Source organism: Streptomyces sp. NPDC096324 (assembly GCF_044763015.1).
Classification (GTDB): Bacteria; Actinomycetota; Actinomycetes; order Streptomycetales; family Streptomycetaceae; genus Streptomyces.
On sequence record NZ_JBIWFK010000019.1, the window covers coordinates 1 to 111537 of the forward strand.

Consider the following 111537-nt stretch of genomic DNA (forward strand, 5'->3'; position numbering starts at 1 on the left):
CACGGGCTCTGGCAGAAACTGGGCACGAGAACGGGCCCTGACCGATTTACCTGGTCAGGGCCCGTTCACCTGCGGTGGGTGTGGGATTTGAACCCTCGGTGACTCGCGCCACGACGGTTTTCAAGACCGCGTACGGCTGGACTCGCCCTTAGCGCTCCGCCGACCTAGTGCCCCCCGCTGCCCGGGGTGATGCCGGCGGGGCCCACGACGAAGGGCTGACAGGCGAGTGCCTTGTCAACGATCTCTGAGGGTGACAGTTCCGGATCCGCGAAAAAGATCAGGTCCGTGATGTGATCACACCCCAGCCCACGCTTCAGCAACTCAAGTTGCTGGTATTCCGTTTCGTCGTCCTCCACGAACTCCAGGTTCGTGATCCTCGTTATGAGGTCTTCCGCTTCCTCACGGCCAAGGTGCGTCCGCTTCATAGCCGTGCCTCTCTCGCTGGGCTCTGTGGAGCGAAAGTACAGCAGCGAGGTACAGCAACCATCGCGACCGGACCCAACCGTCAACGGCCCCGCGTGACCGTCTGACCAGCCGAGCAGACCTCAGCGACCGTCGTGCCCATAGTTCGCATCGAGGGGCACGGGGAAGCGCGACCGTCGTAGTGGTGTCACTCCTTCGGTGCACAATGCCGTCCATGAGCGAGCGCTACGAGGTCGTCCTTTCCTGCTACCTGCGCGACGACACCCCCGAATGGGTCATGGCCGCCTTGCGGTGGCACTTGGGCATGGACGCCGATTTCCCCGAAGGTCTCGACAATCAAGACGAGTTTCTGCACCCACTGCTAGTCCCCGACAACGACGCCAACCGCCGGGTGCCCGGCGGAGACATCGTGTCCCTGCGTCGCGAGGTGCAAGAGTTCACGAGTTCCGGGGAGAGGTACGAGTGGGAGCTTTTCGCACGCAACCACTGGATCGACGATTCCATGTACTACCTCCGGGGCTTGTTGGACCTGCTCGCCCCACAAATCGCGCAGCCCGGTTATGGGGGCCACTTCCGTCACATATCCGACACCGAAGTAGTTGTCTTCGACTTCCGTGATGGGGCATACGAGCCCATCAAGATATGGGGTGTCGACCCGCGGTGACAGGGCGGCAAAGAGTTCGCGCCCCGCGTGCCCCATCGGAGGCAGTCAGCGGAGAAACAGGGCCAGCCGCTCCAGGACGAAGAGCGGTCGTGCCACATCCGTGCCAGAACGGGCGGGGAGTCACGGGGAATCGGGGTACACCGAGGCGCGTGCCACCGGACTGTACTCAAGGCGGGGAACCCGCAGGTCACACCGCGAGTCACCCCACCTCGCTCCTAAAGCGGTGATTGCTCACCCGGCTGGCGTACGCCAGTGCAAGCCACCAGTGCGCCGCCGTCTTCGGTGAGGAAGAGCATGAAGATCCACGCTCGATCGACAGCTGTGATCTGCCCGAGGCGCACCAGCTTGTCGTGGCGCCCAAGAAGCTGCACCGCTCGTTCCAGCCCCAGAGTCTCGATACCCTTCCGCCGCGTGTGGCGAATTCTTCGGGCATAGATCCCGGCAAGCCGCTCTGCGGGAACAGCGCCATCCCACACAACATGAGTAGCGTCGGCGCGGAGGGCGGCCAGAGCAGCCACGGACGCCTCGTCGTCCCCGACCAGCAGTCGCATCAACAGATGCCGTTCCATAGTCACCCCCGCTGGGATCCTGCAATACAGCAGTCAAGTACAGCAACCACAGCAACCGGCCCCGCCCGCCGGTGGCCCTTTCGGAACTTGGGTCGACCTGAATGACCACCTCTGGCCCATCTGGCTATAGCTATGGATCAGGTGTTGCCACTGCTCCGTAGCTCTTCCTTTCGCCGGCGTGCGTAGCCCTCCAGGTCCTGCTTGATGGCCATGATGTCCTCGACGCGGATGCGGATCGGTCCGCAGTGCAGTGCATCGCAGGAGCGGGGAAAACTGCCGTCGATGAGGGAGACGCCGCTGAGTACGATGCCCGCCACCTCATCAACCGCGGTGCACAGCACCGGATGGAACGAGCAGTCCTCGTAGATGTCGCCCACCTGGATGTCGTTCGGATTGCCAGGGTCTGGTGTCTCGCTCATGGGGAGCACCGTCTCAGTTTCCGTCTCATTCAGCGACGTTCAGGCCCGTCCAGGAGGGGCCGGAAGCGAGAGGACGCCCGTCGATCAACCGCATGCGAACGCAGGTGAACGAGCCCGGACAGAGCTCCGGGCAGCACCAACAGACTTGGAAAGCGTGCGCCCGCGGTGCTTGATGGTCCCCGAGTACGCCATGCTTGAGCATGGCCCCTGAACCCAACGCTGCTCCGTCGATGACCACCCACGTAAGTGCGGTGGCCGACGGAACCACCAGAGTCTTCACGTGGGAGGAAGGCGCACGCATCAAGGTCCGCAACTTGGGCAGCGAGATCGTCATCGAGGCCAACGCAGCCGGACTGAAGACCCTGGCCAGCCACCTCCTCACTCTCGCCCAGGACGGCACACCGGACGGCGCTCATCTCCACCTGGAGGAGAACAACGGGCTCGAAGAAGGCTCTGTGGGACTGGTCTTGGAGCGGTGCGACGACGAATGACTCGTGCCAGACCCGTGCCAGATCGTGCGGGGAATCACGGGGAACAGCGGGGAACCCGTCGACCGTCCACCAGGCGTCTGCATCTCTCCGCCGCAGGTCAGGCCCGGAGACAGCCCTCAATACCCTTAGCTTCCCAAGCTGAGAGTGCGAGTTCGATTCTCGTCACCCGCTCCATGTGAAACCCCCAGGTCGATGACCCGGGGGTTCTTTGTTGTCCAAACCAATAGGCGGGCGCGACCACCGTTGCGCGGGACGGGCGGCGCGCACGAGCGCGGCCCCGACCCGATCGGCCGGTGCTCCCCCCGCCACCGTGCGGGCGGACGGGGGAGCTTCACGGCATCCGGGCGGTCGTCCGGATCAGCGTGTCAACGTGTGACCATGACCGCATCCAGGTGCACGGTGGAGCGGCCCGCCGAGCTGCCGGCCAGCACCTTCAACTGCACCTTGTGGCCGGTGATCTTCGTGCCGAGCGTGTACGTGAACACCACCTTCCGGTAGCCCGTCGTCGGGGCGTAGGTGTTCACCGTTCCGACGGTGACCCCGTCGACAAGCACCGCGAAGCGGCCGCCGTTCGACTTGCGGGTCGCCACGATCCGGAGCTTCGTCCCGTCACCCGTGAGGGACACCGTGGCGCCCTTCGCGGAAGACAGCCGCTCGGTCCTGGCCCAGGCCGACGTCACCGCCGCCGATGTCCAGGTCCCCTTGTAGGTCAGCAGCGAGGACCGGTCGTCGATCGGCACGCCCGTCGCGGCCGCCGCGCTCCACGCCCCGGTCCGACCGGCGTCGTCGTGGGCCCGTACGTAGAAGCGGTACGTCAGACCGGACTTCGGCGTCACCGGGCTGCCGGACGCGCCGAACGCCGCCGACTTGGCCGTGGTGCGGGTGCGCCACGTCTGGAGCGAACCCAGCGTCCATACGCCCGTGCTGCCGCGGGTGGCGACCCGCCAGCCGACGTCGTACGACGTCACGCCCACCGTCTTCGCCGCCCAACCGACCGGGATCACCGCGCCGGTCGAGCCGTCACTGGCGAGAACGGGTGCGGTGACGGACGCGGCGGGAACGCTCCTGCGCAGGGTGACCGTGCCGCTCAGGGCGGCCGCAGGTTCGTCCGTCACTGTGTCCTTCGCGGTGAGCGTCCAGGCGTAGGCGCCCTCGGCGACCGCCGTGCCCCCGGTGTTCCTGCCGTCCCAGGCCGGGGCGACGCTCCCGCCCGGTGCCGTCCCGGTCAGGGTGCGCACCGAGGTGCTGCCGGACTTGAGGGTCAGCGTCCAGGTCACCGGCCGGTCGTACGTCCAGGTGGGCGCCCAGGTGTCGGCCGAGCCGTCACCGTTCGGGCTGAACCCGGCCGGGACGGAGGCGGAATCGGCGGAGGGGGACGGGACGCCCGCCCACACCGTGTGGGTGACGCCGTCGGCGTCCATCCAGGCGGCCCACGGCGCGTCACGGTCCAGGGCCCAGCGCTCGGCGGCGGCGGTGTTCGCCGTCGATGGAAGGGTGAACAGCGGCCGTACGGTGGCGCCGGTCACCTCCAGCGCCCGGGCGTTCACGGTGATGCCCGGGCCGGTGTTCCTCGTGAAGGTGTACAGCGTGCCCGCCCCGAGAACCGGGGTCATGACGGAGGAGTCCACCGGTGTACGGGTGGTGGTCGTGCCCGTCCTGATCAGCAGCCCCTGCTCGGAGCCGGCGCCGCACGTCGTCAGCAGAATCCACGAGCCGCGGACCTGGAGGCCTCCGGGCAGACAGTCCACCGTGGTGACGGTGGCCGTGGTGCCGGTCGCCAGGTCGGTCCGCCGGATGGACCAGCCGGACGGGCCGTTCTTCACCGAGGTGTAGACGGCGCCTCCGTACAGGACCGAGCCGTCGGGCACGCGCTCGCTCTTGCCGGTCGCGACGGTGTAGAGCAGCAGGGTGTTGTTGTAGACGGTCGTCCTGTCCGACAACAGGAAGTGGTCACCGTCGAAGTCCCTGACCTGATCGGTCGAGATGTCACCCAGGTCCAGGGGCACGCCGGTCGGCTTCCCGTTGTCGTAGACCTGGTAGGCGCCGCCCTGCTCGACCAGCACCCGGTGCCCGGCGGCGGCCAGTGTCTGATGCACGACGCCGGTCGAATAGGCCAGGACACGGGACGGCTTGGCCGCCGAGGCTCCGGACGGGCCGACCGTGAGACCGGAGGAGAGCAGCACACCGGTGCCGCGGGAGGAGTCGTCGGCGGTGTAGAGGGTGCCGCCGGACAGGGCCAGGGCATCCAGGCGCGCCGGGCCGGCAGGGATCGTCGAGGCGTCGCCGGCGGCCTTGGACACCCGGCCGTCGATGAGGGTCTGGACGGCCGCGTCCTTGTCCGGCCGGTACAGCGACGCGCGCATCCGGCCGTCGTCGCCGACCGATATGTCACGGAACGTGCCGTCGAGGTCGGCGGCGGCGGTGGAGCCGTCCCGGGACGTCGCGTACAGCTCGTTGCCCTCGGCGCTCCACTTGTACCAGGCCAGGGTGTCGTCGCTGATCCAGCGGGCCTTGTCGGTGGGCAGGGTGACGGTCGCCGGTCCGTCGGCGGCCGCGGATCGCCGCCACTCGGTCAGGGTCGCGCCGTCGATGACGCCGAAGTGGGAGGGGGTGAACTCCAGTCCCTGCGGCAGTTGGTCGGTGTCGGGCTCGGCGACGGTGACCGTCGTGCCGGTGGCGAAGTCGACGTAGTCGATCCGGTGACCCCAGCCGGGGGCGGTCCGCCGCAGAACCAGCGCGCCGTCGGCGTCCGACGCCAGCACCTCGTACTGCTCGTCGTCGGACAACAGGGTGCGGTCGCCGTCGGAGGTGCGCAGCACCAGCCGCACGCGGTACGCCGAGTCGCCGTCCTCGTAGGCCTGTTGGACGAGGATGCCGTCGCCGGCCTGGGCGCGGTAGCGCTCGTCGAGTGAGTTGCCGGATCTGTCATAGGCGACGGCGAGCGTCTCTCGGACGCCCGTGTCGAGGTGGCGCAGGGTCACGTGGTCGGCGAGGTCGCCGTTGGGGTTGGTCGAGGTGGCGGTCGCCACCACGGAGCCCTGCACGGACACGGCATCGGGCTGGGCGGATTCGGCGGTGTCCGCCAGTGCCCCGAGGTCTTGCGGGGTGCCGCCCGCCACGGACAACCAGCCGTGCGGCAGCCTGTCGGCGGACGTGCTCTGCTGCCAGACGACCGCCTGACCGGACCCCGACACATGGTCGGCCTGCGGTACGGACGTGGTCCGGGCCGGCAGCGAGGCCGTCACTCCGGCGGTGGCCGCGGCGGCGGGAAGCAGCGCGACCGACCCGGTGAGGACCAGCGCGCCGGCAACGGCCGCGGACAGGGCGACGTGACGCGTGTGTGAGGGCATGGGGCCGCTTCCTCCTGAACGTAAGGGCGGGATCATCGCACACAGGCCAGAGGCACATACGCCCAGGTAGGAGTCGGTGGCATCGTCGCGATGCGGTCCCCTCCCCGCCCGCTTCGACGCAAAGGCGGCGTCTGGGCCGACGGCTCTCTTCCGATGTCGTTTCCTTCAGAGCTGGAACCCCCGGAAGCCGGCCGCGCGCTCGGGGCCGATCACCCCGGTGAGGCGCCACGCCCTCGCATCGCCCGGCCTTCCGTCACCGCGCCTGAGCGAAGGCGCCGGGCCGGCCGGCCGGGGTCCTCGCCGGGGCCGCTATCGGCTTCTTGCCGAAGTAGACCCAGGCCAGGGTGGCGACGGCCGAGCCGTTGAGCAGGAAGAGCAGCCACAGCAGCTTCGGTACGAAGCGGACGCGGTCCGCGGGGGTGCGGGCGCAGTCGATCAGACCCCACAGCCAGATGGCGACCCCCAGGGAGATCAGCACGAGGATCGGCAAGTCCATCATGTCCAGCATCCGTCTTCTCCTTGCTCGGGCTCGGGCTCGGACCTCAGGCTCGGGCTCCGCTCGGGAGCCCCGTTCACCCCCTCATCGGACGAGCCCCTCCGATCGGTTCACGGACACGTCGGCCGAGGGGGCGGGACGGCCGGGCCGGGGGCGCGGTCCGGTGTCCGTCCGGCCCCGAGCCCTGGGCCGTTCGGCCCTATCGGCGCCGGGCGGCGAAGTGATCTTCTGACCTGGCGGCCGGGTGCCCCCGCCCACCCAACTCCCGTTCCCCCGTACGGGATGGGCCGGAGCACTCGGTACGCGCCAAGAACGGCTCCGGCCGGTACGGACCGCACCGGCCGAGTGAAGGTTGCCGAAGAACAGCCGGTCCTCAGGGAGGCTCCCTTGCGGCGCAGCTTCGTCTCGCTCTTCATGGTGCTGGCGATCGGCGGCACGATCGGCTCACTCGCGTACCCGGTGTTCTACTCGTACCCCCACCGTTTCGACGCGGTGAAGGCCGCCATCGCCGACCCCGGCCCCCTGGTGAGCACGCCCTGGGGACCGCTGAGCGCCGCCGACCGCGACCTCGTCGTGCAGGTGGAGCTGGACGGGCTGTGGGAGACGTCCGCGGGCCGGCAGGCGGTCGAGAAGGCCCCCACGAAGGAGATCAAGGACGCGGGCGGCCAACTGGTGACCGGCCACACCGCCCTCGACGAGCGGGTCCGCACGGTGGCGGAGGACCTCGCCATCACCCTGCCGACCCAGCCGACCTCGGAACAGCAGGGCTGGCTGGCGCAGTTGACGGCGGCTCAGGACGGTGAGTACCGGCAGCTCTTCGCGAATCTGCTGCGCGAGGAGCACGGCAGGATCTTCCAGCAGCTCGCGCAGGTGCGCAGCAGCACGCGCAACACGCTGGTCCGGGACCTGGCCACGGTCACCAATCGGACCGAGCTCGCCCACATCTCGGCGCTGGAGAAGACCGGGTACGTCGACTTCGACACCGTCGCGCGGAACGCGACGGCGTCTCCGGCCTCGACCCCGACCGTGCTTCCGGCGCCGTCGGCGCCGTGAGTTCCGGCGCGCCCCGCACGGGCGGGGCGCGCGGTGCGCGCCAGGAGCCGGGGAAGGCCGAACGGGCGGTTCAGGGTGCGATCGAGCAGTTTCCCCAGGCGGTGGCCAGGGCGTCGGGTATCGCCGGGATGTCGCCGCAGCCGTGCGGAGCGACGGGGAATCCGTCGGTCGCGACGTAGACCCAGCCGCCGCCCGCGTCGCGGAAGTACTTGGTGACGCTTCCCTCGTCCTGCATGCCCACGAGTTCCGCCTGGGTGGCGCCCGCGAAGGGCTGGAAGCGGGTGGCGGCGTAGCGGACGGTGCCGCACTGGCCGTAGAAGAAGACGTGCGGGACCGGCCCTATGTGTTCGAAGTGGGTGACGTCGTGCCGGTACGTCCGGGTCACGTCGGCCTTCACGGCGTCACCGGCGGTCAGGTTGCGGCAGCCCGCGACGGCGGTGGGCGTGCGGTCGGCCGGGGTGCCGGCCCGCTCCGTGGCCCGCTCCGTGGCCCGCTTCGGGGAGCCGGTGGCCGAGCCGTGCGACGGCGTTCCCGTGACGGCGGGACTCAACGAGGGTGACGTGGCCCCGGTGGCGGACGCCGACGGTTCGGCCGCTCCGGCCGAGGCGGCCGCGGAGGAACCGGGGGTATCGGCGGCGGAGCCTGCGCCCGCCGTGTCCTGGCACCCCGTCAGCAACATGATCCCGCCCGCCAGCGCCAGCGCCGACGTACGTCTGAGACCGGCCATGACTCATCCTCTTCTCGATCGACGAACTCGTGGTCACCCCCTGTGTGACCACGGCGGACGGCCCCCGCGCACGGGGCCGTCGGCTCTGCACCACAGGACAGCACGGGGCGGCCCGGCAGTTGCACGGGGAGGCACGCGGGACGGTCTCGATTCCGCATACGTGCCGTGCGGTCCGTGGCGTCGCCGGAGGCTTCGAGAACGGCGGGAACGGCCTCGTCGCCGGTGCCGGCACGGGCTCGATTTTCGTCACACGGTCCGGACCCCGCCGTACGACCCCCGACAGATACTCTGCCGCCCGAGCCGGCCGATATCTGTAGCAGCGACATGAGAAACCGGCGCGGGGCACGATGAGAATTTCTTGATCGACAGATGGGCCGAGATTTTCCGCGGCGCGCAATCGACCGCGCCATGCTACTGTCGATAGCAGTTGCAGTTGTGGTTGTGGTTCCCAAAACTTGTGAACATCCACCCTGTCCTTACCGGGTGGAGTTCTTTTGTGTCTCCGGTCGTTTTCCGGCGGGGCAATCATCACGGCGACGCGGGATCCGCACAGTGTGGATCCCCAGCACCGTCCCGAAGGAGAATTGACATGGCTACTGGCACCGTGAAGTGGTTCAACGCGGAAAAGGGCTTCGGCTTCATCGAGCAGGACGGCGGCGGCGCCGACGTCTTCGCCCACTACTCGAACATCGCCAGCTCCGGCTTCCGTGAGCTCCAGGAGGGCCAGAAGGTCTCCTTCGACATCGCGCAGGGCCAGAAGGGCCCGACGGCGGAGAACATCGTTTCCGCCTGACACCGGCACGCACGGCGAAGCTGGGGCCCGCACCTTGGGGTGCGGGCCCCAGCTCGCCGCATTTTCGGCACACAGCCGTCCCGGCGGACCACGGCGAGTTCGGCCCCGACCGCACTTCCGGTTCCGGATGACCTTTCCGCCGTGTTGTTTCCCGACCTCCTCCCACCGACGCCAGAGGTCCACGCCCGGTCGACCGCCCGGCCCACGCCCGATCCACTCGTGATCCGCTCCTGAGGCCCGCCGGTCCGATCCGGGTCGCCACCCGTTCCGCGTCCGGACCGTTCCCGCTCGACGCTCGTTCCGGTCCGCGCTCGGTTCTTTTTTCTCACCACCCGTCATTCCCCCTGTTTCCGGGATGTCGCCGCTTTCCAGGCATCATCCCGTGAGAATTCCGCACCGATCACCTTCGGTACGGAATTACGTTCGGCTCGTTCTCGCAATTCTCTGCGCTGCTCATTAGCTGCGGGAATTCCTTGATACGTGCCCGGTCAAGGAAGGTTCCGCATGAACCGCACACGCACGAACGAACGCTTCACCCGCACCCGCACGGAAGGCGCGGGCAGCCGAAGGAGCGGCGGCCGCTTCGGGGCCGGTTCCACCGGCCGGTCCGGTGCTCCCGGCCGATCCGGCGCTCCCGGCCGGTCAAAGGGCTACGGACGCCAGCAGAACTCGCTGCAGGGCGAGTTCGCACTGCCGGTGACGACCACCCCCGCTCTGCCGGCCGTGGAGGCGTTCGCCGATCTCGACCTGCCGGCCCCGTTGCTGGCGGCGCTCGGCCACGAAGGCGTGTCCGTCCCCTTCCCGATCCAGGCGGCGACCCTGCCGAACACCCTGGCGGGCCGTGACGTACTCGGCCGGGGCCGCACCGGCTCGGGCAAGACCCTGGCCTTCGGCCTCGCGATGCTGGCCCGTACCGCCGGGCAGCGCGCCGAACCCAGGCAGCCGCTGGCCCTGGTCCTCGTGCCGACCCGGGAACTGGCCCAGCAGGTCACCGACGCGCTCACCCCGTACGCCCGATCCCTGCGACTGAGGATGACCACCGTCGTCGGCGGCATGTCGATCGGCCGACAGGCCGGTGCTCTGCGCGGCGGGGCGGAAGTCGTCGTCGCCACCCCGGGCAGGCTCAAGGACCTCATCGAGCGGGGTGACTGCCGGCTGGACCGGGTCGCCATCACCGTCCTCGACGAGGCCGACCAGATGGCCGACATGGGCTTCATGCCCCAGGTCACGGCGCTGCTCGACCAGGTGCGCCCGGACGGGCAGCGGATGCTCTTCTCCGCCACCCTGGACCGCAACGTCGATCTGCTGGTCCGCCGCTACCTGAGCGACCCGGTGGTCCACTCCGTGGACCCGTCCGCGGGCGCGGTCACGACAATGGAGCACCACGTGCTCCACGTGCACGCCGCGGACAAGCACCGCACGACCACCGAGATCGCGGCACGCGACGGCCGGGTGATCATGTTCCTGGACACCAAGCACGCGGTGGACCGGCTGACCGAGCACCTGCTGAACAGCGGGGTGCGCGCCGCGTCCCTGCACGGTGGCAAGTCCCAGCCGCAGCGCACCCGGACCCTGGAGCAGTTCAAGACCGGGCATGTGACGGTCCTGGTGGCGACCAATGTCGCGGCGCGCGGCATCCACGTCGACCAGCTCGACCTCGTGGTCAACGTCGATCCGCCGACCGACCCCAAGGACTATCTGCATCGCGGCGGCCGTACGGCCCGCGCGGGCGAGTCCGGCAGCGTCGTGACCCTGGTGATGCCCAACCAGCGCCGGGACATGAGCCGGCTGATGGCCGCCGCCGGCATCACCCCGCAGACCAGCCAGGTGCGTTCGGGCGAGGAGGAACTGAGCCGCATCACCGGCGCCCAGGCTCCTTCGGGCGTGCCGGTCGTCATCCGCGCGCCGGTGACGGAGCGTCCTCGCCGTGGCGCCTCCGCCGCCTCCCGGGGCCGGCGTGGCCGCTCCGGCCAGGGCCGGTCCACCGGTACCGCCGCACGCCGCTCCGCCCAGCAGTAGTCCGGAACCCGACGGCGGTCGTGGGCCGGGCGAGGACCGGGATCCCGCCCGGCGGCCCAGGCCCACGGCACACCGGTCTCCCGCCCCTTCCCGCCGGCGACGGCGAAACGGGGGCCGAGGACCGGAATCCGCTCTCCGCACCACACCCACCCCGCAGGAGGCACCTTTTGACGCTCGTTCAGATGCAGCCGTGTTCCGTGGGCCTCACGCCGGCCGTCCTCGCCGAGCCGGGGGACCCGTCCGGGCCGCGGGTGCGGGGCGACATGACGGTCGAGGTGGCCCTGGCCGTCATGGCGAGCGCCGGTGTCGGGTGTCTCCTCGTGTGCGACGAGGACGACCAGTACATCGACTCGGTGACCGAGGCCCAGCTCGCCGTCGTGCGCGACGGCTCCGCGTACACGGATCGCGTCCGCGTACGCGATGTCCTCGGCCTCCGTCGCGCCCCGGGCGCTCTCGCGCTCTCCCACTGAGCGTCCCGCCGTCCCCCGGTCCCGGCCTCGGCCGTGACCGGCTCCCTCCCGCCACTTGTGAGGCTCCATGCGCTGTGTCATCGCCCGCTTCCCCTTCGACCTCTCCAAGAGCGGAGTGCTGGAGTCGATGAAGGGGATCAAGCCCGAGCCGATCACGGGTGAGTCCGTGATCATCGGCCGCTGCCACTATCCCGTCAAGCAGGTCGGCGAGGTCATCACCCGCCAGGACCGCCGTGACTTCACGGGTGCGGAAGTCACCCGGGCCATGGCCCGGCTCGGCTTCACCTGCCGGACCCCGGAGACGGCCGCACCCCCGCGCGCGCTCACGCCGCTCCAGAATGCCTCGTCCCTGCTCGGCGGCGCCGAGCCGCTCGGACTCTGAGGACGTCCGCGCACGTCAGGACACCACGAGGGCCCCGCCGACACCGGTCGGCGGGGCCCTCGTCGTTGCGTGCCGTGAAATCCCTACGCCTCGAACACTCAAAATCTGATGTCGCCACAGTAGACATCGATGGGTCGTGTCGTTAGGGTTTTTCGTGCAGACATCGTCGTTCCGGCGTCCTTCGACACCGGCTCGGCAAGCGTTGGATCCAGAGGAAGGACCGAGGAAGCAGACGCCATCAGGATCGCCCGGCCCGTGACGCATCCCGGTACGGGTGAGGCACGAACCCGGAATGGAAGGTGGTTCCAGGTCACGCGTACACGATCCCCGCTCACCCGCCCGTCGCTCGGGCCCGGTAGCGGAAAGAGAACGTCGGCTCCGCAGTAGAGCCGGCGGATGGTGTTCAATTCCCTCGGGGCCCTGGTGCCGTACGGCATCGGGGCCCCTCGACGCGTGCACAACGAGGTGAAATGACAGCGGACACTCCACTCAGTGGTCGTCTCGACGACGACGACTATCCCGCGTACACGATGGGCAGGGCCGCCGAGATGCTCGGCACGACACCCGGCTTCCTCCGGGCCATCGGTGAGGCCCGGCTGATCACTCCGCTCCGCTCGGAGGGCGGCCACCGTCGCTACTCCCGCTACCAGCTGAGGATCGCCGCCCGCGCGCGGGAACTCGTCGACCGGGGGACCCCGATCGAGGCCGCTTGTCGCATCGTCATTCTCGAGGACCAGTTGGAGGAAGCTCAGCGCATCAACGCCGAGTACCGGCGCGCCGCTCAAGCGGCACCGGGCGGAGCCGGCGCGGGCTGACCCGGGTCGGGGATCGCGTTGACACGGGGGGTCGCCCGGCGTTGACTGACAGACGGCGTACAGCCCATTCCTCCGGTGACCGTGGCGGCCGTGATCACCACGGTGACGCCCTTCCGGAGCGCCCCGCCCGATCGGCACCGCCGATCGACACCACCGGTCGTCGCCACCGGATCGCCCTGCGCGCCCGGCCGGTCCGACGCACAGGAAGCGGCACACGATGATGTACGACCAGTCACGCGCCCAGCAGCCCCCGGACAGGCGGCCCGGTTCGGCCGGACGCCCTGCGCCGGGCCCGGAACCGCTGCTCGGGGCGGACGAGCGGGCCGAACTCACCGGGCGGCTCAACCACGCGCTCAACACGTTCGCGCACAGCCCGCTCGAAGCGCTGGAAGAGGCCGAGACCGCGTTCGACGAGGCCGCGGCTCAGCTCATGGGCGCCCTCACGGAACGACGGCGCGCCCTCCACGCGGGCTGGCACGGCCAGGACCCGGAGACCCATGGCGAGGAACTGCGCCACGCGCTGCGGCAGTACCGCGAGATGACCCAGCGGCTGCTGCGCATGTGAGCACGCGCCGCTCCCCGGTCCGTGCCGCTCCCGCTCCCGGTCCCGGTCCCGGTCCCGGTCCAAGCCACCTCCCGATCCGCGCCCCGGGTTCCTGCCCTCGGTCACCCGACCGGCGCGGCCCCGGGTTCTTACGGTCCGGTGACGTGGCGGGCGTGGTGCTGCCGCCGGACCCGGTGGCCGTCCTAGCGTGCGTTCCATGCGTGTACTGGTCACCGGCGGTGCCGGGTTCATCGGACGTCACATCGTCGCGGCCCTGCGGGCGCGAGGGCACGAGGCGGTCGTGTTCGACCTGCGGGACGGACACGACGTGCGGGACGCCGAAGCCGTCGCGGGAGCGTTGGCCGGCGTGGACGCTGTGTGCCATCAGGCCGCGATGGTGGGTCTCGGCGCCGGCTTCGCCGACGCGGTCGCCTACGTGTCGCGCAACGACCTCGGCACGGCGGTGCTGCTCACCGGGATGGCGGACGCGGGCCTACGACGGCTCGTGCTCGCCGGTTCGATGGTTGTGTACGGGGAAGGGCGGTACGCCTGCGAACGGCACGGCGTGGTCCGGCCCGGGCCGCGGGCAGTCGCCGATCTGGACGCGGGACGCTTCGAGCCCGGATGCCCGCGCTGCGGTGCGGAGTTGACGCCCGGACTGGTGGGTGAGGACGCTCCGCTCGATCCGCGCAACGTGTACGCGACGACCAAGCTGGCCCAGGAACACCTCGCGGCGGCGTGGGCCCGCTCCACCGCCGGCACCGCGGTGTCACTGCGCTATCACAACGTCTACGGCCCCGGGATGCCCCGCGACACCCCGTACGCGGGCGTCGCCTCCTTCTTCCGTTCCGCGCTCGCCCGCGGTGAGGCCCCGAGGGTCTTCGAGGACGGCGGACAGCGGCGGGACTTCGTCCATGTGGCCGACGTGGCCGCCGCCAACGTGGCGGCTCTCGAGGCGAGTTCGCCGGACGGCTCGCTCGCCGTCTACAACACCGGCAGCGGCGAGCCCCGTACGGTCGGCGAGATGGCCCGGGCGCTGGCCGACGCGTACGGGGGCCCCGAGCCGGTCGTGACGGGGGAGTACCGGCTGGGCGACGTACGGCACGTCACCGCGGACTCGGCCCGGCTGCGGGCGGAGCTGGGGTGGCGTCCGGAGATCGGGTTCGCCGAGGGGATGAAGGAGTTCGCGACGGCTCCGACGGCCGGGGAGTAGGGTTCCGCCGGCCGGGGAGTTGGGCTCCGCGGGCGGCGCTCACACCCCCGCCATCGGGAGGGTGACCTCGAAACGGCAGCCGCCGGGGACGTTGTGGACGGCGGCCATGCCCCGGTGCGCCTCCACGATGCCACGGACGATGGCGAGACCGAGGCCCGCTCCGGCGGGCGGCGTACGGGCGTGCGTGCCGCGCCAGCCGGTGTCGAAGACCCGGGGGATGTCCTCCTCCGGGATGCCCCCGCAGCCGTCGGTGACGGACAGGACCACGCCCGCGGCCGAGCGTTCGGCGGCGACCGCGACCGTGCCGTCGGCGGGCGTGCGGCGGATCGCGTTGACGAGGAGGTTGCCGAGGACCCGGCTCATCTCCTTGCCGTCCACCTCGACCGGCACCTGCTCGACACGGCTCCCGACCAGCCGCACACCGTGCTCGCGGGCCAGCGGGTCCGCTCCCGCGAGGGCGTCGCCCACGAGGTCGTACACGGAGACGCGGGAGGGGGAGAGGACGAGCGCGCCGGCGTGGATCCGGGAGAGTTCGAAGAGGTCTCCGACCATGCCGTTGAGGCGTTCCACCTCGGTGCGCATCTGGCGCAGATAGCGGTTCGGGTCCGCCGCCACCCCGTCCTCCAGTGCCTCCGACATCGCGCGCAGCCCGGCGAGCGGGGTGCGCAGGTCGTGCGAGATCCACGCGACCAGTTCGCGGCGCGAGGTCTCCAGGGCTCTTTCGCGGTCGCGGGACTCGGCCAGCCTGCGGCTGGTGTCCGCCAGTTCACGGCTGAGCGCGGAGAGTTCGGCGGTCGTCGGGCCGGCGGGGGCCGCGAAGTCGCCGCCGTCGCCGAAGGAACGGGCGGCGAGGGTCAGCGCCCTGCTGCGGGCCACGACCCAGCGGCCCAGCAGCAGCGCGGTGGCCAGGGAGACGGCGGCCGCCATGGCGACCACCGTGGTGACCACGCTCAGGTCGTGCGGCGACAGGAACATCGCCCACGCCACCGCCAGGGTTCCCGCGAGCATCGCGCAGACCGCGACGGCGGCGATGACGGTGAGGGACGCGGTGAGCGAACGGTGGCGGAGGAGCCGGAGGGCGCCCGCGCCGAGCAGGCCCGCGGCGGCGGCGCCCAGGAAGGCGTACAGGGCCATGACCAGTATGTCGTTCACCAGCCGGTCTCCTTCGCGGTCGCGGGATGTTCCCGTCCGGGCCCGGCGGGGCCGGACTCCGGCCCCGTGCCGTCGAAGCGGTAGCCCACGCCCCACACCGTCTGGATCAGGCGGGGCCGGGCGGGGTCGTCCTCGACCTTGCCGCGCAGCCTGCGTACGTGGACGGTGACCGTCGACAGGTCACCGAAGTCCCAGCCCCACACCTCGCGCATCAGGTCCTCACGGGCGTACGCCCGGCCGGGGTTGCGCAGGAAGAAGGCGAGGAGGTCGAACTCACGCAGGGTGAGCGCGAGTTCGGTGCCGTCCTTGGTGGCGCGGCGGGCCGACGGGTCGACGGCGAGCCCCGCGGCGTGCAGCGGGCGCGCGGCGGACACCGGCCGGGTCCTGCGGAGCACGGACTCGACCCGCAGGACCAGTTCCCGGGGGCTGAACGGCTTGGTGACGTAGTCGTCGGCGCCGACCTCCAGCCCGAGGATCCGGTCGTCCTCGTCGCCGCGGGCGGTGAGCATGATGACCGGCACGGGCCCCTGGGCGCGCAGCCTGCGGCACACCTCCAGGCCGTCCATCCCCGGCAGCATCAGGTCGAGCACCACCAGGTCGGGCCGGTGCGCGGCCGCACGGGCGAGCGCCACGAAGCCGTCCGCCGCCCGGTCCACGCGATACCCGGCCCGTTCGAGGTACCCGGAGACGACCTCGGCGACGGTCGGATCGTCGTCCACGACGAGCACACGGGTGGTGTTCTCCGTGCTCGGGGGCGGTTCGGTGCCGGGGGAGTCGGGCGGTTGGTCCATGCATCCAGCGTCCCACCCGGCTCGGTCCGGTGCGGCTCCTCCACTCCGACGTCCGAGTTTCGTAAGGACGTGAAGTCCGCTATGCGCCTTTCGCGTTCGTAAGGTGAAGGCCGTGACGACCCTTCCCGTACCGGACCCGGACGTCGACCTGGTCCTTCCCTGTCTGAACGAGGCCGGCGCCCTGCCCTGGGTGCTCTCCCGGATCCCGCCCGGCTGGCGCGCGCTGGTCGTGGACAACGGTTCCACGGACGGCTCCGCGGAACTGGCCCGCGCGCTGGGCGCGACCGTCGTGCGCGAGGAGCGCCGCGGGTTCGGCGCCGCCTGCCACGCGGGGCTGACCGCCGCCACCGCCGGCATCATCTGCTTCTGCGACTGCGACGGTTCCCTCGACCCGGCCCTGCTCCTGCCGTTCGTCGCCGAGGTACGGGCCGGGGAGTCCGACCTCGTGCTCGGCCGGCGCCGGCCGACGGAACGCGGTGCCTGGCCCGCGCACGCCCGCGCCGGCAACATCGCGCTGGCCCGGATGCTCCGGCGCCGCACCGGCCTGCGCCTGCACGACCTCGGTCCGCTCCGCGCGGCCCGCCGAGAGGCGCTGCTGGACCTCGGGCTCACCGACCGGCGCAGCGGCTACCCGCTCCAGATGGTCGTGCGCGCCGCCGACGCCGGCTGGCGCGTCACCGAGCACGACGTGCCGTACCTGGCGCGCACCGGCGTCTCCAAGGTCACCGGCACCTGGCGCGGTACCTGGCAGGCGGTACGGGACATGCGGCGCGTCCTCGCCGAACCGCCCCCGCCCGCCCGGACGCAGGCCCTGACCGGAGCCCAGGTCCCGGCGCCGACGCCGGCGGCCGACCCCGCACCGTCCCGAGGAGGAACCGTCCAGTGAGCGTCACTCTGCTCGTCATCGCCAAGGAACCGCGCCCCGGACGGGTGAAGACCAGACTCACCCCGCCCTTCACCCCCGGGGAGGCGGCGACGCTGGCCGAGGCCGCACTCGTGGACACCCTGCGCGCGGTGGCGGCGACGCCCGCGCGGCGCCGGGTCCTCGTGCTCGACGGAGCGCCGGGCCCCTGGCTGCCGGCCGGCTTCGACGTCGTACGACAGTGCGCGGGCGGTCTGGACGAGCGGCTGGCCGCGGCCTTCGCCGGCTGTGACGGACCCGCGCTGCTCATCGGCATGGACACGCCCCAGGTGACGCCCGCCCTCCTCACGGTGGACTTCGCGGACTGCGACGCGTACTTCGGGCCGGCCGAGGACGGCGGCTTCTGGGCGCTGGGTCTCGCCGAGCCCGACCCGGAGCTCCTGCGGGGCGTACCGATGTCGACCGGCACCACGGGTGCCGTGCAACGGCGGCGTCTCGTCGGGGCCGGGCTGCGGGTGCGGGATCTTCCCCGCCTGCGGGACGTCGACACGGCCGCGGACGCGACGGCGGTCGCGGCGGCCGCGCCCGGAGGGGCCTTCGCGACGGCGCTGGACCGGCTCGGGACGGTGGTCGCCCCCGGCGCGGTACGTGTTCCCCCCTCCTCCGGAGGCGGGGCGACCGGACGGCCGGCCCCAGGGCTGGTACCGGGACCGACCGCGGGACAGCCGCCGGAAACGGCGACCGGCACGGTCTCGGACCTCGTCGCCGGACACGGGGCCGTGCGAGCCGCCGGAATCCCGGCCGGAGTGCGGACCGGCCGGGACAGCGGCCCGGTGGCCGGGAAACGAGATGGACGATGAGCGGCACACGGACCAGGACGAAGACAGGACCGGACACGGTGACGGGGAGAGCCGCGGAAGCGGTCCGGACGAGGACCGTGAGCCGGGCCGGAGACGACAGCGGCGACGGCGGCAGCGGCAGCGGCAGCGGCAGCGGCAGCGGCGGAGACGCGGGCGGAGCCGGTAGAGGTGCGCTGTCCGGGCGGGCCGCGCGCTCCTGGGCCGCCGATCCCTACGCGGAGGCGCTGGGCGCCGGCCGGGGTCCGCTGTTCCTGCGCCGGGCGGACGGCTGGCTCCTCCCCCTGGAGGTGGAACGCTGGTGCGCCCGCGCCGACGCGGTGGACCTCCAGGTGCTCGCGTACTGCGAGGGCTCCGTCCTCGACGTGGGCTGCGGGCCGGGACGCCTGGTCGCGGAACTCGCGGCACGCGGAAGGCCCTCCCTCGGCATCGACGTCAGCGAGGCGGCCGTGGCCCGCACGGTACGGCTCGGCGGACGTGCGCTGCACCGGTCGGTCTTCGAGCCGTTGCCCGGAGAGGGCCGCTGGGGCACCGCCCTCCTCGTCGACGGCAACATCGGCATCGGCGGCGACCCGGCCGCCCTCCTGCGCCGCACGGCCGAACTCCTCGCCCCGGGCGGCCTGCTGATCGCCGAGACCGTGACGGGCGCGGACATCGACGAACGCGTCGACGTCCGCATCGTCCGCGCCGCGCACCCCGGCGACACCGGCCACCCCCACCCCCACGCCCACCCCACCGACGCCGGTGCGGCCGGGAGCGGGAACACGGACGAGGCGGTCGGGGGCCAGGACGCGTCCGGTGACCGGACCGCCTTCCCGTGGGCCCGGCTCGGCACCCCCGCCCTGCTCCGGCACGCGACGCGCGCCGGCTGGCGCGCCGACGCTCAGTGGGCGGCGGGCGGACGCTCCTTCGTGGCCCTGCGCAGCGGACCGCGGCGCGAGGCCCGGAAGGAACGCAGGACGAGCAGCAGCGCGGAACCGGCGAACAGCGCCGCCGTGATCAGCAGCCAGCGGGCGAGGAACCCGTCGGCCGGGAGGGCGGTCGCCGACCGGTAGCGGTCGGCGACCTGCCCGCTGATCAGCGGGAACCACACCAGCAGCAGGAGACCGGAGAGAGCCGCCGGAACACGGACGTACATCGTCCGGTCCCGGTGGCCCCGCACGTCCAGCGTCCTCGCGACGGCCCGGTCCGCACCGGCATACAGCGGTACGAGCACCAGATCGTGCAGCACGGCCGCGCCCACGAACCAGAGCGCCACCCGGGACCAGTCGTCCGAGAGGAGCCGCAGTCCCGCGTAGGCGGCGAGCGCGAACGAGCAGGCCAGCAGGAGGAGTTGGAACGGGCTGCCGATCAGTTCCCGGACGGCCCGCGGACGCGTCGCGGGGCTCGGCGCGCCGAGCCGTCGGCGCGGGTGGAGCCGTCGCGGGTCGAGCCGACCCAGGTCAGGGCGTCGCATCACAGGTCTCCGAACGTCATCCGGGCCACCCACTTGGTGTTCAGCACACCGGGCGCGGCCGGGACGATGACCCGTGCCGGGTAGCCGTGATCGGGGGTCAGGTCCTCGCCGTTGACGAGCAGCGCGAGCAGGGAACGCGGATCGCGCACCTGGTTGTCCCGCAGGGCGGCCACCCGGAACGCGCCGTGCCGCTGCAACGACTCCACGAGCACGTCGGGGGCCGCGTCCGTCTCGTAGCCGACGAGCGCCGCCAGGTCGCGCAGCGGCACCCCCCGCCACCACTGGTCGGACGTCGACCAGCCCTCCACGCAGGCGATGGGCAGCGCGGCGCTGTGCAGGGGGAGCCGCAGGAGGTCGTCACGGCTCAGCCGGACGGTCCGGCCGTTCCCCGTGACGACCAGCCGCCAGGCCTCGTCACTCGTCTCCGTGGCCGTGATGCCCCGCGAGGCGGCGGTCTTGTTGATCTGGAAGCCGCCCGGTCCGGACCCCGGTTCGGCGCCGCCGTGCGGGGCCAGCAGCGCCGTCTCGCGCAGCGGCCCGTCGAAGCCGTGGCCCGCCGTGGTGGCGGCCAGGAGCAGGGACCCGCCTCCGACGAAGCCGAGGGCGCCGCGTCGCGAGACGGTCGGCGGCAGCGGGTCCGGGGACACCAGCTCGTCCTCGGGGCGCGCCGGTTCCGCCGTGGCGGGCGACGCGACCGGCGCCTCGGACCGAGGGCCGGGAGTGCGGACGTCGCGCAGGTTGCGGAACGCTGCCGGCACCCGCAGGACCGCGTGGGTCACGAACGCCGCGATGAACACCCAGGCCCCGTAGAAGTGCAGGGTGTAGAAGGAGCCGGGAAAGACGTAGTCGAGCTGGATGTTCAGCACACCGGTGGTGAACTCGAAGAGCGCGCCCCCGACCAGGAGCAGCAGCGAGAGCCGTTCCAGGGCGTGCGCGAGCGAACGGGCCGGCGGCAGCGCGAACAGTTTCGGCACGACCGACCACAGCTTCGCCAGCAGGACGGGGATCAGCGCGACGCCGAGCGTGACGTGGACGCCCTGGGTGAGGCGGTACAGCCAGACCGGGTGGGTCGGCCAGGAGAAGAGGTAGAACCCGAGGATCCCCTTGTCGGGGGTCTTGTCGTTCACCGGCGAGAGGTTCGGGTTGTAGGCCGCGTACGACAGGAGCCCGGTCACGAACAGCACCGTGATGCCGACCAGGAGCACCACGCCGAGCACGGAGGTGAACCAGGGGCCGCGGAGCGGGCTGCGCCAGAACGCGGGGGACGAGGGAGACCGTGGCATGCCCCGACCGTAGGCCGCGGGCACCCCCCGAACGGGTTCCCAAACCATGACGAAACTCTGACGTCCACCTCTGTGGCCCCTGTCTCCGGCGCCTTCCGGCCTAGCGTGCGAGGGGTGAACCGCGACCTCCCCCGTGATCTGCCGCCGACGCGCGCCGAAGACGTTCCCGAGGCCCTTCCCACGCCCCCTGACCAGGCAGCCCCCCAGGCTTCTCCCACGTCCCCCGACCGGGCGGTTTCCCGAACCCTTCCCACGGGAGCCGCTTCCCGGAACCCGCCGCCGGTCCTGTCGCGGGCCCGGTCCCAGGCCCGGTCCCCCGGGCTGTCCCGGGCGCTGCTGGGGGAACGGCCCCAGGACGTCCGGCGCGACCTGGCCGCCGCGCTGGCCGCCGCCGCGCTCGTGCTGACGGCGGCCGTCGTCGGTTACGTCATCGAGCACCGCGACGGCACGCTCTTCGTGAGCGCGGCGCCGCTGCTCGGGCACTGGGGGCCGCACACCGGACCCGGTACCGCCGCCGCGGTCGCGGTGGCCGTCGCGGTCGTGGCGTACGGACCCGCCCTCGCCGCCCGGCTGCCCTGGCGGGGGCTTCTGCCGGCCCTGTGGGGCACGACGACGGCGTGGACGTTCTCGCTCGCGCTGATCGACGGCTGGGAGCGGGGTGTGGCCCGGCGCCTCACCACACGGTACGAATACCTTCAGGTCATCTCGCCGGTCGACCGCTTCCACGACATCCCGGCCGCCCTGCGGGACTTCACCCACCACATCCTCCTGCACTCCCCCGACCACTGGCCGCCGCATGTCGCCGGGCATCCGCCGGCCGCCACCCTCACCTTCGTCCTCCTCGACCGGGCCGGTCTGGGCGGCGGGGCCTGGGCCGGCGTCTGGTGCGTCACCGTCGGCGCGACGGCCGGGGTGGCGGTGCTCGTGGCCGTGCGGGCGCTGGCCGGTGAGGCACTCGCGCGCCGTGCCGCGCCCTTCCTCGCCCTCGCCCCGGCGGCCGTGTGGATGGGCACCTCCGCCGACGGCTACTTCGCGGCCGTCGCCGCCTGGGCCCTCGCCCTGCTGGCCCTCGCGGTCACCGGACACCGGCCGCGGACGGCCGGCCTCGCCTCCGGTCTCCTGTTCGGCCTCACCGCGTATCTCTCGTACGGCCTGACGCTGATCTCCGTGATCGCCTGCGCCGTCCTGCTGCTCGGGCGCCGCCCCAGGCTCCGTCCGCTCCCGTACGTCCTGGCCGGACTCACCGTCGTACCAATGGTGTTCACCCTGCTCGGCTTCGACTGGTGGGAGGCCTACCGCCTGTTGGTCACCCGCTACTACGAAGGGGCGGGCGGCATCCGGCCGTACGGCTACTGGGTCTGGGCGAATCTCGCCTGCACGGTGCTGATCACGGGACCGGCGACCGCGGCGGGACTGCGCAGGGCCGGGGCGGCGGCCGGACGGATCGCGGCGGCGACGGTACGGCCCCGGCCGGCCTCGGCACCGGCGGGCCGGTCTCCCGCGCCCGCGCCGCCGGAGCCGGCCGCCGGGGAACCCGTACGTCTCGCCGTCCTCGTCGTCGCGGCGCTGCTGGCACTTCTCGCCGCCGATCTCTCCGGCATGAGCAAGGCGGAGACCGAGCGCATCTGGCTGCCGTTCGCGCTGTGGCTGCTCCCGGCCTGCGCGTTCCTCCCCCGGGCGCGTGCCTGGCTCGTCGCCCAGGCCGCACTGGCGCTGCTCCTCAACCACCTTCTGCTGACGGGCTGGTGACCCTCGGCTGCGCGAGGGCCGCTCCGAATACCAGGCCGACGGCGATGGCCGTGACGATCGTGACGAGCTTCAGCAGGTCGCGGAAGCCCTCGATGGCGTAGCCGCCGGCCAGGGTGGTCAGCCCCCGCATGCCGAGGGAGCCGACGGTGAGGGTGAAGAAGCCGGGCAGGAGCAGGACGAGCCGGGGCGGCTGGTGCGGGCGCAGGGTCAGCCGGGTCGCGACGGCGGACAGGACGGCGGCCGCGACGAACGTTCCGCCCGTCTCGCCGATCGCCTTGGTGGCCAGGGACTGCACGGCCACGGTGAGGTACACCAGCACGAGCAGGGGCCCCAGCAGCCGGAAGGGGATGGCGAAGGCGAGCAGGGTGCCGACCGTGAAGACGATCCAGCTCAGGAAGAGGGCCCAGCGCGGCAGATCGGAGGCGGCGGCGATGTCGAAGAGGGCACGGGTGGAGGTGCCGGTGAAGAACAGGCCGAGCAGGACACCGACGTAGAGCTGTACGAGGAGGAACGCGGAGTAGACGAGCCGGATCGCGCCCGTGGTGATGTATCCGGCGGCGAGTTCGGCCGCGGCGGCGCTCAGATAGTCGCCGGGGACGAAGAAGAAGAGCGCGGGCAGCATCAGCAGGACGGGGCCGCCGTGCGAGGTGTCGCGGGCGAACACCTCGACGGTGATCACGGAGACGGTGGTCGAGACGACCAGCGGGAGCACCGTGGCGAGCCGGGGGATCCGGTCCGCGGTGACGGCCAGTACGGCGGCGACGGTGCCGAGGACCGCGGTGGCGCCCACCTCGTACCACGTGGACTGCATCAGCGGCGCGAAGCCCAGCGTGAACAGGACGATGCCGAGCAGCTTGAGCCACCACTGGTAGGGCGGCCGGGACGACTCGATCGCGGTCAGCCTCCGGTCCGCCTCGGCCACGCCGATCCGTCCGGCGCCGACGTCCTGGACGAGCGGTTTCAGCGCGACGACCTGGTCGAGCCGGAAGACCTCGGGGAAACCGCGCAGGGTCACCGTGCGGGAGTCGCCGCGGGTGCCGACGGTCAGGGCCGCGCCGTCCGGCACGAGAAGGACGGAGGCGTCGGCGCCCAGCGCGCGGGCGGTGTGCCGGACGGTGCGCTCGACGAGGGCGGCGCCCTCGCCGCTGGAGCGCAGCAGCAGCCCGGTCAGCCGGGCCAGGAACGCGGCGACGTCGTCCGGGGCGGCCTCCTTGTCCGGTCTCATCGGCCGCCTCCCCTCGACGTCCGGCCCGCCACGCGCCGGGATGCACGCGCGGACCCGCGTCCAGCCTGCGGACCCCCCGTCCGCCCCGGCCAGCGAGGCGACCCGAACGAGTGAGAAGGCCGCCCGTCCGACGGCACGACCGCCACAGCGTGGTGAACCGCTCCCGCCCACCGGGGGCGTTGCTCACCCGGACGGGCCACTCGGCGCGCGGTGGCCGTCACTCGCGCGGAGGCTGGCCTCATCGCTTTCGACCCGGGAACAGGGAGGCGTCCGATGAGCTCGATGGACATGCCGGCGGACGCACCACGGCCGAGTGCGGGTGCGCGGACCGCCCGGGCCGCGGTCCCGGCGGCGCCGAGGCTCACCTGGCTGACGCTGGCCCTCATGACGACCGCCTCGGTCGCGAGCCTGCGGGCCGCCCCCACCATGGCGGTGTACGGCCTGGCCTGCGTGTTCCTGTACCTGCTCCCGGCGATCGTGTTCCTGCTGCCGACCGCCCTGGTCTCGGCGGAGCTGGCCTCGGGCTGGAACGGCGGCGTCTACCGCTGGGTGAGCGAGGGACTGTCCAAGCCGCTCGGATTCCTCGCCGTGTGGTGTCAGTTCGCGATGACGATCTTCTACTACCCGAGCCTGCTGGCCTTCGTGGCGAGCACCATCGCGTACATCATCGATCCCTCCCTGGCCTCCAGCGGTCTCTACACCGCGATCGTCATCGTGGTCCTGTACTGGACCGGCGTCTGGGTCTCCTCACGCGGCACCAAGGCCCTCGCGGGACTGTCCAGTTGGGGTCTGGTCATCGGCACCCTGGTGCCCGGCACGATCCTCGTCGTGCTCGGCATGGTCTTCCTGGCCCAGGGCAACCCCTCGGCCGCGCCGATGACGGCCAGCCATCTGCTGCCGGCCTGGACGGGACTGGCCAGCCTCGTCCTGATCGTCAACAACTTCCTCTCGTACTCCGGCATGGAGATGAACGCCGTCCACGTGTCGTCGCTGAAGGACCCGGCGAAGGAATACCCGAAGTCGATGTTCCTGGCGATGGGCCTGGTGCTGCTGATCTTCATCCTGCCCGCGCTGGCGATCAGCTGGGTGGTGCCCGCCGACCAGACCAGCCTCACCGCCGGTGTCATGCAGGCGTTCGACGCGTTCTTCTCGTACTTCGACATCGGCTGGATGACACCGATCGCGGCGGTGATGCTGATCTCCGCGTCGCTGGCCGGCATGCTGACCTGGCTCGCCGGACCCTCCAAGGGCCTGCTGGAGATCTCCCGCAGCGAGGGCTATCTGCCGCCGTACCTCCAGCAGTTGAACCGGTTCGGCGTCCAGCAGAACATCCTGGTGACCCAGGGCGTCGTGACCACGGTGATCGCGCTGGGCTACGCGTTCATCCCGAACGTCTCCAACGTGTACTGGATCTTCTCGACGATCACCACGCAGGTGTACCTCATCGTCTACCTGCTGATGTTCGTCGCGGCGATCCGGCTGCGGAAGAACCAGCCCGACCACCCGCGCGGCTACCGCGTCCCGGCGCTCACCCTGGTGTGCGTCGTCGGTTTCCTGGCCTCGGCCGCGGCCATGATCATCGGCTTCGTGCCGCCCTCGCAGTTCGGCAGCAACAGCGTCCTGCTGTACGTGATCATCATCGGCAGCGGTCTCGGCATCCTCGGCCTGCTGATCCCCTGGGCGTTCCTCAAGTTCCGCAAGCCCGGCTGGCAGACGGAGGCCGCGCGCGAGGAGGAGGCGGGGGCATGAGTCCCACCCGGTTCGCATCCGAGCACAAGTGGATCTACTACGGCGCGATCGTCGTGCTGCTCGGCCTGGTCGTGGCCGGCCTCGTGCGCTACTCGGCCATCACGACGAACAACAAGGCCGTGAGCAAGGCCAATCAGCTCGCCGACGCTGCGGTGGAGGCCGGACTGCCGCGCCCGGACACCGAGTTGATCGCGAGCCTGCTGGGCACCGACGGCGGCCTGGTCTGCGACGATCCGGCCAGCGCCCTCAAGTCGGCACTGTGGAAGATCAATGTGTCCAACGGCGCCGCGTTCGTCGGGCAGCGGCCCGTCATCGGTGACGGCAGGACGCTCCGGGCGGAGGCCACGATCATCGAGATCTACTGTCCGGAGAAGCTGGACAAGATCCAGGACAAGCTCGGCGACCTGAAGACCGACGACACGGTGAGGCGGTGACCGTGTCCGAACTCGCCCAGAGGATCGCCGAGTTGATGGGCCGGGCCAGGACCGACCTGGCCGAGCTGGTCGCCATCCCCTCCGTCGCGGACCCGCGCCAGTACCCTCCCGAGGAATGCCGCCGGGCCGCGCAGTGGGTGGCCGACGCCTTCACCGAGGCGGGACTGCACGACGTCCATCTCGCCGAGACGCCCGACGGGAGCCACGCGGTCATCGGCCACCGCCCGCCGCCGCCCGGCGCCCCCACCGTCCTGCTGTACTGCCACTACGACGTGCAGCCACCGCTGGACGACGACGCCTGGACCACACCGCCCTTCGCCCTCACCGAGCGCGACGGCCGCTGGTACGGGCGCGGCACCGCGGACTGCAAGGGCAACATCGTGATGCACCTGACCGCCCTGCGCGCGCTCGGCGAGGACATCCCGGTCGGCCTGAAGTTCGTCGCCGAGGGGTCGGAGGAGCAGGGCACGGGCGGCCTGGAGCGTTACGTGGCCGAGCACCCGGAGCAGTTCCTCGCCGACGCGCTGCTCGTGTGCGACACCGGCAACGCGGAGGTCGGCACGGGCACCGCCACCGTCACCCTGCGGGGCCTCGCCAACATCGTCGTCACCGTCGACACACTGGCCGGGGAGATCCACTCGGGCATGTTCGGCGGCCCCGCCCCGGACGCGCTCGCCGCGCTGATCCAGATGCTCTCCACCCTCCGCGACCCGGCCACCGGCGCCACCCGTGTCGACGGACTCGACTGCGAGGGCGTCTGGGAGGGCGTCGGCTACGACGAGGAGCAGTTCCGCGCCGACGCCGGCGTCCTGGACGGCGTCCGTCTCACCGGGACCGGCACGGTCGCCGACCGACTGTGGGCCCGCCCCGCCGTCACCGTCCTCGGCGTCGACTGTCCCCCGGTCGTCGGCTCCGCCGCCGCCGTGCCGGCCACCGCACGGGCGCGGGTGAGCCTGCGGATCCCGCCCGGCACGGACCCGGCGGCGGCCCGCGCGGCCCTCACCCGGCATCTCACCGAGGCCGCGCCCTGGGGAGTCCGGGTCGGCGTCGAGGACGAGAGCGCCGGCGCCCCCTTCCGGGCGGCCACCGACGGCCCCGCCTACGCGGCGCTCGGCCGCGCCATGGACGAGGTCTACGGCAAGCCCATGGCCTTCCTCGGCCAGGGCGGCTCCATCCCGCTGTGCAACGTCCTCGCCGAGACCTACCCCCGCGCCGAGATCGTCCTCATGGGCGTGGAGGAGCCCAAGTGCCTCATCCACGCCCCCAACGAGAGCGTCGACCCGGCCGAGATCGAGCACATGGCCCATGTCGAGGCGCTGTTCCTCCGCGCCTACGCGGCCGACGGGAGCCGCGGCCGCTGAACGTATCCGCCCGCCGACGCGTCCTCGTACCGGCAGTACGGTCCGGGGACACGCGGGGAGGGCTCGATGAGCAGGCGGATCAGGATCAGGGACACGGCCGGGGTCGTGGCGGCCAGTGCAGCGGCGCTCGTCGCGGTGCAGGGGTCGAGCGCCGGTGCGGGAGGCGACGAGAGCCGGGCCGCGGAGCGCACGACCGTGTGTGTCGGCACCCGGCCGACGGGCAACCCGGCCGACCCGGAAGCCTCGCTGGACCGGGTGCTGGGCTACGTCCAGAAGAGGGGCGAGACACGCTACGCGAGTGTCTTCACCGGTCTGTCCGTCGACGACGACCCGAGAACGGCGGACGTGTACCGCGTCCCCTCCAAGGCGTTCGACGCGGACGTCTGCGCCCACGCGGAGAAGGGGACACGGCTGCGGTTGCACGACACCGACGTCACCGCGCGCCGGCTCGAAGCCCTGGTCGAGAGCACCGGCGACAGGATGGACCGCTGGGAAGGCGAGTTCGACCTGCGGGAGGTGGGCCCGGACCCCAGCGGCTTCGTGTCCTTCGGCGTCGACGACCCGGCCAAGGCCGATCTCATCCTCAAGAAGGACCTCGGCCCGTTCTGGGCGAAGCACATCAGGGTGGAGTACGCGGCATCGGCGTCGCCCCTCTGACACCGCGGCGGACCGGGCGAGAACCCCTCGCCGCGCCCCGGGGGCGACTCGCGCCGCGCCCGGGGTCCGGCTTGCAGGGGTGCGAAGCACCTGCCTATCGTCGCGGCCATGCAGTCCTACACCATCGGTCAGGCCGCCCGGCTCCTCGGCGTGAGCCCCGACACCGCCCGCCGCTGGGCGGACGCCGGGCGGGTGGCCACCCATCGGGACGACAGCGGACGGCGCCTCATCGAGGGCCGCGACCTCGCCGCGTTCTCGGTGGAACTGGCCGGCACCGGTGGCGAGGAGGGCGTCACGTCCTCCACCTCCGTCCGCAACGCCTTCCCCGGCATCGTCACCGCCGTCAAGCTCGGCGACGTCGCGGCGCAGGTGGAGATCCAGGCGGGACCCCACCGGCTGGTCTCCCTGCTGACCCGGGAGGCCGTCGAGGAACTGGGCCTGGAGGTCGGCGTGGAGGCCACGGCCAGGGTCAAGTCGACCAACGTGCACATCGACCGCGCCTGACCGGCCGCCGGGCGCGCACGGTCAGCCGGGGATCCCGGCGGGCCAGGACGGATAACGGCCGTCCACCCGGATGCTGTTGACGCCGCTGATGTGCCGGGCCCCGCACCGGTCCTGCGGCAGGACCAGTTGCGGGCCGGCCCGGTCCAGCGGCGTGCCGTCGATGCCGACCGCGAGCAGCACCGGCGCGTCCGCGAAGTCGGGGTCGATCTCGGCCCAGGTGAGCAGGGCGTGGTGGCCGTCCACGCCCGCCACCGCGATGAGGAAGCGCAGCCGGTCCTTGCGACGGGACGGATCGAAGCGGGGGCCGGCGTCCCGCAGCACGTCGTGCAGCAGCGGACCCTCGAAGCCGTGGTGGCGCACACCGCTGGTGGCGCACTCGAACGCGACCCGCACATGGTGCTGGGGCCAGGCGAGCAGGTCGGGCACGGTCAGCAGGGCGGGCCGGGCGAGGTCACCGCTCAGAGCGAGTTCCGCGAGCGGGGGAGCCGGCGGCGTCGGCTGCGTCAGGGACTGGCTCACTGGACAGCACCTCCCGGTGGACCGTACCCCGCGGGCGACCCGAGGCAAACGCACATGCGTACATCCGAAGCCTCTGGGCACAGCTCATGCGATGCGACAGGAGACTTACAGCTCGCATATGCGGAAGTATGATCAGGCCATGGCAGAACGTGAGCTCAGGACTGAGGATCACGACGGAGGCTCCAGCGAGCCTCAGAGTCTTCGAGGGAGTAGATCCGTGATGACCCGATCCGCGCGCCGGACCCGCCGCACCACCCGGACCCTTCAGGTGGCCGGCATCGGCGCCGCCGCGCTGCTGGCCCTGAGCGCCTGCTCCTCCTCCGACTCGTCCGACACGGCGGAGAAGGCGAAGGGATCGGCCTCGTCGTCCTCCTCGCCGAAGCTCTCCGGCACGGTGACCGTGTTCGCCGCCGCCTCCCTCAAGGAGAGCTTCACGGCCCTCGGGCAGCAGTTCGAGAAGGCCCACCCGGGCACCAAGGTCACCTTCAGCTTCGGCGGCAGCGACAGCCTCGCCGCGAGCATCACGGGCGGTGCGCCCGCGGACGTCTTCGCCGCGGCCAGCCCCAAGACGATGGCCATCGTGACCGACAAGGGCGACGCGGCGACCAGCCCCGAGACCTTCGTGCGCAACCAGCTCGAGATCGCCACCCTGCCCGGCAACCCGGACAAGATCGCCTCCCTGAAGGACCTCACCAAGTCCGGCCTCAAGGTCGTCCTGTGCGACAAGACCGTGCCCTGCGGCGCCGCCGCCCAGAAGGCGCTGGACGCGAGCAAGCTGAAGCTCACCCCCGTCTCCTACGAGCAGGACGTCAAGAGCGCCCTGACCAAGGTGGAGCTGAAGGAGGCCGACGCGGCGGTCGTGTACAAGACCGACGTGAAGGCCGCGGGTGACAAGGTGGAGGGCGTGGAGTTCCCCGAGTCCGCCGACGCCGTCAACGACTACCCGATCGCCCTGCTCAAGGACGCGCCCAACACCGACGCGGCCAAGGCGTTCATCGCGCTGGTGCAGTCCCCGGAGGGCCAGCAGGTGCTCACGGAGGCCGGCTTCCTGAAGCCCACGTCCTGACCCACGCCGTGACCGGCCCGCCCGGTCCGGCACCCGCCGCGCCCGTCCTCCAGTGGTCCGGCACCCGCCGCACCCGGCCGGTCCGGTCAGGCATCCGCCGGACCCGGCCTCCCCCGGTCCGGCACCCGCCGCGCCGGGCTCGCTCGGTCGGCACGCGCCGTCTCCCCACGGACCACGGCCCGGCGCGTGCCGCACGGTGGGCCCTTCCCTGCGGCGCGCCCCTTGAAGCGAACGCCCCGAACCCCGTCTCCTGAAACCATGAGTGATCCCGTGACCTCGCCCGACACGTCCGGCGCCCCGGCCGCCGACACCCTCGCCGGTGGACCGCGGCGCGGGCGTGGCCGGACGCCGGGCCGGGTGCGGGGCGGACCACCGCTTCCCCTGCTGCTCCCCGCCCTGATCGGGCTCGCGTTCCTGCTCCTGCCGCTGCTCGCGCTGCTCGTACGGGCGCCCTGGCGCAGCCTGCCGGAACAACTGGCCAAGCCCGAGGTGTGGCAGGCCCTCCAGCTCTCCCTGTTCTCGGCCACGGCGGCCACCGCGGTCAGCCTGGTGCTCGGGGTGCCGCTCGCCTGGCTGCTGGCCCGCACCGAGTTCCCGGGCCGCGGACTCGTCCGGGCCCTGGTCACCCTGCCTCTCGTCCTGCCACCGGTGGTCGGCGGTGTCGCGCTGCTGCTGGCCCTCGGCCGCAACGGCATCGTCGGGAAGCTGCTCGACTCGTGGTTCGGGATCACGCTGCCCTTCACGACGGCCGGGGTGGTCGTGGCCGAGGCGTTCGTGGCGATGCCCTTCCTGGTGATCAGCGTGGAAGGCACCCTGCGGGCGGCCGACCCGCGGTACGAGGAGGCCGCCACGACCCTCGGCGCCTCCCGCTTCACCGCGTTCCGCCGTGTCACCCTGCCCCTCATCGCGCCGGGCATCGCCGCCGGTTCCGTACTGGCCTGGGCCCGCGCCCTCGGCGAGTTCGGCGCGACGATCACCTTCGCGGGCAACTTCCCGGGCCGTACCCAGACCATGCCGCTCGCCGTCTACCTGGCCCTCCAGAGCGACCCCGACGCGGCGATCGCCCTGAGTCTCGTCCTGCTGCTGGTGTCGATCGCGGTGCTCGCGGGACTGCGGGACCGCTGGATGACGGCGACCTCATGACGCGGTCGAGTACGAGCCCGATGGGTGAGGTGATCGCGTCATGACCGAGGCGAACCCGGCGGCGAAGGACGCGCCGTCCGGCACGGGCCTCGACGCCCGTCTCGTCGTCCGGCGCGGCTCGTTCCACCTCGACGTCGAACTGTCCGCCGCCCCCGGGGACGTCGTCGCGCTGCTCGGCCCGAACGGCGCGGGCAAGACGACCGCGCTGCGCGCGCTGGCCGGGCTCACCCCGCTGTCCGAGGGCGGCCGACTACTGCTGGACGGCGCGCGTCTGGACCGCACGCCGCCGGAGTCCCGCCCCGTCGGCGTCGTCTTCCAGGACTACCTGCTCTTCCCGCATCTGTCCGCGCTCGACAACGTCGCCTTCGGACCGCGCTGTCAGGGCGTGCCCAAGGCGGAGGCCCGCGCCCAGGCCGCCACGTGGCTGGAGCGCATGGGCCTCGCCGAGTTCGCCGGGACCAAGCCGCGCCGGCTCTCCGGCGGACAGGCGCAACGGGTCGCCGTCGCCCGCGCCCTCGCCACGCGCCCCCGACTGCTGCTGCTCGACGAACCGCTCGCCGCGCTCGACGCCCGTACGCGGCTGGACGTGCGGGCCCAACTCCGGCACCACCTGGCCGACTTCGAGGCCGTCGCCGTCCTCGTGACGCACGACCCGCTGGACGCGATGGTGCTGGCCGACCGGCTCGTGGTCGTCGAGGACGGCCGGGTGGTCCAGGAGGGCGGCCCCTCGGACATCGCCCGCAGGCCGCGCACCGACTACATCGCCCAGTTGGTCGGGCTCAACCTCTACCGGGGCGACGCCGAGGGCCACACCGTACGGCTGGAGGCGGGCCCGGTGATCACCACGACCGAGCGGCTCGACGGGCCCGTGTTCGTGGCGTTCCCGCCGGGCGCCGTGACCCTCCACCGCGACCGCCCCACCGGCTCCAGCGCCCGCAACCTGTGGCAGTCCCGTGTCGCGGGCCTGGAGACGCACGGCGACCAGATCCGCGTGGACCTCACCGGCGAACTCCCGCTCGCCGCCGACCTGACGACGGTCGCCGCGGCGGAACTCGGCCTGCATCGCGGCTCGCCCGTCTGGGCCACGGTGAAGGCGGCCCAGACACACGCCTATCCGGCGTAGGGCCTCGCCTACGTCCCCGCCGGGACCGCCGTCGCACGGACCATCACGCAGTCGAACTCCACCACCCGGCCGGTCGCCTCCTCCCGCGACACCGGGTACATGCCGGTGATCTCGAAGCCGTGCTCCTCGTACACGGCGATGGCCTCGCCCATGCGGGGACTGCCCTCGTACAGCCGCAGCGTCGCGACCTCCGACTGCATGCCGACGAACTCCGCCGCGCGCTCCCCGGCGCCCGCGAACACCTCCAGGTCGTAGCCCTGGGTGTCCATCTTCAGATAGGGGCGGGGGGCGTCGATCCCGGCGAGGGCCGTGTCCATCATCCCGTCGAGACGGCGGACCTCGATCTCCTCCGTACGGGTCTTGGCGAAGCGCTTGTAGCGGTCCTTGCCGTAATCACTGGGCGGAAGAAGGGAGTTCATGGTGTTCCAGCCCACATGGATGGACTGAGTGGTGTCCTCGCGACCGAGACCGATCCGGTGCACCTGCCAGTCGGGATCCCCTTCGGCGGCCTGCTGGAGCTTTCCGAAGGCCTCCGCGGTCGGCTCGAAGGACACGATCCGGCCGGTGTAGCCGAGGCGGCGCAACTGGCGCCCGTACTGACCGGAGTTGGCGCCGACGTCGAAGACGCAGTTCACCTCGTACCGGTCCAGCAGGGCGGTGACGTGCTGCCCGCAGAGATAGGACGCGGCCGAGAGCTGGAACTTGCGTTCGTCGGCCGCCGTCTCCTTCTCGTCGAGCAGGAGACGGGCACCGGTGCCCCCGAGCGGCACCTGCTTCCAGGCCGCCGCCCGCCCGCGCAGCACCAGATCGGCGCCCTTGCCCAGTTCGACGCGTCTGCGCACACCGCGCCGGTAGACCACCGCGGCTCCCGATCCGAGGTCCAGCACCTGCACCCCGATCCGGGGAAGCAGACCTAGCAGCTTTCGGTGAAGGGTCGCCATGAACCACACCCTGTCAGACATTCCCGCGTGTCCACCGGCAGTTGGTTGAACCGCCTCTCAACCACGTGATAGAGGCAGGGGGTGACCTCTCCTGAGACCGAGATCCCGGCACTGGCCGCCGCATTGGGCATGAGCCCCCACCCGGAGGGCGGCTGGTTCGTCGAGACCTGGACGGCGCCCCAGGCCTTCCTGCCCGACGGCTACCCCGGAACCCGCGCCGCCGCCTCCGCCATCTACTTCCTCCTCACGCCCGGCGACACCTCCGCCTGGCACACCGTCCGCTCGGACGAACTCTGGCTGTGGCACCGCGGCGGACCCCTCGACGTCCTGCTCGGCGGCGACGGGACCAGTCCCCAGTCCACCCCGCAGGTCGTCCGCCTCGGCCCTCGCGTCGAGGCCGGGGAGCGCCCCCAGGTCCTCGTCCCGGGCGGTGTCTGGCAGTCGGCCCGGCCGGCCGGTGACGAGGAGGTTCTGGTGAGCTGCGTGGTGGCGCCCGGCTTCGACTACGACGACTTCCACCTCCTGGACTCCGGTCGCTGAAGGCGCCGTTGACACCCAAGGGGCACTTTGAGCGGCAGTCGAGCGGCCTTCTGACGTTCCTTGGCGGCTTTGTGACGCGGGTCGTTGGTTGCGGATCGTCCGGGTGGGGCATCACCCGAGAGCAGGACCGGCCGCGCACCGTTCAGCGCGGGGTCCCGGTCGACGGGGACGGAGCCGTCGGCCGGGTGCTTGTCGTCCTGGGAGGGGGAAGAGAGGTGTCAGTCATGCGTGCGCACCGGCGCACCGTCCGACCGACCGCCCGCGTGGAGTACACACTGCCGCGTACGGCCGTCTCGGCGGGCAGGGCCCGCAAGCTGACGACGGCGTTTCTGACCCGGCCACGGCCACGGCTCGCGGCGCCGACCGCGGACCAGGTGGACGACGCCACACTGATCGCCTCAGAGCTCGTCGCCAACGCCGTGCGCCACGGCCGCAGCGGTTGCCGGCTGCGGCTGCAACTGGGGCACGGGAGGCTGACCGTCGAGGTCCACGACGACAGTCCCGGACGGCCACGGATCGGCGCGCTGGACGCGGAGTCGGAAAGCGGCCGGGGTCTGGCCATGGTCCAGGAGCTCGCCCACAGCCTGGAGATCGTCAGTACGGGCTTCGGCGGCAAGACCGTACGAGCGGTGCTGGCGGTGCGATAGCGGCTCGCCGAGATTTCGGGTTTGACGCCGCCGAAAATGGGAACGCGAACCGAAAATTCATCGCAATTTCCATGACCGCGAAAAAGCAGACGGCCGGCGTTCGCACCGTGTGGTGCGAGCGCCGGCCGTCCAGCGTCCCGGACTAGGCGGGGACGATGTTCTCCGCCTGCGGGCCCTTCTGGCCCTGCGTGACGTCGAAGGTCACCTTCTGGCCTTCCTGGAGCTCACGGAAGCCGGAGGTGGCGATGTTCGAGTAGTGGGCGAAGACGTCGGCGCCGCCGCCGTCCTGCTCGATGAAGCCGAAGCCCTTTTCCGCGTTGAACCACTTCACGGTGCCAGTAGCCATGTCAAATCTCCTTCGGGGCTAAGCTCGAAGGCCCACACTTCGCGGACCCGCGTCGCCGTAATGATTGCCCCAACCGGAATGCACCGGAAAAAAACTTTGGGAACCACAACTGCAACTGAAATCGACAGTAGCACGTCAGCCGCCCCGAAGCGGGCGCACTATCTCACCCCGCCACGGGGAATATCAAAACCTCGCAGACCCGTGCACCAAATTCTGTACCGGCCGGAGCAGATATTCGCCCCCCGCCGGGAAACACCGGCCCGGGACCCCCCGGAAACACCCGCACAGGGCCGCCCAGGGCCCGTTCAGGCGTCCTGTGTCGAGCCGCGCAGCTCCGCGTTGATCCGCAGGGCTTCGTCGAGGCTGTCCTCCAGCGTGACGATTCTGCAGGCCGCCTCGACGGGCGTGCCCTGGTCGACGAGGTCCCGGGCACGGGCGGCGATCCTGAGCTGGTTGCGGGAGTAGCGGCGGTGGCCGCCCTCGGAGCGGAGGGGGGTGATCAGCCCGGCCTCCCCGACGGCCCGCAGGAACGCGGGGGTCGCGCCGATCAGCTCGGCCGCGCGGCCCATCGTGTAGGCGGGGTAGTCGTCGTCTTCGAACCGGTCGGTGGGGCTCATGGTGCTTCCCTGGGGCGCGTGCATCACCTTCCACTCTGGCAGATCGCCGCCGGTACCGGCCGGGGGCACCCGGCACCGGCCCGGTGACATCCGCGCGCCGTACTCACCCGGACGGCCCGGTGCGCTGGTGGGGGGCGGTGGCCGGTGGTGGCGTGGAGGGACACAGCCCGTCCTCGGGACCGTCCTCGGGAGGCCCTCGCATGATCCGTCCGTCCTGTCTCCTCGCCTCCGCCCTGACCGCGGGCATGCTGCTCTCGACGGCCGCCTGCTCGAACGGCGGAGGTGACGGCGGCGGCTCCGGCCGTACGGACTCCCCCGCGTCCCCGGCGTCCACCGTCCCGGCCTCTCCCGTGGCAGAGGAGACCGGTGCCGCCAAGGCCTCGCCCTCCCCGTCCGTCCGGGCGCTCACCGAGGCCGAGGCGCGGTCGGCGCTGATCACCAACTCCGACCTGGGGTCGCAGTGGGACGAGTCGAAGGGTGTGGCGGCCTGGCACGACACGCTGCTCAAGAGCAAGGTCGACGCCTCGGCCTTCGTCACCGACAAGGGGAACGCCCAGCAGTGCCAGAAGCTGCTGGACGGCCTGTACGCGGAGGACCTGCTCGGCAAGCCGCAGGGGGCCGGTGCCGTCACCGGCTTCGACGACAGCGACAACGACGCCCAGATGCGCTACGAGGTCGCCTCGTACGGGAAGAGCGCCCTGGACACCCGATTCGACTGGCTGAAGACGCTGCCGGACGTCTGCGACGAGTTCACGGCCGTCACCGGCACGGGTGACAAGCAGACCGTCCAGGTCGTGTCGACACATCTGCCCGATGTGGGGGACGCCCGCCAGGGCCTCCAGGTGACGATGAGCGGGGAGCTGGAGGGCGATCCCGAGACGCTGACCCTCGACTTCGCGGCGGTCCGGGTCGGCGACAGCGCCCTGTCGCTCACGAACGGTGGCCTCTCCGGCACCGAGCACCAGTCGACCGAGCAGGCGGTCCAGGCGGGCACGAACCGGCTGAAGGACGTCCTCGCGGGGAAGTCGCCCGCCCCGACACAGGGCTGAGGAACGGCCGCCCGAACGCACCGCGGCCCGGGCAACCTGTGGAGGGGCTGCCTCGGGCCGGAGGTGTCAGTGGGTGCGGGTCAGAGCCGATCCATTCGGGTGTAGGGGCTCAGGACGCGGACCTGGCGGGCGCCGAAGTCGACGAGCATCGCGATGCCCTCTTCGACGCCGACGATCGTGCCCAGGCCGTACTGGTCGTGGGAGACGCGGTCTCCGAGGCTGAACTCCTTGGCCACGGGGACGACGGGTGCAGCGAAGGGGCTGGTGGGCAGGTGGCGCCGGGGCGCGGAGGATTTACTCATCGTGATTCCAGTATGGGCCCTATTCCGGCGGGCGGTAGGGCTTGATGGTCTCGATCCCACTCCGACTCGGCGTCCCCGCGGACTACGGAACGGGGCGGGCGGGGTGCCCCTCGTGCGGTCTCCGCCCGGCCGGCCGGGCGTTCTCGGAGGTCAGCCGTCGGGGCGCCGGCTCCGTGATCTTTCCGATCCGCGGGGCCGTGCGCCGGGCGAGCCTGTCGCGGACCGGACAACCAGCGACGGCGCGTCCGGGTCAGCCCACCAGGAGTTCGCGCTTGAGGTCGCGCAGTTCGCGGGCGTCGATGTGCAGGCCGTCCCTCAGGTACGAGCGGAAGTCGCCGTACTGGGCACGGACCTCGTCGAAGCCGGAATTGAGGTACTCGGCACGGACGTCGAGCAGGGGCTTGTAGACGGCGGCCTGGGCCGGGGGCATGGCCGCGAGCGTGGCCGCGTTGACGGCGGCGCGGTAGGTGTTGCTGGCGAGGTAGTCGTTCGTCACCGTGGAGCGCGGGACGCCGAGGGCGGTGAGCAGTGCCGCGCTGGACCAGCCGGTGCGGTCCTTGCCGGCCGTGCAGTGGTAGAGGACGCCGCCGCCGTCGGCCGCCCCGGCGTAGACGGTCGTGTAGGCGGCCCGCGCGGTGTCCCCGCTGACCATGAACTTCTCGCCGTCCACCATCATCTCGACGGCCTCGGCCTCGGTGGCCGGCATGGCCGTGAGCGTCGAGGACCCGGCGAGCACGTCGGCGACGGTGTAGGAGGCGCCGGAGGGCACCCGGTCCGGGGCCGAGGAGCGCTCCGACGCCATCCGCAGGTCGTACACCGCGTGGATGCCGAGCCGCCTCAGCTTCGCGAGGTCGGCGTCGCTGAGCTTGTTCAGGGCGTCCGAGCGGTAGATCTCGCCCATCTTGACCCAGTGGCCGTCGCTGGTCCGGTAGCCGCCCGCGTCCCGGAAATTGACCGCGCCGTCGAGCTTGATCAGGCGGTCGGCGAGGTGGAGGGAGCCGCCGTGCCGGGGGACCAGGTCGAACCACTGCCGGTCGGCGGCGGGCAGTCCGCGCACGGTGACATCGCCCGTGGCACCGCCCCTGGCGACGACCCGCCCGGCGGCGCGGACGACCACCTCCCGCACTCCCGGGGCCTTCCACACGATGCGGTACGAACCGTCGGCGCCGGCGGTGACGGTCGCGGACGTGAAGGGGATGCGCTGGGAGGCGGCGCGGGCGGAGGCGTGGGCCGGGGTGTGGCCGCCGGGCGTGGCGGAGGCCGTGGGGGCGGTCACGGAGACGGCGGTGAGCGCGAGGACGACTCCGGCCAGGGATGCGATCTTCATGACCTGGATAGTTGGCTATTGAACCTAATTTCCGGTGTACACGGCCGGACATCCCGGCAGCCGCCGAATGTCGGACCGGTGGCCGGAGCCGGCCGGTACTCGGGAGAGAAGCGGGGCGCGAGAGCCGGCCGGTACGGCGGAGAGAGAAGCGGGGCGCGGGAGCCGGCCGGGATGAACCGGCTCCCGCGCCCGAGTGGCGCCCGAGTGCTCAGCCCAGGTCCAGCCGGGAGTAGACCCCGCCCGTGGTGTCGCGGACGACGACGTGCCGGACGGCGTAGCTGTCGTCGGCGGCGGGCAGATCGGTGCTGACGTACCAGACGCCCCAGCCGGGGTGGCCCGCGAGCTCAAGGAGCTTGGCGTGCAGGGTTCCGGCCGTGGTCCGCACCGTGACCCGCGAGGCGGTGCCCGTGCCGCCGTAGTACACGCCGGAGAGCGTGACGTGGCCCTGGGCGGTGCCCTCGACGAACGCGGAGACACCGGGCGTGTGCAGGTCGATGTTGCCGTTGACCACGTTCGTGAACTGGGGGTCGGGGTTGTCGAGCGTGGTCCAGTGCTTGCCCTCCGGCGTCAGCCAGAACTCGGCGCCGCCGGGCTCGGTGACGTGCTCGTCCGGCGCGACGATCCGGGCCGTGGGCGCGGTCCTCGCCGAGCGGGCGGGAGCGTGCGCCGGAAGCACGGTGCCGTGCGCCGGCCGGGCGGCGGCGGGCGTCGGCCTCGCGGTCGGGACGCCGTACGCGGCCGTGGGCGCCGTGATCAGCGCGGCGGCGGCCACGGCCACCGCCGCGTACCTCTTCGTACCTGCCATGAACGGACAACTCCTCGTGATGGGGACGATGTTCGGACGGTGCGGGGCGCCGTTCCCCCGTGCTGCATGCCGGCGCCCGCCGGCCGGACGACGCCCGGCCGGAGATCCTCCGCGCGGACGTGTCAGACGAGCGCGCTCGTGGCTCGCCACTGGTCCCAGGTCAGGTTCCAGTCGCCGTAGCCGTTGCCGACGGCGACCGTGTCCCGGGAGCCGACGACCTTGACGACGTCGCCGGGGACGACCTCGTCGAAGAACCGCTTCGCGGGGCCGCCGGTGGCGAGTCCGACGCAGCCGTGCGTGACGTTCTGGCGGCCGCCGTAGGTGTTCGCCTTCGGGTTCTGGTGGAGGTAGGTGCCCGAGGCGGTGAGGTGGACGGCGTAGTAGTAGTAACCCCGGTACTGGTCGGCGTAGCCGACCGTCCGCGAGTCCATGAAGACCTTGGACGCCTTGTCGGAGACGACCATCGTGCCGTTCCAGGTGTCCATGCCCGGCGCGCCCGCCGTGATCGGGACGCGGCGCGACGATCCGGCGGTTTCGAGCGTCATGAAGTGTGTACGGACATCCACTGTGGCGACGAAGGAGCGGCCGACCGTGAAATGCCTGGTGATTCCGGCCCCGGCCCGGACGGTGACCGCCGTGCCGGGTTTCCAGTACCTGCGGGGCCGGAAGTCGACGCGCTGCCCGTCGGCGAGGTTACGGTCCTGCACCCAGCCCCAGGAGCCCTCGGTGTCGGCAGTCACCTTCAACTGGCGTTCTACGAAGGCCCGTTCGGCCACCGGTATCGGACGGTCGAAGGTCACCGAGACCGGCATGCCGACCCCCACGGTCTGCCCGTCCGCGATGTTGATGTGCGCGCCCGGCAGGGACTCGAGCGGGGTGGCCGAGGGTTTCGGCCGTGCCGTGCCGGTCGGTCCGGCGGTGGCGGCCGGACCGCCCCCCGGCCCGGCCGCACCGCCCCCGCCGTCGGCGGCCGCTCGCACCGAGCATCCGGCGAGCGCGAGCGCGCACACCGCCGCCGCGCCCCAGGCGCGCGCCAACCGGCCTCTGCGGCCTCGCAGTTCCCTGGTCATGGTGATCCCCCCGTGGTGTGTTTCGATGTGCGACGTACGGGACCTGTACGCGCGGTGGGGACGGCCCGGTTGCACACGGCCGGGGAATTCGCGGACATTCGGGCGGGGGGCATGACCGAGGAAGAGTTCGACGCGTTCTACGCGACCGCGTTCCCCCGGCTGACCGGCCAGCTCTACGCGTTCACGGGGGATCACGGCGAGGCGCAGGACGTCGTCCAGGAGGCGTTCGTCCGCGCCTGGGACCGGCGGCGCGAGTTCCTCGCCGACGGTGCTCCCGAGGCATGGATACGGACTGTGGCGACCAGGCTCGCGGTGAGCCGCTGGCGCCGGGCCCGCCGCTGGCTGGAACTGGTGCGGCGCACCCCGCCGGCCGACCACACCCCGGGCCCGGGACCCGAACGCGCCGCGCTCGTGGCCGCGTTGCGCACGCTCCCCGAGGCACAGCGGATGGCGATCGTTCTGCACCATCTGTGCGACTTGAGTGTCGAGCAGGTAGCCTCCGAAACCGGTGCTCCCGTCGGCACGGTCAAGGCCCGGCTCGCGCGGGGCCGGGCGGCGCTGGCGCGGGTGCTCTCGGAGGATTCGGCGGATCCGGCCGGCTCCGCGCGTCCGTCGGGCTTCGCGGGCACGCCGGGCAAGGGGGAGAGGGAGGACGACCGTGTCCGATGAACTCACCACCGCCCTGCGCGAGTTGGCGACCGAGGCGGAGAGGCCCCCGGCCCTGACCGGAGCCGAGATCCGCGGCCGGGCGACGGGCCGCCGACGCCGCCGCCGTACGGCCGCGGCCGCGGTCGGCGTCTCGGTCGCGGGCGCGCTCGCCCTGGTCGCGACGCTGGGCCCGGACGGCGGGGCACGGCACGAGCCTCCGCCGGCCGCGAGCCCCACCGTCGCCCCGAGCCTGCCGGCGCCGGCGCCGGACGCCACGATCGATCTGGGCAAGCGCGTGATCTCGGTCGCCGGCCGGCATCTGACGCTCCACGGCGACAACCTGACCGGCGACGGGCCGGCGGTCCGGACGACGGTCACCGGGAAGGAGGTCACCATGAGGGTTTCCGGGAAGACGGTCGGTTTCGACGACGGCTACTCCTTCATGGCCTCCTGGGTGGTCAGGCTCACCGATCCCGACGGCAGGACGGACTACGTCGGCTCCATGGCGTCCGGCGACACGGGCGTCTCCAGCCCCGACGACGGCTGGATCAACCTGGACAAGGCCGACGCCAAGCTGCTGTACGACCGGCTGGCACCGGGCGCGGTGGTCGAGATCCGGCCGTCGGCCAACGCCTCGGCCTCCTCGGCGGCGGACAGGGGTACGGCCACGGCGGGCTCGGACGCGGCCACCGACTCGGGCACGCCCACCGGCACCACGGCCGGCTCCGGGGCCTCGGGCTCGGGACTCTCGGGCGGCTAGCGCGGCCCGCGCGTCTTCAGAGAGGCGGCCGGCGCGTCATCAGCGGGGCTGCCGGCGCGACCCGTGCGCGCGTCCTCAGAGGGGCGGCTGGGCCGGGGCGGGGCCGAGGGTCGTCGTGCCCGGGGCGGTGCGGTGGCCCAGGCCCGTGCGGTAGGCGTCCAGGGCCGCTTCCACCCGGCCGGTGCGCCGCAGCAGGTCGCCGAGCAGCCGGCACAGGTCCGCCAGGTCGCCCGCCGCGCCCGCCCGCTCCAGCAGGCTCATCGCCCGCACATAGTGCTCCTCGGCCGCCTCCGTGTCCCGGGTGTCCTCCGCGATGATCCCGAGCAGGCGGTGCGCCGCGGCCGCGTGGATGGCGCCCCGCTCGGAGTTCAGGTCGCCGAGCACCTGACGCAGCAGTTCGTCCGCCTCGTCCGACCTGCCGCGCCGGTGCAGAACGTCGGCCAGTTCCACCGCGACCTGGCTGGTGTAGAGCGCGGCCCGCTTCGCGGAGAGCATGGCCTGCGCCTCACGCAACTCACCCTCCGCACGCTCCAGTTCGCCGTTCTGGGCGTACAGATACCCGCGCATCCAGTGGCAGTTGGCGAGCTCCGTGCGGATCTGGAGCTGGCGGTAGAGCTCGGCGGCCTTGGCGAGGGAGGCGTCGGCCTCGGCGATCCGCCCCTCGGCGATCATCGTCCGCGCCACCGACCGGTGCATCCGCGCCACCAGCGCCGGGTCCTGGACCTGCGGCGCGAGGGCGAGCGCGAACTCGGCGGCCTGGGCGGCCCGGGCGTGCGCGCCCATGTCCATGTAGGGCGCTATGACTCCCGTGTACAGGAGGAGCAGCGCCTCGGGATCGTGCAGTCCCGTCCGGTTGAGCTCGTCGAGGGTGGACTCGAACAGGTAGCAGGCGTACCGGAGTTCACCGGCGAGGTAGTGGGAGACCGCCCGGCCCCGCACGGCGGGCACCCGCTGCGTGAGCGGCGCGTCCCCCATCCGCTGCTCCGACTCCTCGAAGCGCCGCTGCGCCGTCTCCAGATCCCCCGTGTCCAGGGCGCATTCGCCGAGTCCGAGGAGCGCCGCCGCCTGTTCGGCGACCAGCCCGTGGGCCTCCGCCTCCGCGAGCAGAACGGCGTAGGCCTCGGCGGCCACCTCGGCCTCCCCGGTGGACAGCGTGCGCTGCGCGTCCGTCATCCGCAGCCGCAGGTCGGTGGCGAGATGGGCGGGCCGCCCGGTCGCCAGCTCCTCGTACGCGACGCCGAGCCGGCCGGCTATGTGGCGCAGCGCGGGCTCGGAGGCCCGGACCCGGCCGGCCTCCAGCGTGGAGATGTACGCGGGCGTGTACACGGGCTCCGCCAGCTGTTTCTGCGTCAATCCACGTTCTGTACGCAGCCGTTGCACCCTGCGCCCGATGATCTCAGGGTCGTCCCGCTCCGCCATGGGTCAAGCATGCCATCTAGCCGAGTCGAGCCGGTCCGGCTTTTGACTACTGTCCAACTTCGGGACCCTCTTGCGATGTTCGCCCGGGAGCCTCTACGTTAAGCGCCGGATTAAGCATGCTTAATACGCCGCTGTTGTTGCGAGGTCACCGTGCTCCGACGTATTTCCGCGCGCTACTCCAGGGGGCTTCTCGCCGCCGTCATCGCGGTCGCCGCGCTGGTCACGGCGGCGAACGTCGGCCCCGCGAGAGCGGCCGACCAGGCCCCCGCGGCCCACACCGTCACGCACACGACCCGTCACCAGGGACTCTCGACGGGCCGGTGACGTCCTCTCCCGCGGGCGCCCGACACCGGCGATTCCCCCGTACGGCGAAAAAAGGGCGCCTACGCTGACCCGGTGACCTCTACCGCCGCTCGTACCGCGCTGGACCTCACCGCCGACCTCCCGGTCCCCGCCCTGGAGGACTTCTACCGGGATCTGCACCGGCATCCCGAACTGTCGCTGCGCGAACACCGTACGGCCGCCCTCCTCGCGGAGCGGCTGCGCGAGGCCGGGTACGACACGACCGAGGGCGTGGGCGGCACGGGTGTCGTCGGCGTCCTGCGCAACGGGGACGGGCCGACCGTCCTGCTGCGCGCCGACATGGACGCCCTGCCCGTCACCGAGGAGACCGGGCTGCCCTACGCCTCGGGGACCGCCGGGGTCATGCACGCCTGCGGCCACGATCTGCACGTCACCTGGCTCACCGGGGCGGCACGGGCGCTCGCCGCCGGACGGGACACCTGGTCCGGCACGCTGGTGCTGGTCGGGCAGCCCGCCGAGGAGACCGGCGAGGGCGCGGCCCGCATGGTCGCGGACGGTCTCCACGAACGCTTCCCCCGGGCCGACGTCCTGCTCGCCCAGCACGTGGCGCCCGGCCCCGCCGGGCTGTACGCGCACTCCCCCGGCCTGATCATGTCCGCCTCGACCGACATCGACATCGTCGTGCACGGCCGGGGCGGGCACGGTTCGCGGCCTGAGGCGACCGTCGACCCGGTGGTGACCGCCGCGTACATCGTGACGCGGCTCCAGACCGTCGTCAGCCGGGAGATCGCGGCCCGGGACTCCGCCGTGCTGACGGTGGGACGGATCGAGGCGGGCACCCGGCACAACATCATCCCGTCCGAGGCCCGGATCGCCCTGAACCTGCGGACGCAGTCGCTGGACGTGCGGGAACGGATGATCGCCGCCGTGCGGCGCGTGGCGGCGGGCGAGTGCGCGGCGGCCGGCTGCCCGGCCGAGCCCACGGTCACCGTCGGCAACGACTTCCCGATGACCGTCAACGACGCCGACACCGACCGCCGGATCGCCGCCGTGCACGGGGAGGTCTTCGGTGCCGGGACGATCCTCGACCCCGGTCCGGCCATGGGCAGCGAGGACTTCCCGCGGCTCGCGGACGGCCGCATCCCCTACTCCTACTGGTTCGTGACCAGCACGCCCGCCGACGTCTGGAACGCGGCCCCGGGCGCCGACGACCTCATGGTCCGGCTCGCGGCCGTGCCCAGCAACCACAGTCCGCACTTCGCCCCCGACCTGTCCACGGTCGCTCCGGGCGTACGGACCCTGGTGTCGGGAGCGCTCGCCTCGCTGGCGGCCGGGGCCTGAACTCCCGGGGCCGGGGCCGCTCAGGCCTGTGTCTGCAACTGGCTGAGCTGCCGCCGGACATGGTCCAGCGCGCCCTCCCGGCGTCCGGGCACGCGCTGTCTCAACCGGGCCAGTTCCGAACCGAGTTCGCGGGCCCGCGCCGGATCGGCGACACGGCCCCACTGGTGGTGGGCCCGGTCCACGGCCGACTCCACCTCCGGGGCGCCCGGCGCCTGCCCCGCGTCCAGCCGGGTCACGGCGAGGGCCAGCCAGCCGCGGCAGCTCCGCTCCGCGTCCCCCGCGAGCATCGCGAGGTCGGCCCGTACCTCCATCCAGTGCAGCACCTGCTCGGAGCCGCGCCCGTGTGTCCGCAGCGCCTCGCGCTCCCACCGCGCCACCAGCGCGAGGGCGTCCTCGTGACGGCCGTCGCGGACCGCCGCGGTGATCTCCCCGTGCGGATCGGGGGACGGCGCACCGGCCCGCCGCTCCGTCCGGCCGGGGACCGACACGGGTGGCACGGGCGGGGCGGGCGGGGTGGCCGGTGGAACCGGCGGGGGCGCGGGCGCGGCGGCGGGTGGAGCCTGCGAGGGGACGGGCGGGCGCGGCGAAGCGGTGACGGACGCGAACCCGGGCGGCGGAGCCGTGACCGTGGCGAACTCCGCCGGCGGAGCCGTGACCGTCGTGAACTCCGGTGCCGGAGGCCATGGTTGCCCGGCCCAGGACTGGCCGGGCGCGAGCACGAGGTCCGCCGCCCCGCGCCGGGCGCTCTCCTCGCCCGAAGCCCTCGTCAGCGCCTGCTGGTGGAGCTCGGCGGGGTGCGGCCGGTGACCGCTGCGGAGCAGGGTGGCGACGGCTCTCATGTACGCCGGCTGTGCCACCGTACGACGGGACGGCGGTGGGGCGACGCGGCCGTACAGCTCGGTCGAGCGGCCGGCCGTGAGGGGGCGCCCGGCGAGGAACTCCCAGGCGTCCGCGTCCGCGTGCAGGTCGACGAAGACGGTCGTCGAACCCGCTGGGCGCAGCCGCAGTTCGTCGGCGATCCAGCGCCAGGGGAAGGCCGTGTAGCGGACCGTCGCCGGCGTGGTGCGGGCCAGCGCGAGGTGCGGAAGCCGCTGGCGCCGGTCGAGTTGGAGCTGCCCCGTCAGGAACATGGTCAGCGGTCCGGGCGCCGTCGCCGCCGCGCGCAGCCGGGTCAGCACGGCCTGCGGCTCCAGCGGGTCGGCCAGTTCGACGACGTTCGCCGTGTCGGTTCCCGACAGCACCGGCGGGGCGACGGCCGCGAGCACGGGGAGCACGGAGGCCGCGTCCACCAGACACCCCTTGCCCACGGGTGAGGCGGCGAGGAGCAGCACGGTTCCGGGCACAGATTCTCTCCCCCATCGTTCGGACACCTCAGCACCGTAACGGCTGCGCCTGCAAAGAGGGGACGCGAAGAGACGAACGCCCCCGCCCGGCCCAGGGACCGGGAGTCCGGGTCCGGGGACCGGGAGTCCGGGTCCGGGGACCGGGAGTCCGGGTCCGGGGACCGGGAGTCCGGGTCCGGGGACCGGGAGTCCGGGTCCGGGGACCGCGGTGTCCGCGTCCGGGCCTCCCGGAGTCCGTGTCCGCGGCCCCGGCTACGTCCGCCGGCCGTCGGCCGCCCGGCGGCGCACGGCGAAGATCGTGGTGTCGTCGGCGAGCCGTCCGCCGCAGTGGTCCAGTGTGCCGTCGCGCACCCACCGGACGAGCCGGTGCGGGTCGGCGGTGCGCGGGTCCCGTGCCAGTGCCTTGGTGAGGGTGTCGCGGAGCGGGAAGAAGGTGCCCGCCGCGTCGCGGGCCTCGGTCACCCCGTCGGTGACCATGAGCAGCGTCTCCCCGGGGGCGAGCGCGACGCGGAGCGCGGGTGGCGGCGCGGAGGCCAGATCGCCCATGCCGAGCGGGAGTCCGTCGCCGGGAGGCAGGCTCCGCACCCCGTCCGCGGTGACCACGAGCGGCGGTTCGTGGCCGAAGTTGATGACCTCCACCGTGGCCGGGGTGTCCTCGCGGAAGGCGACCAGGACTCCGGTCGCGAAACGGTCGCCGTCCTCGCGGCCGAGCGCCACGCGGTAGCCGTTGTGCCGCAGCATCCGCACCTCCAGGCGACCGGCGACCGTGGTGAGCACCGGCTCGTGGTACGCCGCCTCGCGGAAGGTGCCGAGCAGCGAGGCCGCCGCCTCGACCGCCGCCAGTCCCTTCCCCTGGACGTCCCCGAGCAGCAGGCGGGTGCCGTGCCGGCCGGGCTGGATGTCGTAGAAGTCGCCGCCGACCCGGGCCTCGCTGTCGGCGGTGAGGTAGACGGCCGCGTGGTCGAGGCCGCCCCAGCCGGGGGGCATCGGGCGCAGCACGGTGCGGCGGGTCGTCTCGGCTACGTCCCGCATGTGCAGCATCTGGCGCTCGGCGCGCAGCCGCACGGAGCAGGCGAGGGCCGCGAGGGCGCTGCCGACCACGACGAGGAAGAAGTCGGGCAGGCCGTTCTGGTACCGGTGCGGCCACGACGCGTCGATGGCGCCGTAGGCGAGCAGCGACAGCACGCCGAGGACCAGCGTGCCCGGCACTCCGCAGATCGCCGCCGCGATGACCGGTACGAGCACGAGCCAGGAGATGATCCGGAACCGGCCGGAGGTACTGGCGTCGAGCAGCGCGATGCCCAGGAGCAGCAGCAGCGGGGGCAGCCAGGCCACACTGCGCCCGTGCACCTTCAGCGGCTGCGACCGGGGGAAGGAGTACGGCCGCCCGGTGCGGGGCCGCAGGGCGTGCCGAAGCCGGTCGCGGACGGATCTCCGGGCGGCCACCTCCCCGTACCGCCTCCGTCTCGTGTTCTCAGTAGGCGACGGACATACGGCCGTGCGGGTGGACGGGCATCTCGAGCTGGTCCACGAAGGCCATCGCGTAGTCCTCGGCGCTGATGCGGCTCTGGCCGCCCGCGTCGGTGAGCATGCGGTCGCCGCCGATCCTGAACTCGCCCGTGCGTTCGCCGGGGGCGATCTCGGCGGCGGGCGAGATGTAGGTCCAGTCGAGGTCGTCGACGTCGCTGCGCAGGTAGGTGAGGGCGTCGCGATGGGCGAGCGCCTCGGGCAGGTAGGCCTCGGGGAAGTCCGGCTGGTCGCAGGCGGCCTCGCCGGGCGCGACCTCCAGGGTGCCCGCCCCGCCGACGATCACGAGCCGGTGCACCCCGGCCGAGCGGACACCCTCCACCAGGGAATGGTTGAGGGCCAGGAAGGGTTCGCGGGGGTCCGAGCCGTCCCGGGGCGGGACGCACGCCGACCCCACCGCATCCGCGCCGGCCACCAGCTCGGCGACCTTCGCCGCGTCCGAGGCGTCCGCCGCCGTCGCGGCGACCCCGGGGACCGGGGACTGCCCGGAGCGGCTGACCGCGACGACCTGGTGTCCGCGCGCCGACGCCTCCGTGGCGATACGGCTGCCGACCATGCCGGTGGCACCGAAGAGTACGAGCTTCATGCACCTCAGCGAAGCACGCGACCATGATCACCGCATCCCGGCGAAACGGGGGAAAGGGGTGCCGTGGGGGATGCGGGTGGGGCGTTGTGGGGGTGCGGGCGGGGGCGCTCCGGGGGCGCCGGGAGAGGGTTCCGCCCCGAGTTGCCAGGGGCTTCGGAGAGGTGTGACCTGGAAGGCGGGGGCGAGCAGAGAGGAGTCCTTCCATGGCTCAAGCCGCACCCGTGTCAGGGACACCAGGTACATCCGGATCGTCCGACGTCTTCGGGGCACAGACCCACACGATCGCGCAGTGGGCCGTACCCGTCGCCGGCGGACTCGTCTACGGCTACTGGGCCGCCGCCATCAACCGGGACGCCGGCGCCATCACGGGCTGGAACGTGCTGTTCGGCTTCGTGTGCGCCATCGCGTTCGCGGCGGCCTACGTGGCCGCGCGGACGGTGGCTCCGCTGATGCGGCGCGAGACGCACGCGCTGGTGTGGGCCGTGTTCGCGGGCTGCGCGTTCGGTTTCCTGTACAGCCAGACCGACGCGACCGTTCTGCGGTCCGTGTTCATGTCGCTGCCGGTGGCGGTGGGCGTGTACGCGGTGGCCTTCTACCGCTACTACACGCACGAGGACGCGGAGGGAAGGGCGAGCAAGTAGGCGCGGACAGCGAGCACATGAGGCCCCGGCGCAGTGCCGGGGCCTCATGCGTCTCCCTCACTCACCTACTCACCTGCCACCTGGGACCCAGTCCCAGGAGTTCGAGGAGGAGCCGGAGACGGTCCAGCTCCACGCGCTGGAGACGGTGAAGGTCCAGGAGCCGGAGGCGCTCACGCTCCAGCCGGGGTCGGCGCCGGGGTTCCGGTCGTTGTCCCAGTGCGCGTTGTGCCAGGTCCCGTCCTTCTGGTCGGGGCACGGGTCCGAGCAACTCGGCACCCACTGGCCGTTGGTGGAGACGAACGCCGCGCTGGCCCAGGCATGGGCGCCCACGAGCCAGTACCAGACGGTGGTGCCGGACACGCTCTGCCCGTTCACCGCGCACTGCACGCCGTCCTGGCTGCCCGAGGGAAGCGATCCGACGACGGGCGAGTCGGTGCTGGGCTGAAGCCGCAGGTTCATCTCACCGCTGGAGATGACGGTGCCCCGCACGGGACTTCCGGAGCCGTCGCCGGTGTGCGCCGACTCGGTCGCCGCCATGGTGGGACCGGCGGCCAGGGCGGTCAGTACACCGCCGCTGAGCAGGGCCGCGGCAAGAATCCGCGGAGCTGGGGTGGTGCGCATATCGGCCTCCTTCTCCCCAGATCCAGGAAACACCCGTTCGGGTGAGGGCTCCACCCGAACGCCCAGAACCCTTGGGGCCCATGGGATGCGGGACTCCGATGCGCGGGAGCTCCCCGTACGGCTTGTCATATGCGCCCATTTGCAGGCGGCCCGGTCGCGTACGGGGTCCGGGAGGCCTTGCCTGAAGACGTGTCCCCTCGTGTCCGGAGCGCCCTGTCGGCCGTGCTGATCGCGCTCGCCTGCATCCTCGCGCCGCTCGGCGCGCTCTCGGCGTGGGCGACGTACGGCCTCGGCGACTCCGAGCGGTACGAGGCCACCATGGCACCCCTCGCCGCCGACGAGGACGTCCGGGACGCGATCGCGGCCGGCGTCACCGACGACATCCTGCGCGAGGTCCACGTACGGCCCCGGCTCCAGGGGCCGGTGAACCACTTCGTGCGGGACGCCGTGCGCTCGTTCACCGAGACCGAGGCGTACCGCACGGCGTGGGAGACCGCCAACCTGGCCGCGCACGACGCCGTGATGCGGGCGCTGCGCGAGGACCACGAGGGTGCGGTGACCGTCGATCTCGCGCCCGTCACCGAGCAGGTCAAACGCCGGCTCGCCGACGACCACATGCCGTTGGCCGCCCGGATCCCGGTCGAGCACACCGAGATCACCGTGCTCGCGGCCGAGGACCTGGCCCGGCTCCGGAAGGGATTCCACGTGCTCGAAGTCGCCGGATTCTGGCTGCCGTCGGCGTCGGTCGTCTTCGCGGCGACCGGCATCGTCGTCGCCGTGCGCCGCCGCCGGGCGGTCCTCGCGACGGGCCTCGGCACCGCTCTGGGCGCCGCGCTGCTCGGTGCCGCGATCGTCGTGGGCCGTCGGCTCACCCTCGCCGACCTGCCGCCCGACGTGTCACGCACCGCCGCGGGCGCGGTCTACGACGCCCTCACCGAGACCCTCCGATTCGTGAGCTGGCTGTTGCTGGCCGTGGGTCTGACGGTGGCTCTGACCGCCGCGCTCGCCCGCGCGTACGCCCGCCGGCGACGGCCGGCCGAGGCCCCCGCGCAGAGTCCGGCGGACCAGTCGACCCACGTGGGAGCCTGACCGCGCCCCACGCGGAACCTGACCGCGCGCCACGTGAAGCCCGATCACGCCCCACGCGGAACCTGACCGCGCGCCACGGGGGAGCCGGACCGCGCGCCCGCGCGGCGAAGCCGCCCTCCACCGGCGTCACCGTCCCCGGGGCCGCTCCGGGGAAACCGCCATACTTGGGGCATGTCCCGCGAGTTCCCCATCGGCCTCACCCCTCCCGACTGGCTGGTCAGGAACCTCCGGCCGCAGCGGGCTCCCGTCAACCGGGCCGCCGCCGCCCGCGCCGGCGTCGCCCTGGCGCTCCCCCTCGCCGTCGGCCTCGCCTGCGGACAGCCCGCGTACGGCGCCCTCGCCTCCATGGGCGCGCTGTCCGGGGTCATCGGCGACACCGCCGACGCGTACCGCATGCGGATCTTCAACATCGCCGTCCCCCAGCTCTTCGGCGCCATCGGCGTCACGATCGGCGCGGCGGTCTACGGGCAGGGCTGGACCGCCGTCGTGACGCTGACCGTGGTCGCGCTGGTCTCCGGGATGATCTCGTCGATCGGCGCCGTCGCCTCCGTCACCGGACTGCTGCTGCTCCTCAACTGCGTGATCGGTGCCGGACTTCCGCTGCCCGGCGCCTGGTGGCTCGCCCCGCTGCTGATGGCAGGCGGCGGACTCCTCGTCCTCGCGCTGACCCTGCTCGCCTGGCCGCTGCGCTCGGGGGTGCCGGAGCGGTCCGCCGTCGCGGACACCTACCGCGCAGTCGCCGACCTGCTCGCCGCGAGCGGCAGCGACGACTACGGCCGTCTCCGCCTCGCCGTCACCCAGTCCCTCAACGAGTCGTACGACGTCGTACTCGCCCGGCGCGCCTTCCACCACGGCCGCAGCCCCGACCTCGTCCGGCTGCTCGCCCAGCTCAACGCCGTCACCCCCGTCGTCGAGGCCGCGCCAGCCGCCCACCAGCGGGGCCGGCCGCTGGCCGCCGCGATCCCCGCCACCGTGAGCCTGCTCGCCGACACCGTCGAGACCGGCGGCACCGACCCCCTCGAACTGCGGCTGCCCGTCCCGGCCGACGAGACCGCGCGCGCCGTCGACCACGCCCTGCGGCACGCCGCCCGTGTGGTGACCGACCGGTCCCCGGACCCGGGCGCCCTCGACGACCGCCTCGGCCGGCCCGCCGCGCTGCGTGTCCGCGCCGCCCGCGCCGCCCGCAATGTCCTGCTGTCGGGGGCTTCCTGGCGCTACGGCACCCGCCTCGCCCTGTGCATCGGCCTCGCCCAGGTGCTCGTCTCGACCGTCGAAGTGCCGCGCTCCTACTGGGTCGCGCTCACCATCACCTTCGTCATGAAGCCCGACTACGGCTCCGTCTTCTCCCGGGCCCTGCTGCGCGCCCTCGGCACGGTCGCGGGCCTCGTCGTCGCGGCGACCGTGCTGACGCTGGTGCCGCGCGGCTGGTGGGACGTACCCGTGCTGATGGTGCTCGGCGCGCTCATCCCGGCCCTGACCCCGCGCGGCTACGGCTACCAGACCGCCGCCATCACCCCGGTGATCCTGCTGCTGTCCGACATCCTCAACCACCTGGGAACCGGGCTCATCGTCCCCCGCCTGGTCGACTCCCTGATCGGCTGCGGCATCGCCCTGGTGGCCGGATATCTGTTCTGGCCGGAGAGCTGGCACGCCCGGGTCGGCGACCGGCTCGCGGACGCGGTCGCCGACACCGCCGGCTATGTCGAGCTGGCCTTCGGGGATGCCGCGGAGCCCGCGGCCCGAGCCCGGAGCAGGCGCCGGCTGTATCACGACCTGTCCTCCATCCGTACGGAGTTCCAGCGCGCGCTGACCGAACCGCCGCCGAACGGGCGCCGTGCCGCGGCCTGGATGCCGCTCGTCGTCGCCGTCGAGCGGATCGTGGACGCCACGACCGCCGCCCGGGTCCGGGTCCGACAGGGTGCGGCCGAACCGTCCGCCGCCGAGATCTCCACCATCGTCCGCCAGCTCCGGGAGCTGTCCGAGGGTCTGCGCGAGACGGATGTGCTCTTCGCCGTCCGTTCGGATCTCACCGGGCCCGCGGGCAGCGTCCTCGAACCGGTGCGGCAGGAGGTCGCGGCGGCCAGGGCGATCACCTCACCGCATTGACACGGGAGGCGTCGGCACCGACTATTCGGCCATCGTCCCGGCTCCACGCGCGGGACGGACGGAATTCGGAATTCCGACAAATCACCATGGTAGGAAAGTGAACCCGTGGGCGCTGTAAGGGGGTTGACGCGACGGTTGTCCGGAGCGCCGCCCCTGCCGAAGATCACCATCTGTGGCCGCTAACCTTACGTGTCCGTCCTGGCCAGGGATTGACGGGATCAACTCACGCGAAGGGTTGCGCACATGGGCATTCTCACTCTCCTGCGGAATGCGTTCGGCCGCTCACGCAAGGGTCGTGACGCTGACGCGGAGACCTCGCGAGAGGCCACGTCGACCGCGACGGTCCCGGCTCCCGCCGCGGAGCCGACACATTCCCCCGAGGCCGACCCGGCCTCCACATCGGCACCGGAGGCCGAGCCGAGAATCCCGGCGCCCGCCTCCGAGCCCGAACCCTCGGTGGTCGACGAACTGGTGTCGGCCGCCTTCGACAACGTAACGGTCCCCAAGCAGGCGCCTCCGGCGGAACCCACCAGCCAGGAAACCCCGGCCCCCGAGGCAGAGGCCCCCGCGGAGCAGGAGGCCGAGCCGGTCACCGAATCCGAGGCCGAGCCGACCGCCGAAGCCGAGCCCGAGGCGGAGCCGGTCACGGAGACCGAGGCCGCCCCCGAGCCCGCCGCAGAGACTGAAGCCGCCCCCGAGGCCGAGGTCACGCCCGAAGCCGAGCCGACCGCCGAGGTCGAGGTCACGCCCGAGGCGGAGCCGGTCACCGAGGCCGAGACCGTGCCCGCAGCGGAGGCGGAGGCCACCCCCGAGGCGGAGACCGAGCCGGTCGCGGAGACCGAGGTCGCCCCCGAGGCGGCACCGGTCGCAGAGGCGGAGCCGGTGGCCGAGCCCGTCGTCGAGGCGGAGCCGGTCGTCGAGGTCGTGCAGGTGGACGATCCCGCGGTCGCCGACGGCGGCGAGGCCCCACAGGAGGCACCCGCAGCCGACGACGAAAGCGGCACGGGTGGTGCGGGTGGGAACGACCGCGCCGAAGGCGAAGCCGAGGCGGAAGCCACGAACGAGCCCGAGCCGATCACCGAGGCCGAGGCGGAGCCGGTAACCGAGGCGGAGCCGGTGGCTGAGGCCGAGGTCGAGCCGCCGGTGACCGAGGCGGAGCCGGTGGCCGAGGTCGAGGAGGAGCCGGTCACCGCGGCGGAGCCGGACGCGCTCGGCCACGTCAGGGCCGAGGCCCCGGCCCTGGTGACGGCGTACCAGGAGGCCGGCACCGCCCTCCAGAAGCACGACCTCACCGGCAAGCACGCCAAGGTCTACCTGGTCCTCGACCGCTCCTCGTCCATGCGCGCCTACTACAAGGACGGCTCCGCCCAGGCCCTCGGCGAGCAGGCCCTTGCCCTCGCCGCCCACCTGGACCCGGACGCGACGGTCCACGTCGTCTTCTTCTCCACCGAGCTGGACGGCACCGGCACCCTCACGCTCGCCGAGCACGAGAACAAGGTCGACGACCTGCACGCCGGCCTCGGCCGCATGGGCCGTACGAGCTACCACGTCGCCGTGGAGGAAGTGGTCACCCACCACCAGCGGTCCGGCTCCACCGACCCGGCCCTGGTGATCTTCCAGACGGACGGCGCCCCGGACGCCAAGACCCCCGCCACCCAGTCCCTCACGGACGCGGCGAAGGACCACCCGAACGTCTTCTTCTCGTTCGTCGCCTTCGGCGAGCACGACAACAAGGCCTTCGACTACCTGCGCAAGCTGAAGACCGGGAACACGGCCTTCTTCCACGCGGGTCCGGCCCCCCGCGAGCTGACCGACGTCGAGGTCTACGACGGCGTGCTGGAGAACTGGCGCCCGTAACCCGTCCGAGCAGCACCCCGGCCGCCCCCTTCCCACGCCTTAAAACGGGAAGCGGGCGGCCCACCCATGTCGGCTACGATTTCAAGGTTCACCGACGACGACCCGGCCCCCGGAAACGGGACGCGATCGTCGCCCCACGCAGCGACCTGGGAGCAGCCCGCGATGGCTCGACACCTCATCACCAGCGCCCTTCCGTACATCAACGGGATCAAGCACCTGGGCAACATGGTGGGGTCCATGCTCCCGGCGGACGTGTACTCCCGGTACCTCCGCCAGCGCGGCCAGGACGTCCTGTACATCTGCGCGACGGACGAGCACGGCACCCCCGCCGAGCTGGCGGCCAAGGAGCGCGGCCTGCCGGTCGACGAGTTCTGCGCGCAGGCGCACGACGCGCAGAAGGCCGTGTACGACGGCTTCGAGCTGGCCTTCGACTACTTCGGCCGCAGCTCCAGCCCGGAGAACCGCGACATCACCCAGCACTTCGCGCGCCGCCTGAACGAGAACGGCTTCATCGAGGAGCGCGCGATCCGTCAGGTGTACTCGCCGACGGACGGCCGGTTCCTCCCCGACCGTTACGTCGAGGGCACCTGCCCGCACTGCGGTTACGACAAGGCCCGCGGCGACCAGTGCGAGAACTGCACGCGCGTCCTCGACCCCACGGACCTGATCGACCCGCGTTCGGCGATCTCCGGATCGACGGACCTGGAGGTCCGTGAGACGAAGCACCTGTTCCTCCTCCAGTCGAAGCTCCAGCACGAGGTCGAGGAGTGGGTGGCCCGCCACGAGTCGGAGTGGCCGCAGCTCGCCTCCTCCATCGCCCGCAAGTGGCTGACCGAGGGCCTGCACGACCGCGCGATCACCCGTGACCTGGACTGGGGTGTCCCGGTCCCGGCCGACACGTGGCCGGAGCTGGCGGCCGAGGGCAAGGTCTTCTACGTCTGGTTCGACGCCCCGATCGAGTACATCGGCGCGACGAAGGAGTGGTCCGACCAGGACAAGGAGAACCGCGACTGGAAGTCCTGGTGGTACGACGCGGACTCCGGCGAGAACCCGGTCCGCTACACGCAGTTCATGGCGAAGGACAACGTGCCGTTCCACACCGTGATGTTCCCGGCCACCGAGCTGGGCGTGCGCGAGCCGTGGAAGAAGGTCGACTACGTCAAGGCCTTCAACTGGCTGACGTACTACGGCGGGAAGTTCTCCACGTCCCAGAAGCGCGGTGTCTTCACGGACCAGGCGCTGGACATCCTGCCCGCCGACTACTGGCGCTACTTCCTCATCGCCAACGCCCCCGAGTCGGACGACTCGTCGTTCACCTGGGAGCACTTCACGGCCACGGTGAACAAGGACCTGGCCGACACCCTCGGCAACTTCGTCAACCGCGTGCTGTCGTTCTCCAAGAAGCGCTTCGGCGAGGAGGTCCCGGCGGGTGCGGAGGCCGACGAGGCCGAGGCGAAGCTGGGCACCGAGATCGCGGGCCTGCTCGCGGAGTACGAGGCCCAGATGGAGGCCCTCCAGTTCCGCAAGGCGGCCGCCGCGCTGCGCGCCCTGTGGTCCGCGGGCAACTCCTACCTGGAGGAGAAGGCCCCCTGGCTGGAGATCAAGACCAGCCCGGAGGGCGCGGCCCTGACGCTGCGCACGGCGATGAACCTGATCCACCTGTACTCGGTGGTCTCGGAGCCCTTCATCCCGGCGTCCGCCCGCGCGATGCGCTCGGCCTTCGCGCTCGCGGAGGACACGGCGACCTGGGTGAGCGCCGACGAGGCCCGCGCCCTGTCCTTCCTCCCCGCCGGCACCCCCTTCACCGTTCCCCCGGTCCTCTTCGCCAAGATCACGGACGAGGACCTGGAGTCGTACAAGGAGCGCTTCGGCGGCGCGCAGGGCTGAGCGAGCCCCCGCGCGCGGCGGCCCACCCGCCCGTCAAGGGCGGTAAAAGGGCTGGTAAAGTCCGCTCACTTGGCGAGGGCGAGCGCCCTCGCGGGGAGGGACTTCGCACGTGGGCAGACACGCCCCGAGACGGCGCGGCCTTACCGCCGCCGTCTCCTCCTTCGCGGTCGCCCTGGCGGCCGCGACCATCGCCGTTCTGCCGCAGAGCGGCGCCTCGGCGGACCCGGCCGCACCGGCCGGGTCCACCCCCGAGATCACCCTGGCCGACCCCGCCGGCACCCAACCGCGCGCCGACCGCCCGCTGGTGGCCGGCGCGAGCGGCTTCCTGCACCGGCAGACCGGGATCACCGGGCTGCTGTGGACGGACTACGCCGCCGGTACGAGCACGCTCGTCCGGACCGCCGACGGCGTGTACGCGCCCACGGGTGTCTGCGCGACTCTCGGCTCGTCGACCTGCCCCACCGCCTGGTACGGCAGCGACGCCGACCTGGTCGCGCTGCCGTCGTCCGGTTCCGTCGCCCTGTGGGACCCGGCGACCCGGACGACGACGTCGTTCGCCTCGGACGAGGCGTACCGGGGGCTCGCCGGGCGGACGGTCCTCACCGAGTGGTCGGTGCACGACCTCGTCGACGGCGCCTGGCGCTCCCGCGCCATCTCGCCCGACAGCATGCGGATCACCTCGGGCGCGGTCACGGCCGCCGACGCGCACGGCGTGCTGTTCAAGGTCGACAGCAACCTGTACTACCTCGACCTCGCGACGGCCACCGCCACCAGGGCCTTCTCCGGCGTGGACGCACGGCCGAACACCGTCCTCGGTGACGACCGGATCGGCTGGTACGACTCGGCCAGCGGCGACCTGCGCGTCAAGCCCCGCACCGACCCCGGCGCCGAGGCGCAGGTGATCGACCTGCCCGCGCCCGGTGTCCAGCTCGACGGCGCCCCGGTGCTCTCCGGCGACTGGCTGCTGCTCCCGCTGCACACCGGTACCGGCACCAGCGAGCTGCGGGCCGCCTCCCTGAAGGACGGCTCCTCGCAGACCCTGGCGGCCAAGGCGGGGGCGTACGTCCTCCGCGCGTCCGGCGGCAGCGCGCTCGTCACCGGCGGCACCGGGGCGAGCGACTGGTGGGTGCGGCGCTTCACCGAGGCCGCGGACGGCACACCCGGCCTGGAGCAGGTGGCTCAGGTCCCGGCGACGGAGAACGCCAAGACCGGTCTCGCGCTCAGCCGGGGCGCCCTGCGCGTGGCCGAGGAAGACCCGAACAGCATCATGGACACCACCTCGCTGCGCACGCTCGCCGTGGCCGTCGGGCAGTTCACCGCCTCCGCGCCGGAGGCCGGGGACAGGGTGCTCACCCGCTGCCCGTACCCGGCCACGGCCTGCTCGATGCTCTGGGGCAGCCTCGCCGACGGCTCGCGGGACGCCTTCCTCGGCACCACCGGCACCGGCCTGAGCGGCAAGGACCGGCTGGTCGCCATCGACGACGGCTCGTCGGACTGGACCCTTGAGTTCGGCACCACGGGCGGCCACATCGTCGACGTCTCGGACAACTACGCGGTCTACGACTCCGGGGGTGCCTCCCCCGAGCAGTACATCGGCGAGTTCGGCCAGGGCCAAAAGCTGAAGCGCTCCGTGCGCGCCGCCGCCCTCAACGGCTCCACCCTGTGGAGCGCCTCCACCACGGGCAAGCTCACCTCGTACAGCCTGACCGAGGACAAGACCCTCGCGACGGTGACGGTTCCGGGCATGTCCTGTGTGCCGGACGAGCTCCAGGCAGCGGGCCGCTGGGTGTACTGGACGTGCGGCGACGGCTCGGCCGGTGTGTACGACACCAAGGCCGCCTCCTCCCGCGCGGTGAGCGGCGGCGACGTACTGCTCGGGGACGGCTTCACCGTCCGCCACGACCGCGCCGCCGGCACCCTGGTGCTGACCGACGTGGCGACCGGCACCGGCCGCGTGCTCGCCACCGACATCGCCGACACGGGCCTCGCCATGGACCGCCGCTTCAAGTGGACCGTCGACGAGTACACGGGCATGGTGGCCTGGACCGACCTGTACGAGCGGACGCACATCGCCAGGACCGGCGTCACGCCGTCGGCCGTGACGGCCTTCAAGACCGAGGCGACGGACTACGCCGACCCCAAGATGCCCTTCCAGGGCTCCTGGCTGCTCTCCCGCCCCGTCACTTCCTGGTCGGTCACCTTCGCCTCCGTCCAGAGCGGCGCGAAGGGCAGGGTCACCCGCACGGTCACCGGGGGCGCTTCCACCGTCTCGGTGGGGACGGACTGGTCCGGCACGACGGTCGACAACGCCCGCTTCCCCAACGGGGAGTTCACCTGGACCCTCAAGGCCACCGGCATAGACACCGCCTCGGCGGTCACCGTGGCGACCGGCAAGGGCTTCCTCCTGAGCGGCGCGCCCGTACGGCACGACTTCTCCAGCCCGGACGGACCCGACGGCCGCGGCGACCTCCTCACCCTGAACTCGTCCGGCGGCCTGACCTTCCAGTCGGGCACCGGCACCGGGAAGTTCGGCGAGAAGATCAGCGGTACCGGCTGGGCCACCAGCATCAAGGCCGTGCCGTTCGGCGACCTCAATGGCGACCGCTGCAACGACGTCCTCGTCCGGCTGAGCAGCGGCGCCCTGCGGGCGTACAAGCCGCGCTGCGGCGCGGCCCTCACCCCGAAGACGTCGTACACCACCCTCGCGAGCAGCGGCTGGACGCAGTACGACGTCCTGACCTCGCCCGGCGACGTGAGCGGCGACGGCCGGCCCGACCTGATCGCGCGCGTCGCGTCCACCGGAACCGTCTACCTCTACAAGGGGACGAGCACGGGCACCCTGTCGGCCCGCGTGAAGCTCTACGACGCCTGGAAGGGCTACAAGAAGATCGTCGGGGCCGGTGACCTCAACGGTGACGGCATCGGCGACCTGCTCGCCCAGGACACGTCCAACACCCTCTACCGCTACGACGGCAAGGGGAACGGAACCTTCGCCGCCCGGGTGAAGGTGTTCTCCGACTGGGGCGGCTCCTACAACGCCGTCGTCGTCGTCGGTGACATCACCGACGACGGCAGGGCCGACCTGGTCTCCCGGGACACCGGCGGCAACCTGTACCGCAACAACGGGGACGGCAAGGGCTCGTTCGGCTCCCGCACGAAAATAGCCACCGGCTGGAGCGGATACCGCTCCGTCTCCTGACGGCTCCCCGCCTGGGAAAGGGGGCACGGACGACCCGTCCCGTGCCCCCTTTTCGTCGCCCAGGACCAGGTGAGAGCCCGGTCAGGACCCGGCAAAGAGCCGGGAAAGCCACCCTTCCTCCAATGCCGCCGATCCGTAATGGACCCCGGCGCCACAAGGTGTCCGGCCACCCGTATGGTTTCCGCCATGGCAGTCCCCGAGGTCATTCCGATCGCCTACGAACCGAAGCACCGCACCGAGACCATCGGCCGGTACGCGGACGGTCAGTTCCTGGCGTCGATCACGTACGCCTTCCCCGAAGGGTTCCGTCCCGACGACGGCTGGGAAGAGCACAAACGTCTGTACACCGTGCTCCACACCTTCGACGCCGAAGGTCATTACCGGGACTCGGAGATCTGGTGCGCCGGCACCTGGGCCGAACAGCACGGAGCGCCGTACGGCGAGTTCTCGGTGCTCTCCCGAGCCCGTGTCCACCTGGCGAAGCTGCTCCGCAGTCTGCCCCGGCGCTCGTACACGGACATCGCGATACGGCCGTTCCAGATCACCGTCGACGGCGTCCGGTTCGGTCTGAAGACGGGCGTGGACGACGGCGAGGGCTGGGCCGAGCTGTACCCGGACGGCCTCGGCTTCTCCGAACCGTGGAACGGCACGTACGACACCTGAGCACGTCCCCCCCTTCACGGGCTGCCCTGCCGCACACCCGTGTTCCGGGCCCTTCGCCTGTCAGGGGGCGAAGGGCCCGGAACCGTTGCGCCCGGCCCCCGGGGCCGGCGGGTCAGGACGACGTTGCCGACGGGCTCGGCGCGGTGTCGGTGCTGTCGTGGGTCTCGTCCGGGGCGACGCCCATCGTCAGGCGGGCGTGGACGCCCTGGGCGAAGTGCCTCTTGTCGTACGCGAGGTACAGCAGCCCGCCCTCGTGCCCGTTGCCCGGGTAGATCGTGTCCTCGTCCAGCGTCGTGCGGGTGATCGTGCTCGTGGAGTACGGGGCGACCTCGGCCGAGGCCAGGACCGACTTCTCCGAGAAGAAGAGCTGGCCCGTGTGGCAGGTGTGGCCGCCCTCGTAGCCCGCGTCGGTCCAGGTGCCGTCCACATGGACCTTCACGTGGATGTGGACGCAACGGCCCTGGTACCAGCCGGGGAAGACGGTCCTGAAGGTGACATGGCCGTGCCGGTCGGTCTTCCAGGTGCCGCGCAGATACCGCTTGTCGTCGGTGGGCTCGGCGTGCCCGCCGCCGCCTCCGGGAGGAGGACCCGACGGGGGTTCGCCGGTCGGCGTACCGGTGGGCGTGCCGGTCGGCCCACCACCGCCACCACCGCCGCCACCGCCGTTGCTCATCGACTCGTATCCGGAGTACAGGCCGAGCGCCGAGCAGTGCCAGATGTCCACCGCCGCGTTCCTGACCGGCTTGCAGGTCTCGGCGTCGATCACCTTCAGCACGAGGGTCAGGGGGACGCCCTCCTGGTCCTCGGTGATGTCCTGGCGGATCTTGTCCGCGTCGATGTAGTAGGGGCCCTCGACCGACTCCGAGGTCAGCGTGTAGCAGGTCTCCGCACGGGACGCGGCCGTCGCCGTGTCCCGCGTGGCCGCGAACGCGTTCACGGCGGCCGCGCCGCCCACACCCACGGCCGCCACGGCCATTCCACCCGCGACGACGACCCTGCGCCGGGTCATGTTCCCTTCGTGCGTTGGTTCCTGGTTCTCAGTCATGCGCGGGACGGTAGGGAGCCGACCTGTCAGCAGCATGGGTGCGGGCTGTGTTTTCACCCGCCCCACGAGAATGGCCCGGAACCATCCCTGGTTCCGGGCCACTTCCGTGTGCGTCACCCTCAGGAGACGCGGAGCCTGCCTACTTCGGCTGCGGCTTGCGGACCGAGAGGTGCAGCTCGCGCAGCCGCGTCTCGTCCAGTTCCGTGGGCGCGCCCATCATCAGGTCCTGCGCGTTGCCGTTGAGCGGGAACGCGATCGTCTCGCGGATGTTCGGCTCGTCCGCGAGCAGCATGACGATGCGGTCGACACCCGGGGCGATCCCGCCGTGCGGCGGGGCGCCGAAGCGGAAGGCGCGCAGCATGCCGGCGAACTGCTCCTCGACGGTCTCCCGGTCGTAGCCCGCGATCTCGAAAGCCTTGAGCATGATCTCGGGCTCGTGGTTGCGGATCGCGCCGGAGGACAGCTCGACGCCGTTGCAGACGATGTCGTACTGCCAGCCGAGGATGTCCAGCGGGTCCTGGGTCTCCAGGGCCTGAAGACCGCCCTGCGGCATCGAGAACGGGTTGTGCGAGAAGTCGAGCTTCCCGGTGTCCTCGTCCTTCTCGTACATCGGGAAGTCGACGATCCAGCAGAAGCGGAAGACGTTCTCCTCGAAGTTGCCCGAGCGCTTCGCGGCCTCGACCCGCACCGCGCCCATGATCTTCGAGACCTCGTCGAACTCACCCGCGCCGAAGAACACCGCGTGTCCGGCGGCCAGGGAGAGGCGCTTGGTCAGCTCGGCGACGTTCTCCTCGGTGAGGAACTTGGCGATCGGGCCGGTCAGCGAGCCGTCCTCGCCCACGCGCACCCAGGCCAGACCCTTCGCGCCCTGCTCGACCGCGTAGTCGCCGAGGCCGTCGAAGAACTTCCGCGACTGGCCGGCCACGTCCGGCACCGGCAGCGCGCGCACGTGCTTGCCGGCGAAGGCCTTGAACTCGGAGCCCGCGAAGATGTCGGTGATGTCGACGAGTTCGAGCTGGGCGCGCAGGTCCGGCTTGTCGGAGCCGTACTTCAGCATCGACTCGCGGAACGGGATGCGCGGGAAGGGCGAGGTGACGTGACGGTCGCCGCCGAACTCCTCGAACAGCTCCGTCATGAGCTTCTCGATCGGCTGGAAGACGTCCTCCTGCTCGACGAAGGACATCTCGACGTCGAGCTGGTAGAACTCGCCCGGCGAACGGTCCGCGCGGGCGTCCTCGTCGCGGAAGCAGGGCGCGATCTGGAAGTAGCGGTCGAAGCCGGAGATCATCAGGAGCTGCTTGAACTGCTGCGGCGCCTGCGGAAGCGCGTAGAACTTGCCGGGGTTCAGCCGGGAGGGGACCACGAAGTCGCGCGCGCCCTCGGGAGAGGTGGCGCTGAGGATCGGGGTGGCCATCTCGTTGAAGCCCAGCGCCGTCATCTTGTGACGGATCGCGGAGATCACGGCCGTACGCAGCAGGATGTTGCGGTGCATGCGCTCGCGGCGCAGGTCGAGGAAGCGGTACTCCAGGCGGCGCTCCTCGTTCACACCGTCCTCGGCGTTGATCGTGAAGGGAAGCGGCTGGGCGGCGCCGAGCAGCTCGACCTCGCTCACCTCGACCTCGACCTCACCGGTCGGCAGCTCCGGGTTCACGTTCTCCGTGCCGCGCGAGACGACCTTGCCGTCGACACGGACGGTCGATTCCTTGGAGACCTTGTCGAGGGCCTCGTAGGCCGGGGTGCCGGGGCGGGCGACGAGCTGCGTGATGCCGTAGTGGTCGCGCAGATCGATGAAGAGGATGCCGCCCAGGTCTCGGCGATTGTGCAGCCAGCCGCTCAGCCGGACGTCGCTGCCGACGTCAGAGGCGCGGAGCTCGCCGCAGGTGTGGGACCTGTACCGATGCATCGAGGTTCATCCAGTCTTCGCGGATTGGGGGGCTGTTTCACGTGAAACACCCCCAGGGTACCGGGCAGCCCACCTCGGCTCCCCCTCATTAGGCGCTCCACGCCGCGCCGGGCATCGGTGGCAGGCACCGATCACCTGTTCCTACAGTGGGCGCATGCGCACTGGTGAGCCCCTGCCCTCGGTGGGGGACGTCCTGGCCACTCTCGCCACCGGCGTGTGGCGCTGGGACAACGCCTCGGGTCTTGTCACCTTCGACGCGGAGGCCGCACGGCTGATCGGCATGCCGGCGGAACGGACGACCCTCACCGCGGCGGGCGCGCGCTCCCACGTCCACCCCGTCGACTGGAACGAGATGGACGGGGTGGTGCAGCTCGCGGTGGCCGAGGGCACCCTCGCCGAGGCCCGGATGCGGATCATGGACGAGCACGGCCGGGAGCTCCGCACGGTCCGCAGCCGCTCCAAGCCGCTCATCGATCCCGAGACCGGGCATTTCGAGCTGATCGGCACCCTCCAGGAGGTCAGCGAGCAGCCTCCGGGCGCCGCCGCGCGCACCCCCGTCACCGGGGACTGGCGCCGCTCACGGGAGGCGTTCCTGCTGGACGCCGGACGGGCGCTGGCCGAGGCCCGGTCCACCGCGGAGGTGCTGCGGGTCGCGGCGGGGCTTTCGATGCCCGGGTTCTCACCGGACGGTCTCGCCGTCTTCGGCGCGGAGGGCGACCGGCTGACGATCATCGGCCACCACGGGCATCAGCCGGGCGACGAGGGCCCCTTCTCGCAGATGTCGCTGGCCACGGACTACCCGGCCGCCGAGGTCGTCCGCACGGGCCGCGCCGTCTACCTCTCCACCCCCGACGACTACAGGGACCGGTACCCGGCGTCCTGGCCCCTCGCCCAGCGCTTCGGACGGCAGTCGTGGGCGTTCCTGCCGCTCACGGTCGCCGGCAGCACCATGGGCGCGTGGATGGCGGCCTTCACCTACCCCGTCACCTTCACGCCCGACGAGCGCTCGGTCCTCACGACCGTCGCCCGCATGCTCGCGCAGGCCCTCTCCCGCGCCGAAGCCGCCGAGACCGCGCGGGAGCTGACCGACGGCCTCCAGCGCTCGATGATGCCGACGCTCGGCCCGCGGATGCCGGGCATGAGCGTCGCCGCACGCTATGTCCCGACCGGCGGGGGCCTCCAGGTCGGCGGCGACTGGTACGACGTGATCCCGCTGCCGGCCGGCCGCTACGCCCTGGTCATCGGCGATGTGCAGGGCCACGACGTCCGCGCGGCGGGCCTGATGGGCCAGCTCCGGATAGCCCTGCGCGCCTACGCCGCCGAGGGGCACCGCCCCGACGCGGTGCTGTCACGGGCGGCGCGTTTCCTCTACGGGGTCACCGACTCGGTGACCTACGGGTCGAGCGGCGGCGCCGACGCGGGCGAGGAACCGGCGGACCCCGCCGACGTGCGCTTCGCGACCTGTCTGTACGTCGAGGTCGACCCGGCGACCGGGACGCTGGACATCGCGCGTGCCGGGCATCCGGACCCCGCGATACGGATGGCGGACGGGACCGTGCTGATGCGGCCCACGGCGGGCGGGCTGCCGCTCGGCATCGACCCGGACGCCGACTATCCGACCACCCGGCTCCTCCTGGAGCCGGGCGAGACCATGCTGATCTGTACCGACGGGCTCATCGAGACCGGCGGCCACGACCTCGACACCGGCTGGCGCCGTATCCGCCGGACGCTCGAATCCCACGACGGCGACATGGAGACCCTCGCCGACGCGCTCGTCCAGGCCGTGCACGGGCCCTCCTCCCACCACACCACCGGTCCGCTGGCCGACCGGCGCGAGGACGACATCGCGGTGCTGCTGCTGTCCCGGCTGCCGCTCACGGGCGCGGACGACGACACGGCGCCCGTACGACCCCTGGTGCGCCGCACGATGCTGACCGTGGCGCAGGCCGAGCCCGAGCGGATCGCGGACGCCCGTCAGCAGCTCCGGGAGCTCCTGCACGACTGGTCCTCCGCCGACCAGCTCGACTCCGCGGTCCTGCTCGTCTCCGAGATGGTCACCAACGTCCTCGTGCACACCGACGCGGACGCGCTGCTCGTCGCCGAGGTGGCGGGCGAGACCGGCAAGCGGCGGATGCGGATCGAGGTCACCGACGGCAGCGACGCCCTGCCGCACCGGCGCCATCCCGGGGAGCTGGCGTCCTCCGGACGCGGACTGGTGCTCGTCGAGATGCTCGCGGACACGTGGGGGGTGGACCCGCGGGGCCAGGGCAAGAGCATCTGGTTCGAGTTCGCCGAGGAGCCGGACACGGACTCCGGCGAGGCCGGGGCCCCGGACGACTCGGCGCTGCTCGACACGTGGGACGCGTTCGCCGAGGCGACGGACGAGTCCGCCGACGGCTACGAGTCCGCGGACGGTCCCGGCACTCCGGGGAATCCGGGTGTGCCCGGTCCTTCCGAGCCCTCCGGCCCGGACGGTCCGTCCGGTTCCTGCGGCCCGTAGCGCACACGGAGTTCGTGCACGACGCCGAAGGCCGCCGCCGTCAGGGGGACGGCGAGCAGCATGCCGAGGACGCCCGCCACGGACGCGCCCGCCGTGATCGCCAGCAGCACCACCGCCGGGTGCATCTGCACCTGCCGGCTCTGGATCATCGGCTGGAGGCCGTACCCCTCCAGCATCTGGATGGCGAGCACGATCCCGAGCGTCCACAGGGCGATGACGAACCCCCGGTCGGCGAGGGCGACCAGGACGGCCACCGTGCCGGAGATGAACGCGCCGAGATACGGGATGTACGCCCCCACGAAGACCAGCGCGCCGAGCCCGACCGCGCCCGGGACGCGCAGGACCAGGAGTCCGACGGTGATGCAGAGGGCGTCGATGAGCGCGATGATCGTCGTTCCGCGCATGAAGCCCTCGACGGCCCCGTAGGCCCGCCGGGCCATGGCCTCGACGACGTCGGCGGTCCCCCGGGGCGCGAGCGACCTGAGCGATCCGGCCACCCGGTGCGAGTCACGCAGGAAGAAGAACACGAGCAGCAGGGCGAGGAAGGCCATGGCGAGCGTCTCGGCCACGACGCTGACCCCGCTGACGACGTTGGACGCGGCCGTGCCGCCGAACTTGGACAGCAGGTCCTTGGAGTTGGCGGCGATGTCGTCGAGCGAGGTGCCCGCCGCTCCGAAGTGCTCGGCGACGGACCGGGAGGCCTGCCGGAGCGAGGACACGATCTGGGCGCCGGTGTGGATGAGCGCGGCGACGACGACGTAGACGGCACCGCCGACCACGACGGCCACCGCGGCGCAGGTCAGGGCGGCGGCGAGGGAGCGGTTGAGCCGTGCCCTGACCATCCGCCGGTACAGCGGCCCGAGCAGGGCGGTGCCGAGCAGCGCGAGGAGCACCGGCACCACCGCCGTGCGGAACTCCCCGCACAGCAGGATCCCCACCCAGCCGACCCCGGCCGCCAGCAGGATCACGACACACCAGGCCGCCAACCGCCGGGCGCCCTCGGGGAGTAGCTGCACCCTGCAAGCTGACCATGCGTCAGCCGGACCGGCGTCCGGGGAAGTCCGAACGGGGGAGAAGCCCCCGCCGGACCACCCGGCCACCGGCCACCGGCCACCCGACGGTCAGCCCGCCCGGCGTCCAGCCTCCCGGCGCACGGCCTCCCGGCGTCCAGCGCACGGCACACGGCACACGGAGAAGCCCCGTCCGGTTCGGTGGACGGGGCTTCCGCGGACGCCGGCGCTCAAGGTGCGGCCACGAGGGACGCGAGCCCGCGCCCCTCGCGAAGGACCTCGGCAGAGGGCTACAGCCCGCCCTCCGACATCCCGTGCACCGCCGGGATCGTCCCCAGGCGGCCCTTCTGGAAGTCCTCGAAGGCCTGCTGGAGCTCGTCGCGGGTGTTCATCACGAACGGTCCGTAGTGGGCCATGGGCTCCCGGATCGGCCGGCCGCCGAGCAGCACGACCTCCAGGTCGGGCGTGTTGGAGTCCTGCTTCTCGTCCGCCCGGACGGTCAGCGAGGAGCCCGCGCCGAAGACGGCGGTCTGGCCGGTGTGGACCGGCCGGCGGTCGGCGCCCACGCTGCCGCGTCCGGCCAGCACGTACGCGAGGCCGTTGAACTCCTCGCGCCAGGGCAGGGTGATCTCCGCGCCCGGCCGCAGCGTGGCGTGGACCATGGTGATCGGGGTGTGCGTGATGCCCGGACCCTGGTGGCCGTCGAGCTCTCCGGCGATGACCCGCAGGAGCGCGCCGCCGTCCGGGGTGCTGAGAAGCTGCACGGTGCCGCCCCGGATGTCCTGGTACCTCGGGGCCATCATCTTGTCCTTGGCCGGCAGGTTCACCCAGAGCTGGAGCCCGTGGAAGAGCCCGCCCGACATCACGAGGTGCTCCGGCGGCGCCTCGATGTGGAGCAGGCCGGACCCCGCCGTCATCCACTGCGTGTCACCGTTGGTGATCGTGCCGCCGCCACCGTTGGAGTCCTGGTGGTCGAAGATGCCGTCGATGATGTAGGTCACGGTCTCGAAGCCGCGGTGCGGGTGCCAGGGGGTGCCCTTCGGCTCGCCCGGCGCGTACTCCACCTCACCCATCTGGTCCATCATGATGAACGGGTCCAGGTGCCGGTAATTGATCCCGGCGAACGCGCGGCGGACCGGGAAACCCTCACCCTCGAAGCCCTGGGGCGCGGTCGTCACGGTGAGCACGGGACGGTCCACCGCGTCGGTCGGCGCGGCCACACGGGGCAGGGCCAGCGGGTTCTCGACAGTCACTGCGGGCATGTCGGTACCTCCTTGTGCTTCGAGTTTAGTTGAGGATTGAACTTTCTGCTACCCGTAACGACGCGCGCCCGGAGGGCATTCCCTCCGGGCGTCACAGGTTCGAGAGGCGTCCGGCCGAGCGGACACCCGGGTGCCGGCGGCACCCGGAGGAGCCGTCAGCCGTACATACGGCGCATCGCGAAGTCCACCATCTGCTCCACGGCCTTCGCGTCGAAGACCATCCGGTGCTTGCCCTCCATGTCGATCACGAAGCCGTAGCCCGTGGGCAGCAGGTCGATCACCTCGGCACCGGTGATCACGAAGTACTTGGACTCCTTGCCCGCGTACCGGCGCAGTTCCTTGAGCGAGCTGAACATCGGGATGACGGGCTGCTGGGTGTTGTGCAGCGCGAGGAACCCGGGATTGTCACCGCGCGGGCAGTAGACCTTCGAGGTGGCGAAGACCTGCTGGAAGTCCTCGGCGGCCATGGCTCCCGTGGTGAAGGCGCGGACCGCGTCCGGCAGGGACGGCGGGGACGGCTCGGGGTACAGGGGCTGCTGCTGGCCGTACCCGCCCGCCATCTGCCCGTCCGGCATCTGGCCGGGCATCTGCTGCTGCGGCGGGACGTACCCCTGCTGGGCGCCTGCGTTCTGCTCGTAGCCGTACATGCGTCAAAGAGTAGTGGGCCACATATGGCCCACTCGGGGTTGCTTCTTATTACTGGCGGGTAGCATCATCGTAGCTACTTGCTGGTACGTGTACATAGATGCGGGGAGTCAGTGCCTCGCCGATCCCTTACGGAGCCGTCGCCATGGGGCACTACAAGTCGAATCTCCGCGACATCGAGTTCAACCTCTTCGAGGTGCTCGGGCGCGACAAGCTGTACGGCACCGGCCCGTTCGCGGAAATGGACACGGACACCGCCAAGAGCATCCTCGGGGAGCTGACCCGCCTCTCGGAGAACGAGCTGGCCGAGTCCTTCGCGGACGCCGACCGCAACCCGCCGGTCTTCGACCCGGAGACCAACACCGCGCCCGTCCCGGCGTCCTTCAAGAAGTCGTACAAGGCGTTCATGGACTCCGAGTACTGGCGTCTCGGCGTGCCCGAGGAGATCGGCGGCTCGACCGCTCCCCGCTCCCTCATCTGGGCGTACGCGGAGCTGATCCTCGGCGCGAACCCGGCCGTGTGGATGTACTCCTCGGGCCCCGCGTTCGCGGGCATCCTCTTCGAGGAGGGCAACGACGTCCAGAAGCACATCGCGACGATGGCCGTCGAGAAGCGCTGGGGCTCCACCATGGTCCTCACCGAGCCCGACGCCGGCTCCGACGTGGGCGCCGGCCGCACCAAGGCGATCCAGCAGGCGGACGGCTCCTGGCACATCGAGGGCGTGAAGCGCTTCATCACCTCCGGTGAGCACGACATGGAGGAGAACATCCTCCACTACGTCCTCGCCCGCCCCGAGGGCCACGGCCCCGGCACCAAGGGCCTGTCCCTCTTCCTCGTCCCGAAGTACGAGTTCGACTTCGAGACCGGCGAGCTGGGCGAGCGCAACGGCGTGTACGCGACGAACGTCGAGCACAAGATGGGCCTCAAGGCCTCCAACACCTGCGAGATGACCTTCGGCGACCGCCACCCCGCCAAGGGCTGGCTGATCGGCGACAAGCACGACGGCATCCGCCAGATGTTCCGCATCATCGAGTTCGCCCGCATGATGGTCGGCACGAAGGCGATCTCCACGCTGTCGACCGGCTACCTGAACGCGCTGGAGTACGCCAAGGAGCGCGTCCAGGGCACCGACCTCGCCGACTTCATGGACAAGGCCGCGCCCAAGGTCACCATCACGCACCACCCGGACGTGCGCCGCTCGCTCATGACGCAGAAGGCGTACGCCGAGGGCATGCGCGCCCTGGTCCTGCACACCGCCGCGATCCAGGACGAGATCCAGGTCCTGGAGGCCGCCGGCGAGGACACCGCCGCCGCCGAGGCCCTGAACGACCTCCTCCTGCCGATCGTGAAGGGCTACGGCTCCGAGAAGGGCTACGAGCTGCTCGCCCAGTCGCTCCAGATCTTCGGCGGCTCCGGCTTCCTGCAGGAGTACCCGATCGAGCAGTACATCCGCGACGCCAAGATCGACACGCTGTACGAGGGCACCACCGCGATCCAGGGCCAGGACTTCTTCTTCCGGAAGATCGTCCGCAACCAGGGCGCCGCGCTGAACTCCCTCGCCGAGGACATCAAGAAGTTCCTGGCCCTCGGCACGGGCGGCGAGGAGCTGTCCGCCGCCCGCGAGCAGCTCGCCAAGGCCGCCGTCGAGCTGGAGGCCATCGTCGGCCTGATGCTGACCGACCTCGCCGCCACCGAGCAGGACGTCAAGAACATCTACAAGGTGGGCCTCAACACCACCCGCCTCCTGATGGCCTCCGGTGACGTGGTCGTCGGCTACCTGCTGCTGCGCGGTGCCGCCGTCGCCGCGGAGAAGCTGGAGACGGCCTCCGCCAAGGCTGTGTCTCCCAAGGATGTGCCCTTCTACACCGGCAAGATCGCGGCCGCGAAGTTCTTCGCCGCCACCGTGCTGCCGGGCGTCACCGGTGCGCGCAAGCTCGCCGAGGGCGTCGACCTGGACCTGATGGAGCTGGACGAGGCCGCCTTCTAGGCTTCCGTCGGCCCCCGTCCGGACGGGCGGGCACCGGCCCGGCGCCTGTCCGTGCGTTCAGGTGTCCCAAGGTGTCCACCCTTCACATCCCCCTTACGAAGGCCCGTTCCCAACCCCGGGAGCGGGCCTTCGCGCGTCGTTAAGGTGAACCCATGAGTGCACCCACCCGGTTCGACCGCAGCCACACCGACGACCTCATGTCCTTCCTCGCGGCGAGCCCGACGCCGTACCACGCCGTGGCGACCGCCGCCGAGCGGCTGGAGAAGGCCGGGTTCCGTCAGGTCGCCGAGACCGACGCGTGGGAGGGAACCGCCGGCGGGAAGTACGTGCTGCGCGGAGGCGCGATCATCGCCTGGTACGTGCCGGAGGGCGCCGAGCCGCACACCCCGTTCCGGATCATCGGCGCGCACACCGACTCCCCGAACCTGCGGGTCAAGCCGCTGCCCGACACCGGGGCGCACGGCTGGCGGCAGGTCGCCGTGGAGATCTACGGCGGCCCGCTGCTGAACTCCTGGCTCGACCGCGACCTCGGCCTCGCCGGACGTCTGTCCTTGCGGGACGGCTCGACCCGCCTGGTCAACATCGACCGCCCCCTGCTGCGTGTGCCGCAGCTCGCCATCCACCTCGACCGTTCCGTCAGCAGCGAGGGGCTCAAGCTCGACAAGCAGCGCCACCTCCAGCCCGTCTGGGGACTCGGCGACGCCCGTGAGGGCGACCTGATCTCCTTCCTGGAGGAGGAGTCGGGGCTGCCCGCCGGCCAGGTCACCGGCTGGGACCTGATGACACACTCCGTCGAGCCGCCCGCCTACCTGGGCCGCGACAAGGAACTGCTCGCCGGACCGCGCATGGACAACCTGCTGTCCGTGCACGCGGCCACGGCCGCGCTGGCCGCGGTCGCGACGGCCGGCTCCACACTGCCCTACATCCCGGTCCTCGCCGCCTTCGACCACGAGGAGAACGGCTCGCAGAGCGACACCGGCGCCGACGGACCGCTGCTCGGCGGTGTGCTGGAACGTTCTGTCTTCGCGCGCGGCGGCTCCTACGAGGACCGGGCACGCGCCTTCGCGGGCACCGTCTGTCTCTCCTGCGACACCGGCCACGCCGTGCACCCCAACTACGCCGAGCGGCACGACCCGACGCACCACCCGCGTGCCGGCGGCGGCCCCATCCTCAAGGTGAACGTCAACAACCGCTACGCCACCGACGGTTCGGGCCGCTCCGTGTTCGCCGCCGCCTGCGAGAAGGCCGGCGTGCCGTTCCAGTCCTTCGTCTCCAACAACGCCATGCCGTGTGGCACCACCATCGGCCCCATCACGGCGGCACGGCACGGCATCAGCACGGTCGACATCGGCGTGGCCATCCTGTCCATGCACAGCGCCCGCGAGCTCTGCGCCGCGGACGACCCGTTCCTGCTGACGAACGCGCTGGTGGCGTTCCTGGAGGGGTAGTTCCCCGGGCGGAAGGACAACGGCACGCCGTCGCGAGCGACGGCGTGCCGTTCCCGTGAGCGATCGCCTCCGCATGCACCGCGAGGTCCCGGGTACCCGGAACGGGTCCGGAACTACTCGGAGTTGCTATTCAAGGAGACGACACCCATGGGCCTGGGCGGATGCATCATCCTGATCGCCGCGGGGGCGATCCTCACCTTCGCGACCGACTGGCACATGCAGGGGGTCAACCTTCACCTCGTCGGCGTGATCCTCATGATCGTCGGACTGATCGGCGTGACGACCTTCAGCAGCATCGCGCGGCGCAGGCGCGTCGTCGTACCGCCGACCGCGACGGTCGTGGACGACGACCGTCGCCGCCATGACGGGTACACGGACGGCTACGGCGTCTGACCCGGATCAGCCGTCCATGCCGGCGAGGACCAGGGGCAGCCGGTTCGTGCCGGTCTCCGTGAGGCGCAGCGGCACACCCCAGTCCTGCTGATGGACATGGCAGGCCGGGTACTCTCCCCCAGTCTTCGACCGGGAGGTGCCCCCGGCAGGGTCGTCGTCGCAGGACGCGGCCATCGCCGAGACGTGCAGCACGCCCTCGGGGACGGCCGGGTTCAGCTCGACGTCCCGGGAGAGATCGGTGCCGGCGCCCTCGCCCGCGAGCAGCAGCTCGGGCGGGGTGGCGGACACGAGGAGCCGGGTGGACGGTCCGATGGGGGTCCCCCCTGCTCGAACGGAGTCGAGAGCTTGGGGGAGGGTGTCCAGCTTCTGCCCGGCCGGAGCCTGGAAGATCACGTCCAGCCGGACGGTTCCCGGGGTGACGTCGGTGGCCGCGCGCTGTGTGCGGTGGGCGACCGACTCCACCCGTACCGCCTCCTCGGGCAGCCGCAGCCGGGTCAGCCGGTGCCGCGCCGACTCCACCACCACGATGTCGTCCCCCACGAGCACGGCGTCGCTCGGCTCCCGCAGGTCCGTGGCCAGGGTGGTCACCTCGCCCGTCGCGGGGTCGTACCGGCGCAGCGCGTGGTTGTACGTGTCGCTGACCGCGACCGAACCGTCGGGCAGCGCGGTGACCCCCAACGGGTGCTGGAGCAGGGCCTGTCCGGCGGCACCGTCGCGGTGCCCGAAGTCGAAGAGCCCGGTGCCGACGGCGGTGTGCACACTCCCGTCCGGGTCGACCCAGCGCAGCGCCGAGGTCTCGGAGTCGGCCAGCCAGAGCCGGTCCGCGGTGGCGGCGAGCCCCGACGGCTGCGCGAACCAGGCCTCGGACCCCGGTCCGTCGACCAGCCCCTCGTTCGTCGTGCCGGCGGTGACCTCGACGGTCCGCGTCCCCGGGTCGTACGCCCAGAGCTGGTGCACACCCGCCATGGCGATCCAGACCCTCCCGCCGAACAGGGCCACGTCCCACGGCGAGGACAGGTCGATCTCGCGTGCCGGTCCCGACGTCGGCGAGCCCCGCCACCACTGGCGCCCGGTGCCCGCGAGCGTGCTGACCGCGCCCGTCGAAAGGTCGACCCGGCGCAGCGCGTGGTTCACGGTGTCCGCGACGACGACCGCGCCCTCGTCGAGCAGGGCGAGTCCCTGCGGCTCGCTGAACCCCGCCTCCTCGGCGCCGCCGTCCACGAAGCCCCGGACACCTGATCCGATGCGCCGGACGACCGTCTCGCCGTCCTCCTCCAGCTCCACGAGCTGATGCCGGGTCGTGTCGCTGACCAGCAGATTGCCGTTCGGCAGGGCGAGCGCCTTGCCCGGGAAGCGCAGCACGGTCGGCTCGGGTTCGGGCGCCACGTACGGCCCGTCGCCCCGGCGCAGGGTCCCCTTCGCCGCGTGCTCGGTCTCCAGCTCCGCCACCAGCCGCTCGATGGCGTGGGCGTGCCCCTCACCGGCGTGCTGCGCGACGACGTACCCCTCGGGATCGATCACCACGAGCGTCGGCCAGGCCCGTACGGCGTACTGCTTCCAGGTCGCGAGCTCCGGGTCGTCGAGCACCGGGTGCTCCACCCCGTAGCGCTCCACCGCGTCGACGACCGCCTGATGCTCGGCCTCGTGCGCGAACTTCGGCGAGTGCACCCCGACGATCACCACGGTGTCCCGGTGCTTCTCCTCCAACTCCCGCAACTCGTCCAGGACGTGCAGGCAGTTGATGCAGCAGAAGGTCCAAAAGTCAACGATCAATGTCCGCCCTCGGAAGTCGGCCAACTTCAGATCCTTGCCACCTGTGTTGATCCAACCGCCTTTGCCGGTCAGCTCGGGGGCACGGACACGGACACGGCGACGTACGGGGGTGGGCCTGGAAGCTGCGTCGTTCATGGTTCAAGCCTGCCACTCGAACCTGGGCTCCGGATCACACACCCGCGTCAGGGCTTCGGAGCGGGACGCTGATCGGGTATCCGAGGGCGGACGCGGACCTTCGCCGTGCGATACCAGGACCTGTTCCTGGTCGGTCCAGGAGCTGATGGGTCTTGCCTGTCATTCCACCGCTTCGTCACCAGCCGACTTCGCCCCAGTCGCTCCTTTCGTCGCCCAGACGATCCGGCAGCGCTCGCCACCGTCGAACCTGGCGCCTACTCGTCCACGCCGAACTTCCACACGGTCGATTGCGAGGCCAAGACACTCACGCCTGCCGACCGCATCGCCGACGGCCCAGGTTTCACGCAAGAGCTCGGCGTCCAGGAGCGGGGTGATGTCGACGGAAGGAACCGGCATCCGCAGCAGATCCGCACGCAGCCCCTCGATGCGGTTACGCAGTCGTCCGGCGAGCCCGTCGTATCGGTCGACAGCATCTGCACCAGAGAACTCGCCGCGAACGTATCGAGCCTCTTCCAGGTCCGCAACACGCGTTTCCTGGTCAGCGATTTCCGCCTCGATGGCCTCCCGTTTCGCGAACGTCTCCGGGTCCTGCCTCTGCGCGCAGCGATCGGCGATCACAGCGAGCAGCGGGTCCTGCGGCTCCAGAGACGGCAAGCGGGACAGAAATACCCGGGTCACGGAGTCGTCGATGCTCACCACCCGAGCCGAGACACCGGTACATCCTCGTCCCATCCGGTGGCTGGAACACTGGTACGACGTACCCGCTTTGCTCATCCTGTCTCCGCAGAGCCCGCAGCGCGCCATGCCGGTGAGCAGCGACTTTCCTTGCCCGTGGCCGTGTCGCCTTCCGGCCAGAGGGAGGGTTCGTGATTCGAGTTGGCGAAGGATCAGCTCGCGTTCTCCGACCGAGATGATCCCGTCGCCGATACGCACGACCTCGAGCGTCTCCGGGTCTCGGTAGGGGGACACACGGTTCGAATACTTGCGTGTTCCGTCCGCCTGATCCTCGTACTCGGTCTGCGGCATGAGACCGGCAAAGGCCGGTGAGCGAAGGAGTTGCAGGACGCTGGAAGAGTTCCACATGCCTCCCCTCGCCGACTCCACCCCGTGCTCGTTCAGCAGTCGCGCGATGTGGACGAGAGCCTTCCCCGACAGTGCTTCGTCGGCGATCAGGCGGGCATATTCGGCGGTCTCGGGGTCGTGAATGAGCTTCCTCGTCTCCGGGTCCACCAGCAACCCGTACGGCGACTGCCCGCCGATCCACTGGCCCCTCTGACGCAGATATCTCTTCGCGTTGCCGACCCGCATGCCGAGATCCCGTGACTCATTGCGGGCAAGATCCGCGAGTAGCGCGATCGCGTCCCGGGCGCCAGGGTTCCTCGTGTCGAGGCTTTCCATGACAGAGACCAGCCGTCCGCCCACCCGCTCCATGTCGTCCAGCGCTTTGCCGATCTCGCTGACGCCCCTGCGGGACAAGCGGTCAAGCTTCCAAACGATCAGGACGCCCACGACGCCAGCCGTGACGGCTGTGACAGCCGCGTCGAATCCCTTTCGGCTAAGCAGCCCATACCGGTCGCTACGTGACCGCGTTCGATCAGGGCTCGCTGTCAGTCCAGGGCGTGCCCCGTCGTCGCGTCCACGTGGGCGGGGATCTCGTCGTGGCGGTCGCCGACCGTGAGGGTGCCGGTGGGTTCGAAGAGGAGGATCGACGCGCCGGCGGGGGCGTACGGCTTGTGTTCGGTGCCGCGCGGGACCGTGCACACGGAGCCCTTGGGAAGCACGACGGTCCGCTCGCCGGCCGGCTCCCTGAGCGCGATGCTCAGCTCGCCCTCCAGGACCAGGAAGAACTCGTCGGTGTGGTCGTGCACGTGCCAGACGTGTTCGCCCTCGACCTTGGCGACACGGACGTCGTAGTCGTTGACGGAGGTGACGATGCGGGGGCTCCACAGCTCGTCGAAGGAGGCGAGGGCCGCGGAGAGGGAGACGGGTTCGCCGCGTCGGGCGGGTGCGCTGGTCATGGGTTCATCGTCCACGCCCTCCGACACCCCGGCGAGTGCTAGAAATCGCTCATGCCGCAAGGATCCTCGCATCGTGCCGTCCCCCCGGAGCAGTCGGCCGGACGGGGACCGGCGTCGCGGCCGCATCGCGTCGCCGTCATCGTCGACGAGGGCACGAACCCCTTCGAAGTCGGCGTCGCGACCGAGCTGTTCGGGCTCCCCCGGCCCGAACTGGGTCGTCCCGAACCGCTCTACGAGCTGACCCTGTGCGCACCGACGCCCGGCGTCCAGATGAACCACGGGTTCTTCACGCTCGGCGGAGTGCCCGGTCTCGACGCGGCGGACGACGCCGACACCCTCGTCGTCCCCGGTCGCCCCGAGAACGTCGTACCGCGCCGGGCCTCCGTCCTGGACACCATCCGGCGCGGCCACGCACGCGGCGCCCGGGTGGTGAGCTTCTGCACCGGATCCTTCGCGCTCGCCGAGGCGGGGCTGCTCGACGGTCGCCGCGCCACCACGCACTGGCGCTGGACGGACGTCTTCCGGGAACTGCACCCGACCGTGCTGCTGGACCCGGACGTGCTGTTCGTGGACGAGGGGGACGTGCTGACGGCGGCGGGCAGCGCGGCCGCGCTCGATCTCGGGCTGCATCTCGTTCGCCGGGACCACGGCGCGGAGATCGCCAACGCGGTGTCGCGCCGGCTGGTGTTCGCCGCGCACCGCGACGGGGGCCAGCGCCAGTTCGTGCGACAGCCGCTGCCCGACGTGCCCGACGCGTCGCTGGCACCCCTGCTGGCCTGGGCGCAGGAGCGGCTCGGTGAGCCGTTGACGGTCGGTGGCCTCGCCGCGCACGCCGCGGTCAGCCCGGCGACCCTGCACCGCCGCTTCCGCGCCCAGCTCGGCACGACACCGCTGGCCTGGCTGACGGCGCAGCGCGTCGCCCTCGCCTGCCGGCTCATCGAGCGCGGCGAGGTCCGGCTCGACGTGGTGGCGGACCGCAGCGGACTCGGGACCGCCGCGAACCTGCGCGAACGGGTGCGCCGGGCGACCGGACTCAGCCCGTCGGCCTACCGGCGGCGTTTCGGAACGCCCACCGGGGAACCGGTGACGGCATGAGATACCTCGTACGCGACCGGCTGCTCGGTTTCGGTGACGACTACTGGATCGAGGACGACCACGGCAACAAGGTCTTCCTCGTCGACGGCAAGGCCATGCGGCTGCGGGACACCTTCCAGCTCAAGGACACCCGCGGACGCGTCCTGATCGACATCCACCAGAAGATGCTCGCGCTGCGCGACACCATGATCATCGAGCGGGACGGCGACCCGCTCGCGACCATCAAGCGCAAGCGGCTGTCCCTGCTCCGCAATCACTACCGCGTGTCACTGGTCGACGGCACCGAACTCGACGTCAGCGGCAAGATCCTCGACCGCGAGTTCGCCGTCGACTACGACAACGAACTCCTCGCCCAGATCTCCCGGCGCTGGCTCCACCTGCGGGACACGTACGGCGTCGACGTCGTCCGGGAGGACGCCGATCCGGCGCTGCTGATCGCGGTCGCGGTGTGCGTGATCCATCTGGCGGAGAAGGAACGGGGGGACGACTGAGGACGACTGAGAACAGGGCCGGCCGGCAGCGGCGGGGCGGGGCCGGCCGGTCCGCGACAGGACGAGGGCCCGCCGGTCCGCCGCGGGGCGGGCGCCGGCCGGTCTCCGGTGAGGCGTGGGTCAGCGGGCCGGGGTGTCCAGGCCCAGCAGGCGGTCCTTCAGGGCCGGGAACTGCTCCCGGGTCTCCGCGACCTTCGCCGGGTCGAACTCCACGGTGAGGATCTCCTCGCCCGGACCCGCCTCGGCGAGGACCTCGCCCCACGGGTCGACCACGATCGAGTGACCGGCCTGGGGAACTCCCGCGTGCGTACCGGCCGTTCCGCAGGCGAGGACGTACGCCTGGTTCTCGACGGCGCGCGCCTGGGCGAGCAGCGTCCAGTGGGAGCGGCGCCGCTCGGGCCAGCCTGCCGGGAGGACGAAGGTCTGCGCCCCCGCGTCGACGAGTCCGCGGAAGAGTTCGGGGAACCGCAGGTCGTAGCAGGTGGCGACGCCGATGACGGTCTCCGGCAGCCGCACGGTCACCAGCTCCGTGCCCGCGCCCATCAGCACGGCCTCGCCCTTGTCGAAGCCGAAGCGGTGGATCTTGCGGTAGGCGGCGACGCGTTCGCCGGCGGGGGAGTAGACGAGGGAGGTGTTGTAGAGGGGGGCCTCGGTCTCCGGGCCGGTCCCGGGGGCGGCGCGCTCGGGGATCGAGCCGGCGTGCAGCCACACGCCCGCGTCACTGGCGGCCTTGCTCATCGCCTCGTGGGTCGGCCCGTCCAGCGGCTCGGCCCGCGTCCCGAACTCCTCGTAGGCGAAGGCGCCGGTGGTCCACAGTTCGGGGAGCACGACGAGATCGACTCCGGCTTGATCCCGCACCAGGTCGGCCACGCGGTGTCTACGGTCCGCGACCGTTTCGTCGTCGTTTACGTCGATCTGGAGGAGCGAGGCGCGCACACTACCACCGTCCTGGCATTCGAGCCGTCGATACGGGCCTACGATCGTCACACGAAAGCACTGCCGGGGTGCCTCACAGCAGCGTAACTTAGCGTCCCAAGACACCCGCTGCCTGTGAAATGCCCGCGTCCAACCGCCCGAGGGGTCCCGTTCCGTGAGTCTGCATCCGAGTCTTCAGTCCTACGCCGACGCCTGGGCCCACTCGATCGAAGCGATATCCGAGCTGGTGCAGCCGCTTGTGGAGGGCGAGTGGAACCGGCGGACTCCGTGCCCCGGCTGGTCGGTCCGTGACATCGTCTCGCATGTCATCGGGCTGGACTGCGAGATGCTCGGCGACCCGCGGCCGATCCACACGCTTCCCCGCGATCTCTACCACGTGACGAACGAACACCAGCGGTACATGGAGATGCAGGTCGACGTGCGCCGTCACCACACGGCGCCGGAGATGACCTCCGAGCTGGAGTACACGATCATCCGCCGCAACCGGCAGCTCCGGAACGAGTCGCGGCAGCCCGACGCGAAGGTGCGGGGCCCGCTCGGCACCGAGGTCACCCTGGAACACGCCATGCGCAACCGCGCGTTCGACGTGTGGGTGCACGAGCAGGACCTGCGGTACACGCTGGGCCGGCCGGGCAACCTCGACTCCCCCGGTTCACAGATCGCGCGGGACCAGCTCCTGGCCGCGCTGCCGAAGATCGTCGCCAAGAACGCGGGGGCACCGGCGAACTCCGCGGTCGTCTTCGACGTGCACGGTCCCGTCGAGTTCCTCCGCACCGTCCGCGTGGACGCCGAGGGGCGCGGCTCGATAGACGGTTCGCCCTCCCTCGGTCCCGCCGTCAGCCTCGCCCTCGACTGGGAGACCTTCGTCCGGCTGACCTGTGGCCGCGTCCACCCCGACACCGTGTCCGACCGCATCAAGGCCGAGGGTGACCCGGAACTGACGACGGCGATCCTGCGCAACCTCGCCGTGACGCCGTAATGCCGTAGTGCCGTAAGAGCGACGCGGACAACGGGGCGGGGGCGTTCCCCCGCCCTCCGTCCGTCCCGCTCCGCGGCACTGCGTGGCCCCCGGAGGTCACGCCGGTACGTGCACCGTCTCCACCCGGCTGGCCACGAGCCGCTCCCGCTCCCGGCGGGCCGCCTCCTTGCGCAGCCGGAAGATCTGGCTGAGGCCGAGCGCCTGGAGCACGAACACGGCGGAGAAGGCGATCCGGTAGTTGTCGCCGGTGGCGTCGAGCAGGACACCGATGGCCAGCAGCGTCGTCATCGAGGCGACGAAACCGCCCATGTTGGTGATCCCGGACGCGGTTCCCTGACGCTCCGGCGGGTTCGCGGGCCGGGCGAAGTCGAAGCCGAGCATCGAGGCCGGCCCGCAGAACCCGAGCACCACGCACAGCACGACCAGCAGCCACATCGGCGCGTGCTCGCCCGGGTACACCAGCACCCCCGCCCACACGACGGCCGTCGCCGCGACCGTGCCCAGGGCCAGCGGCAGCCGCGCGGTGTGGTGCCGGGCGACGACCTGCCCGTACACCAGCCCGGCGCCCATGTTGGCCAGGACGACGAGTGTCAGCAGCTCACCGGCCGTGGCCCGCGTGAGGCCCTGCGCCTGGACGAGGAACGGCATCCCCCACAGCAGCAGGAACACCATCGCCGGGAACTGGGTGGTGAAGTGGACCCACAGACCCAGCCGGGTGCCGGGCTCCCGCCAGGACGCGAGGATCTGCCGGCGGACGTAGGCGGCGCCCCGGTGCGGGAACGGCTCCGGGTTGTGGCCCTCGGGGTGGTCCCGCAGGAACAGCAGCAGGAGGACGAGGACGACCACACCGGCGGCGGCGCTGCCGGCGAACGCGGCCGTCCAGCCCACGCCGTGCAGCAGCCGGGCGATCACGAGCGTCGAGACGAGGTTGCCCGCCATGCCGGCCAGACCCGCGAGCTGTGCGACGAGCGGTCCGCGCCGGGCGGGGAACCACCGGGTGCCGAGCCGCAGCACGCTGATGAACGTCATCGCGTCGCCGCAGCCCAGCAGGGCGCGCGAGGCGAGCGCCATGCCGTACGACGAGGAGAACGCGAAGCCCAGTTGTCCGGCCGTGAACAGCAGGACGCCGATGGTCAGCACCTTCTTGGTGCCGAGCCGGTCGACGAGGAGCCCGACGGGTATCTGCATGCCCGCGTACACGAGGAGCTGGAGGATGGAGAAGGTGGACAGGGCGGAGGCGCCCACGTGGAAGCGGTCCGCCGCGTCGAGCCCGGCCACCCCCAGGGACGTACGGAAGATGACCGCGACGAAGTAGACCGAGACGCCGATGCCCCAGACGGCGAGCGCGCGCCGGCCGCCGGGCGGGTCGCCGGGCAGCGTGGCCGGGGAGCTCATCGGACCTCGCCCCGCGCCAGGTTGGAGAACCAGCTCACGTGTCCGTGGATGAGGCCGACGACCGCGTCGGCGTCGCCGGAGCGCAGTGCCTGGAGAATCTGTTCGTGCTCGACGAGGGTCTTGGTGATCCGGTCCGGGTGGGCGTGCATCACGGCGACTCCCATCCTGAGCTGCCGGTCGCGGAGTTGGTCGTAGAGCCGGGAGAGGATCTCGTTGCCGCCGCTGCGGACGATCTCCGCGTGGAAACAGCGGTCGGTGACGGCGGCGCCGGCCAGGTCCCCGGCGGCGGCCTGCTCCTTCTGCCGGTCGAGCAGTTCCTCCAGCCGGGCCAGGAGCTGCGGCGACGCCGGTACGGCCTTGCGCGCGGCGTGCTCCTCGACGAGCTGGCGGGTCTCGACCACGTCGGCGATCTCCTGGGCGGAGACCGGCAGGACGAGCGCACCCTTCTTCGGGTAGAGCCTGATCAGCCCTTCGGCTTCCAGGCGGAGCAGCGCCTCCCGGACGGGGGTCCGCGACACCCCCACCGCGTCGGCGAGTTCGCCCTCGGTGAGCAGGGCCCCGCCCTCGTAACGGCGGTCCAGGACACCGTCCTTGACGTGGGCGTAGACGCGGTCGGCCGCCGGCGGCTGCTTCACGGGGGGCCGCGTCGGCGCGGGAGGGGCTGAAGGCATGCGCACATCATAGATACAACACGTACGCATGCCCGCGGGCGTTTCAGCATGCGGACCCCAACAGCCCCTGCCTGTAACCCAGGTCACGTGAATTTCATGCGTTTGCCGCACATCCCTTTGCGCGCTCCGCGAGTCTGAACGTGGGACGGCATCCCTACGTGCCGTTCTCTCAGGGGCATTTCGCGCATTCGGAGCGTTCATTTTGATTACCGGCATTAAGGGCACGCGTTTCCGCAGGGCCGCCGCTGTGACCCTCACGACCGGCGCCGTGCTGGCCGCCGGAGCCTTCGGCGCCGCGCCGGCGGGCGCGGTCGCCACGCCCACGATCACCGCCAAGGGCGGCTACGTCATGAACAACGGGACCGCCGCGTCCCTGTACACCAAGGCCGCGGACACCAAGCTGTCCACCGGCTCCACGACGAAGATCATGACGGCCAAGGTGGTTCTGGCCCAGCCGAACCTGAACCTGGACGCCAAGGTCACGGTCCAGAAGGCCTACAGCGACTACATCGTCGCGAACACCGCCTCCTCGGCCCACCTGATCGTCGGTGACAAGGTCACCGTCCGTCAGCTCCTCTACGGTCTGATGCTGCCGTCCGGCTGCGACGCCGCCTACGCGCTCGCCGACAAGTTCGGCTCGGGCACGACGCGCGCGGCCCGCGTGAAGTCGTTCATCGGCAAGATGAACGCGGCCGCGACCAGCCTGCACCTGACGCACACGCACTTCGACTCGTTCGACGGCATCGGCAACGGCAACAACTACTCGACGCCGCGCGACCTGACGAAGATCGCCAGCAGCGCCATGAAGAGCTCGACGTTCAAGACGGTCGTCAAGACCGTCACCACCAAGCAGAAGGTGACGACCGCGAGTGGCGGCTACCGCTACTACACGTGGGAGAACACCAACAAGCCTCTGCTGACCGGCTACTCCGGCACGATCGGCGTCAAGACCGGCTCGGGCCCCGAGGCGAAGTACTGCCTCGTGTTCGCCGCCACGCGCAACGGCAAGACGGTCATCGGCACGGTGCTCGCCTCCACGTCGATCACCAACCGCACGAACGACGCCAAGAAGCTGATGAGCTACGCCTTCGCCCGCTAGGGCGCGGACGTACAGAACGCAAGAGGGGCCTGCCGCGCACCGCGCGGCAGGCCCCTTCCTTTTGGCGTCCGGGCTCGGACCCCGGCCGATCGGGCTACGCCCAGGTGATCAGCCGCTTGGGCTGCTCCAGGACGGCCGCGGTGTCGGCGAGGACCTTGGAGCCGAGCTCGCCGTCGACCAGGCGGTGGTCGAAGGACAGCGCCAGCGTGGTGACCTGACGGGGCTTGACCTTGCCCTTGTGGACCCAGGGCTGCGGCTTGATCGCGCCCACCGCGAGGATCGCGGACTCGCCGGGGTTGAGGATCGGCGTGCCCGTGTCGACGCCGAAGACGCCGACGTTGGTGATCGTCACCGTGCCGCCCTGCATCGCGGCCGGCGAGGTCTTGCCCTCGCGGGCCGTGGCCACCAGTTCGCCCAGCGACTCGGCGAGCTGCGGCAGGGTCTTGCTGTGGGCGTCCTTGATGTTCGGCACGATCAGACCCCGGGGGGTGGCCGCGGCGATGCCCAGATTCACGTAGTGCTTCCGGACGATCTCCTGGTTGGCCTCGTCCCAGGACGCGTTGACGTCCGGGTTGCGCTTGATCGCGACCAGCAGGGCCTTGGCCACCAGCAGCAGCGGATTGACCCGCAGCCCCTGCATGTCCTTGTCCTGCTTGAGCTCCTCGACCAGCCGCATCGTGCGCGTCACGTCGAGCGTCACGAACTCCGTGACGTGCGGCGCGGTGAACGCGGACCCGACCATGGCGGTGGCGATCGCCTTGCGGACGCCCTTGACGGGGATCCGGGTCTCACGCGCGCCGTCGAACGACGCGGCCGGGGCCGGGGCCTGCGGCTGGACCTGGACCGGGGCCTGCGGGACGGCTGCGGGAGCCGGGGCCGCGAGGGGAGCGGGCGCCTGCGCCGGGGCGGCCGCCGCGTGGACGTCCTCCCGCGTGATGATGCCGTCCGGGCCCGACGGGGTGACCGTCGCCAGGTCGACGCCGAGGTCCTTGGCGAGCTTGCGGACCGGGGGCTTGGCGAGCGGCCGCTGCTGGGCGGGCGCGGTGCCGTGGCCGTGGCCGTTGAGCTCGCCCTGGATCGCGGTGGCCGCGTAGAGCGTCTCGCCCTGCTGGGCGGGGGTCCCGGCGCCCTTGCGGGGGCGCCGCTTGGTGGAGGACTCCGCCACGCCGTACCCGACGAGCACCGGCTTGCGGCCCTCGGGCTGAGCCTCCTCGGCGGGGGCTTCCGCGGGGGCGGCGGGGGCCTGTTCGGCGGCCGGGGCCGCCGGCGCGGGCGCCGCGCCGGCGGACACGTCCACCGCGATGATCACCTGGCCGACGTCCACCGTCGTGCCCTCGGGGAAGCGGAGTTCGCTCACCACACCGTCGTACGGGATCGGCAGTTCGACCGCGGCCTTGGCGGTCTCGACCTCGCAGACGACCTGCCCGTCGGTGACCTTGTCACCGGGCTGGACGTACCACTTGAGGATCTCCGCCTCGGTGAGTCCCTCGCCCACATCGGGCATCTTGAACTCGCGGAGTCCCGACGCGTTCTCAGTCATCGTCGTCACGACTCTCTCCTAGTACGCCAGCGAGCGGTCGACGGCGTCGAGCACCCGGTCCAGGCCCGGAAGGTACTCCTCCTCCAGGCGGGCCGGCGGGTACGGGGCGTGGTAGCCGCCGACCCGCAGAACGGGCGCCTCCAGGTGGTAGAAGCACCGCTCCGTGATGCGGGCCGCGATCTCCGCGCCCGTCCCCAGGAACACCGGTGCCTCGTGCGCGACGACCAGGCGGCGGGTCTTCTCGACCGAGGCCTGGATCGAGTCGAAGTCGATCGGGGACATCGAGCGCAGGTCCAGGACCTCGATCGACTTGCCCTCCTCCTGGGCGGCCGCGGCGGCCTCCAGGCAGACCTTCACCATCGGGCCGTACGCGACCAGCGTGAGGTCGCTGCCCTCGCGCGCCACCCGCGCCTTGTGCAGCGGACCCGGGATGGCGTCCTTGTTGACCTCGGCCTTGTCCCAGTAGCGCCGCTTGGGCTCGAAGAAGATCACCGGGTCGTCGCTCTGGATGGCCTGCTGCATCATCCAGTAGGCGTCGCCGGCGTTCGAGGGAGAGACCACCTTCAGGCCCGCCACGTGCGCGAACAGCGCCTCCGGGGACTCCGAGTGGTGCTCGACCGCGCCGATGCCGCCGCCGTACGGGATGCGGATGACGACGGGGAGCTTGATCTTGCCGAGTGCCCGCGCGTGCATCTTCGCGAGCTGGGTGACGATCTGGTCGTACGCCGGGAAGACGAATCCGTCGAACTGGATCTCCACGACCGGGCGGTAGCCGCGCAGGGCCAGGCCGATCGCGGTGCCGACGATGCCCGACTCGGCGAGCGGGGTGTCGATGACCCGCTCCTCGCCGAAGTCCTTCTGGAGCCCGTCGGTGACCCGGAAGACACCGCCGAGCTTGCCGACGTCCTCGCCCATGATGAGGACCTTGGGGTCGGCTTCGAGAGCCGTGCGCAGCGATTCGTTGATCGCCTTGGCCAGCGCCATCTTTTCCGTCGTCATGGCTACTTGCCCTCCCCGGCGTCCGTGAACGACGCCTGGTAGGCGGCGAACTGGGCGCGCTCCTCGTCGACGAGCGCGTGCCCGTCCGCGTACACGTTCTCGAAGATGGCGAGGTGATCCGGGTCGGGCATGGCCCGCACGACATCGCGCACTCGCTTGCCCAACGTCTCGCTCTCGGCCTCGAGTTCCGCGAAGAACGCCTCGTCCGCGTGGTTCGCGGACTCCAGGTAGGCGCGCAGGCGCAGGATCGGGTCCTTGGCCTCCCACGCCTCGCGCTCCTCGTCGGCCCGGTACTTGGTCGGGTCGTCGGAGGTGGTGTGCGCGCCCATGCGGTAGGTGAAGGCCTCCACCAGGGTGGGACCCTCGCCGCTGCGGGCCCGCTCCAGCGCCCACTTGGTGACCGCGAGGCAGGCGAGGACGTCGTTGCCGTCGACGCGGACGCCCGGGAAGCCGAAGCCCTGAGCGCGCTGGTAGAGCGGCACACGCATCTGGCGCTCGGTCGGCTCGGAGATCGCCCACTGGTTGTTCTGGCAGAAGAACACGACCGGCGCGTTGTAGACGGCGCCGAAGTTGAAGGCCTCCATGACGTCGCCCTGGCTGGAGGCGCCGTCACCGAAGTACGCGATCACGGCCGAGTCGGCGCCGTCCTTGGCGATGCCCATGGCATAGCCGGTGGCGTGCAGCGTCTGCGAGCCGATGACGATCGTGTACAGGTGGAAGTTGTTGCCGTTCGGGTCCCAGCCGCCGTTGTTCACACCCCGGAACATGCCGAGCAGGTTGGTCGGGTCGACGCCGCGGCACCAGGCGACGCCGTGCTCGCGGTAGGTCGGGAAGACGTAGTCGTCGTCGCGGGTGGCGCGGCCGGAGCCGATCTGCGCGGCCTCCTGGCCGAGCATCGAGGCCCACAGGCCCAGCTCGCCCTGGCGCTGCAGGGAGGTGGCCTCCGCGTCGAAGCGGCGGCTCAGGACCATGTCCCGGTACAGGCCGCGCAGCTCCTCGGGGGTGATGTCGGCGACGTACGGGTCGTACGTGGCGTCCTTGACCCGCTTGCCTTCCGGGGTCAGCAGCTGAACGAGCTCCGGCTCGCCGCCGGTCGCCGCGGGCGACTTCTTGGCGGCCGCGCCGGCGCTCCTGCTCGCGGCGCTCTTGGTACCGGTCGTACTGGCGCTCGCGGCGCTCTTCGTACCGGCGCTGCGTCGCGGCTTGCGCGCGGCAGTGCTCTCCACGGTCACGTGTGCTCCTCCGTCGGTCCGGCCCCCGGGGTTGCCGGAAGGCTGGGGTCCCCCTCGCTCGCGGTTCGAGCTCGGGAGAGCGGCTCGCCTGTTCCGGCACCCGTGCACGGGGTGGGTGCCACTCGGCCGGGAACAGGCGTGACAGGTGCCCCGGCGAGCGCCCTGCAACTGCCACGTTACCCAGTGCTTCACATTTCTGTGAAACCCCTCCTGACCTGCGATTTTCATAGGAAATCCAAGTACCTGGAAACGTGGATTTCCTACTAGATCGAGCAGATCGGAACAGTCGCTGGTCACAGCACTGGTCACAGCCTTGCAGGGGGCCGGAACCCTGGCACGTTATCCCGGCCACCCCGGACTCGGGAAGAGCTCACCTGGGGCAATGCACAGGGCCGTGTGTGAGACTGACAGCGTGCGTGAAATCGGGAAAATCACGGTATTCCTCCTCGATGACCACGAAGTGGTCCGCCGCGGTGTCCACGAACTGATCTCGGTCGAGGACGACCTCGAAGTGGTGGGGGAAGCGGGTACGGCGGCCGACGCACTGGTGCGGATCCCGGCCACCCGCCCGGACGTGGCCGTCCTGGACGTACGCCTCCCGGACGGCAGCGGGGTGGAGGTCTGCCGCGAGGTCCGCTCCGCGAACGAGGACATCAAATGCCTGATGCTGACCTCGTACGCCGACGACGAGGCCCTCTTCGACGCGATCATGGCGGGCGCCTCGGGCTATGTCCTCAAGGCGATTCGTGGCCATGAGCTGCTCACGGCCGTACGGGACGTCGCCGCCGGAAAATCCCTGCTGGACCCGGTGGCCACCGCGCGCGTCCTGGAAAGGCTGCGGGACGGCGGCGGCAAGGACAACGGCCGGCTCTCCCGTCTCACCGACCAGGAACGCAGAATCCTCGATCTGATCGGCGAGGGGCTCACCAATCGCCAGATCGGGGAGCGACTGCACCTGGCCGAGAAAACGATCAAGAATTACGTGTCGAGCCTGCTGTCCAAACTGGGAATGCAGCGCAGGTCGCAGGCGGCCGCCTACGTGGCCCGCAAACAGGCGGAACAGCGACATCCTTGAGTGAGCAGGGGTTTGTGGCCCCTTTGGGGGCCGGTGACCCCTTTACGGAGACCGGACGGAAAGAAGCGGGCGGAAGGAAGCGGACGGAAAGAATCCGCTCTCCCGGGTCCCGGACGGACCCGGGAGTACCGGAGCGGGTCAGCCCCCGTCGCCCGCGGCGGGCGACTCGGTGCCGCCGCCGGCCGGCTCGCTGGACTCCGGCTCGTCCGTCGGCGTCGTCGGGGTGCTCGGTTCCGCCGTGGTCGGCGCGGTCTTCGTCGGCTCGCCCGTCGGCTCGTCCGTCGGCTCCGGCGTGGTGGCGTTCCGGGTCGGCTCGTACGACGGGGGGTAGTCCGTGGTGTCGCCGGTGTTGGTCGAGTCGTCCGACGTGCCGTCGTCCGAGGACTGGCCCGTCGAGTCGTCGGTGGGCTGATCGCTGGAGTCGTCCTGCTTGCTGGAGTGCGAGACGGTCGGCGTCGGCGTGGTGCCGGTGCCCGAACCCGAGCCGTTGCCCATGTTGTGGAACGCGAGCGCGACACCGCCGGCGATGGCGATCACCGCGAAGAGCGCGAGGAGCCACAGCTTGCCGCGGCCGCTGCCCCGGTTGCCGTGCCCCTCGAAGCCGCCGTCGTCACCGGCCCCGTAGGCCGGGATGAGCGGTGCCGGGATCTGCGTGGTGCCGTAGTCGCCGGGGTGCGGCAGCGAGGCCGTGCCGGCGAAACCGGCTCCCTGGCCGTGCGGCCCCTCGTGCATGGTGACCGGGCCGGTGTTCCAGGTGCCGGTGTGGCTGCCCTGGTCGTACAGCATCTGGAGCGCGTACTGGACGAGTCCGCGCATCTCCTCGGCGGTCTGGAAGCGGTCGTCCGGATCCTTGGCGAGGGCGCGCATGACGAGCCCGTCGAGCTCCGGCGGCACCTCGCCCGAGACCTCCGAGGGAGGCAGCGGGATGTCCTGGACGTGCTGGTAGACCACCGACAGCGGGGTCTCGCCGGTGAACGGGGGCCGCAGCGCGAGGAGTTCGTAGAGCAGACAGCCGGTCGCGTACAGGTCGGAGCGGTGGTCGACGGCCTTGCCGAGCGCCTGCTCCGGGGAGAGGTACTGCGGGGTGCCCATGACCATGCCGGTCTGGGTCATCGTCGACTGCGCGCCGTGCAGGGCACGCGCGATGCCGAAGTCCATCACCTTGACCGCGCCGGTCTCCGTGATGATCACGTTCGCCGGCTTGATGTCGCGGTGCACGATCCCGTGCTGGTGCGAATAGGCCAGCGCCTCGAGGACACCGGAGACGATGATCAGCGCCTGCTCGGGCCCGGGGGCCTCGGCGTTGATCAGCAGATCGCGGATCGTGTGACCCTCGACGATCTCCATGACGATGTACGGGACGACGCCGTGCCCGACCACGTCCTCGCCGGAGTCGTACACAGCCACGACCGCGTGATGGTTGAGCCCCGCGACCGACTGTGCCTCGCGTGTGAAACGCGCCTTGGACACGGGGTCCTCGGCCAGATCGGAACGGAGCAGCTTCACCGCCACGGTCCGTCCCAGGCGCACGTCCTCCGCGGCGAACACCTCGGCCATGCCGCCCCGGCCGAGCCGGTGTGTCAGCCGATACCGGCCGTCGCCGACCAGCCCGCCGTTACCCCACATCTCCGGCGCATCTGACATACCGCCGCCAGTCGCCTCGGGGTCGGACGGGCCCTGAGCGCGCTGCTGCTGTGCCATCAGTCCTCGCCGTCGTTTCTGCCCGCGGTCTGCGCGGTGGTTGTTACGGTCTCCGTCGGGCCACGCTACAGGCTTCGCGTGGGGCGCCGGTCCGAGATGAGCGTGAGATGGACCGGCCGTCCCGTTCCGTCGAAGTCCGTCGAAGTCGGTCGGTGCACATTCCGTGTACCGGGCGTACGTCACCTGTAACGCTTCCGCGACGCTTCTTTCTCAGACGGTCACGGAACGGGCACCGAGCTTGACGTGTCCGTGCCCTCGGGCAGACTTGGCCCGGAATAAGCCAATCGATCACCGATGCCGCGGGGGACGCAGAAGATGAGCCAGGACGGCGCACAGGGCCGGTACGCGGGGCGCGCGGTCGCCGGCGGCCGCTACCAGTTGCGCGATCTGCTCGGCGAGGGCGGTATGGCCTCGGTGCATCTCGCCTACGACTCGGTGCTCGACCGGCAGGTCGCGATCAAGACCCTGCACACCGAACTCGGCCGGGAACAGGCCTTCCGCGAGCGCTTCCGCCGCGAGGCCCAGTCGGTGGCCAAGCTCACCCACACGAACATCGTCTCGGTGTTCGACACCGGCGAGGACGACCTCGACGGCATGACGACGCCGTACATCGTCATGGAGTACATCGAGGGCAAGCCGCTCGGCTCGGTCCTCGACGCGGACATCCAGCAGTACGGCGCGATGCCCGCAGACAAGGCCCTGAAGATCACCGCGGACGTCCTGGCGGCCCTGGAGATCAGCCACGAGATGGGCCTGGTCCACCGGGACATCAAGCCCGGCAACGTGATGATGACCAAGCGCAACATCGTCAAGGTCATGGACTTCGGCATCGCCCGCGCCATGCAGTCCGGCGTCACCTCCATGACGCAGACCGGCATGGTCGTCGGCACCCCGCAGTACCTCTCCCCTGAGCAGGCCCTCGGCCGGGGCGTCGACGCCCGGTCCGACCTGTACTCGGTCGGCATCATGCTGTTCCAGCTCGTCACCGGGCGGCTGCCGTTCGAGGCGGACTCCCCGCTGGCGATCGCGTACGCGCACGTCCAGGAGGAGCCGGTCGCGCCCTCCTCGGTCAACCGCTCACTGCCCCCGGCGGTGGACGCGCTGATCGCCCGCGCGCTGAAGAAGAACCCGAACGAGCGCTTCCCGAGCGCCGAGATCATGCGCGACGAGTGCCTCCGGGTCGCCCAGTCGTTCCAGGCCGCCGCACCGAACATCGTGCCGGGCGCCCAGACGCCGAGCGGTTCGGGCGTCGGATCCGCCGTCTTCCCGCCGGTCGACCAGGGCACCCCGGCCCCCGGGCCCGTGCAGACGCCGTACCAGCCGAACCCGTACGGCACGCCGACGCCCGCACCGGCGTACGGCTACCCGCAGCAGGGCGGCTACCCGACTCCGCCGCAGACCTCCGCGTACTCCGGGCAGCACGGTGTCTCCACGCCTCCCCCGTACAACCTCTCGCCCCAGCCCGCGGGCGGCCAGGGACGCGGCGGGAGCAACAAGTCGGTGGTGGTCGGCTCGGTCCTGGTCGCGCTCATCGCGATCGGCGGTCTGATCACGGCGCTCACGCTGAACGGCGGGAGCGGCGACGACGACAAGGGCGGCGGCGACAGCACCGCCAGTTCGTCGGCCACCGCGGTCGAGGGCCACAAGGGTCCGGACACGTCGAAGACGATCGACACCGAGAAGTGCACGGACCCGACGGAGTCGTACAACGACCCGAAGAAGATCGAGGTCCCCGACTTCCACTTCAAGAACCTCACCTCGGTGAAGTCCTGCTTCCAGGCCGCCGGTTGGCAGATGAAGATCACGCGGGTGGACGAGAACACGTACGGCGAGGACACGATCATGGACCAGTTCCCCTCCGCCGGTGACGACGTCGACCCCAAGAAGATGCCCGAGATCGAGCTCAAGGTGTCCTCGGGCGACCCCTCCTAGGGTCCCGAGGGGAAGCGGCATCGGGAACGGGCCCGGCACTTGAGTGCCGGGCCCGTTTCTTGTAGGTGGTGACCGCGCGACGCCGGGGTGACGGGGCGGTGGCTCGATGACCCGCGTGGTTACAGGTACGGCCCGCCCGAACGGCCACCCGTACGGGGGTCCTCGTCGCCCTCCAGGCCGCCGACACCCGGCGGAAGCGCACGGCGCATCTGCTCCAGCTGCGCCCTGGCCGCCATCTGCTGGGCGAACAGGGTCGTCTGGATCCCGTGGAAGAGCCCTTCCAGCCAGCCCACCAACTGAGCCTGCGCGATCCGCAGTTCGGCGTCGCTGGGGGTCCCCTCGTCCGTGAAGGGCAAGGAGAGGCGCTCCAGTTCTTCCACGAGCTCCGGAGCGAGACCGTCCTCCAGCTCCTTGACGGAACTCGCGTGGATCTCCTTGAGGCGGACCCTGCTGGCCTCGTCCAGGGGAGCGGCGCGCACTTCCTCCAGCAGCTGCTTGATCATGCTGCCGATGCGCATCACCTTGGCAGGCTGTTCCACCATCTCCGTCACCGGGATCTCGCGGGACTCCTCGTCCCCGGTGCCGCCGAGCGCCATCCCGTCCTGTCCGACGACCAGGATCTGAGGGTTCTCCGGCGACCGTTCGTTCCTCGGCATCTCCATGCCGCCATTCTCTCGCACCCATGTACTCCATCACGGTGGTGCCCCCCGTACACGGTGATCCACCACCTACGTCGGCCCAGTTGGCGAAATGAAGGGGTGCCACGGCCTCTGAAGTGCGCGAATGACGTCACTTTCTGTCGAGATGCCGGGATCACGACGTCATGTGAGGCTGGTTGCGTCGATCACGGCACCCGTCTTGGCGAACCGTTCCGGGAGGGGGTCACCGACGTGACTCCAAGGCTGCGCACCCTGCCCACGGCCGGACTCCTCGCGGCGGCCCTGCTGACCGGCGCCGCCCCCGTCACCCATGCCGCTCCGGCGGTCTCCGGGAGCTTCTCGTCCACGGCCGCGACCAGGTCCGGAACCCTCGCGACTACCGGGGGCCACACGTCCGTGGTCCCGGCCGGCTCCGGGGGCCACGGGCCCGTCGTCCAGGTCCGCTCCGGGAGCCTCGCGCCCGCCACCGGGGCCGGCTCCCGGGGCGGCGCGGCCGCTGTCTCGCGGGGGCCGTCGACTCCCGCCGGCACGTCACCGGCTCAGCCCACCCTCGGCAGCGACTCGCCCGCTCCTTCCGCGGGTGTCACCACCACGCCCGCCCCGTCCACACCGGCCACCCCGGGGACCGGATCACCGCGTCCGTCACCCGGACGGACCACCCCGCCCGTTCCTTCCACGCCGTCCGCGCCGTCCGCTCAGGGGCCCACCGCCTCGGACGCGGCCGGTCCCACGGCCTCCGACCCGGCCCGCCCCACCCCGACGGCGGACCCCTCCCGCTCCCGCGCGGGCAGCTACGCGGGCGAGGGACGCGAGCGGCCCGGCCGTCCGGAGCAGGACACTCCGGACGGCCGGGACAGCCAGGACTCCGACAGCCCGGACCTCCAGGACACGGCCCCCGCCGCGGACACCACGATCACGGAGCCGACCGAGGCCACCGACCCCTCGGGCGACAACGCGGCCCCCGTCCAGCAGAGCGTCGTGGGCACGCCCGAGGGAAACCTGGCGATCCTGCCGCTGGGCAGCGGCCTGATCCTCATCGGCCTGGGACTGGCCATGGCCTTCCTGGGCCTGCGGGTACGCAACGGCTGAGCCGCCCCCGGAGGGCGACCGTCGCGGCCGAGCAGGCCCTCCAGGGCCGGGCGGACGGGAATTGTCAGACAGGCCCTAGGGGGCGACGAGCAGCACCTTTCCGATGTGGCTGCTCTCCTCCAGGACCCGGTGCGCGCCCGCCGCGTCGCTCATGGGCAGCTCACGGTCGACGACCGGCCGGACACGGCCGGAGTCGATCAGCGGCCACACGTGCTCACGCACGGCCGCCACGATGGCGGCCTTCTCGCCGAGCGGCCTGGCACGCAGCGAGGTCGCGCTGATCGCGGCACGCTTGCTCAGGAGAGCGGCGATGTTCAGCTCCGCCGTGATGCCGCCCTGCATGCCGATGATGGCGAGCCGGCCGTTGACGGCGAGCGCGCGCACGTTCCGGTCGAGGTACTTGGCTCCCATGTTGTCGAGGATGACGTCGGCACCCGCCCCTCCGGTGGCCCGCCCGATCTCCTCGACGAAGTCCTGCTCGCGGTAGTTGATCAGGATGTCCGCGCCCAGCTCCGCGCAGAAGTCCAGCTTCTCCTTGGTGCCCGCCGTGACCGCGACCTTGGCGCCCACGGCCTTCGCGAGCTGGATCGCCATGGTGCCGATGCCGCTGGAGCCGCCGTGCACGAGCAGGGTCTCGCCGGGGCGCAGGTGGGAGACCATGAAGACGTTCGACCAGACCGTGCACGTCACCTCGGGCAGCGCCGCCGCCTGCCGGACGTCCAGCCTCGCGGGCACGGGCAGCAACTGTCCGGCCGGGACAACGACCTTCTGGGCGTATCCGCCGCCCGAGAGCAGCGCGCACACCTCGTCGCCGACCGACCAGCCGATGACGCCCGGTCCGACCGCGGCGACGCGCCCCGAGCATTCGAGTCCGGGGTAGGGGGAGGCACCGGGCGGCGGGTTGTACAGGCCCTGCCGTTGCAGCAGATCGGCGCGGTTGACGGCGCTGGCCACCACCTCGATCAGCACGTCGCCCTCGCCCGGCACCGGATCGGGAACCTCGTCCCACACCAGCGCCTCGGGCCCACCAGGTTCAGGAATCGTGATCGCGTACATGAGAGGGACGCTACTCCTGAGAGGTGTCGCCTACTCCTGCGGCAGGGGCCGAATGTCCGGCGCCGCCCGCGTACCGCGCGAGACCCGCGTGATCGTGATCAGCCGGTCGGTCAACTCCAGCGCGCCGGCGTCCGGATCGTCGTATCCGAGCACGCGATGACCTCGTACGACGCTGACCACCAGGTCTGCGGTGCCGCGGGCGCTCATGCCGACCTCGGCCTTCGTGACGGGCCGCTCCACGATGTCGAGCCCGCTGCCCCGATGGATCAGGTCCTCCATCACCATGCCCGCGGCGGGGCTGAGCACGGAGAGCCCGAGCAGCCGGCCGGCCGCGCTGGCGCTGGTGATGACCGCGTCGGCACCGGACTGCCGCAGCAGCGGCGCGTTCTCCTCCTCGCGGACGGCGGCGACGATCTTCGCCCCGCGGTTGAGCTGCCGCGCCGTCAGCGTGACCAGGACGGCGGTGTCGTCCCGCTGGGTGGCGATGATGACCTGCCGTGCCTTGTGGAGCTCGGCGCGCATCAGCACATCGCTGCGCGTGGCGTCCCCGACTACTCCCGCGTACCCCTCGGCCGTCGCCGCGTCGACCACCCCGGAACTCGGGTCGACGACCACGACCTGCTCCTTCTTGAGCCCGCTCGCGCAGACGGCCTCGATGGCCGACCGCCCCTTGGTCCCGAACCCGACAACGACGGTGTGCTCCCTCAAAGCCGCCCTCCAGCGCTTTCTCGAAAGGACCTTCACTGCTTGGACAATGACCTGTCAGACGGTGAGCACCATGCGGAAGCGGGCGTCTCCGTCGGCCATCCGCTCGTACGCCTCGGCCGCTTCGCTCATGGGCCGGGTCTCGATCATCGCCCGGATCCCTTGGTCCGTGGCGAATCGGAGGTTGTTCTCGTTCTGGACGGCGCTTCCGGTGAGGGATCCCATGATCCGCACGTCGCCGAAGACGGGCTGCATCGGGGTGACCTTGACCGGTTCGTCGGACGCCCCCACGACCACGAGTCGTCCACCGCTGGCAAGACCGTTGAGCAGGGGGAGATGTCGCCGGCGGCAGCTGTCGCGATGACGACCTGCGCACCGCCGAGCTTGCCGAGTTCCTCACCGGGGTCCGTCACGGTGGAGTCGATGTAGTGCTGCGCGCCGAGCTCGCGGGCCGGCTTCTCCTTGGCGGTGCCGCGTGCGACGGCGACGACCCGCAGGCCCATCCTGGCCGCGTACTGGATACCCAGGTGTCCGAGGCCGCCGATGCCCTGGATGGCCACCAGGTCGTCGGCCTTGGTGTTCGCCTTGAGAAGCGCGTTGAACGTCGTGAAGCCCGCGCACAGCAGCGGCGCCGCCTCGGCCGGGGTCAGCTCGTCCGGGATCGCGACGAGGCCGGTCGCCCGCGCGTAGACGACTTCGGCGTACCCGCCGTCGACACCCACGCCGGTCTGCGGCTGGTCGGTGCACGCGACGAAGTTCCCCATCCGGCAGGACTGGCACACCCCGCAGTGACCACCGAGGAACCCGACTCCGACGCGTTGCCCGGTCGACCAGCCCTCCACCTCGGGCCCCAGCGCGTCGATCACCCCGACGATTTCGTGCCCTGGAATCGGAGACCTCTGTGCGGGGTCGTGCGGTTGCACGGTGAAGCTGTCGGAGTGGCAGACCCCGCACGCCTCGACCCGGACGCGCACGTGTCCCGCGGCGGGCTCGGCCAGTTCCCGTTCCGCCGACCACAGCGAGCCGTCCGGGGCGACCTCGATGACGTTGTAGTTCGACATGGCAGACGCTCCTGTCCTGGCGGGGGAGATCGCTGTTCGCCTGCACGCGGCACGCCGAACTCCCGGGCCGTCCATCGACATCGCCGGCTCCACCGGACGCCCCGGCTGTTCCGCGCGGAGATGCGCGGCAGCGCGTGCCCGTCCGTGCGAGCCCCGGCAGGTGCGTGGCGCGACGGGCGCCGGGGCGGAGATCGAGACGCTGATGGATGGATCCTCCGGTGCGGGCATCGACGACCGACGCGCGACCGCGGGCTTCGACCGCGTCACCGGGACGAGCCTCCATGATGAGGTTGCTCTGCGCTCGTGAGAGGTTCCTTCACCCCAACCCCTTCAGGATGCGCCTCCCCGGGACGCCGTGCAGACCCGGAGGGCCCTGTCACCGCGACTCGACGCTCCCCCGGCAGGGGAAAGGCGTACTCACCGTGACCCATCGCGCGCGATCGGTGCGTGCGCCGGGTCGGATCTGTGGGCACGCGCTCATGGCGGGCGAAAGGGGGCGCGCCGGGTCCGCGGTTCACCGCTGGTGCAGGATCGCCCGAGATCATGGTCGCCATGCTGGCCGACCAGAGCGCCGTCGCAGAGGACAGGCAATGAACGACGAGAAGAAATCACCGTCCAGGACCGGGAAGTTCTCGATCCTCCGGTCTCTCTGGTACCGGTCACGGGCGGAAGCCCTGGACGACGCCGAGGCCGGACGATCCATCACGATGCCCGTCGCCCGCAGCGTGCCGCCCCTTCAACAGGTCCTACGGCGCTTGGCCATGGCCCTGTTGATCCTTCTCGTCACGACGCTCGTGGTCTGGTTCGACCGTGACGGCTACAACGACAACGCGAACGGCAGCGTGGACTTCCTCGATGCCGCCTACTACGCGACGGTCACTCTCTCCACCACGGGATACGGCGACATCACCCCGGTGAGCGACACCGCACGGCTCGTCAACATCTTCATCATCACGCCCTTGCGCGTGCTGTTCCTGATCATCCTGGTCGGCACCACTCTCGAAGTGCTCACCGAGCGCACCCGCCAGCAGGTGCGCGTCCACCGCTGGCGTTCCCGTCTGCGGGACCACGTAGTCGTCGTCGGCTACGGGACCAAGGGGCGGCACGCCATCGAAGCGCTTCTGGGACAGGGCATCCGCAAGGACAAGATCGTGGTCGTCGATCCCGAACGGTCGGCCACGGAGGCCGCCAGCAGTGACGGGCTCGTGTCGGTACTCGGTGATGCCACCCGATCGGACACCCTTCGAAAGGCGGAGCTGCACAGCGCTGTACAGGTGATCGTCGCTCCACAGCGCGACGACACCGCGGCGTTGGTCACCCTGACCGCGCGTCAGCTCAACAAGCACGCAACCATCGTCGCCGCGGTACGCGAGGACGAGAACCTTCCGCTGTTGAAGCAGAGCGGCGCCGACACGGTCGTCCTCAGCTCCAGTTCCGCGGGACGCCTCCTCGGTGCGTCCGTGGCCAATCCCCACGTCGCGGACACCCTTGAGAATCTGATGACGTACGGGCGCGGACTCGACCTAGTGGAGCGTCCCGTAGCAGCGGATGAGCTCGGTCGATCGCCTCGGGACTGCACGGATCTGGTCGTGGCCGTCGTACGCCGGAAGAAGGTCTACGACTACACCGAACCGGAGGCCGCAAGCCTCCAGGCCGGAGACCGCGTGATCTCGATCAGGCAGGCGGTACCTACCCGCTGATCAGGCAATGCGCACGCCTGCCGTGGGGTTCGTCCGCCCGGCGGGCGATCGTGTCGTCGCCCGGAAGTTTCACGTGAAACACTCCCCGCTCGCGTTCATGCCACGCACACCCTCGACCGGCTCAGGCGAAGCACGCGTCGATCCCCGCGACGGCCCAGGGCAGGTCGATGAGGTCCAGCTCCTGTCCGGCACGGGCACCGCCCGGCGGTACGACCGCGAGCGCGTCGGCGGCCGCGATACCGCGCAGCATCGCCGGGCCGTTGTAGTGCAGCGGTGCGGCCCGCTCACCGCGCAGCGAGACGGGGATGAGCCGGGTGTCGTACGGGTGCCCCTGCACGGCTTCCCCGAGCGGCAGCGTGTACGGCTCCGGCGCCGTGCGTCCGGCCAGCGTGCGCAGCAGCGGCTCGGCCAGGGTGAGCAGCCCGGAGACGGCGGCCAGGGGGTTGCCGGGCAGGCCGACGAGGTGCTGGTTCTCGTGGGTGCGGGCCAGCAGCATCGGGTGTCCCGGCCGCACCTTGACGCTGTCCACCAGCAGTTCGGCGCCGATCCGGCGCAGGGTGGGGTGGACATGGTCGACGGGTCCGCCGGCCGTGCCGCCGGTGGTGACGATCAGATCGGCCCGGGAGCCGGTGATCGCCTTGTGCAGCGCCTTGGCGTCGTCGCCGATCCGGCGCACCGCGACGACCTCGGCGCCCAGCGCCCGCAGCCACGGCGGCAGCATCGGGCCGAGCGCGTCCCGGATGAGCCCTTCCCGGGGCAGTCCCTCGGTGAGCAACTCGTCGCCGAGCACGAGAACTTCGGCGCGCGGCCGGGGGAGGACGGTGAGCGTGTCGTAGCCGGCGGCCGCCGCGAGGCCCAGCACGGCGGGGGTGACCAGGGATCCGGGCGGCAGCAGTTGGTCGCCGCTGCGGCATTCCTGGCCGCGCGGGCGGATGTCCTGTCCGTGCACGAGCGCCAGGACACCCCGGGAACGCGCGGGTGACGGCTCCTGCGCGGCGCTCGCGTGGAGTCGGCCCTTGGCGTCGAGGCGGCCGTGTTCGCTGCGCAGGACGGCCGTGGCGTCCCTCGGCACCCGTGCCCCGGTGGCGATCCGGACCGCCTCTCCGTCGCCGAGCCGCTCCGGTTCCGCGTGCCCGGCGAGGACGCCGTCCTCCCGTACCTCCCAGGGGCCGGGTCCGGCGACCGCCCAGCCGTCCATGGCGGAGGTGTCGAAGGAGGGCAGGTCGGTGAGCGCGGTCAGGGGTGCGGCGAGGACGAGGCCCAGGGAGGCCTCCAGGGGGACCGAAACGGGGGTGTGGCGGGCCAGGGAGCGGGCGGCTCGCTCGGCGACGGCCCGGGCCTCCGGCCACGGGGTGGACCGATGCCGGGTGGGCTTGCCCTCGTCGCTGTTCTGCGCGCCGGGCGACGGGGCCGCCGCCGGGTCGCTTCCCTGGGGGCCCGGGACTGCGCGCTCCGCCCGGCCGGCCCCGCCGGACGGGCGGGCGCCCGTGCCCTTGACCAGGGCGAGCGCCTCCTCGACGTCGAAGTCGTCCGCGTCCTGGCCGACCTGGCTGTCCTGACTGTCCCGGGTGGAGCGGGCGGCGGTCATCCGGCGTCCGGCTCGGTGGCGGTCGTGGCGGTCGTGGAGCCGGGCGACGCGGCGTCCGGCGCGGCTTCGGGCGCGTCCTCGTCGGCCCAGCGGAGCGCGAGGGCGGCGGCCTTGCGGGAGGCGTCGGCGACCGCTTCCGGGCCTCCGCCGGCCCGCGCGGCCGCGTATCCGACGAGGAACGTGGTCAGTGGCGCGGCCGGCCTGGCGACGCCGTGCGCGGCGTCACGGGCCAGGTCGAGCAGCACACCGGTGTCGACGTCCAGGTCGATGCCCAGTTCGTCCTTGACTGCGGAAATCCATTCATCCAGCACGTGCCCATGCTCCCTGATGCGTGCCCGAGCGGCGGCGATGTCGTCCCAGGTGTCGCAGTCGAAGGACGCGACGGGATCGGCGATGCGAGTGAGGTCGAGTGCGGCGACGAGCCGCCGCAGCGGCAGCCCGGAGAGGCTCCCGTGCTCGGCGGCGAGCACGCCCAGCTCGCGGCGCAGCGCGTCGGCGCGGTAGGCGGCCACAAGGGGCTGATCCCGCCCCTCGGGATCGACGAGAAGAACACCGTCGAAGCGGTTGCCGGCGTCGTCGACGCTGGTGCCCTGCCCGGCGTGACGGGTGCCGGGCTTCTCGGCACGGGTGCCAGGGCCCTGGTCAGGGGTGCCGGGTCCGTCGAAGTGGGCGGCACGCCCGAGGTCGGGGCGATCGGGCGCCCCCGGACGGGTTCCTGCCGCCTCCGGGCGGATTCCGGGCCGCTCCGGAAGGGATCCGGGCGCCTCCGGACGGGTTTCGGACTCCTCCGCGCGGGCGTCCGCCGCCTCGTCACGGGTGTCCGGTCCCTCCGCGTGGGTGCCGGGTCCGGCACAGGTCGGATCCGGTGCTTCGAGAAGGGGCGGGGGCTCGGACGGGCCGGCGGTGCGGAGGGTGTCCAGCAGGCGCCGGACCGTCTTCTCCTCCAGGAACGGCAGGTCCGCCGAGAGCACGAGGACGTACGGCGCCGCGGTGTGCCGCAGCCCGGCGTCCAGCGCGGCGAGCGGTCCCCCGCCGGGCGGGTCCTCGCGGGCCCACTCCACGGGGCGTGCCGTGGGCCTGGGCCCGGCCACGACCACCGTGCGGGTGGCATCGGCGCAGGCGGCCAGCACCCGGTCCAGCAGCGTCCGGCCGCCCACCCGCACGCCGGGCTTGTCCTCGCCGCCGAGCCGCCGGGCGGCACCGCCCGCGAGCACGACGGCGTCGTACCCGGCATCGGCGCCGCGGGTGCCCCGCCGGTCGCGGCCGCCCGGCCGCCCGGTCGCGCCCTCGGGCTCGTACGCGGTCATGCCCCGAGTATGGGCGCCCGGGAAGGCGGTGCCACCCCCGGGGCACGGCACGGATCCGGGGGTGACCGGACCTCGCGTCCTACAGAGTCCGCAGCAGCACCGCCGGCTGTTCGACGCAGTCCGCCACATACCGCAGGAAGCCGCCCGCCGTACCGCCGTCGCAGACGCGGTGGTCGAAGGAGAGCGAGAGCTGGACGACCTGACGCACCGCCAACTCGCCTTCGTGCACCCACGGCCTGGGGATGATGCGGCCGACGCCGAGCATGGCCGCCTCGGGGTGGTTGATGATCGGCGTCGAACCGTCGACGCCGAACACGCCGTAGTTGTTGAGCGTGAACGTGCCGCCCGTGAGGTCCGCCGGCGTCAGCGTCCCGGTCCGGGCCGCCTCGGTCAGCCGGCCGAACTCCGCGCTCAGACCCTCCGCGTCCCGTGCGTGCGCGTCCCGCACGACGGGGACGACGAGCCCGCGCTCGGTCTGGGCCGCGAAGCCCAGGTGCACCTGGTCGAGCCGGACGATCTCGCGGGCGTCCATGTCGACCGTCGAGTTCAGCTCCGGGAAACGGGCCAGTGCCGCGGTGCAGATCCGGGCCAGCAGTGCCAGCAGGGAGATCTTCGGGCCGCCGGCCGCGTTCATCGCCCTGCGTGCCTGCATGAGCTCCGTCGCGTCGGCGTCCACCCAGCAGGTCGCGTCCGGGATCTCGCGCCGGCTGCGCGAGAGCTTGTCGGCGACGGCGCCACGCACACCCTTGAGGGGGACACGGACGCCCGCCGGGGTCGTGCCGCGGGAGACGCCGGACGCGCCGGGCACCACCGACGCGATGTCCGCGTACGAGGTCACCTGATCGGCCGGAGCGTCGAACGCGGGCGCCGCGGCGGGCACGCCGGATCCGGCGGGAGCGGTCGACCGCAGCCGGCCGGTCGCCGCCGCGCGCAGCGCGTACTCGACGTCGGCGCGCAGGATGAGTCCCTCGGGGCCGGAGCCCTCCAGCTCCCGCAGGTCCACGCCGTTCTCCCGGGCGAGCCGGCGCACGAGCGGCGAGATGACCGGCACGGGGCCGTCGCCCCGCGACGGCGCGACGCCGTTGCGGGCAGCCCGCGGTGTGCCTGCCGCGGCCGGCGGCACGGCACCGACGGGTTCGGGGCGGCCCGGCCCGGGCCGGGCCGGCGACGCGCCCGCCGGGGACGGCGCCCCGGCCGGTGCGGCGGCTCCGCCGGAGGGGCGCACCCTCCGGCGCCGCGCCGGGGGCGCTCCGGTGCCGTACCCCACGAGCACGTTCCCGGAGCCCTCGTCGCTCCGCTCGTCCGGACCGGACCCGCTGTCCTCGGCCGCGGCCGGCGCGCCCACGGCGACGGTCAGCAGCGGTGCCCCGACGGGCATTTCGGTGCCCTCCTCGCCGAAGCGGGCGGTGACCACGCCGCCGTAGGGGCAGGGGACCTCGACCATCGCCTTGGCCGTCTCGACCTCGACGACGAGCTGGTCGACGGCGACGACGTCACCGACCTCCACCAGCCAGCGGACGATCTCCGCCTCGGTGAGTCCCTCCCCGAGGTCGGGGAGCTTGAACTCCAGCACCTGTGCCATCAGCTCTGCGCCTCCCATTGCAGCCGTCCCACGGCGTCCAGGATCCGGTCGACGCCGGGCAGGTGGTGCCGTTCCAGCATCGGCGGCGGATACGGGATGTCGAACCCGGCGACGCGCAGCACCGGCGCCTCCAGGTGGTGGAAGCAGCGCTCCGTGACGCGGGCCGCGATCTCTCCGCCCGGTCCTCCGAACCCGCCCGACTCGTGCACGACGACCGCGCGTCCGGTCCGCCGCACCGACGCCGCGACCGTCTCGTCGTCGAACGGCACCAGCGAGCGCAGGTCGACGACTTCGAGGTCCCAGCCCTCGGCCCGCGCCGCCTCGGCGGCTTCGAGGCAGACGGGCACGGACGGCCCGTACGTGATCAGCGTGGCGCTCCGGCCGGGGCGCCGCACCACGGCGCGGCCTATCGGCTCAACGGCCGGCGGCTCGTCCGGGTTCCAGGAATCCTTCGACCAGTACAGCCTCTTCGGTTCCAGGAAGACGACCGGGTCGTCCGAGGCGATGGCCTCGCGCAGCAGTCCGTAGGCGTCGGAGACGGTCGCGGGCATGACGACGTGGAGGCCCGGGGTCGCCATGTAGTACGCCTCGGAGGAGTCACTGTGGTGCTCGACGCCGCCGATGCCGCCGCCGTAGGGGACGCGGATCGTGATGGGCAGGGGCATGGCGCCGCGCGTGCGGTTGCGCATCTTCGCCACGTGCGAGATGAGCTGCTCGAACGCCGGGTAGGCGAACGCGTCGAACTGCATCTCCACGACCGGCCGCAGGCCGTACATGGCCATGCCGACCGCCGCGCCGAGGATGCCCGCCTCGGCGAGGGGGGTGTCCGTGCAGCGGTCGTCGCCGAACTCCTTGGCGAGTCCGTCGGTGACGCGGAAGACCCCGCCGAGGGTGCCGACGTCCTCGCCCAGGACGTGGACGGAGGGGTCGGCGGCCATGGCGTCGCGCAGGGCGCGTCCGAGCGCCTGCGCCATGGTGGCCGGTTTGAGGGCAACCGTGGTCATCGCCCGGCTCCTTCCGGGCCGTGCGGGCCCGCTCCGAGCGTGCCGTCCGCCTCGGCGTCCAGCTCCGCTCTCAACTGACTCTCCTGCTCGAGCAGTTGAGGAGTGGGCTGGGCATACACATGGGCGAACAGATCCATGGGGTCGAGCACCGGGTCCTGGTTCATGCGTTCGCGCAGGTCCGCGGCCATCGCCTCGGCGCCGTCGCGCACCGCTTGGAGGGCGGCCTCGTCGAGCAGGCCGCGCTCGGTCAGCTCGCGCTCCACCAGCGCGACGGGGTCGTGGGCTCGCCAGGTCTCGACCTCGGCGTCGACCCGGTAGCGGGTGGCGTCGTCGGCGTTGGTGTGGGCGTCGATGCGGTACGTCACGGCCTCGACGAGGGTGGGACCGCCGCCCGCGCGCGCGTGGGCGATGGCCTCGCTCAGGACCTGGTGCACGGCCACCGCGTCGTTGCCGTCGACCAGGCGGCCCGGCATCCCGTAGCCGACGGCCTTGTGGGCCAGCGACGGGGCGGCGGTCTGCTTGGCGAGCGGGACGGAGATGGCGAAGCCGTTGTTCTGTACGAGGAAGACGACGGGTGCCTGCCACACGGCGGCGAAGTTCAGCGCCTCGTGGAAGTCGCCCTCGCTGGTGCCGCCGTCGCCGACCAGGGCGAGCGCGACCACGTCGTCGCCCTTGAGGCGGGCGGCGTGCGCGAGGCCCACGGCGTGCGGGAGCTGGGTCGCGAGCGGGGTGCACAGGGGGGCGATGCGGTGCTCGTGCGGGTCGTAGCCGGTGTGCCAGTCGCCACGCAGGAGGGTGAGGGCCTGGACGGGGTCGAGGCCGCGGGCGACGGCGGCGAGGGTGTCGCGGTAGCTCGGGAAGAGCCAGTCGCGCTCCTCCAGGACGAGCGCGGCGGCGACCTCGCAGGCCTCCTGTCCGGTGCTGGACGGGTACACGGCGAGACGGCCCTGCTTGGTGAGCGCGGTGGCCTGGACGTTGTACCGGCGGCCGCGGACCAGTTCCGTGTGCAGACGGCGCAGCAGGGCCGGATCGACCTTGGCGGCCGCGTCGGTGCCGAGGACGCGGTGGGGCAGCGCGTCGGGCAGCAACGGCGCGGGGTCGGTGCGGGGCTGCCAGGCGGGCGGCGGCGTGGGCCGGTAGGCCCCTCGCTGCTCCATGACCGTCATGACGGCACCTCCTCGTGGGAGCGGCTTCGGACGCGTCACGGGTGTGATGCGCCTCACCTACCGATTGTTCGGTCGCCGGCACATTTTGGCTACAGGCGCCGCCAGGCTGTGGACAAACGGTTCTGCGCGGCCTGAGATGGACGCAGTACGTCCATGGTAGGGAGGCGGGGGGACATGGCACCTGAACAAATGGCCGAGCCGCCGGAGGCCGGGCCCTCCGCGCCGCCCGCCCGTCCGCTCGACGCGATCGACCAGGACATCCTGCACATGCTGCAGGCGGACGGCCGTGCCTCCATACGTTCCGTGGCCGAGCGGGTCCATGTCTCGAGGGCCAACGCCTACGCGCGGATCAACCGGCTCATCGAGGACGGTGTGATCCGCGGCTTCGGGGCACGCGTCGACCACGAACGCGCGGGTCAGGGCACGTCGGCGTACATCACCCTGAAGATCGTGCAGAACTCCTGGCGCACGGTGCGGGAGCGGCTGAGGGTGCTGCCCGGGGCCTCGCACATCGCCCTGGTGGGCGGCGACTTCGACGTCCTTCTGCTGGTGCACACCCCGGACAACCGGGCGCTGCGCGAGCTGGTGCTCACTCGGCTCCAGGCCATCCCGGAGGTGCTCAGCAGCAGGACGCTGCTGGTCTTCGAGGAGGAGGACCTGGAGCCGGAGGCCTGACGCCGTGGGCAGCGGCCCGCGGGGACCGGCCCGGCCCCGGCTCCACGGCCCCGCAGACGCTCTCAGGGCTCCTGCCGGAGCCCTCCGAAGACCAGCACCACCACGGCGTCGGCCACTTCCCGCGCACCCATGCCCCGCGCGTCGGGGCGGTACCACTCCACGAGTGAGTTGATCATTCCGAAGACCAGCCGGGTCGCGAGCCGCACCTCGACGTCGCCGCGTACGTCCCCGTCCGCGGCCGCCGCCTTCAGAAGCTCGGCGACCCTGTGGTCGAAGTCGCGGCGCCGCTCGAGGGCCCACCGCTCGGTGTCCGTGTTGCCGCGCACCCGCAGGAGCAGCGTCACGTAGGGCAGCTCGGAGGTGAGCACCTCGACCATGCGCCGCACCACGTACTCCAGGCGCTCCACGGCCCGTCCCACGCGCGCGTGCTCCTCGTCGAGGATCTCGAAGAGGCCGTCCAGCGCCCGGCTCACCGCGCGCCGCAGCAGCTCCTCCTTGCCCGAGACATGGTGGTAGATCGACGACTTGGAGATGCCGGCGGCCTTGGAGAGGTGCTCCATGGAGGTGCCGTCGTAGCCGCGGTCGTTGAAGACCCGGACGGCGACGGAGAGCAGCGTCTCGGGGGTGTACGTGTCCCGTTTGGCGGTGGTCACTGGGCGCCCTCCCGCTTCTCGTTGCCGTACGCGTGGCGGTAGAGCGCCAGCGACGGGGCGTAACGCCCGGAGGGGTCGCGCACGTGCAGTTCGTCCAGGACGTCGTACGACCAGTCGGCGCCGAGCCTGCGGCTCCACTCGAAGGGGCCGAGGGGGTAGTTGACGCCGAGGCGCATCGCGGTGTCGATGTCCTCCTCCGTGGCCACGCCCTTGGCGACCGCGTCGTGCGCGAGGTCGACGATCCGGGCCACCGTGCGGGCGACGATCATGCCGGGGCAGTCCCCGATCACGCTCACGTCCTTGCCCAGCGCCTGGAAGAGCCCGATGGCCTCCGAGAGCGTCTGAGGAGCGGTGTCCTGGGACGTCGACAGGGCGATCCGGGTGGCCTTGCGGTAGTCGAGCGCGAGGTCGAAGTAGACGACGTCGCGGAACTCGACGGAGGTCTGGCCGTCGGCGAGGACCAGTTGGCCGCCGCTCGGCAGCACCAGGCGGGTGCCGTGGTCCTCCTCGTCCTCCCGGAGCCGGATGCCCGCCTCGCGGATCAGGGAGAGGATCTCGGCGGCGGGGCCCAGGTCGCCCTCGGCGACGACGTACGCGGGCGCCTGCGCCTTCTCCGCGGTGTGCGGCTCGGCGGGTTCGGCGCCGTCCCCGTAGTCGTACCAGCCGTGTCCCGTCTTGCGGCCGAGCCGGCCCGACTCGACGAGCCGTCGCTGGGCGAGCGAGGGCGTGAAACGCACGTCCTGGAAGAAGGACCGCCACACGGAGTGGGTGACGGACTCGTTGACGTCCTGGCCGATCAGGTCGGTGAGTTCGAAGGCGCCCATCCGGAAGCCGCCGGACTCGCGCAGGACCGCGTCGATGGTGGCGGGGTCGGCGGCCTGGGACTCGTGGACCGCGAAGGCCTCGGCGTAGAAGGGCCGCGCGATGCGGTTGACGATGAAACCGGGCGTGTCCGCGCAGGCGACGGGCGTCTTGCCCCAGGCGCGGGCCGTCTCGTACGCGCGCGTGGCCGAGGTGACGTCGGTCGCGAACCCGGAGACGACCTCCACGAGCGGCAGCACCGGCGCCGGGTTGAAGAAGTGCAGTCCGACGAGACGGCCCGGATTGCGCAGCGCGCCGCCGATGGCCGTGACGGACAGCGAGGAGGTGTTGGTGGCGAGCAGGCAGTCGTCCCCGACGATGTCCTCGAGCTCGCCGAACAGCCGCTGCTTGACGTCGAGTTCTTCGAGCACCGCCTCGACGACGAGCGCGCAGTCCGCGAGGTCGGTCAGATGCTCCGCCGGCTGGAGACGGGCGCGCGCGGCGTCCCGGTCGGCACCGGTGAGCCGGTCCTTCGCGACGAGCCGGTCGAGACGGGCGCCGATCGCTTCGGCCGCCGCCGCGGCGCGCCCGGGAGCGGCGTCGTAGAGCCGCACCGGGTGGCCGGCCACCAGCGCGACCTGGGCGATGCCCTGGCCCATGGTGCCGGTGCCGACGACTGCCACGGGGCTGCTGAGGTCGATTGCTGTCATGTGCGCGATCCTCCCGCACGACGTTTTCCACAGATGCGGCGGACCCCCTTGTCCCGACCGATCGTTCGGTTACTCTAACTCTGACTGTCCATTCCTGCCCAGCTCGCGAGCTCGACGAGGAGCTCTTGAGACAAGGAGTTGGTCCTTGATGGCCGCCGAACTCACCGCGCACCAGTTGATCGCCAAGCACCGGCCGACCCTGGATCAGGCGCTGGAAGCGATCCGCACGCGCGCGTACTGGTCCCCGCATCCCGAGCACCCCAAGGCGTACGGCGAGCACGACAGCCTGGGCATGGCCGAGGGCAAGGCCGCCTTCGACGCCCTGCTGGGCACCCGCCTCGACCTGGACCAGCCGGGCACGGACGACTGGGTCGGGGGCGAGGTGTCGCCGTACGGCATCGAGCTCGGCGTCACGTACCCGCACGTGGACATCGACACGCTGCTGCCCGCCATGCGCGCGGGGCAGCGCGCCTGGCGCGACGCGGGCGCGGAGATCCGCGCGGTGGTCTGTCTGGAGATCCTCAAGCGGATCAGCGACCGCACGCACGAGTTCGCGCACGCGGTCATGCACACCAGCGGCCAAGCCTTCATGATGGCGTTCCAGGCGGGCGGCCCGCACGCGCAGGACCGCGGTCTGGAGGCCGTGGCCTACGCCTATGTGGAGCAGGTCCGCACCCCCGACACCGCGGAGTGGAGCAAGCCCCAGGGCAAGCGCGACCCGCTCGCGCTCACCAAGCAGTTCACGCCCGTCCCGCGCGGCATCGCGCTGATGATCGGCTGCAACACCTTCCCGACGTGGAACGGCTATCCGGGTCTGTTCGCCTCGCTGGCCACGGGCAACGCGGTCCTGGTGAAGCCCCACCCGCGCGCGGTGCTCCCGCTCGCGCTCACCGTGCGGGTCGCGCGCGAGGTGCTCGCCGAGGCGGGCTTCGACCCGAACCTGGTGGCGCTCGCCGCCGAGCGCCCCGGCGAGGGCATCGCCAAGACGCTGGCCACCCGCCCCGAGATCCGCATCATCGACTACACCGGCTCCACCGCCTTCGGCGACTGGCTGGAGGCCAACGCCCGCCAGGCGCAGGTCTACACGGAGAAGGCCGGCGTCAACACGGTGATCGTGGAGTCGACCGCCGACTACAAGGGGATGCTGTCCAACCTGGCGTTCGCCCTGTCGCTCTACAGCGGTCAGATGTGCACCACCCCGCAGAACCTGCTGATCCCGCGCGACGGCGTCTCCACGGACGAGGGCCACAAGTCCTACGACGAGGTGGTGGCCGATCTCGCGAAGTCGGTCGGCGGACTCCTCGGCGACGACGCCCGCGCGAACGCGCTGCTCGGCGCCATCGTGAACCCGGACGTCAAGGCCCGGCTGGAGGCCGCCGCAGGTCTCGGCGAGGTGGCCCTGCCCTCGCGGCAGATCGACAACCCGGAGTTCCCGGGTGCCGTCGTGCGCTCACCGCTGATCGTGAAGCTGGACGGCGCGCGCAAGTTCTGGGAGAACGCCGGGAGCGACGACGAGGCCGCCTACCTGAGCGAGTGCTTCGGTCCGGTGTCCTTCGCCGTCGCGGTCGACTCGGCCGCGGAGGCCGTGGAGCTCCTGCGGCACACCACGCGGGACAAGGGCGCGATGACCGTCGGCGCGTACACCACCGACGAGGCGTTCGAGCGCGAGGTGCAGGAGGCCTGCCTGGAGGAGTTCGCCCAGCTCTCCCTGAACCTCACGGGCGGGGTCTACGTCAACCAGACGGCCGCGTTCTCGGACTTCCACGGCTCCGGCGGCAACGCCGCGGCCAACGCGGCGCTGTGCGACGGGGCGTTCGTGGCGAACCGCTTCCGGGTGATCGAGGTACGCCGGGAGGCGTGAGCCCCGAAGCCCTTCGGGCGTCCAGGGCCTGTCCGGCGGACAGGCCCTGGGGTCGGACACGTCCTAGGCCGGTGCGTCCCCGGTGGCGCTCCAGTGGAACAGCGTCATGGCCACACTGGTCGCGAGGTTGTAGCTGGAGACCTGGGGGCGCATCGGCAGCGAGACCAGGTGGTCGGCTCGTGAGCGCAGTTCGGCGGACAGCCCGCTGCGCTCCGAGCCGAAGGCCAGCAGGGCGTCGTCGGGAAGCTTCGTGCCCCGGATGTCCTCGCCCTCGGGGTCGAGCGCGAACACCGGACCCGCCGGCAGTTCGTCCACGCTCAGGCGCTCCACGGCGGTCGCGTAGTGCAGGCCCGCCCCGCCGCGTACGACGGTGGGGTGCCAGGGGTCGAGCGTGCCCGTCGTGACCACCCCGGTCGCGCCGAAGCCCGCCGCGAGGCGGATGACCGCCCCCGCGTTGCCGAGGTTGCGCGGATCGTCGAGGACGACCACGGGCGCGGTACGCGGCGCGCGGGCCAGCGTCTCCAGGTTGGCGGCACGCGAGGGCCGTACGGCGAGAGCGGCCACCGAGGTGGGATGCGGTCGCGGCACGAGTGCCGTGAACGCCGGCTCGGGGACCTCGGTCACCAGCTCGTCGAGCGCGGCGCGCACGTCGGGGGCGAGCTCGGCGGCCAGTTCGAGGACCGCCGGCCGGTCGGTCGTGACGGCGACCTGGATCCGCGCCCCGAAGCGCACCGCGTGCTTGAGGGCGTGGAAGCCGTCGAGCAGGACGGAGTCGCCGCAGAGCCGGCGCCAGACACGTACCGGGTCGTTCATGCGGTGAAGCCTACGTGCGTGTGCCCGGGCTCCTCCGAAGCCGGTTCCGGCTTCCGGGGCCCCGGGAGAGTACGGCCGCCGCCGGAGAACAGCCTGTCCCGTGCGCGTGCCACCCGTCCGCCCAGGTACCGCAGGAAGGACGTGGGCAGGAACACGGAGTCCGCGGCGATCATCGCGAGCGAGAAGAACGGCAGCCCGAGGACCACGGCGATCACCGCGTGCTCGGTCATCATGACCGCCAGCAGGACGTTCTTGACCCGCCGGTTGAACAGGGTGAAGGGGAACGCGACCTGTGCGGCGACCGTCCCGTACGTCACCAGCATCACGATCGTGCCGTGCGCGGACATCAGGTCGGACAGCGCCGGCCACGGGGAGAAGGACCGCAGGTGGAGCGGGTAGTAGACGGCGGTGCCGTCCTGCCAGCGCGAACCCTGGATCTTGTACCAGCCCGCCGTCGCGTAGATCAGGCACGCCTCGGCCATGATGATCATCAGGGCGGCGTTGTGCACGAGGTTGGCGACGATGTCCAGCAGGACGCGCGGCTCCGCGGTACGGGCGAATCGGCCGACGGCCCACCACAGCGCCTGCGCCGCCCACAGCCCCCAGAAGACCGTGAGCCAGCCGCCCAGGAAACCCCCGTCGATCCACCCCGCGCCCGTCGCCACCGCCAGCGCGATCCCGAGCCCCGCCCACAGCATCGGGCCCGCCCGGTCCGGCCCGGTCCGCTCGCCCCGCGCTTGTGTCCCGCGGGCGAGGCGCTCCCGCCGCGCGTCGAGGGACCACACCCGGGCACAGCGCGTGAACACCAGGTAGATCGCCATCAGGTGGAGGACGTTGTCCCCGCCGTCCCCGACGAAGACACTGCGGTTCTGCAGGGACAGCACACCGATCATGAAGACCACGGACACCGCGCGGGTCCGCCATCCCACCAGCAACAGCGCGGCGGCGAGGACGGCGACGGCGTAGACGGTCTCGAACCACAACCGGCTGTCGGACCACAACAGGACCGTGAAGGCGTGGTTGCTCGCGACGAGCTGCCGGGCGAGGTCCCAGCTCCAGGGCGCGTCGGGCCCGTACATCTCCTGGCGGTGGGGGTACTCGCGCAGCAGGAACAGCAGCCAGGTGGCGGCCAGGCCGATACGGACCACGGCGCTCTGGTACGGACCGAGGGCGGACTCGGTGACCCGGGCGATGCCGCGCGCGAGCGCGGGAGCGAATCGGTTCATCGGGCGCTCGCCTCCGTCAGCCCGTCCGTGCGGTCGCCGGGCGGAACGGCCCACCAGGGCAGCTCACGGACGACGGGCCGGTCGGACACCTTCTCGTCGCTCCACGGTGGAGGCGGCACGTCGGTGGTGAGGGAGCGGAACTGGAGGCGCTCGATGACGGCGCCCTCGCCGCCCGCGTGCTCGCGGTGGAGGCGCAGGACGCCGATACGGCGCAGATAGCGCTCCGAGAGATCGCCGCGCAGGCCCACGGCACGGTTCTCGCCGTCGTGCGTGGCGGCGTAGAAGTCCCAGGCGCGGCGCAGTTCGTTCTGCTGGGTGTGGCTCGGCAGCGGATTCCCGTCGATGGCCTGTCCGTCGAGCGCGGACAGGTCGTACCAGCCGGTCTCGCGGCTGGTGCCGTCCTCGGTGCGGACCAGGGCGCGGACCTGGACCGCGATGTCCTGCTGCAACGGGTTGGGGGCGAAGAGCTTCCAGTTCTGCTCGAACTCGGGGTAGATCCAGTCGTCGATCGCGCGGCCGTGCTGCTTCGTCACCGTGTTCGACGGCGCGACATGCAGGAACACCATGCCGAGGTGCGTACAGGCGGCGACGGCCACGACCGCCAGGGTGAGGGCGGCGACGATC

The 111537-nt window shown here is 71.7% G+C and carries 101 protein-coding genes and 2 pseudogenes (1 of these 103 only partly in view); 51 read left to right on the plus strand and 52 right to left on the minus strand.

Annotated features, from left to right (window positions below; all coding sequences use genetic code 11):
* Window positions 1-164: 164 nt before the first annotated feature.
* The gene (locus tag ACIQ7M_RS35905) at window positions 165-425 is read right to left on the minus strand and encodes a hypothetical protein (RefSeq protein WP_403652065.1); all 261 of its coding nucleotides are present in this window, start codon (window positions 423-425) and stop codon (window positions 165-167) included.
* 212 nt (window positions 426-637) lie between these two features.
* Here ACIQ7M_RS35905 and ACIQ7M_RS35910 point away from each other — a divergent pair, with 212 nt between their 5' ends.
* Entirely contained in the window at window positions 638-1087 is a 450-nt protein-coding gene (locus ACIQ7M_RS35910; protein ID WP_403652068.1) for a hypothetical protein, read from the plus strand.
* Window positions 1088-1302: 215 nt separating this feature from the next.
* Here the strand turns inward: ACIQ7M_RS35910 and ACIQ7M_RS35915 are convergent, their stop codons facing one another.
* Both ACIQ7M_RS35915 and ACIQ7M_RS35920 read right to left on the minus strand, forming a co-directional pair.
* A complete protein-coding gene (locus ACIQ7M_RS35915; protein ID WP_403652070.1) occupies window positions 1303-1656 on the minus strand; it encodes a hypothetical protein in 354 nt (117 codons plus the stop codon).
* A 137-nt stretch (window positions 1657-1793) separates the two neighbouring features.
* Window positions 1794-2075, minus strand: coding sequence for a hypothetical protein (locus ACIQ7M_RS35920; RefSeq protein WP_403652073.1), 282 nt, complete (start codon window positions 2073-2075; stop codon window positions 1794-1796).
* 230 nt (window positions 2076-2305) lie between these two features.
* Here ACIQ7M_RS35920 and ACIQ7M_RS35925 point away from each other — a divergent pair, with 230 nt between their 5' ends.
* Window positions 2306-2566, plus strand: a complete 261-nt coding sequence (locus tag ACIQ7M_RS35925) for a hypothetical protein (protein ID WP_403652075.1) — start codon at window positions 2306-2308, stop codon at window positions 2564-2566.
* Window positions 2567-2931: 365 nt separating this feature from the next.
* Here the strand turns inward: ACIQ7M_RS35925 and ACIQ7M_RS35930 are convergent, their stop codons facing one another.
* Together ACIQ7M_RS35930 and ACIQ7M_RS35935 are read right to left on the minus strand one after the other, a co-directional pair.
* Entirely contained in the window at window positions 2932-5916 is a 2985-nt protein-coding gene (locus ACIQ7M_RS35930) for a hypothetical protein (protein WP_403652077.1), read from the minus strand.
* Window positions 5917-6169: 253 nt separating this feature from the next.
* Window positions 6170-6424: a hypothetical protein gene (locus tag ACIQ7M_RS35935; protein WP_386988629.1), complete on the minus strand. Its 255-nt coding sequence runs from the start codon at window positions 6422-6424 to the stop codon at window positions 6170-6172.
* 375 nt (window positions 6425-6799) lie between these two features.
* Here ACIQ7M_RS35935 and ACIQ7M_RS35940 point away from each other — a divergent pair, with 375 nt between their 5' ends.
* On the plus strand, window positions 6800-7465 hold the full coding sequence (locus ACIQ7M_RS35940; RefSeq protein WP_403652080.1) for a DUF4142 domain-containing protein: 666 nt from the start codon (window positions 6800-6802) through the stop codon (window positions 7463-7465).
* Window positions 7466-7535: 70 nt separating this feature from the next.
* Here the strand turns inward: ACIQ7M_RS35940 and ACIQ7M_RS35945 are convergent, their stop codons facing one another.
* Window positions 7536-8192 (minus strand): hypothetical protein, encoded by a 657-nt coding sequence (locus ACIQ7M_RS35945; protein ID WP_403652083.1) that lies wholly within the window; start codon window positions 8190-8192, stop codon window positions 7536-7538.
* A gap of 589 nt (window positions 8193-8781) precedes the next feature.
* Here ACIQ7M_RS35945 and ACIQ7M_RS35950 point away from each other — a divergent pair.
* The 7 genes from ACIQ7M_RS35950 to ACIQ7M_RS35980 all read left to right on the plus strand — a co-directional run bounded on the left by ACIQ7M_RS35950 (window position 8782) and on the right by ACIQ7M_RS35980 (window position 14428).
* Entirely contained in the window at window positions 8782-8985 is a 204-nt protein-coding gene (locus tag ACIQ7M_RS35950; protein WP_103550103.1) for a cold-shock protein, read from the plus strand.
* 504 nt (window positions 8986-9489) lie between these two features.
* Window positions 9490-11004 (plus strand): DEAD/DEAH box helicase, encoded by a 1515-nt coding sequence (locus tag ACIQ7M_RS35955; RefSeq protein WP_403652086.1) that lies wholly within the window; start codon window positions 9490-9492, stop codon window positions 11002-11004.
* A 182-nt stretch (window positions 11005-11186) separates the two neighbouring features.
* Window positions 11187-11474: a CBS domain-containing protein gene (locus tag ACIQ7M_RS35960; RefSeq protein WP_403652089.1), complete on the plus strand. Its 288-nt coding sequence runs from the start codon at window positions 11187-11189 to the stop codon at window positions 11472-11474.
* A gap of 67 nt (window positions 11475-11541) precedes the next feature.
* The gene (locus ACIQ7M_RS35965) at window positions 11542-11856 is read left to right on the plus strand and encodes an SCO5918 family protein (protein ID WP_389837969.1); all 315 of its coding nucleotides are present in this window, start codon (window positions 11542-11544) and stop codon (window positions 11854-11856) included.
* Window positions 11857-12326: 470 nt separating this feature from the next.
* The gene (locus ACIQ7M_RS35970) at window positions 12327-12671 is read left to right on the plus strand and encodes a MerR family transcriptional regulator (protein WP_403652093.1); all 345 of its coding nucleotides are present in this window, start codon (window positions 12327-12329) and stop codon (window positions 12669-12671) included.
* Between the two features lie 217 nt (window positions 12672-12888).
* Window positions 12889-13236 (plus strand): hypothetical protein, encoded by a 348-nt coding sequence (locus tag ACIQ7M_RS35975; protein WP_403652097.1) that lies wholly within the window; start codon window positions 12889-12891, stop codon window positions 13234-13236.
* 196 nt (window positions 13237-13432) lie between these two features.
* Window positions 13433-14428 carry an NAD-dependent epimerase/dehydratase family protein gene (locus ACIQ7M_RS35980; RefSeq protein WP_403652100.1) on the plus strand — a complete coding sequence of 332 codons (996 nt, stop codon included), beginning with the start codon at window positions 13433-13435 and terminating at the stop codon, window positions 14426-14428.
* Between the two features lie 39 nt (window positions 14429-14467).
* Here ACIQ7M_RS35980 and ACIQ7M_RS35985 read toward each other — a convergent pair whose 3' ends face one another.
* Window positions 14468-15562 carry a sensor histidine kinase gene (locus tag ACIQ7M_RS35985; protein ID WP_403652338.1) on the minus strand — a complete coding sequence of 365 codons (1095 nt, stop codon included), beginning with the start codon at window positions 15560-15562 and terminating at the stop codon, window positions 14468-14470.
* A gap of 14 nt (window positions 15563-15576) precedes the next feature.
* Window positions 15577-16371, minus strand: coding sequence for a response regulator transcription factor (locus tag ACIQ7M_RS35990; RefSeq protein ID WP_403652103.1), 795 nt, complete (start codon window positions 16369-16371; stop codon window positions 15577-15579).
* Window positions 16372-16474: 103 nt separating this feature from the next.
* Between ACIQ7M_RS35990 and ACIQ7M_RS35995 the strand changes: the two genes are divergently transcribed.
* The 3 genes and pseudogenes from ACIQ7M_RS35995 (at window position 16475) to ACIQ7M_RS36005 (ending at window position 19145) form a co-directional block, all read left to right on the plus strand.
* Window positions 16475-17257 (plus strand): glycosyltransferase family 2 protein, encoded by a 783-nt coding sequence (locus tag ACIQ7M_RS35995; RefSeq protein WP_403652106.1) that lies wholly within the window; start codon window positions 16475-16477, stop codon window positions 17255-17257.
* A pseudogene (locus ACIQ7M_RS36000) lies at window positions 17254-17856 on the plus strand (DUF2064 domain-containing protein); the annotation flags it as partial. The gene ACIQ7M_RS35995 and the pseudogene ACIQ7M_RS36000, both read left to right, overlap by 4 nt.
* Before the next feature lie 233 nt (window positions 17857-18089).
* Window positions 18090-19145 (plus strand): class I SAM-dependent methyltransferase, encoded by a 1056-nt coding sequence (locus tag ACIQ7M_RS36005; protein ID WP_403652109.1) that lies wholly within the window; start codon window positions 18090-18092, stop codon window positions 19143-19145.
* Between the two features lie 400 nt (window positions 19146-19545).
* Here ACIQ7M_RS36005 and ACIQ7M_RS36010 read toward each other — a convergent pair whose 3' ends face one another.
* A complete protein-coding gene (locus ACIQ7M_RS36010) occupies window positions 19546-20829 on the minus strand; it encodes a molybdopterin-dependent oxidoreductase (protein WP_403652112.1) in 1284 nt (427 codons plus the stop codon).
* Window positions 20830-21162: 333 nt separating this feature from the next.
* On the opposite strand from ACIQ7M_RS36010, the gene ACIQ7M_RS36015 reads away from it, so the two are divergent.
* The gene (locus ACIQ7M_RS36015) at window positions 21163-22578 is read left to right on the plus strand and encodes a hypothetical protein (protein ID WP_403652341.1); all 1416 of its coding nucleotides are present in this window, start codon (window positions 21163-21165) and stop codon (window positions 22576-22578) included.
* On the opposite strand, the gene ACIQ7M_RS36020 is transcribed toward ACIQ7M_RS36015, so the two are convergent.
* The gene (locus ACIQ7M_RS36020) at window positions 22550-23803 is read right to left on the minus strand and encodes a threonine/serine exporter ThrE family protein (protein ID WP_403652115.1); all 1254 of its coding nucleotides are present in this window, start codon (window positions 23801-23803) and stop codon (window positions 22550-22552) included. The genes ACIQ7M_RS36015 and ACIQ7M_RS36020 overlap by 29 nt on opposite strands.
* A 273-nt stretch (window positions 23804-24076) precedes the next feature.
* Between ACIQ7M_RS36020 and ACIQ7M_RS36025 the strand changes: the two genes are divergently transcribed.
* The 5 genes from ACIQ7M_RS36025 (at window position 24077) to ACIQ7M_RS36045 (ending at window position 28508) form a co-directional block, all read left to right on the plus strand.
* Window positions 24077-25552, plus strand: a complete 1476-nt coding sequence (locus tag ACIQ7M_RS36025; protein ID WP_403652118.1) for an APC family permease — start codon at window positions 24077-24079, stop codon at window positions 25550-25552.
* Complete coding sequence (locus ACIQ7M_RS36030; RefSeq protein ID WP_403652121.1) at window positions 25549-25986, plus strand: hypothetical protein; 438 nt, start codon at window positions 25549-25551, stop codon at window positions 25984-25986. Before ACIQ7M_RS36025 ends, ACIQ7M_RS36030 begins: the two co-directional genes overlap by 4 nt.
* Window positions 25983-27347: a dipeptidase gene (locus tag ACIQ7M_RS36035; protein ID WP_403652124.1), complete on the plus strand. Its 1365-nt coding sequence runs from the start codon at window positions 25983-25985 to the stop codon at window positions 27345-27347. Before ACIQ7M_RS36030 ends, ACIQ7M_RS36035 begins: the two co-directional genes overlap by 4 nt.
* Window positions 27348-27413: 66 nt before the next feature.
* The gene (locus ACIQ7M_RS36040) at window positions 27414-28004 is read left to right on the plus strand and encodes a hypothetical protein (protein ID WP_403652127.1); all 591 of its coding nucleotides are present in this window, start codon (window positions 27414-27416) and stop codon (window positions 28002-28004) included.
* A 108-nt stretch (window positions 28005-28112) separates the two neighbouring features.
* Entirely contained in the window at window positions 28113-28508 is a 396-nt protein-coding gene (locus ACIQ7M_RS36045; RefSeq protein WP_355762721.1) for a helix-turn-helix transcriptional regulator, read from the plus strand.
* A 21-nt stretch (window positions 28509-28529) separates the two neighbouring features.
* Here ACIQ7M_RS36045 and ACIQ7M_RS36050 read toward each other — a convergent pair whose 3' ends face one another.
* Window positions 28530-29027, minus strand: coding sequence for a molybdopterin-dependent oxidoreductase (locus ACIQ7M_RS36050; protein ID WP_403652130.1), 498 nt, complete (start codon window positions 29025-29027; stop codon window positions 28530-28532).
* 220 nt (window positions 29028-29247) lie between these two features.
* Here ACIQ7M_RS36050 and modA point away from each other — a divergent pair, with 220 nt between their 5' ends.
* The 3 genes from modA to ACIQ7M_RS36065 all read left to right on the plus strand — a co-directional run bounded on the left by modA (window position 29248) and on the right by ACIQ7M_RS36065 (window position 32359).
* Window positions 29248-30093, plus strand: a complete 846-nt coding sequence (gene modA / locus ACIQ7M_RS36055) for a molybdate ABC transporter substrate-binding protein (protein WP_403652134.1) — start codon at window positions 29248-29250, stop codon at window positions 30091-30093.
* Window positions 30094-30351: 258 nt separating this feature from the next.
* The gene (modB, locus tag ACIQ7M_RS36060; protein WP_403652137.1) at window positions 30352-31236 is read left to right on the plus strand and encodes a molybdate ABC transporter permease subunit; all 885 of its coding nucleotides are present in this window, start codon (window positions 30352-30354) and stop codon (window positions 31234-31236) included.
* 40 nt (window positions 31237-31276) lie between these two features.
* Entirely contained in the window at window positions 31277-32359 is a 1083-nt protein-coding gene (locus ACIQ7M_RS36065; protein WP_403652140.1) for an ABC transporter ATP-binding protein, read from the plus strand.
* 8 nt (window positions 32360-32367) lie between these two features.
* On the opposite strand, the gene ACIQ7M_RS36070 is transcribed toward ACIQ7M_RS36065, so the two are convergent.
* Window positions 32368-33300 (minus strand): FkbM family methyltransferase, encoded by a 933-nt coding sequence (locus ACIQ7M_RS36070; protein WP_403652143.1) that lies wholly within the window; start codon window positions 33298-33300, stop codon window positions 32368-32370.
* An 81-nt stretch (window positions 33301-33381) separates the two neighbouring features.
* Between ACIQ7M_RS36070 and ACIQ7M_RS36075 the strand changes: the two genes are divergently transcribed.
* Both ACIQ7M_RS36075 and ACIQ7M_RS36080 read left to right on the plus strand, forming a co-directional pair.
* The gene (locus tag ACIQ7M_RS36075; protein ID WP_386987307.1) at window positions 33382-33840 is read left to right on the plus strand and encodes a cupin domain-containing protein; all 459 of its coding nucleotides are present in this window, start codon (window positions 33382-33384) and stop codon (window positions 33838-33840) included.
* 224 nt (window positions 33841-34064) lie between these two features.
* Entirely contained in the window at window positions 34065-34487 is a 423-nt protein-coding gene (locus ACIQ7M_RS36080; protein ID WP_355762819.1) for an ATP-binding protein, read from the plus strand.
* A 142-nt stretch (window positions 34488-34629) separates the two neighbouring features.
* On the opposite strand, the gene ACIQ7M_RS36085 is transcribed toward ACIQ7M_RS36080, so the two are convergent.
* Together ACIQ7M_RS36085 and ACIQ7M_RS36090 are read right to left on the minus strand one after the other, a co-directional pair.
* A complete protein-coding gene (locus tag ACIQ7M_RS36085) occupies window positions 34630-34833 on the minus strand; it encodes a cold-shock protein (protein WP_020871138.1) in 204 nt (67 codons plus the stop codon).
* A 305-nt stretch (window positions 34834-35138) separates the two neighbouring features.
* Window positions 35139-35450 (minus strand): MerR family transcriptional regulator, encoded by a 312-nt coding sequence (locus tag ACIQ7M_RS36090; RefSeq protein ID WP_355768429.1) that lies wholly within the window; start codon window positions 35448-35450, stop codon window positions 35139-35141.
* 200 nt (window positions 35451-35650) lie between these two features.
* Between ACIQ7M_RS36090 and ACIQ7M_RS36095 the strand changes: the two genes are divergently transcribed.
* Window positions 35651-36499 carry a hypothetical protein gene (locus ACIQ7M_RS36095; protein WP_403652148.1) on the plus strand — a complete coding sequence of 283 codons (849 nt, stop codon included), beginning with the start codon at window positions 35651-35653 and terminating at the stop codon, window positions 36497-36499.
* An 80-nt stretch (window positions 36500-36579) separates the two neighbouring features.
* Here ACIQ7M_RS36095 and ACIQ7M_RS36100 read toward each other — a convergent pair whose 3' ends face one another.
* The 4 genes from ACIQ7M_RS36100 to ACIQ7M_RS36115 all read right to left on the minus strand — a co-directional run bounded on the left by ACIQ7M_RS36100 (window position 36580) and on the right by ACIQ7M_RS36115 (window position 40003).
* Window positions 36580-36801, minus strand: a complete 222-nt coding sequence (locus tag ACIQ7M_RS36100; RefSeq protein WP_037614735.1) for a hypothetical protein — start codon at window positions 36799-36801, stop codon at window positions 36580-36582.
* Window positions 36802-37051: 250 nt separating this feature from the next.
* Entirely contained in the window at window positions 37052-38128 is a 1077-nt protein-coding gene (locus ACIQ7M_RS36105; protein ID WP_403652152.1) for a tyrosine-protein phosphatase, read from the minus strand.
* 208 nt (window positions 38129-38336) lie between these two features.
* Window positions 38337-38933 (minus strand): hypothetical protein, encoded by a 597-nt coding sequence (locus tag ACIQ7M_RS36110; protein WP_403652155.1) that lies wholly within the window; start codon window positions 38931-38933, stop codon window positions 38337-38339.
* A gap of 122 nt (window positions 38934-39055) precedes the next feature.
* Window positions 39056-40003, minus strand: coding sequence for a L,D-transpeptidase (locus ACIQ7M_RS36115; RefSeq protein WP_403652158.1), 948 nt, complete (start codon window positions 40001-40003; stop codon window positions 39056-39058).
* A 111-nt stretch (window positions 40004-40114) separates the two neighbouring features.
* Between ACIQ7M_RS36115 and ACIQ7M_RS36120 the strand changes: the two genes are divergently transcribed.
* Window positions 40115-40672 (plus strand): SigE family RNA polymerase sigma factor, encoded by a 558-nt coding sequence (locus tag ACIQ7M_RS36120; protein WP_386989405.1) that lies wholly within the window; start codon window positions 40115-40117, stop codon window positions 40670-40672.
* On the plus strand, window positions 40662-41411 hold the full coding sequence (locus ACIQ7M_RS36125) for a hypothetical protein (RefSeq protein ID WP_403652163.1): 750 nt from the start codon (window positions 40662-40664) through the stop codon (window positions 41409-41411). Before ACIQ7M_RS36120 ends, ACIQ7M_RS36125 begins: the two co-directional genes overlap by 11 nt.
* A 75-nt stretch (window positions 41412-41486) precedes the next feature.
* Here ACIQ7M_RS36125 and ACIQ7M_RS36130 read toward each other — a convergent pair whose 3' ends face one another.
* Window positions 41487-42830: a tetratricopeptide repeat protein gene (locus tag ACIQ7M_RS36130; protein WP_403652166.1), complete on the minus strand. Its 1344-nt coding sequence runs from the start codon at window positions 42828-42830 to the stop codon at window positions 41487-41489.
* 150 nt (window positions 42831-42980) lie between these two features.
* Here ACIQ7M_RS36130 and ACIQ7M_RS36135 point away from each other — a divergent pair, with 150 nt between their 5' ends.
* On the plus strand, window positions 42981-43154 hold the full coding sequence (locus ACIQ7M_RS36135) for a hypothetical protein (protein ID WP_403652169.1): 174 nt from the start codon (window positions 42981-42983) through the stop codon (window positions 43152-43154).
* Window positions 43155-43226: 72 nt separating this feature from the next.
* The gene (locus tag ACIQ7M_RS36140) at window positions 43227-44474 is read left to right on the plus strand and encodes an amidohydrolase (protein ID WP_355768405.1); all 1248 of its coding nucleotides are present in this window, start codon (window positions 43227-43229) and stop codon (window positions 44472-44474) included.
* 20 nt (window positions 44475-44494) lie between these two features.
* Here the strand turns inward: ACIQ7M_RS36140 and ACIQ7M_RS36145 are convergent, their stop codons facing one another.
* The 3 genes from ACIQ7M_RS36145 to ACIQ7M_RS36155 all read right to left on the minus strand — a co-directional run bounded on the left by ACIQ7M_RS36145 (window position 44495) and on the right by ACIQ7M_RS36155 (window position 47930).
* Window positions 44495-45817, minus strand: a complete 1323-nt coding sequence (locus tag ACIQ7M_RS36145; protein ID WP_403652172.1) for a hypothetical protein — start codon at window positions 45815-45817, stop codon at window positions 44495-44497.
* A gap of 252 nt (window positions 45818-46069) precedes the next feature.
* A complete protein-coding gene (locus tag ACIQ7M_RS36150) occupies window positions 46070-47221 on the minus strand; it encodes a PP2C family protein-serine/threonine phosphatase (protein WP_403652344.1) in 1152 nt (383 codons plus the stop codon).
* A 70-nt stretch (window positions 47222-47291) separates the two neighbouring features.
* Window positions 47292-47930: an NAD(P)H-binding protein gene (locus ACIQ7M_RS36155; protein ID WP_355768400.1), complete on the minus strand. Its 639-nt coding sequence runs from the start codon at window positions 47928-47930 to the stop codon at window positions 47292-47294.
* Window positions 47931-48133: 203 nt separating this feature from the next.
* Between ACIQ7M_RS36155 and ACIQ7M_RS36160 the strand changes: the two genes are divergently transcribed.
* Window positions 48134-48571, plus strand: a complete 438-nt coding sequence (locus ACIQ7M_RS36160; protein ID WP_355768398.1) for a hypothetical protein — start codon at window positions 48134-48136, stop codon at window positions 48569-48571.
* A gap of 69 nt (window positions 48572-48640) precedes the next feature.
* On the opposite strand, the gene ACIQ7M_RS36165 is transcribed toward ACIQ7M_RS36160, so the two are convergent.
* Window positions 48641-49192, minus strand: coding sequence for an SH3 domain-containing protein (locus ACIQ7M_RS36165; protein WP_355768395.1), 552 nt, complete (start codon window positions 49190-49192; stop codon window positions 48641-48643).
* Window positions 49193-49381: 189 nt separating this feature from the next.
* On the opposite strand from ACIQ7M_RS36165, the gene ACIQ7M_RS36170 reads away from it, so the two are divergent.
* The 6 genes from ACIQ7M_RS36170 to ACIQ7M_RS36195 all read left to right on the plus strand — a co-directional run bounded on the left by ACIQ7M_RS36170 (window position 49382) and on the right by ACIQ7M_RS36195 (window position 59993).
* On the plus strand, window positions 49382-50281 hold the full coding sequence (locus tag ACIQ7M_RS36170) for a hypothetical protein (RefSeq protein ID WP_403652176.1): 900 nt from the start codon (window positions 49382-49384) through the stop codon (window positions 50279-50281).
* A 171-nt stretch (window positions 50282-50452) separates the two neighbouring features.
* Window positions 50453-52387, plus strand: coding sequence for an FUSC family protein (locus ACIQ7M_RS36175; RefSeq protein WP_403652180.1), 1935 nt, complete (start codon window positions 50453-50455; stop codon window positions 52385-52387).
* Between the two features lie 243 nt (window positions 52388-52630).
* The gene (locus tag ACIQ7M_RS36180) at window positions 52631-54244 is read left to right on the plus strand and encodes a VWA domain-containing protein (protein ID WP_403652183.1); all 1614 of its coding nucleotides are present in this window, start codon (window positions 52631-52633) and stop codon (window positions 54242-54244) included.
* A 162-nt stretch (window positions 54245-54406) separates the two neighbouring features.
* Window positions 54407-56131: a methionine--tRNA ligase gene (gene metG, locus ACIQ7M_RS36185; protein ID WP_403652186.1), complete on the plus strand. Its 1725-nt coding sequence runs from the start codon at window positions 54407-54409 to the stop codon at window positions 56129-56131.
* Window positions 56132-56240: 109 nt separating this feature from the next.
* Window positions 56241-59330 carry an FG-GAP repeat domain-containing protein gene (locus ACIQ7M_RS36190; RefSeq protein WP_403652189.1) on the plus strand — a complete coding sequence of 1030 codons (3090 nt, stop codon included), beginning with the start codon at window positions 56241-56243 and terminating at the stop codon, window positions 59328-59330.
* 186 nt (window positions 59331-59516) lie between these two features.
* Window positions 59517-59993: a hypothetical protein gene (locus tag ACIQ7M_RS36195; RefSeq protein ID WP_403652192.1), complete on the plus strand. Its 477-nt coding sequence runs from the start codon at window positions 59517-59519 to the stop codon at window positions 59991-59993.
* A gap of 112 nt (window positions 59994-60105) precedes the next feature.
* Here the strand turns inward: ACIQ7M_RS36195 and ACIQ7M_RS36200 are convergent, their stop codons facing one another.
* Together ACIQ7M_RS36200 and aspS are read right to left on the minus strand one after the other, a co-directional pair.
* On the minus strand, window positions 60106-61038 hold the full coding sequence (locus tag ACIQ7M_RS36200; protein WP_403652194.1) for an intradiol ring-cleavage dioxygenase: 933 nt from the start codon (window positions 61036-61038) through the stop codon (window positions 60106-60108).
* Between the two features lie 139 nt (window positions 61039-61177).
* Window positions 61178-62941 carry an aspartate--tRNA ligase gene (gene aspS, locus ACIQ7M_RS36205; protein WP_355765066.1) on the minus strand — a complete coding sequence of 588 codons (1764 nt, stop codon included), beginning with the start codon at window positions 62939-62941 and terminating at the stop codon, window positions 61178-61180.
* Window positions 62942-63095: 154 nt separating this feature from the next.
* Here aspS and ACIQ7M_RS36210 point away from each other — a divergent pair, with 154 nt between their 5' ends.
* A complete protein-coding gene (locus tag ACIQ7M_RS36210; RefSeq protein WP_403652199.1) occupies window positions 63096-65441 on the plus strand; it encodes a SpoIIE family protein phosphatase in 2346 nt (781 codons plus the stop codon).
* On the opposite strand, the gene ACIQ7M_RS36215 is transcribed toward ACIQ7M_RS36210, so the two are convergent.
* The 3 genes from ACIQ7M_RS36215 to ACIQ7M_RS36225 all read right to left on the minus strand — a co-directional run bounded on the left by ACIQ7M_RS36215 (window position 65339) and on the right by ACIQ7M_RS36225 (window position 68360).
* Window positions 65339-66457, minus strand: a complete 1119-nt coding sequence (locus tag ACIQ7M_RS36215; protein ID WP_403652202.1) for an AI-2E family transporter — start codon at window positions 66455-66457, stop codon at window positions 65339-65341. The genes ACIQ7M_RS36210 and ACIQ7M_RS36215 overlap by 103 nt on opposite strands.
* A 284-nt stretch (window positions 66458-66741) precedes the next feature.
* The gene (locus ACIQ7M_RS36220) at window positions 66742-67713 is read right to left on the minus strand and encodes a pirin family protein (protein ID WP_389838087.1); all 972 of its coding nucleotides are present in this window, start codon (window positions 67711-67713) and stop codon (window positions 66742-66744) included.
* A gap of 155 nt (window positions 67714-67868) precedes the next feature.
* On the minus strand, window positions 67869-68360 hold the full coding sequence (locus tag ACIQ7M_RS36225) for an SseB family protein (RefSeq protein ID WP_355765079.1): 492 nt from the start codon (window positions 68358-68360) through the stop codon (window positions 67869-67871).
* 143 nt (window positions 68361-68503) lie between these two features.
* Between ACIQ7M_RS36225 and ACIQ7M_RS36230 the strand changes: the two genes are divergently transcribed.
* From ACIQ7M_RS36230 to ACIQ7M_RS36240, 3 genes are all read left to right on the plus strand, one after another.
* Complete coding sequence (locus ACIQ7M_RS36230; RefSeq protein WP_403652207.1) at window positions 68504-70345, plus strand: acyl-CoA dehydrogenase; 1842 nt, start codon at window positions 68504-68506, stop codon at window positions 70343-70345.
* A 152-nt stretch (window positions 70346-70497) separates the two neighbouring features.
* Window positions 70498-71793 (plus strand): M18 family aminopeptidase, encoded by a 1296-nt coding sequence (locus ACIQ7M_RS36235; RefSeq protein WP_403652210.1) that lies wholly within the window; start codon window positions 70498-70500, stop codon window positions 71791-71793.
* 147 nt (window positions 71794-71940) lie between these two features.
* Complete coding sequence (locus tag ACIQ7M_RS36240; RefSeq protein WP_403652213.1) at window positions 71941-72186, plus strand: DUF6458 family protein; 246 nt, start codon at window positions 71941-71943, stop codon at window positions 72184-72186.
* A 6-nt stretch (window positions 72187-72192) separates the two neighbouring features.
* Here ACIQ7M_RS36240 and ACIQ7M_RS36245 read toward each other — a convergent pair whose 3' ends face one another.
* From ACIQ7M_RS36245 to ACIQ7M_RS36255, 3 genes are all read right to left on the minus strand, one after another.
* Entirely contained in the window at window positions 72193-74094 is a 1902-nt protein-coding gene (locus tag ACIQ7M_RS36245) for an NHL domain-containing thioredoxin family protein (protein ID WP_403652216.1), read from the minus strand.
* 159 nt (window positions 74095-74253) lie between these two features.
* The gene (locus tag ACIQ7M_RS36250) at window positions 74254-75705 is read right to left on the minus strand and encodes a recombinase family protein (RefSeq protein ID WP_403652347.1); all 1452 of its coding nucleotides are present in this window, start codon (window positions 75703-75705) and stop codon (window positions 74254-74256) included.
* Window positions 75702-76112 (minus strand): cupin domain-containing protein, encoded by a 411-nt coding sequence (locus ACIQ7M_RS36255; protein ID WP_355765095.1) that lies wholly within the window; start codon window positions 76110-76112, stop codon window positions 75702-75704. The genes ACIQ7M_RS36250 and ACIQ7M_RS36255 overlap by 4 nt, the downstream gene beginning before the upstream one ends.
* Before the next feature lie 51 nt (window positions 76113-76163).
* Between ACIQ7M_RS36255 and ACIQ7M_RS36260 the strand changes: the two genes are divergently transcribed.
* Both ACIQ7M_RS36260 and ACIQ7M_RS36265 read left to right on the plus strand, forming a co-directional pair.
* A complete protein-coding gene (locus tag ACIQ7M_RS36260; RefSeq protein WP_403652220.1) occupies window positions 76164-77207 on the plus strand; it encodes a helix-turn-helix domain-containing protein in 1044 nt (347 codons plus the stop codon).
* Window positions 77204-77698 (plus strand): LURP-one-related/scramblase family protein, encoded by a 495-nt coding sequence (locus tag ACIQ7M_RS36265; protein WP_261706493.1) that lies wholly within the window; start codon window positions 77204-77206, stop codon window positions 77696-77698. The genes ACIQ7M_RS36260 and ACIQ7M_RS36265 overlap by 4 nt, the downstream gene beginning before the upstream one ends.
* Before the next feature lie 120 nt (window positions 77699-77818).
* Here ACIQ7M_RS36265 and ACIQ7M_RS36270 read toward each other — a convergent pair whose 3' ends face one another.
* Window positions 77819-78634, minus strand: a complete 816-nt coding sequence (locus ACIQ7M_RS36270) for a carbon-nitrogen family hydrolase (protein ID WP_403652223.1) — start codon at window positions 78632-78634, stop codon at window positions 77819-77821.
* Window positions 78635-78788: 154 nt separating this feature from the next.
* Between ACIQ7M_RS36270 and ACIQ7M_RS36275 the strand changes: the two genes are divergently transcribed.
* Entirely contained in the window at window positions 78789-79613 is an 825-nt protein-coding gene (locus ACIQ7M_RS36275) for a maleylpyruvate isomerase family mycothiol-dependent enzyme (RefSeq protein WP_355765103.1), read from the plus strand.
* Between the two features lie 96 nt (window positions 79614-79709).
* Here ACIQ7M_RS36275 and ACIQ7M_RS36280 read toward each other — a convergent pair whose 3' ends face one another.
* Window positions 79710-81008 carry a nitrate/nitrite transporter gene (locus tag ACIQ7M_RS36280; protein ID WP_403652227.1) on the minus strand — a complete coding sequence of 433 codons (1299 nt, stop codon included), beginning with the start codon at window positions 81006-81008 and terminating at the stop codon, window positions 79710-79712.
* Window positions 81005-81679, minus strand: coding sequence for a GntR family transcriptional regulator (locus ACIQ7M_RS36285; RefSeq protein WP_355765108.1), 675 nt, complete (start codon window positions 81677-81679; stop codon window positions 81005-81007). Before ACIQ7M_RS36285 ends, ACIQ7M_RS36280 begins: the two co-directional genes overlap by 4 nt.
* Window positions 81680-81881: 202 nt before the next feature.
* Between ACIQ7M_RS36285 and ACIQ7M_RS36290 the strand changes: the two genes are divergently transcribed.
* Entirely contained in the window at window positions 81882-82778 is an 897-nt protein-coding gene (locus tag ACIQ7M_RS36290) for a D-alanyl-D-alanine carboxypeptidase family protein (RefSeq protein ID WP_403652230.1), read from the plus strand.
* Window positions 82779-82872: 94 nt separating this feature from the next.
* Here the strand turns inward: ACIQ7M_RS36290 and ACIQ7M_RS36295 are convergent, their stop codons facing one another.
* From ACIQ7M_RS36295 to pdhA (ACIQ7M_RS36305), 3 genes are read right to left on the minus strand one after another with little or no spacing between them, the layout of a single operon-like run.
* Complete coding sequence (locus ACIQ7M_RS36295) at window positions 82873-84327, minus strand: dihydrolipoamide acetyltransferase family protein (protein WP_403652233.1); 1455 nt, start codon at window positions 84325-84327, stop codon at window positions 82873-82875.
* Window positions 84328-84336: 9 nt separating this feature from the next.
* Window positions 84337-85317: an alpha-ketoacid dehydrogenase subunit beta gene (locus ACIQ7M_RS36300; protein WP_355765116.1), complete on the minus strand. Its 981-nt coding sequence runs from the start codon at window positions 85315-85317 to the stop codon at window positions 84337-84339.
* Between the two features lie 2 nt (window positions 85318-85319).
* Window positions 85320-86549, minus strand: a complete 1230-nt coding sequence (pdhA, locus tag ACIQ7M_RS36305) for a pyruvate dehydrogenase (acetyl-transferring) E1 component subunit alpha (protein ID WP_355765119.1) — start codon at window positions 86547-86549, stop codon at window positions 85320-85322.
* Window positions 86550-86961: 412 nt separating this feature from the next.
* Here pdhA (ACIQ7M_RS36305) and ACIQ7M_RS36310 point away from each other — a divergent pair, with 412 nt between their 5' ends.
* Window positions 86962-87624 carry a response regulator transcription factor gene (locus ACIQ7M_RS36310; RefSeq protein ID WP_355765121.1) on the plus strand — a complete coding sequence of 221 codons (663 nt, stop codon included), beginning with the start codon at window positions 86962-86964 and terminating at the stop codon, window positions 87622-87624.
* Window positions 87625-87762: 138 nt separating this feature from the next.
* On the opposite strand, the gene ACIQ7M_RS36315 is transcribed toward ACIQ7M_RS36310, so the two are convergent.
* Window positions 87763-89325, minus strand: a complete 1563-nt coding sequence (locus tag ACIQ7M_RS36315) for a protein kinase (protein WP_403652238.1) — start codon at window positions 89323-89325, stop codon at window positions 87763-87765.
* Window positions 89326-89640: 315 nt separating this feature from the next.
* On the opposite strand from ACIQ7M_RS36315, the gene ACIQ7M_RS36320 reads away from it, so the two are divergent.
* Window positions 89641-91257, plus strand: coding sequence for a protein kinase domain-containing protein (locus ACIQ7M_RS36320; RefSeq protein ID WP_355765127.1), 1617 nt, complete (start codon window positions 89641-89643; stop codon window positions 91255-91257).
* Window positions 91258-91376: 119 nt separating this feature from the next.
* Here the strand turns inward: ACIQ7M_RS36320 and ACIQ7M_RS36325 are convergent, their stop codons facing one another.
* Window positions 91377-91919, minus strand: a complete 543-nt coding sequence (locus ACIQ7M_RS36325; RefSeq protein ID WP_355765130.1) for a bacterial proteasome activator family protein — start codon at window positions 91917-91919, stop codon at window positions 91377-91379.
* Window positions 91920-92147: 228 nt separating this feature from the next.
* Between ACIQ7M_RS36325 and ACIQ7M_RS36330 the strand changes: the two genes are divergently transcribed.
* On the plus strand, window positions 92148-93005 hold the full coding sequence (locus ACIQ7M_RS36330; protein ID WP_403652243.1) for a hypothetical protein: 858 nt from the start codon (window positions 92148-92150) through the stop codon (window positions 93003-93005).
* A 75-nt stretch (window positions 93006-93080) separates the two neighbouring features.
* Here ACIQ7M_RS36330 and ACIQ7M_RS36335 read toward each other — a convergent pair whose 3' ends face one another.
* From ACIQ7M_RS36335 to ACIQ7M_RS36345, 3 genes and pseudogenes are all read right to left on the minus strand, one after another.
* Window positions 93081-94061: an NAD(P)H-quinone oxidoreductase gene (locus ACIQ7M_RS36335; RefSeq protein WP_403652246.1), complete on the minus strand. Its 981-nt coding sequence runs from the start codon at window positions 94059-94061 to the stop codon at window positions 93081-93083.
* Between the two features lie 30 nt (window positions 94062-94091).
* Window positions 94092-94784: pseudogene (locus ACIQ7M_RS36340) on the minus strand (potassium channel family protein); the annotation flags it as partial.
* A 128-nt stretch (window positions 94785-94912) separates the two neighbouring features.
* Window positions 94913-95827 carry an alcohol dehydrogenase catalytic domain-containing protein gene (locus ACIQ7M_RS36345; RefSeq protein WP_403652249.1) on the minus strand — a complete coding sequence of 305 codons (915 nt, stop codon included), beginning with the start codon at window positions 95825-95827 and terminating at the stop codon, window positions 94913-94915.
* Between ACIQ7M_RS36345 and ACIQ7M_RS36350 the strand changes: the two genes are divergently transcribed.
* Both ACIQ7M_RS36350 and ACIQ7M_RS36355 read left to right on the plus strand, forming a co-directional pair.
* A complete protein-coding gene (locus tag ACIQ7M_RS36350) occupies window positions 95826-96134 on the plus strand; it encodes a hypothetical protein (protein WP_403652252.1) in 309 nt (102 codons plus the stop codon). The two genes, ACIQ7M_RS36345 and ACIQ7M_RS36350, sit on opposite strands and share 2 nt — an antisense overlap.
* Window positions 96135-96417: 283 nt before the next feature.
* Window positions 96418-97527, plus strand: a complete 1110-nt coding sequence (locus tag ACIQ7M_RS36355; RefSeq protein WP_403652255.1) for a potassium channel family protein — start codon at window positions 96418-96420, stop codon at window positions 97525-97527.
* 121 nt (window positions 97528-97648) lie between these two features.
* Here ACIQ7M_RS36355 and ACIQ7M_RS36360 read toward each other — a convergent pair whose 3' ends face one another.
* From ACIQ7M_RS36360 to pdhA (ACIQ7M_RS36380), 5 genes are all read right to left on the minus strand, one after another.
* Window positions 97649-99115 carry a molybdopterin molybdotransferase MoeA gene (locus ACIQ7M_RS36360; RefSeq protein ID WP_403652258.1) on the minus strand — a complete coding sequence of 489 codons (1467 nt, stop codon included), beginning with the start codon at window positions 99113-99115 and terminating at the stop codon, window positions 97649-97651.
* Window positions 99112-100329, minus strand: coding sequence for a DUF6457 domain-containing protein (locus tag ACIQ7M_RS36365; protein ID WP_403652350.1), 1218 nt, complete (start codon window positions 100327-100329; stop codon window positions 99112-99114). The genes ACIQ7M_RS36360 and ACIQ7M_RS36365 overlap by 4 nt, the downstream gene beginning before the upstream one ends.
* Before the next feature lie 172 nt (window positions 100330-100501).
* Complete coding sequence (locus ACIQ7M_RS36370; RefSeq protein WP_403652261.1) at window positions 100502-102004, minus strand: dihydrolipoamide acetyltransferase family protein; 1503 nt, start codon at window positions 102002-102004, stop codon at window positions 100502-100504.
* Entirely contained in the window at window positions 102004-103008 is a 1005-nt protein-coding gene (locus ACIQ7M_RS36375) for an alpha-ketoacid dehydrogenase subunit beta (RefSeq protein WP_361688455.1), read from the minus strand. Before ACIQ7M_RS36375 ends, ACIQ7M_RS36370 begins: the two co-directional genes overlap by 1 nt.
* Complete coding sequence (pdhA, locus tag ACIQ7M_RS36380) at window positions 103005-104174, minus strand: pyruvate dehydrogenase (acetyl-transferring) E1 component subunit alpha (protein ID WP_355761952.1); 1170 nt, start codon at window positions 104172-104174, stop codon at window positions 103005-103007. Before pdhA (ACIQ7M_RS36380) ends, ACIQ7M_RS36375 begins: the two co-directional genes overlap by 4 nt.
* Before the next feature lie 174 nt (window positions 104175-104348).
* Here pdhA (ACIQ7M_RS36380) and ACIQ7M_RS36385 point away from each other — a divergent pair, with 174 nt between their 5' ends.
* Window positions 104349-104849, plus strand: a complete 501-nt coding sequence (locus ACIQ7M_RS36385; protein WP_355761955.1) for an Lrp/AsnC family transcriptional regulator — start codon at window positions 104349-104351, stop codon at window positions 104847-104849.
* Window positions 104850-104911: 62 nt separating this feature from the next.
* On the opposite strand, the gene ACIQ7M_RS36390 is transcribed toward ACIQ7M_RS36385, so the two are convergent.
* The gene (locus tag ACIQ7M_RS36390) at window positions 104912-105502 is read right to left on the minus strand and encodes a TetR/AcrR family transcriptional regulator (RefSeq protein WP_355761958.1); all 591 of its coding nucleotides are present in this window, start codon (window positions 105500-105502) and stop codon (window positions 104912-104914) included.
* Complete coding sequence (locus ACIQ7M_RS36395) at window positions 105499-107013, minus strand: 3-hydroxyacyl-CoA dehydrogenase (protein WP_403652267.1); 1515 nt, start codon at window positions 107011-107013, stop codon at window positions 105499-105501. Before ACIQ7M_RS36395 ends, ACIQ7M_RS36390 begins: the two co-directional genes overlap by 4 nt.
* A 148-nt stretch (window positions 107014-107161) precedes the next feature.
* Here ACIQ7M_RS36395 and paaN point away from each other — a divergent pair, with 148 nt between their 5' ends.
* Window positions 107162-108874, plus strand: coding sequence for a phenylacetic acid degradation protein PaaN (paaN, locus tag ACIQ7M_RS36400; protein ID WP_403652270.1), 1713 nt, complete (start codon window positions 107162-107164; stop codon window positions 108872-108874).
* Between the two features lie 63 nt (window positions 108875-108937).
* Here the strand turns inward: paaN and ACIQ7M_RS36405 are convergent, their stop codons facing one another.
* The 3 genes in view from ACIQ7M_RS36405 to ACIQ7M_RS36415 are tightly spaced (each overlapping or abutting the next) and all read right to left on the minus strand, a layout consistent with a single transcriptional unit that may run on beyond the window.
* Window positions 108938-109687 (minus strand): TrmH family RNA methyltransferase, encoded by a 750-nt coding sequence (locus ACIQ7M_RS36405; protein ID WP_403652273.1) that lies wholly within the window; start codon window positions 109685-109687, stop codon window positions 108938-108940.
* Complete coding sequence (locus tag ACIQ7M_RS36410) at window positions 109684-110913, minus strand: HTTM domain-containing protein (RefSeq protein WP_403652276.1); 1230 nt, start codon at window positions 110911-110913, stop codon at window positions 109684-109686. Before ACIQ7M_RS36410 ends, ACIQ7M_RS36405 begins: the two co-directional genes overlap by 4 nt.
* On the minus strand, window positions 110910-111537 hold the 3' portion of the coding sequence (locus ACIQ7M_RS36415) for a DUF5819 family protein (RefSeq protein ID WP_403652279.1). Its footprint extends 569 nt past the window's final position; 628 of the gene's 1197 nt are visible here — the last part of the coding sequence; the start codon falls outside the window, past its right edge; its stop codon occupies window positions 110910-110912. Before ACIQ7M_RS36415 ends, ACIQ7M_RS36410 begins: the two co-directional genes overlap by 4 nt.

Excerpts from the sequence above, each read along its gene's own strand:
- ACIQ7M_RS35905 (WP_403652065.1), bottom strand. The coding sequence starts at position 425 with ATGAAGCGGACGCACCTTGGCCGTGAGGAAGCGGAAGACCTCATAACG.
- ACIQ7M_RS35910 (WP_403652068.1), top strand. The coding sequence starts at position 638 with ATGAGCGAGCGCTACGAGGTCGTCCTTTCCTGCTACCTGCGCGACGAC.
- ACIQ7M_RS35915 (WP_403652070.1), bottom strand. The coding sequence starts at position 1,656 with ATGGAACGGCATCTGTTGATGCGACTGCTGGTCGGGGACGACGAGGCG.
- ACIQ7M_RS35920 (WP_403652073.1), bottom strand. The coding sequence starts at position 2,075 with ATGAGCGAGACACCAGACCCTGGCAATCCGAACGACATCCAGGTGGGC.
- ACIQ7M_RS35925 (WP_403652075.1), top strand. The coding sequence starts at position 2,306 with ATGACCACCCACGTAAGTGCGGTGGCCGACGGAACCACCAGAGTCTTC.
- ACIQ7M_RS35930 (WP_403652077.1), bottom strand. The coding sequence starts at position 5,916 with ATGCCCTCACACACGCGTCACGTCGCCCTGTCCGCGGCCGTTGCCGGC.
- ACIQ7M_RS35935 (WP_386988629.1), bottom strand. The coding sequence starts at position 6,424 with ATGCTGGACATGATGGACTTGCCGATCCTCGTGCTGATCTCCCTGGGG.
- ACIQ7M_RS35945 (WP_403652083.1), bottom strand. The coding sequence starts at position 8,192 with ATGGCCGGTCTCAGACGTACGTCGGCGCTGGCGCTGGCGGGCGGGATC.
- ACIQ7M_RS35950 (WP_103550103.1), top strand. The coding sequence starts at position 8,782 with ATGGCTACTGGCACCGTGAAGTGGTTCAACGCGGAAAAGGGCTTCGGC.
- ACIQ7M_RS35955 (WP_403652086.1), top strand. The coding sequence starts at position 9,490 with ATGAACCGCACACGCACGAACGAACGCTTCACCCGCACCCGCACGGAA.
- ACIQ7M_RS35960 (WP_403652089.1), top strand. The coding sequence starts at position 11,187 with ATGCAGCCGTGTTCCGTGGGCCTCACGCCGGCCGTCCTCGCCGAGCCG.
- ACIQ7M_RS35965 (WP_389837969.1), top strand. The coding sequence starts at position 11,542 with ATGCGCTGTGTCATCGCCCGCTTCCCCTTCGACCTCTCCAAGAGCGGA.
- ACIQ7M_RS35970 (WP_403652093.1), top strand. The coding sequence starts at position 12,327 with ATGACAGCGGACACTCCACTCAGTGGTCGTCTCGACGACGACGACTAT.
- ACIQ7M_RS35975 (WP_403652097.1), top strand. The coding sequence starts at position 12,889 with ATGATGTACGACCAGTCACGCGCCCAGCAGCCCCCGGACAGGCGGCCC.
- ACIQ7M_RS35980 (WP_403652100.1), top strand. The coding sequence starts at position 13,433 with ATGCGTGTACTGGTCACCGGCGGTGCCGGGTTCATCGGACGTCACATC.
- ACIQ7M_RS35985 (WP_403652338.1), bottom strand. The coding sequence starts at position 15,562 with ATGGCCCTGTACGCCTTCCTGGGCGCCGCCGCCGCGGGCCTGCTCGGC.
- ACIQ7M_RS35990 (WP_403652103.1), bottom strand. The coding sequence starts at position 16,371 with ATGGACCAACCGCCCGACTCCCCCGGCACCGAACCGCCCCCGAGCACG.
- ACIQ7M_RS36005 (WP_403652109.1), top strand. The coding sequence starts at position 18,090 with ATGAGCGGCACACGGACCAGGACGAAGACAGGACCGGACACGGTGACG.
- ACIQ7M_RS36010 (WP_403652112.1), bottom strand. The coding sequence starts at position 20,829 with ATGCCACGGTCTCCCTCGTCCCCCGCGTTCTGGCGCAGCCCGCTCCGC.
- ACIQ7M_RS36020 (WP_403652115.1), bottom strand. The coding sequence starts at position 23,803 with ATGAGACCGGACAAGGAGGCCGCCCCGGACGACGTCGCCGCGTTCCTG.
- ACIQ7M_RS36025 (WP_403652118.1), top strand. The coding sequence starts at position 24,077 with ATGAGCTCGATGGACATGCCGGCGGACGCACCACGGCCGAGTGCGGGT.
- ACIQ7M_RS36030 (WP_403652121.1), top strand. The coding sequence starts at position 25,549 with ATGAGTCCCACCCGGTTCGCATCCGAGCACAAGTGGATCTACTACGGC.
- ACIQ7M_RS36040 (WP_403652127.1), top strand. The coding sequence starts at position 27,414 with ATGAGCAGGCGGATCAGGATCAGGGACACGGCCGGGGTCGTGGCGGCC.
- ACIQ7M_RS36045 (WP_355762721.1), top strand. The coding sequence starts at position 28,113 with ATGCAGTCCTACACCATCGGTCAGGCCGCCCGGCTCCTCGGCGTGAGC.
- modA (WP_403652134.1), top strand. The coding sequence starts at position 29,248 with ATGACCCGATCCGCGCGCCGGACCCGCCGCACCACCCGGACCCTTCAG.
- modB (WP_403652137.1), top strand. The coding sequence starts at position 30,352 with ATGAGTGATCCCGTGACCTCGCCCGACACGTCCGGCGCCCCGGCCGCC.
- ACIQ7M_RS36065 (WP_403652140.1), top strand. The coding sequence starts at position 31,277 with ATGACCGAGGCGAACCCGGCGGCGAAGGACGCGCCGTCCGGCACGGGC.
- ACIQ7M_RS36070 (WP_403652143.1), bottom strand. The coding sequence starts at position 33,300 with ATGGCGACCCTTCACCGAAAGCTGCTAGGTCTGCTTCCCCGGATCGGG.
- ACIQ7M_RS36080 (WP_355762819.1), top strand. The coding sequence starts at position 34,065 with ATGCGTGCGCACCGGCGCACCGTCCGACCGACCGCCCGCGTGGAGTAC.
- ACIQ7M_RS36085 (WP_020871138.1), bottom strand. The coding sequence starts at position 34,833 with ATGGCTACTGGCACCGTGAAGTGGTTCAACGCGGAAAAGGGCTTCGGC.
- ACIQ7M_RS36090 (WP_355768429.1), bottom strand. The coding sequence starts at position 35,450 with ATGAGCCCCACCGACCGGTTCGAAGACGACGACTACCCCGCCTACACG.
- ACIQ7M_RS36095 (WP_403652148.1), top strand. The coding sequence starts at position 35,651 with ATGATCCGTCCGTCCTGTCTCCTCGCCTCCGCCCTGACCGCGGGCATG.
- ACIQ7M_RS36100 (WP_037614735.1), bottom strand. The coding sequence starts at position 36,801 with ATGAGTAAATCCTCCGCGCCCCGGCGCCACCTGCCCACCAGCCCCTTC.
- ACIQ7M_RS36105 (WP_403652152.1), bottom strand. The coding sequence starts at position 38,128 with ATGAAGATCGCATCCCTGGCCGGAGTCGTCCTCGCGCTCACCGCCGTC.
- ACIQ7M_RS36110 (WP_403652155.1), bottom strand. The coding sequence starts at position 38,933 with ATGGCAGGTACGAAGAGGTACGCGGCGGTGGCCGTGGCCGCCGCCGCG.
- ACIQ7M_RS36115 (WP_403652158.1), bottom strand. The coding sequence starts at position 40,003 with ATGACCAGGGAACTGCGAGGCCGCAGAGGCCGGTTGGCGCGCGCCTGG.
- ACIQ7M_RS36120 (WP_386989405.1), top strand. The coding sequence starts at position 40,115 with ATGACCGAGGAAGAGTTCGACGCGTTCTACGCGACCGCGTTCCCCCGG.
- ACIQ7M_RS36130 (WP_403652166.1), bottom strand. The coding sequence starts at position 42,830 with ATGGCGGAGCGGGACGACCCTGAGATCATCGGGCGCAGGGTGCAACGG.
- ACIQ7M_RS36155 (WP_355768400.1), bottom strand. The coding sequence starts at position 47,930 with ATGAAGCTCGTACTCTTCGGTGCCACCGGCATGGTCGGCAGCCGTATC.
- ACIQ7M_RS36160 (WP_355768398.1), top strand. The coding sequence starts at position 48,134 with ATGGCTCAAGCCGCACCCGTGTCAGGGACACCAGGTACATCCGGATCG.
- ACIQ7M_RS36165 (WP_355768395.1), bottom strand. The coding sequence starts at position 49,192 with ATGCGCACCACCCCAGCTCCGCGGATTCTTGCCGCGGCCCTGCTCAGC.
- ACIQ7M_RS36175 (WP_403652180.1), top strand. The coding sequence starts at position 50,453 with ATGTCCCGCGAGTTCCCCATCGGCCTCACCCCTCCCGACTGGCTGGTC.
- ACIQ7M_RS36180 (WP_403652183.1), top strand. The coding sequence starts at position 52,631 with ATGGGCATTCTCACTCTCCTGCGGAATGCGTTCGGCCGCTCACGCAAG.
- metG (WP_403652186.1), top strand. The coding sequence starts at position 54,407 with ATGGCTCGACACCTCATCACCAGCGCCCTTCCGTACATCAACGGGATC.
- ACIQ7M_RS36195 (WP_403652192.1), top strand. The coding sequence starts at position 59,517 with ATGGCAGTCCCCGAGGTCATTCCGATCGCCTACGAACCGAAGCACCGC.
- ACIQ7M_RS36200 (WP_403652194.1), bottom strand. The coding sequence starts at position 61,038 with ATGACTGAGAACCAGGAACCAACGCACGAAGGGAACATGACCCGGCGC.
- aspS (WP_355765066.1), bottom strand. The coding sequence starts at position 62,941 with ATGCATCGGTACAGGTCCCACACCTGCGGCGAGCTCCGCGCCTCTGAC.
- ACIQ7M_RS36210 (WP_403652199.1), top strand. The coding sequence starts at position 63,096 with ATGCGCACTGGTGAGCCCCTGCCCTCGGTGGGGGACGTCCTGGCCACT.
- ACIQ7M_RS36220 (WP_389838087.1), bottom strand. The coding sequence starts at position 67,713 with ATGCCCGCAGTGACTGTCGAGAACCCGCTGGCCCTGCCCCGTGTGGCC.
- ACIQ7M_RS36225 (WP_355765079.1), bottom strand. The coding sequence starts at position 68,360 with ATGTACGGCTACGAGCAGAACGCAGGCGCCCAGCAGGGGTACGTCCCG.
- ACIQ7M_RS36230 (WP_403652207.1), top strand. The coding sequence starts at position 68,504 with ATGGGGCACTACAAGTCGAATCTCCGCGACATCGAGTTCAACCTCTTC.
- ACIQ7M_RS36235 (WP_403652210.1), top strand. The coding sequence starts at position 70,498 with ATGAGTGCACCCACCCGGTTCGACCGCAGCCACACCGACGACCTCATG.
- ACIQ7M_RS36240 (WP_403652213.1), top strand. The coding sequence starts at position 71,941 with ATGGGCCTGGGCGGATGCATCATCCTGATCGCCGCGGGGGCGATCCTC.
- ACIQ7M_RS36245 (WP_403652216.1), bottom strand. The coding sequence starts at position 74,094 with ATGAACGACGCAGCTTCCAGGCCCACCCCCGTACGTCGCCGTGTCCGT.
- ACIQ7M_RS36255 (WP_355765095.1), bottom strand. The coding sequence starts at position 76,112 with ATGACCAGCGCACCCGCCCGACGCGGCGAACCCGTCTCCCTCTCCGCG.
- ACIQ7M_RS36260 (WP_403652220.1), top strand. The coding sequence starts at position 76,164 with ATGCCGCAAGGATCCTCGCATCGTGCCGTCCCCCCGGAGCAGTCGGCC.
- ACIQ7M_RS36265 (WP_261706493.1), top strand. The coding sequence starts at position 77,204 with ATGAGATACCTCGTACGCGACCGGCTGCTCGGTTTCGGTGACGACTAC.
- ACIQ7M_RS36280 (WP_403652227.1), bottom strand. The coding sequence starts at position 81,008 with ATGAGCTCCCCGGCCACGCTGCCCGGCGACCCGCCCGGCGGCCGGCGC.
- ACIQ7M_RS36285 (WP_355765108.1), bottom strand. The coding sequence starts at position 81,679 with ATGCCTTCAGCCCCTCCCGCGCCGACGCGGCCCCCCGTGAAGCAGCCG.
- ACIQ7M_RS36300 (WP_355765116.1), bottom strand. The coding sequence starts at position 85,317 with ATGACGACGGAAAAGATGGCGCTGGCCAAGGCGATCAACGAATCGCTG.
- ACIQ7M_RS36315 (WP_403652238.1), bottom strand. The coding sequence starts at position 89,325 with ATGGCACAGCAGCAGCGCGCTCAGGGCCCGTCCGACCCCGAGGCGACT.
- ACIQ7M_RS36320 (WP_355765127.1), top strand. The coding sequence starts at position 89,641 with ATGAGCCAGGACGGCGCACAGGGCCGGTACGCGGGGCGCGCGGTCGCC.
- ACIQ7M_RS36325 (WP_355765130.1), bottom strand. The coding sequence starts at position 91,919 with ATGGAGATGCCGAGGAACGAACGGTCGCCGGAGAACCCTCAGATCCTG.
- ACIQ7M_RS36335 (WP_403652246.1), bottom strand. The coding sequence starts at position 94,061 with ATGTACGCGATCACGATTCCTGAACCTGGTGGGCCCGAGGCGCTGGTG.
- ACIQ7M_RS36350 (WP_403652252.1), top strand. The coding sequence starts at position 95,826 with ATGGCAGACGCTCCTGTCCTGGCGGGGGAGATCGCTGTTCGCCTGCAC.
- ACIQ7M_RS36345 (WP_403652249.1), bottom strand. The coding sequence starts at position 95,827 with ATGTCGAACTACAACGTCATCGAGGTCGCCCCGGACGGCTCGCTGTGG.
- ACIQ7M_RS36355 (WP_403652255.1), top strand. The coding sequence starts at position 96,418 with ATGAACGACGAGAAGAAATCACCGTCCAGGACCGGGAAGTTCTCGATC.
- ACIQ7M_RS36360 (WP_403652258.1), bottom strand. The coding sequence starts at position 99,115 with ATGACCGCCGCCCGCTCCACCCGGGACAGTCAGGACAGCCAGGTCGGC.
- ACIQ7M_RS36370 (WP_403652261.1), bottom strand. The coding sequence starts at position 102,004 with ATGGCACAGGTGCTGGAGTTCAAGCTCCCCGACCTCGGGGAGGGACTC.
- ACIQ7M_RS36375 (WP_361688455.1), bottom strand. The coding sequence starts at position 103,008 with ATGACCACGGTTGCCCTCAAACCGGCCACCATGGCGCAGGCGCTCGGA.
- pdhA (WP_355761952.1), bottom strand. The coding sequence starts at position 104,174 with ATGACGGTCATGGAGCAGCGAGGGGCCTACCGGCCCACGCCGCCGCCC.
- ACIQ7M_RS36385 (WP_355761955.1), top strand. The coding sequence starts at position 104,349 with ATGGCACCTGAACAAATGGCCGAGCCGCCGGAGGCCGGGCCCTCCGCG.
- ACIQ7M_RS36395 (WP_403652267.1), bottom strand. The coding sequence starts at position 107,013 with ATGACAGCAATCGACCTCAGCAGCCCCGTGGCAGTCGTCGGCACCGGC.
- paaN (WP_403652270.1), top strand. The coding sequence starts at position 107,162 with ATGGCCGCCGAACTCACCGCGCACCAGTTGATCGCCAAGCACCGGCCG.
- ACIQ7M_RS36405 (WP_403652273.1), bottom strand. The coding sequence starts at position 109,687 with ATGAACGACCCGGTACGTGTCTGGCGCCGGCTCTGCGGCGACTCCGTC.
- ACIQ7M_RS36410 (WP_403652276.1), bottom strand. The coding sequence starts at position 110,913 with ATGAACCGATTCGCTCCCGCGCTCGCGCGCGGCATCGCCCGGGTCACC.